95 protein-coding genes and 3 pseudogenes (1 of these 98 running past the window's edge) are annotated in these 115343 nt (G+C 71.7%); 39 read left to right on the top strand and 59 right to left on the bottom strand.

All coding sequences use genetic code 11. From position 1 onward, the window contains the following. The 6 genes in view from ABZ880_RS43315 to ABZ880_RS43290 are tightly spaced (at most 16 nt apart) and all read left to right on the top strand, a layout consistent with a single transcriptional unit that may run on beyond the window. On the top strand, positions 1-570 hold the 3' portion of the coding sequence (locus ABZ880_RS43315) for a class I SAM-dependent methyltransferase (protein WP_361275489.1). 198 nt of this gene lie to the left of the window's left edge; the window shows 570 of its 768 coding nt (coding positions 199-768); its start codon lies beyond the left edge, outside the window; its stop codon occupies positions 568-570. Further along, positions 567-4715, top strand: a complete 4149-nt coding sequence (locus tag ABZ880_RS43310) for an alpha-(1->3)-arabinofuranosyltransferase family protein (RefSeq protein ID WP_361275486.1) — start codon at positions 567-569, stop codon at positions 4713-4715. The genes ABZ880_RS43315 and ABZ880_RS43310 overlap by 4 nt, the downstream gene beginning before the upstream one ends. Further along, on the top strand, positions 4712-6091 hold the full coding sequence (locus tag ABZ880_RS43305) for a condensation protein (protein ID WP_361275483.1): 1380 nt from the start codon (positions 4712-4714) through the stop codon (positions 6089-6091). The genes ABZ880_RS43310 and ABZ880_RS43305 overlap by 4 nt, the downstream gene beginning before the upstream one ends. Further along, positions 6088-6828 (top strand): methyltransferase domain-containing protein, encoded by a 741-nt coding sequence (locus ABZ880_RS43300; protein WP_361275481.1) that lies wholly within the window; start codon positions 6088-6090, stop codon positions 6826-6828. The genes ABZ880_RS43305 and ABZ880_RS43300 overlap by 4 nt, the downstream gene beginning before the upstream one ends. A gap of 16 nt (positions 6829-6844) precedes the next feature. After that, positions 6845-7717: a DMT family transporter gene (locus ABZ880_RS43295; RefSeq protein WP_361275478.1), complete on the top strand. Its 873-nt coding sequence runs from the start codon at positions 6845-6847 to the stop codon at positions 7715-7717. A gap of 13 nt (positions 7718-7730) precedes the next feature. Beyond that, positions 7731-7934 carry a Trm112 family protein gene (locus ABZ880_RS43290; protein WP_361275476.1) on the top strand — a complete coding sequence of 68 codons (204 nt, stop codon included), beginning with the start codon at positions 7731-7733 and terminating at the stop codon, positions 7932-7934. Positions 7935-7946: 12 nt separating this feature from the next. On the opposite strand, the gene ABZ880_RS43285 is transcribed toward ABZ880_RS43290, so the two are convergent. Then, on the bottom strand, positions 7947-10121 hold the full coding sequence (locus ABZ880_RS43285) for a SpoIIE family protein phosphatase (protein WP_361275474.1): 2175 nt from the start codon (positions 10119-10121) through the stop codon (positions 7947-7949). 157 nt (positions 10122-10278) lie between these two features. Between ABZ880_RS43285 and ABZ880_RS43280 the strand changes: the two genes are divergently transcribed. Both ABZ880_RS43280 and ABZ880_RS43275 read left to right on the top strand, forming a co-directional pair. Continuing rightward, positions 10279-10698, top strand: coding sequence for a DUF6153 family protein (locus ABZ880_RS43280; protein WP_361275471.1), 420 nt, complete (start codon positions 10279-10281; stop codon positions 10696-10698). Positions 10699-10794: 96 nt separating this feature from the next. Continuing rightward, positions 10795-12381: a multicopper oxidase family protein gene (locus ABZ880_RS43275; RefSeq protein ID WP_361275469.1), complete on the top strand. Its 1587-nt coding sequence runs from the start codon at positions 10795-10797 to the stop codon at positions 12379-12381. 61 nt (positions 12382-12442) lie between these two features. On the opposite strand, the gene ABZ880_RS43270 is transcribed toward ABZ880_RS43275, so the two are convergent. Next, positions 12443-13687 carry a DUF418 domain-containing protein gene (locus tag ABZ880_RS43270; protein WP_361275466.1) on the bottom strand — a complete coding sequence of 415 codons (1245 nt, stop codon included), beginning with the start codon at positions 13685-13687 and terminating at the stop codon, positions 12443-12445. Positions 13688-13863: 176 nt separating this feature from the next. On the opposite strand from ABZ880_RS43270, the gene ABZ880_RS43265 reads away from it, so the two are divergent. Further along, positions 13864-14529 (top strand): response regulator transcription factor, encoded by a 666-nt coding sequence (locus ABZ880_RS43265; RefSeq protein WP_361275464.1) that lies wholly within the window; start codon positions 13864-13866, stop codon positions 14527-14529. Continuing rightward, positions 14526-15638: a histidine kinase gene (locus ABZ880_RS43260; RefSeq protein WP_361275461.1), complete on the top strand. Its 1113-nt coding sequence runs from the start codon at positions 14526-14528 to the stop codon at positions 15636-15638. Before ABZ880_RS43265 ends, ABZ880_RS43260 begins: the two co-directional genes overlap by 4 nt. Positions 15639-15974: 336 nt before the next feature. Here ABZ880_RS43260 and ABZ880_RS43255 read toward each other — a convergent pair whose 3' ends face one another. The 3 genes from ABZ880_RS43255 to ABZ880_RS43245 form a co-directional block, all read right to left on the bottom strand. Then, the gene (locus tag ABZ880_RS43255; protein ID WP_361275459.1) at positions 15975-17159 is read right to left on the bottom strand and encodes an NAD(P)-binding domain-containing protein; all 1185 of its coding nucleotides are present in this window, start codon (positions 17157-17159) and stop codon (positions 15975-15977) included. 81 nt (positions 17160-17240) lie between these two features. Further along, positions 17241-17906 (bottom strand): hypothetical protein, encoded by a 666-nt coding sequence (locus ABZ880_RS43250; RefSeq protein WP_361275456.1) that lies wholly within the window; start codon positions 17904-17906, stop codon positions 17241-17243. A gap of 289 nt (positions 17907-18195) precedes the next feature. Then, positions 18196-19392, bottom strand: coding sequence for an RNA-guided endonuclease TnpB family protein (locus tag ABZ880_RS43245; protein WP_361275454.1), 1197 nt, complete (start codon positions 19390-19392; stop codon positions 18196-18198). Positions 19393-19545: 153 nt separating this feature from the next. Here ABZ880_RS43245 and ABZ880_RS43240 point away from each other — a divergent pair, with 153 nt between their 5' ends. The 4 genes from ABZ880_RS43240 to ABZ880_RS43225 all read left to right on the top strand — a co-directional run bounded on the left by ABZ880_RS43240 (position 19546) and on the right by ABZ880_RS43225 (position 25269). Then, positions 19546-20517, top strand: a complete 972-nt coding sequence (locus tag ABZ880_RS43240) for an NAD(P)-dependent alcohol dehydrogenase (protein ID WP_361275452.1) — start codon at positions 19546-19548, stop codon at positions 20515-20517. Positions 20518-20580: 63 nt separating this feature from the next. Next, positions 20581-22872 (top strand): FUSC family protein, encoded by a 2292-nt coding sequence (locus ABZ880_RS43235; protein WP_361275449.1) that lies wholly within the window; start codon positions 20581-20583, stop codon positions 22870-22872. A gap of 23 nt (positions 22873-22895) precedes the next feature. Continuing rightward, positions 22896-23558: a hypothetical protein gene (locus tag ABZ880_RS43230; protein ID WP_361275446.1), complete on the top strand. Its 663-nt coding sequence runs from the start codon at positions 22896-22898 to the stop codon at positions 23556-23558. Between the two features lie 340 nt (positions 23559-23898). Continuing rightward, positions 23899-25269, top strand: a complete 1371-nt coding sequence (locus ABZ880_RS43225) for a right-handed parallel beta-helix repeat-containing protein (protein ID WP_361275443.1) — start codon at positions 23899-23901, stop codon at positions 25267-25269. An 85-nt stretch (positions 25270-25354) separates the two neighbouring features. Here the strand turns inward: ABZ880_RS43225 and ABZ880_RS43220 are convergent, their stop codons facing one another. The 6 genes from ABZ880_RS43220 to ABZ880_RS43195 all read right to left on the bottom strand — a co-directional run bounded on the left by ABZ880_RS43220 (position 25355) and on the right by ABZ880_RS43195 (position 32678). Beyond that, positions 25355-26749: an MFS transporter gene (locus ABZ880_RS43220; protein ID WP_361275441.1), complete on the bottom strand. Its 1395-nt coding sequence runs from the start codon at positions 26747-26749 to the stop codon at positions 25355-25357. 108 nt (positions 26750-26857) lie between these two features. Beyond that, positions 26858-27877, bottom strand: a complete 1020-nt coding sequence (locus ABZ880_RS43215) for an NAD(P)-dependent alcohol dehydrogenase (RefSeq protein WP_361275439.1) — start codon at positions 27875-27877, stop codon at positions 26858-26860. 56 nt (positions 27878-27933) lie between these two features. Next, positions 27934-29448, bottom strand: a complete 1515-nt coding sequence (locus tag ABZ880_RS43210) for a mannitol dehydrogenase family protein (RefSeq protein WP_361275437.1) — start codon at positions 29446-29448, stop codon at positions 27934-27936. Between the two features lies 1 nt (position 29449). Continuing rightward, positions 29450-30673, bottom strand: coding sequence for a D-mannonate dehydratase ManD (manD, locus tag ABZ880_RS43205; RefSeq protein WP_361275435.1), 1224 nt, complete (start codon positions 30671-30673; stop codon positions 29450-29452). Next, positions 30673-31626, bottom strand: a complete 954-nt coding sequence (locus ABZ880_RS43200) for a 2-hydroxyacid dehydrogenase (RefSeq protein ID WP_361275433.1) — start codon at positions 31624-31626, stop codon at positions 30673-30675. The genes manD and ABZ880_RS43200 overlap by 1 nt, the downstream gene beginning before the upstream one ends. 38 nt (positions 31627-31664) lie before the next feature. Continuing rightward, entirely contained in the window at positions 31665-32678 is a 1014-nt protein-coding gene (locus ABZ880_RS43195) for a LacI family DNA-binding transcriptional regulator (RefSeq protein WP_361275430.1), read from the bottom strand. Positions 32679-32950: 272 nt separating this feature from the next. On the opposite strand from ABZ880_RS43195, the gene ABZ880_RS43190 reads away from it, so the two are divergent. Then, positions 32951-34303 (top strand): GAF domain-containing SpoIIE family protein phosphatase, encoded by a 1353-nt coding sequence (locus tag ABZ880_RS43190; RefSeq protein ID WP_361275427.1) that lies wholly within the window; start codon positions 32951-32953, stop codon positions 34301-34303. 84 nt (positions 34304-34387) lie between these two features. Next, positions 34388-35419 (top strand): MASE1 domain-containing protein, encoded by a 1032-nt coding sequence (locus ABZ880_RS43185; RefSeq protein WP_361275425.1) that lies wholly within the window; start codon positions 34388-34390, stop codon positions 35417-35419. A gap of 82 nt (positions 35420-35501) precedes the next feature. Here the strand turns inward: ABZ880_RS43185 and ABZ880_RS43180 are convergent, their stop codons facing one another. The 8 genes from ABZ880_RS43180 to ABZ880_RS43145 form a co-directional block, all read right to left on the bottom strand. Further along, complete coding sequence (locus tag ABZ880_RS43180) at positions 35502-36707, bottom strand: hypothetical protein (protein ID WP_361275422.1); 1206 nt, start codon at positions 36705-36707, stop codon at positions 35502-35504. A gap of 180 nt (positions 36708-36887) precedes the next feature. Beyond that, on the bottom strand, positions 36888-37682 hold the full coding sequence (locus tag ABZ880_RS43175; protein WP_361275419.1) for an IclR family transcriptional regulator: 795 nt from the start codon (positions 37680-37682) through the stop codon (positions 36888-36890). After that, entirely contained in the window at positions 37679-38407 is a 729-nt protein-coding gene (locus tag ABZ880_RS43170) for an MBL fold metallo-hydrolase (RefSeq protein ID WP_361275416.1), read from the bottom strand. The genes ABZ880_RS43175 and ABZ880_RS43170 overlap by 4 nt, the downstream gene beginning before the upstream one ends. Continuing rightward, on the bottom strand, positions 38398-39549 hold the full coding sequence (locus tag ABZ880_RS43165) for a M20 family metallopeptidase (RefSeq protein ID WP_361275414.1): 1152 nt from the start codon (positions 39547-39549) through the stop codon (positions 38398-38400). Before ABZ880_RS43165 ends, ABZ880_RS43170 begins: the two co-directional genes overlap by 10 nt. After that, on the bottom strand, positions 39546-40493 hold the full coding sequence (locus tag ABZ880_RS43160) for an ABC transporter permease (protein WP_361275411.1): 948 nt from the start codon (positions 40491-40493) through the stop codon (positions 39546-39548). Before ABZ880_RS43160 ends, ABZ880_RS43165 begins: the two co-directional genes overlap by 4 nt. Beyond that, entirely contained in the window at positions 40490-41443 is a 954-nt protein-coding gene (locus tag ABZ880_RS43155) for an ABC transporter permease (protein WP_361275409.1), read from the bottom strand. Before ABZ880_RS43155 ends, ABZ880_RS43160 begins: the two co-directional genes overlap by 4 nt. Then, on the bottom strand, positions 41436-43016 hold the full coding sequence (locus tag ABZ880_RS43150; RefSeq protein ID WP_361275406.1) for a sugar ABC transporter ATP-binding protein: 1581 nt from the start codon (positions 43014-43016) through the stop codon (positions 41436-41438). The genes ABZ880_RS43155 and ABZ880_RS43150 overlap by 8 nt, the downstream gene beginning before the upstream one ends. Positions 43017-43032: 16 nt before the next feature. Further along, positions 43033-44094 (bottom strand): ABC transporter substrate-binding protein, encoded by a 1062-nt coding sequence (locus tag ABZ880_RS43145; protein WP_361275403.1) that lies wholly within the window; start codon positions 44092-44094, stop codon positions 43033-43035. 458 nt (positions 44095-44552) lie between these two features. On the opposite strand from ABZ880_RS43145, the gene ABZ880_RS43140 reads away from it, so the two are divergent. The 4 genes from ABZ880_RS43140 to ABZ880_RS43125 are packed head-to-tail and all read left to right on the top strand — an operon-like array spanning position 44553 to position 48956. Next, a complete protein-coding gene (locus tag ABZ880_RS43140) occupies positions 44553-45881 on the top strand; it encodes an MFS transporter (protein ID WP_361275401.1) in 1329 nt (442 codons plus the stop codon). A 16-nt stretch (positions 45882-45897) separates the two neighbouring features. Next, positions 45898-46557: a response regulator transcription factor gene (locus tag ABZ880_RS43135; protein ID WP_361275518.1), complete on the top strand. Its 660-nt coding sequence runs from the start codon at positions 45898-45900 to the stop codon at positions 46555-46557. Positions 46558-46575: 18 nt separating this feature from the next. Then, positions 46576-47967 (top strand): HAMP domain-containing sensor histidine kinase, encoded by a 1392-nt coding sequence (locus tag ABZ880_RS43130; protein WP_361275398.1) that lies wholly within the window; start codon positions 46576-46578, stop codon positions 47965-47967. Then, the gene (locus tag ABZ880_RS43125) at positions 47964-48956 is read left to right on the top strand and encodes a TAXI family TRAP transporter solute-binding subunit (RefSeq protein WP_361275395.1); all 993 of its coding nucleotides are present in this window, start codon (positions 47964-47966) and stop codon (positions 48954-48956) included. Before ABZ880_RS43130 ends, ABZ880_RS43125 begins: the two co-directional genes overlap by 4 nt. Positions 48957-48971: 15 nt before the next feature. Here the strand turns inward: ABZ880_RS43125 and ABZ880_RS43120 are convergent, their stop codons facing one another. Beyond that, complete coding sequence (locus tag ABZ880_RS43120) at positions 48972-50948, bottom strand: glycoside hydrolase family 97 catalytic domain-containing protein (RefSeq protein ID WP_361275392.1); 1977 nt, start codon at positions 50946-50948, stop codon at positions 48972-48974. 895 nt (positions 50949-51843) lie between these two features. Here ABZ880_RS43120 and ABZ880_RS43115 point away from each other — a divergent pair. Continuing rightward, positions 51844-52530: a phosphatase PAP2 family protein gene (locus ABZ880_RS43115; protein WP_361275390.1), complete on the top strand. Its 687-nt coding sequence runs from the start codon at positions 51844-51846 to the stop codon at positions 52528-52530. 2 nt (positions 52531-52532) lie between these two features. Here ABZ880_RS43115 and ABZ880_RS43110 read toward each other — a convergent pair whose 3' ends face one another. The 21 genes from ABZ880_RS43110 to ABZ880_RS43010 form a co-directional block, all read right to left on the bottom strand. After that, positions 52533-53858 carry a glutamate-1-semialdehyde 2,1-aminomutase gene (locus ABZ880_RS43110; protein ID WP_361275387.1) on the bottom strand — a complete coding sequence of 442 codons (1326 nt, stop codon included), beginning with the start codon at positions 53856-53858 and terminating at the stop codon, positions 52533-52535. Positions 53859-53865: 7 nt separating this feature from the next. Continuing rightward, positions 53866-54417, bottom strand: coding sequence for a dTDP-4-dehydrorhamnose 3,5-epimerase (rfbC, locus tag ABZ880_RS43105; protein ID WP_361275384.1), 552 nt, complete (start codon positions 54415-54417; stop codon positions 53866-53868). After that, positions 54414-55655: a polysaccharide pyruvyl transferase family protein gene (locus ABZ880_RS43100; RefSeq protein WP_361275381.1), complete on the bottom strand. Its 1242-nt coding sequence runs from the start codon at positions 55653-55655 to the stop codon at positions 54414-54416. The genes rfbC and ABZ880_RS43100 overlap by 4 nt, the downstream gene beginning before the upstream one ends. Further along, positions 55652-56599 (bottom strand): glycosyltransferase family 2 protein, encoded by a 948-nt coding sequence (locus ABZ880_RS43095; protein WP_361275379.1) that lies wholly within the window; start codon positions 56597-56599, stop codon positions 55652-55654. The genes ABZ880_RS43100 and ABZ880_RS43095 overlap by 4 nt, the downstream gene beginning before the upstream one ends. Then, positions 56596-57906 (bottom strand): hypothetical protein, encoded by a 1311-nt coding sequence (locus ABZ880_RS43090; protein ID WP_361275516.1) that lies wholly within the window; start codon positions 57904-57906, stop codon positions 56596-56598. The genes ABZ880_RS43095 and ABZ880_RS43090 overlap by 4 nt, the downstream gene beginning before the upstream one ends. 5 nt (positions 57907-57911) lie before the next feature. Next, a complete protein-coding gene (locus ABZ880_RS43085) occupies positions 57912-59186 on the bottom strand; it encodes a DUF4910 domain-containing protein (RefSeq protein WP_361275513.1) in 1275 nt (424 codons plus the stop codon). A gap of 20 nt (positions 59187-59206) precedes the next feature. Next, a complete protein-coding gene (locus tag ABZ880_RS43080) occupies positions 59207-60232 on the bottom strand; it encodes an SDR family oxidoreductase (protein ID WP_361275376.1) in 1026 nt (341 codons plus the stop codon). Positions 60233-60235: 3 nt separating this feature from the next. Further along, on the bottom strand, positions 60236-60898 hold the full coding sequence (locus ABZ880_RS43075) for a PIG-L deacetylase family protein (protein WP_361275373.1): 663 nt from the start codon (positions 60896-60898) through the stop codon (positions 60236-60238). Next, positions 60895-61695 carry a glucose-1-phosphate cytidylyltransferase gene (locus ABZ880_RS43070; protein WP_275770518.1) on the bottom strand — a complete coding sequence of 267 codons (801 nt, stop codon included), beginning with the start codon at positions 61693-61695 and terminating at the stop codon, positions 60895-60897. Before ABZ880_RS43070 ends, ABZ880_RS43075 begins: the two co-directional genes overlap by 4 nt. Further along, positions 61692-62942, bottom strand: coding sequence for a class I SAM-dependent methyltransferase (locus ABZ880_RS43065; protein ID WP_361275370.1), 1251 nt, complete (start codon positions 62940-62942; stop codon positions 61692-61694). The genes ABZ880_RS43070 and ABZ880_RS43065 overlap by 4 nt, the downstream gene beginning before the upstream one ends. Continuing rightward, positions 62939-64147, bottom strand: a complete 1209-nt coding sequence (locus ABZ880_RS43060) for a glycosyltransferase (RefSeq protein WP_361275367.1) — start codon at positions 64145-64147, stop codon at positions 62939-62941. Before ABZ880_RS43060 ends, ABZ880_RS43065 begins: the two co-directional genes overlap by 4 nt. 2 nt (positions 64148-64149) lie before the next feature. Next, positions 64150-65454: an O-antigen ligase domain-containing protein gene (locus ABZ880_RS43055; RefSeq protein ID WP_361275364.1), complete on the bottom strand. Its 1305-nt coding sequence runs from the start codon at positions 65452-65454 to the stop codon at positions 64150-64152. A 1-nt stretch (position 65455) separates the two neighbouring features. Continuing rightward, entirely contained in the window at positions 65456-66985 is a 1530-nt protein-coding gene (locus ABZ880_RS43050; RefSeq protein ID WP_361275362.1) for a right-handed parallel beta-helix repeat-containing protein, read from the bottom strand. An 8-nt stretch (positions 66986-66993) separates the two neighbouring features. Further along, positions 66994-68961 (bottom strand): alginate lyase family protein, encoded by a 1968-nt coding sequence (locus tag ABZ880_RS43045; RefSeq protein WP_361275359.1) that lies wholly within the window; start codon positions 68959-68961, stop codon positions 66994-66996. Further along, positions 68958-71153: a bi-domain-containing oxidoreductase gene (locus ABZ880_RS43040; RefSeq protein ID WP_361275356.1), complete on the bottom strand. Its 2196-nt coding sequence runs from the start codon at positions 71151-71153 to the stop codon at positions 68958-68960. Before ABZ880_RS43040 ends, ABZ880_RS43045 begins: the two co-directional genes overlap by 4 nt. Before the next feature lie 28 nt (positions 71154-71181). Then, positions 71182-73116, bottom strand: a complete 1935-nt coding sequence (gene asnB, locus ABZ880_RS43035) for an asparagine synthase (glutamine-hydrolyzing) (RefSeq protein ID WP_361275354.1) — start codon at positions 73114-73116, stop codon at positions 71182-71184. Between the two features lie 3 nt (positions 73117-73119). Further along, positions 73120-74673, bottom strand: coding sequence for a Wzz/FepE/Etk N-terminal domain-containing protein (locus tag ABZ880_RS43030; RefSeq protein ID WP_361275351.1), 1554 nt, complete (start codon positions 74671-74673; stop codon positions 73120-73122). After that, a complete protein-coding gene (locus ABZ880_RS43025) occupies positions 74670-76040 on the bottom strand; it encodes a Wzz/FepE/Etk N-terminal domain-containing protein (RefSeq protein ID WP_361275348.1) in 1371 nt (456 codons plus the stop codon). The genes ABZ880_RS43030 and ABZ880_RS43025 overlap by 4 nt, the downstream gene beginning before the upstream one ends. Continuing rightward, the gene (locus ABZ880_RS43020; protein ID WP_361275346.1) at positions 76037-77302 is read right to left on the bottom strand and encodes a glycosyltransferase family 4 protein; all 1266 of its coding nucleotides are present in this window, start codon (positions 77300-77302) and stop codon (positions 76037-76039) included. Before ABZ880_RS43020 ends, ABZ880_RS43025 begins: the two co-directional genes overlap by 4 nt. Continuing rightward, positions 77292-78608 carry a nucleotide sugar dehydrogenase gene (locus ABZ880_RS43015; RefSeq protein ID WP_361275343.1) on the bottom strand — a complete coding sequence of 439 codons (1317 nt, stop codon included), beginning with the start codon at positions 78606-78608 and terminating at the stop codon, positions 77292-77294. The genes ABZ880_RS43020 and ABZ880_RS43015 overlap by 11 nt, the downstream gene beginning before the upstream one ends. 70 nt (positions 78609-78678) lie before the next feature. Next, positions 78679-80157, bottom strand: a complete 1479-nt coding sequence (locus ABZ880_RS43010; protein ID WP_361275341.1) for a sugar transferase — start codon at positions 80155-80157, stop codon at positions 78679-78681. A gap of 793 nt (positions 80158-80950) precedes the next feature. Between ABZ880_RS43010 and ABZ880_RS43005 the strand changes: the two are divergent. Continuing rightward, a pseudogene (locus tag ABZ880_RS43005) lies at positions 80951-81087 on the top strand (IS5/IS1182 family transposase); the annotation flags it as partial. Between the two features lie 16 nt (positions 81088-81103). Here ABZ880_RS43005 and ABZ880_RS43000 read toward each other — a convergent pair. Together ABZ880_RS43000 and ABZ880_RS42995 are read right to left on the bottom strand one after the other, a co-directional pair. After that, positions 81104-81235 (bottom strand): annotated as a pseudogene (locus ABZ880_RS43000) (leucine zipper domain-containing protein); the annotation flags it as partial. 9 nt (positions 81236-81244) lie between these two features. After that, positions 81245-81727 carry an SRPBCC domain-containing protein gene (locus ABZ880_RS42995; RefSeq protein WP_361275339.1) on the bottom strand — a complete coding sequence of 161 codons (483 nt, stop codon included), beginning with the start codon at positions 81725-81727 and terminating at the stop codon, positions 81245-81247. A gap of 100 nt (positions 81728-81827) precedes the next feature. Between ABZ880_RS42995 and ABZ880_RS42990 the strand changes: the two genes are divergently transcribed. Beyond that, on the top strand, positions 81828-82541 hold the full coding sequence (locus ABZ880_RS42990; protein WP_361275336.1) for a TetR family transcriptional regulator: 714 nt from the start codon (positions 81828-81830) through the stop codon (positions 82539-82541). Positions 82542-82891: 350 nt separating this feature from the next. Next, entirely contained in the window at positions 82892-84601 is a 1710-nt protein-coding gene (locus tag ABZ880_RS42985) for a protein kinase (protein WP_361275333.1), read from the top strand. Positions 84602-85375: 774 nt separating this feature from the next. On the opposite strand, the gene ABZ880_RS42980 is transcribed toward ABZ880_RS42985, so the two are convergent. Beyond that, positions 85376-86341 carry a pirin family protein gene (locus ABZ880_RS42980; protein WP_361275330.1) on the bottom strand — a complete coding sequence of 322 codons (966 nt, stop codon included), beginning with the start codon at positions 86339-86341 and terminating at the stop codon, positions 85376-85378. A 112-nt stretch (positions 86342-86453) separates the two neighbouring features. Between ABZ880_RS42980 and ABZ880_RS42975 the strand changes: the two genes are divergently transcribed. The 3 genes from ABZ880_RS42975 to ABZ880_RS42965 all read left to right on the top strand — a co-directional run bounded on the left by ABZ880_RS42975 (position 86454) and on the right by ABZ880_RS42965 (position 87826). Further along, positions 86454-86945 carry a MarR family transcriptional regulator gene (locus ABZ880_RS42975; RefSeq protein WP_361275327.1) on the top strand — a complete coding sequence of 164 codons (492 nt, stop codon included), beginning with the start codon at positions 86454-86456 and terminating at the stop codon, positions 86943-86945. Further along, a complete protein-coding gene (locus ABZ880_RS42970; protein ID WP_361275324.1) occupies positions 86942-87409 on the top strand; it encodes a MarR family winged helix-turn-helix transcriptional regulator in 468 nt (155 codons plus the stop codon). Before ABZ880_RS42975 ends, ABZ880_RS42970 begins: the two co-directional genes overlap by 4 nt. A gap of 69 nt (positions 87410-87478) precedes the next feature. Further along, positions 87479-87826, top strand: coding sequence for a tetratricopeptide repeat protein (locus ABZ880_RS42965; RefSeq protein WP_361275321.1), 348 nt, complete (start codon positions 87479-87481; stop codon positions 87824-87826). Positions 87827-87908: 82 nt separating this feature from the next. On the opposite strand, the gene ABZ880_RS42960 is transcribed toward ABZ880_RS42965, so the two are convergent. Beyond that, a complete protein-coding gene (locus ABZ880_RS42960; RefSeq protein WP_361275318.1) occupies positions 87909-89351 on the bottom strand; it encodes a PepSY-associated TM helix domain-containing protein in 1443 nt (480 codons plus the stop codon). A gap of 145 nt (positions 89352-89496) precedes the next feature. Between ABZ880_RS42960 and ABZ880_RS42955 the strand changes: the two genes are divergently transcribed. After that, positions 89497-90141: a peptide deformylase gene (locus ABZ880_RS42955; protein ID WP_361275315.1), complete on the top strand. Its 645-nt coding sequence runs from the start codon at positions 89497-89499 to the stop codon at positions 90139-90141. A 41-nt stretch (positions 90142-90182) separates the two neighbouring features. Here the strand turns inward: ABZ880_RS42955 and ABZ880_RS42950 are convergent, their stop codons facing one another. After that, complete coding sequence (locus tag ABZ880_RS42950; protein WP_361275312.1) at positions 90183-90596, bottom strand: carboxymuconolactone decarboxylase family protein; 414 nt, start codon at positions 90594-90596, stop codon at positions 90183-90185. Positions 90597-90876: 280 nt separating this feature from the next. On the opposite strand from ABZ880_RS42950, the gene ABZ880_RS42945 reads away from it, so the two are divergent. Next, on the top strand, positions 90877-92460 hold the full coding sequence (locus ABZ880_RS42945; RefSeq protein ID WP_361275309.1) for an ABC-F family ATP-binding cassette domain-containing protein: 1584 nt from the start codon (positions 90877-90879) through the stop codon (positions 92458-92460). A 63-nt stretch (positions 92461-92523) separates the two neighbouring features. Here ABZ880_RS42945 and ABZ880_RS42940 read toward each other — a convergent pair whose 3' ends face one another. From ABZ880_RS42940 to ABZ880_RS42930, 3 genes are all read right to left on the bottom strand, one after another. Beyond that, complete coding sequence (locus tag ABZ880_RS42940; protein ID WP_361275306.1) at positions 92524-93957, bottom strand: NAD(P)/FAD-dependent oxidoreductase; 1434 nt, start codon at positions 93955-93957, stop codon at positions 92524-92526. Between the two features lie 303 nt (positions 93958-94260). After that, positions 94261-94638: a VOC family protein gene (locus ABZ880_RS42935; protein WP_361275304.1), complete on the bottom strand. Its 378-nt coding sequence runs from the start codon at positions 94636-94638 to the stop codon at positions 94261-94263. 157 nt (positions 94639-94795) lie between these two features. Beyond that, complete coding sequence (locus ABZ880_RS42930) at positions 94796-96946, bottom strand: SpoIIE family protein phosphatase (RefSeq protein WP_361275302.1); 2151 nt, start codon at positions 96944-96946, stop codon at positions 94796-94798. A 261-nt stretch (positions 96947-97207) separates the two neighbouring features. Here ABZ880_RS42930 and trxA point away from each other — a divergent pair, with 261 nt between their 5' ends. Further along, a complete protein-coding gene (gene trxA / locus ABZ880_RS42925; RefSeq protein WP_361275299.1) occupies positions 97208-97594 on the top strand; it encodes a thioredoxin in 387 nt (128 codons plus the stop codon). Between the two features lie 18 nt (positions 97595-97612). Here the strand turns inward: trxA and ABZ880_RS42920 are convergent, their stop codons facing one another. The 3 genes from ABZ880_RS42920 to ABZ880_RS42910 are packed head-to-tail and all read right to left on the bottom strand — an operon-like array spanning position 97613 to position 101328. Continuing rightward, entirely contained in the window at positions 97613-99049 is a 1437-nt protein-coding gene (locus tag ABZ880_RS42920; protein ID WP_361275296.1) for an aldehyde dehydrogenase family protein, read from the bottom strand. 30 nt (positions 99050-99079) lie between these two features. Next, positions 99080-100258 carry a 4-hydroxybenzoate 3-monooxygenase gene (locus ABZ880_RS42915; protein WP_361275294.1) on the bottom strand — a complete coding sequence of 393 codons (1179 nt, stop codon included), beginning with the start codon at positions 100256-100258 and terminating at the stop codon, positions 99080-99082. A gap of 17 nt (positions 100259-100275) precedes the next feature. Next, positions 100276-101328 (bottom strand): LacI family DNA-binding transcriptional regulator, encoded by a 1053-nt coding sequence (locus tag ABZ880_RS42910; protein WP_361275291.1) that lies wholly within the window; start codon positions 101326-101328, stop codon positions 100276-100278. A 160-nt stretch (positions 101329-101488) separates the two neighbouring features. On the opposite strand from ABZ880_RS42910, the gene ABZ880_RS42905 reads away from it, so the two are divergent. Together ABZ880_RS42905 and ABZ880_RS42900 are read left to right on the top strand one after the other, a co-directional pair. After that, positions 101489-102163: a TetR/AcrR family transcriptional regulator C-terminal domain-containing protein gene (locus tag ABZ880_RS42905; RefSeq protein ID WP_361275289.1), complete on the top strand. Its 675-nt coding sequence runs from the start codon at positions 101489-101491 to the stop codon at positions 102161-102163. A gap of 126 nt (positions 102164-102289) precedes the next feature. Further along, positions 102290-103423 carry an NAD(P)/FAD-dependent oxidoreductase gene (locus ABZ880_RS42900; protein ID WP_361275287.1) on the top strand — a complete coding sequence of 378 codons (1134 nt, stop codon included), beginning with the start codon at positions 102290-102292 and terminating at the stop codon, positions 103421-103423. 7 nt (positions 103424-103430) lie between these two features. On the opposite strand, the gene ABZ880_RS42895 is transcribed toward ABZ880_RS42900, so the two are convergent. After that, positions 103431-104114, bottom strand: a complete 684-nt coding sequence (locus tag ABZ880_RS42895; protein WP_361275284.1) for a TetR/AcrR family transcriptional regulator — start codon at positions 104112-104114, stop codon at positions 103431-103433. 100 nt (positions 104115-104214) lie between these two features. Here ABZ880_RS42895 and ABZ880_RS42890 point away from each other — a divergent pair, with 100 nt between their 5' ends. Beyond that, positions 104215-104778: an NAD(P)H-dependent oxidoreductase gene (locus ABZ880_RS42890; protein ID WP_361275282.1), complete on the top strand. Its 564-nt coding sequence runs from the start codon at positions 104215-104217 to the stop codon at positions 104776-104778. 117 nt (positions 104779-104895) lie between these two features. Here the strand turns inward: ABZ880_RS42890 and ABZ880_RS42885 are convergent, their stop codons facing one another. Next, entirely contained in the window at positions 104896-105801 is a 906-nt protein-coding gene (locus ABZ880_RS42885) for a LysR family transcriptional regulator (RefSeq protein ID WP_361275510.1), read from the bottom strand. A gap of 117 nt (positions 105802-105918) precedes the next feature. Here ABZ880_RS42885 and ABZ880_RS42880 point away from each other — a divergent pair, with 117 nt between their 5' ends. Continuing rightward, the gene (locus ABZ880_RS42880; RefSeq protein ID WP_361275280.1) at positions 105919-106134 is read left to right on the top strand and encodes a hypothetical protein; all 216 of its coding nucleotides are present in this window, start codon (positions 105919-105921) and stop codon (positions 106132-106134) included. A 32-nt stretch (positions 106135-106166) separates the two neighbouring features. Here the strand turns inward: ABZ880_RS42880 and ABZ880_RS42875 are convergent, their stop codons facing one another. Together ABZ880_RS42875 and ABZ880_RS42870 are read right to left on the bottom strand one after the other, a co-directional pair. Then, entirely contained in the window at positions 106167-107048 is an 882-nt protein-coding gene (locus ABZ880_RS42875; RefSeq protein ID WP_361275278.1) for an LLM class F420-dependent oxidoreductase, read from the bottom strand. A gap of 72 nt (positions 107049-107120) precedes the next feature. Beyond that, positions 107121-108101 (bottom strand): metalloregulator ArsR/SmtB family transcription factor, encoded by a 981-nt coding sequence (locus tag ABZ880_RS42870; protein WP_361275276.1) that lies wholly within the window; start codon positions 108099-108101, stop codon positions 107121-107123. Between the two features lie 56 nt (positions 108102-108157). Here ABZ880_RS42870 and ABZ880_RS42865 point away from each other — a divergent pair, with 56 nt between their 5' ends. The 3 genes from ABZ880_RS42865 (at position 108158) to ABZ880_RS42855 (ending at position 110930) form a co-directional block, all read left to right on the top strand. Continuing rightward, the gene (locus ABZ880_RS42865; RefSeq protein WP_361275274.1) at positions 108158-109444 is read left to right on the top strand and encodes an MFS transporter; all 1287 of its coding nucleotides are present in this window, start codon (positions 108158-108160) and stop codon (positions 109442-109444) included. Further along, positions 109411-110400 carry an FkbM family methyltransferase gene (locus ABZ880_RS42860; RefSeq protein ID WP_361275271.1) on the top strand — a complete coding sequence of 330 codons (990 nt, stop codon included), beginning with the start codon at positions 109411-109413 and terminating at the stop codon, positions 110398-110400. Before ABZ880_RS42865 ends, ABZ880_RS42860 begins: the two co-directional genes overlap by 34 nt. Before the next feature lie 215 nt (positions 110401-110615). Then, positions 110616-110930: a hypothetical protein gene (locus tag ABZ880_RS42855; RefSeq protein WP_361275268.1), complete on the top strand. Its 315-nt coding sequence runs from the start codon at positions 110616-110618 to the stop codon at positions 110928-110930. A gap of 48 nt (positions 110931-110978) precedes the next feature. Here ABZ880_RS42855 and ABZ880_RS42850 read toward each other — a convergent pair whose 3' ends face one another. After that, on the bottom strand, positions 110979-111974 hold the full coding sequence (locus ABZ880_RS42850) for a TerC family protein (RefSeq protein ID WP_361275266.1): 996 nt from the start codon (positions 111972-111974) through the stop codon (positions 110979-110981). 215 nt (positions 111975-112189) lie between these two features. Here ABZ880_RS42850 and ABZ880_RS42845 point away from each other — a divergent pair, with 215 nt between their 5' ends. Together ABZ880_RS42845 and ABZ880_RS42840 are read left to right on the top strand one after the other, a co-directional pair. After that, positions 112190-113164 carry an alpha/beta hydrolase gene (locus ABZ880_RS42845; protein WP_361275265.1) on the top strand — a complete coding sequence of 325 codons (975 nt, stop codon included), beginning with the start codon at positions 112190-112192 and terminating at the stop codon, positions 113162-113164. A gap of 190 nt (positions 113165-113354) precedes the next feature. After that, entirely contained in the window at positions 113355-114365 is a 1011-nt protein-coding gene (locus tag ABZ880_RS42840; protein WP_361275262.1) for a helix-turn-helix domain-containing protein, read from the top strand. 43 nt (positions 114366-114408) lie between these two features. Here ABZ880_RS42840 and ABZ880_RS42835 read toward each other — a convergent pair. Next, positions 114409-114639, bottom strand: a pseudogene (locus ABZ880_RS42835) (hypothetical protein); the annotation flags it as partial. 48 nt (positions 114640-114687) lie between these two features. Continuing rightward, a partial coding sequence (locus ABZ880_RS42830) for a transposase (RefSeq protein ID WP_361275260.1) occupies positions 114688-115343 on the bottom strand: 656 nt, incomplete at its 5' end.

Here is a 115343-nt window from a genome sequence, read left to right as displayed (position 1 = left end):
TTCACCGAGGAGTTCCGCCGCCAAGGTGCCCACGGCTTTCTCTTCGAGCCCGATCTGCGTGAGCTGTCCTCGCGTGGTCGTCCACCGGAGGGCTCCGTGGTCGCCGACGGCTATCTGCTGCCGCTGCCCGACGGCGTGGCGGACGTGTGCTTCTCCTCCAACGTCCTGGAGCACGTGGCGGACCCGGAGACCTTCCTCAGCGAGATGGTCCGGGTGACCAGGCCGGACGGGCTCATCTACCTCTCCTTCACCAACTGGCTCTCCCCGTGGGGCGGTCACGAGACCGCACCCTGGCACTACTTCGGAGCGCACCGGGCGCGCAAGCGCTACCGCCGACGCACCGGGCGCGAGGCCAAGCACACCGTCGGCGAGAACCTCTTCCCCCTGCACATCGGTCCCACCCTGCGCCATGTCCGCGGCCGCGAGGACGTGGGCATCGTGTCGGCGCGCTCCCGCTACTGGCCGTTCTTCCCGGGCGCGATCACCCGCGTCCCCGGGCTGAGAGAGATCGCCACCTGGAATCTCCTGCTGATCCTGCGCAAGTCACGCTCCAGCGAGGCACGTTCATGAGCACTACGGTCCAGGCACCCGCGCACCCCGCCCCCGCACCGACGGCTCCACCCGCGATGCGACACGGACGGCGCCTGCTGTTCGGGTTCTGGGCGGCCGTACTGACGGCGTTCCTCGCGGTGTCCCCCGGCAGGACGACCTTCGAGACCAAGCTCGCCGTGGCCGTAGACCCGCTGCGCTTCCTCGGCGATCTCGGTCAACTCTGGCACGACCGCGCCGGGTTCGGCGGAATCGCCGACCAGAACGTCGGCTACGCCTTCCCGATGCTGCCGTACTACGCACTGATGCATCTGATCCACGTGCCGGTGTGGCTCGCGGAGCGGCTGTGGCTGTCGGTCGTCGTGACCGCCGCGTTCTGGGGTGCGCTGCGGCTGGCCGAGCGGCTGCGGGTGGGCACGCCCGCGACCCGGCTGCTGGGCGCGGTGGCGTACGCGCTGTGGCCCACCTTCACCATCGTCGTCGGCTCCACGTCCGCCGCCGCGCTGCCCGGAGCCCTGCTGCCCTGGGTGCTGCTCCCGCTGACCTCCGCTTCGTCGAGCCCGCGGATCGCCGCCGCCCGCTCGGCCCTCCTCATCCCCTTCATGGGCGGGGTCAATGCGGCCTCAACTCTGGCCTCTCTGCTGCCGGTCGGGCTGTATCTGCTGAGCCGGCCGAAGGGGCCGCGGCGCCGCGCGCTGCTGGCCTGGTGGCTTCCGGGGGTGGTGCTGGCGACCGCCTGGTGGACGGTGCCGCTGCTGCTTCTGCACGTCTACGGCGTGGACTTCATGCCGTACGTCGAGCAGGCGGACACCTCGACCGCCACCATGTCCGCGACGGAACTGCTGCGCGGGGCGGGCAACTGGGTGGCGTACCTCGACTTCGGCGAGGCCTGGCTGCCGGCCGGCTGGACCGTCGCCGCCTCCGTCGTCACCGTGCTCGGCTCGGCGTTCGCCGCCGCGCTGGGTCTTGCGGGGCTGGCCCGCCGGGATCTGACGGAGCGGCGCTGGCTGCTCATGACCGTGCTGGCCGTCGTCCTGATCGCCCTCGCGGGCTACGGCGGCTCCCTCGGCGCGCCCTTCCACCACACCGTGCAGACGTGGCTGGACGGCTGGCTCCGGCCGTTCCGCAACATCTACAAGTTCCAGCCCGGCCTCGCCCTCGCGCTGGCCCTCGGCCTGACCCACCTGACGGCGGTCGTCGCCGGACGCCGGGGCATCCGGGCGCCGCGTGTCCGCCGGTACGTGCCCGCGATCGCCGCGCTGCTCGTCCTGCCGGGCCTGGCCTGGCCGTATGTGAACGGCAGCATCCTCCAGCCGGGCGGCTTCACCAAGCTGCCCGCCCACTGGCAGCAGGCCGCCGACTGGCTGGACGCGCACTCGGCGGACAGCCGTGCCCTGGTCGTCCCGGCCACCGCGCACGGCGTCTACACCTGGGGCTCCCCCATCGACCAGCCCTTCGACGTGCTGGCCAAGTCCCCTTGGGCGCAGCGGGACTTCGTGCCGTTCGATGCCCCCGGTTCGCGCCGTGCCCTGGACGCGGTCGAGCAGGCGCTGACGTCCGGCGGCGCGGTGCCGGGCCTCAGGTCCTATCTGGCCCGGGCGGGGCTGTACGACGTCGTCGTACGCAATGATCTCGACCCCGACCAGATCGGCTACGTCCCGCCGCAGACCGTCCGGCGCACCCTGGAGGCCTCCGGCTATCGCAGGGCCGTCGGCTTCGGCCCGCTCGTGACCGCCGGACGCATCCCCTCCGACACTCCCGTCCAGGTGCAGGGCCTCTACCCGCGTCTGCAGGCGGTCGAGATCTACGAGCCCGCGGGCGCCGCCGGGCAGCCCGGCCGCGTCGGGATCGGCGCGGCCGGCGACACGGCCGTCGTGAGCGGCGGGCCCGAGGCGCTGCTCCAGCTGTCCGCCGACCCTGGGCTGCGCGACCGTCCGGCCGTGCTGGCCGGGGACGCTCATCCGGGAGTCGGTGTGCCCGCGGTCAAGGCCGTGGCCGACGGGATGCGCCGCGCCGACACCCGCTTCGGCCTGGTCAACGCCAACACCTCGTACACGTACACCCCGACCGAGCGGAACCCGTCGGGCAGCCTGCAGGACCCGGGCGAGCAGCCGAAGCAGATCCTGCCGGTGCGCGGCGCCGACCACCAGACGACGGCCGTGCTGCGCGGCGCGGCCTCGGTGACCGCCTCCAGCAGCGGCAACTGGCTGTTCCAACTGCCGCAGTACGACCCGGTGAACGCCTTCGACGGCGACCCGGACACCGCCTGGGCCGAAGGCAGCCCGGGCCGGGCGGCCGGTCAGTGGCTGAGGGTCGACTTCGCCGAGCCGACCGAGGTGCCGTCGTCGATCCGGCTGACGCCGCTGGCCGCGGACGCAACGCGGCCGGCGCCCACCCGGGTGCGGATCGAGACGGACCGGGGTTCGGCCGTCAGCGCGCTGCGAGCGGACGGGGCCCGGCAGTCGGTCCGGGCGCCCGAGGGCAGAGCGCAGTGGCTGAAGGTCGAGATCCTGGCCGTGAAGTCGGCGCACCCGGGGCTGTCCGGCGCCGGTTTCTCCGAAGTGTCGGTGCCGGGCGTGCAGGTGACCCGGCTGCTGGCGCTTCCGAGCGATGCCAAGTACACCGAGGCCGACGCTCAGGTGTACTCGATGCACCGCGGAACCGACCCGGGCGCGCTTGCGCCGGCCACGGAAGAATCAGGCCTGCACCGGCAGTTCGACACCTCGGACCCGGCCGCGTACGCCATCTCGGCACAGGCCGTACCCGTACCCGGCGATGCACTGGACCGGCTGCTGGAGCGAATCGCACCGGGACAGCGCAACAGGATCACCGTCTCCGCCGACTCGACCAGCCGCACCGGCCTCTCGCTCAGCCCGCGCAACCTGGTCGACGGGGACCTGACGACGGCCTGGATCGCCGGCGACCGGCCCGTGATCCATCTGCGCTGGCCCGGCAAGAGGAAGATCGACCAGATGGTCCTCGGGGCGGCGGGCGGCCTGTCCGCCCGTCCCGAGCAGATACGGATCACTTCGCCGTACGGCGCCGCGACGGCCGGTGTTGACTCCGATGGACTCGCCCGGTTCGGGGCGATCACCACGGACCGTCTCGACATCACGATCACCAAGACCGCACCGCTGACTCTCTACAACCCCGTGGCCGACGGGAGGCTTCAACTGCCGGTGGGCCTGGGCGAGTTGTACCTACCGGCACTGGCCGATCTGCGGGTGTCGCAGCCGAAGCCGGACGCGCGGTTCTCGCTGCCGTGCGGGCAGGGCCCGGCGCTGGACGTCGACGGCACGCTGCACCCGACGAAGGCTTCAGGCGTGGTCCGCGACCTGACGGAGCATCGGCCGGTGACGGTGGCGCTGTGCGCCGGCACGGCGAAGGACGGCCGCCTGGAACTGGCCTCCGGCAAGCACCGGTTGGAGGCCGGTGATGCCGGACCGCTGGCCATCACGGACGTCACGCTGTCCCAGGGCGAGCCGCGAGCCCTCTCCGGCACGGCGGGCCGCGAGGTCACCGTGGACAAGTGGACCGGCGACAGCCGCGCGGTGTCCGTGTCCGCCGGGTCGGGCGAGGCGTCGTATCTGCGCACGTACGAGAACGTCAACGAGGGCTGGCGGGCCACGCTGAACGGCGAGAAGCTCACGCCGGTCCGGCTCGACGGCTGGCAGCAGGCCTGGCTGATTCCGGCCGACCACTCCGGCACCGTGCGCATGGAGTACGAGCCCGCCGGGCTGTACGAGGCAGGGCTGGCCGGCGGGGCGGTCGGTGTCGCGGCGCTCGTGGCGCTCGCCCTGGCGGGTCGGCGGCGTACCGTTCCAACTTCTGCCGGGGATACGGAAGTTCCTCCGACGCCTGGGCTGCTGCTCGGGACGGTGGCGCTGACCGCCGTCATGGCGCTGGTGGCGGGACCCCTCGCCCTGATCGTGCCCGCGCTCGCGCTGGTCGCCCGGTGGCGGCCCGGCGCCCTGGGCCCCGTCGCGGCGGTGGCCATGGCGGGGGCGGGCATCGCGGCGGCCACGGGGGCGGGCTCGCCGGTCTCCGCGGATCGCGGCGCATTCGGCGCGCTCGCCCAGGTGCTGGCGCTGGTGGCGCTGTCCGCGGCCGTCGTCACGGTCGGTACCGGCAGACCGCCGAGCGGCAAGCGGGCCGGTGCGCGGTGACCGCGCTCGGAGCCAACCCCCGTACCGGGCACGGCAGATGGCCGGCTCCGAAACGGCTGGCGTTCCCCACTGTCGACGAGGTCTCCCGGCACTGTCTCAGCGAGGTCGAGCCGGAGACCGTCCACATCGAGGTCCATCTGCCCGGCCGACCCGATCCCCGGCGGCTGCGGGACGCCTTCCACCGGGCTCTGCTGCTCCACCCGCGGAGCCTGGTACGCCAGGCGCCGCACCGTTGGTATCGGCGGTCCTACGAGTGGGAGTTGACCGGCACGCCGGACGTGGACCCGGTGAGCTTCGCCGGGAGCGGGACCGACGCCCTGGCGCGGGCCCGCTCCCGGGCGCTCGCGCTGTGCCCGCCGCTGTCCCAGTCGCCGCCGGTGCGCCTGGAGGTGATCAACCCGAGCGCCAGACGAACCGTCCTGCTCCTCGCCCTCCACCACACCGCCCTCGACGCACCGGCCGGCCTGCGCCTGCTCGCCACGACCGCGGCGCTCTACGCCGGCAAGGGCACCGTCGCGGACGTGCCCGCTCCCGTGCGCCGATCGCGCTCCGAACAGCACGGGGACGGCATCCTGCGCCGTACCGGATGGGCCCGGCCCGCGCGGCTGGCCTCCGCCGGGCTGTCGTCGGCAGGGTCCGTCGTGCGCAGCAACGGCATGCTGCTGAGGGAACTGCCGCTGCCCCAACACCCGGATGCCGTCCCGGACTTGGCCGCTCCCTGGACCGTCAACGACCAACTCCTGGTTGCCGCCTCGCTGATGGCGGGCCGCTGGAACCACTCCCGGGGCAGGCGCTACGGACCGGTGCGGATCACGATGCCGGTGGACGACCGTTCCCTGGACATGGCGATGCCCATCGGGAACGGGACCCGCCTGGTCGAGGTCCCGGTGTCGCCCGCGAACCGCCATGAGGAGCTGCTGCTCCTGGCACCGCGTCCCGATCCGGCCGCCGTGGCCCGGTTGCTGCACACCACTGCGCAGCGCACCCGGGTGCTGAAGTCGCTGCGGCGCGCACCGCTCGGGCCGGGGGCGGCTCTTCTGACGGCTCCGCTGCTTCCGGTCAGCGTGCGCGGCGCGCTCACCCGCGGGGTGCGGCGGGCCGTCGCCCCTTGGACCTCGACCCTGCTGCTCAGCAATATCGGGCGGGTGCCGTATCCGCTGGATTTCGGCGAGGCAGGGCGGGCCCAGGCCGTGTGGTTCTCGGCGCCCGCGCGCATGCCCCGCGGACTGAGCGTGGCGGCGGCATCCACCGGCGGGCGGCTGCAGTTGACGCTGCGCTGGTCGCGCGACCTCTTCGACGACGACGCCGCCCATACTTTGGCCCGCCTCTTCGAGGAGTGCCTCTCCCTGACGTACGGCCCCCGGAGCACGCCATGACCACCTCTGCCGCCAAGGCCCCCGGGTTGCGGGACTTCTACGAGGATCCGGCCGTCCCGGTCGCCTCCGGCACGGACCGCAGCCTGCGGCAGGCCCGGATGCTGGCCCGCGCGCTCGGGCCCGTACGGCCGGGCCGAGCGCCCGCCACGGTGCTCGACGTCGGCTGCGGGGACGGTTCGGCGGGTGCCGTCGCCGCGCGTGTGCTGGCCGGGCACCGGATCGTGGGCGTCGACTGGTCGCAGGACGCGCTGCGCCGGGCGGCGCGGCGGCTGCCGCAGGTGGTGCGGGGCGAACTGTCCGGCGGCGGGCTCCCGTTCGCCTCCGGCAGCGCGGACGCGGTGCTGTTCAGCGAGGTCGTCGAGCATCTCGTCGACCCCGACGGCGCCCTTGACGAGCTGCATCGGGTGCTGCGGCCGGGCGGGCATCTGATGCTGTCCACGCCCAACCTCGCCGCCTGGTACAACCGGGCGCTGCTGCTCGCCGGCGTCCAGCCCGTCTTCTCGGAGGTGAGCCTGCGCCGGGTGCACGGCAGACCGGGCAGCCAAGTCGTGGGCCATCTGCGGCTGTTCACGGCGCGCGCCCTGCGGGAGTTCGTGACGGCGTCGGGCTTCGAGGTCGTACGGCTGGAAGGCGCCCCCTTCCACGGGGTGCCGCGTCCGCTGCGCCCGCTCGACCGCCTGGCCTGCCGGCTGCCGTCCCTCTCCTCCATCTTCCTCGTGCACGCGATCAGGCGGTAGCGCGATGGTGTGGGGAGTGGCTGCGGTGCTGCTGGCGAACGTCCTCTACAGCACCGGGTTCGTGCTGGAGAAGCGGGCGCTGGCCGGCCTGCCGCCGCTGTCGGCCGGACGGCCGGGCCGGGCGGTGCGGCTGCTCACCGGGAGCCCGCTGTGGGTCGGCGGCGCGTCGGCCCTGGCCCTCGGGTTCGCCGCCCAGCTCGCCGTCTACCGCGTCCTGCCGATCGCGGCCGCGCAGGGGCTGTTCGTGTCCGGGCTGGTGCTGCTGCTCGTGCTCTCCTCGGCGGTGCTCGGCGAACGCCTCACGGCCCGCGAGCGGCGTGGTGTCGCCGTCGTCGGCCTGGCGCTGCTGATGGTGGCGGCCTCGCTGCACACCGGCAGCGAGCCGATCGGCCGTACGGCTTCGGTCGGCACCCTGCTCGCTCTGTGCGCACCGGCGCTCGTCCTCGGCCTGTTGCTGTACGGCGCGGCCGAGCTGCGGGGGCGGCGACAGCACCGGCCGCCGCCGACAGGTGTGGCGTACGGCGTGGCGATCGGGCTGCTGTACGGGGTCAGTTCGCTCGCGATCAAGGGGGTGTCGGGGCGTCTGGCGCAGGCCCCGGACCTCGTCGGTGCCGTACCGGCCCTGCTCGCCTCGCCCTACCCCTACCTCCTGCTGCTCACCGGAGCCTTCGGCCTGGTGCTGTCGCAGACGGCGCTGCAGCGCTGCCGGGCCTCGCTGATCGTGCCCGTGTGCACGACGGTGACCTGCGTGTTCAGCGTGGCGAGCGGCACGGTCGCCTTCGGCGAGCCGCTCCCCGAGGATTCCGTGCGGCTCGTCCTGCGGCTGGGCGGCACCATGCTCGCCCTGGCCGTGATGCTCACCCTGCCGCGTCACGACGTAGGCCGTTGAAGGGAACTCACCGATGAAGTCCGACGACCCGCTGCTGAAGCTCCTCGTCTGCCCGCTCGACAAGGGCCCGCTGGTCCTGGACGAGCCGGGCTGCGCGCTCTACAACCCGCGGCTGCGTCGCCGCTATCCCGTGGTCGACGGCATCCCGCAGCTGCTGCCCGCCTCCGGACAGCCGGCGTCGGAGGAGGAACTCGCACGGCTGCGCGGCGCCCTCTGACCTGGCACCCGGCTACGCGAAGGCCACTTCCGGGAACCCGCCGGACTCGTTGAGCTCGGCCCAGACCGTCTTGCCCTGCCGGGCGTGGCGCGTGCCCCAGTGCTCGGCGAGCTGGGCGACCAGGAGCAGGCCGCGCCCGCCCTCGTCGAAGGTGCGGGCCCGGCGCATGTGGGGGGTGGTGCTGCCGCTGTCCGAGACCTCGCACAGCAGGGCACGGACGGGGGCGCCTCCCGGCCCCCCAGGGGGCTGCGGGAGGATGAGGCGCAGTTGGATGGGCGGGCGGCCGTAGCGGATGGCGTTGGTGACCAGTTCGCTGACCACCAGCTCGGTGGAGAAGTCGAGTTCCTCCAGCCCCCAGGCGCTCAGCTGCTCGGAGACGCCGGCCCGGACGCGGGCGACGGCGGCGGGGTCGGGGGCCAGGTCCCAGGTGGCGACCTGGCGGGCGCCGAGCGCATGGGTCCGGGCCAGCAGCAGTGCGACGTCGTCGTCCGGCCGGGCGGGCAGCAGGGATTCGAGCACCGTGTCGCAGGTGGCCTCCAGGGACGGGGCGGACTTCGCCAGGGCCTGGCGCAGCCGGCTGAGCCCGGCGTCGACGTCATGGTCGAGGGCCTCGATCAGGCCGTCGGTGTACAGGGCGATCAGGCTGCCTTCGGGCAGGTCGACCTCGGCGGCCTCGAAGGGCAGTCCGCCCAGGCCCAGCGGCGGTCCGGGCGGGAGTTCGAGGAGATCGACGTTTCCGTCCCGGGTGACCACGGCGGGCAGCACATGCCCGGCCCGGGCCAGGGTGCAGTGGCGGGAGACGGGGTCGTAGACGGCGTACAGGCAGGTGGCGCCGATCTCCCCGTCGGCCTCGCCGACCGGGTCTGCGGTGGCTTCGGTGGCCAGCCGCAGCACGACGTCGTCCAGGTGCGTGAGGAGTTCGTCGGGCGGCAGGTCGATGTCGGCGAGGGTGCGTACGGCGGTCCGCAGGCGGCCCATGGTGGCGGCCGCGTGGATGCCGTGCCCGACCACGTCGCCCACCACCAGGGCGACGCGGGCTCCGGACAGCGGGATGACGTCGTACCAGTCGCCGCCCACCCCGGCCTGGGCGCCTGCGGGCAGGTAGCGGCAGGCGACGTCCACGGCCGACTGCTGCGCGGTGTGCCCTGGGAGCAGGCTGCGCTGGAGGGCGAGGGCGGTGGCACGCGCGTGCGTGTAGCGGCGGGCGTTGTCGACGGCCATCGCCGCGCGGGCGGCGATCTCCTGCGCGAGCAGCAGATCCTCGTCGTCGAACCGTGCGGGGTTGCGGTGCCGGCAGAACTGCGCGACGCCCAGGGTGGTGCCGCGGGCGCGCAGCGGCACCACCAGCGTCGAGTGGATCTCCTGGTCGGCCTCGCCGCCGCTGGAATGGTGCCGCGTGGGCTGCCCGGTGAGCAGGGCACGGGCCGACGGCGAGCCGTCCGGGCAGGTGTGCAGCTGCTGCGGCGCGATGGCCGGTTCCGGGCTGCCGTCGGCCGGTCCCTGGGCGATCCGGCGCAGCACGAGCGGGCGCTCCACCGGCTCGTCGTGCACCGGGGTGTCGTGTCCGTCGAGCGCGGAGTCCAGCAGGTCGACGGTGACGAGGTCGGCGAAGTGCTCGACGGCGAGGTCCGCCAGCTCCTGAGTGGTGCGGGCGATGTCCAGGGTGGTCCCGATGCGGATGCTCGCCGCGTTCACCATCGACAGCCGCCACTGCAGCCGGCGGTCCCGCTCCTCCTGGAACGCGGCGACACCCTGCTCGGACGTGCGGTCCACGTACCCGGTCGCCGTCGCGACCACCTTGCGCGACGCCGCACTGATCAGCTCGGCATCGTCGGTGAACCGGGGCATCTCCTCGAGCATCCGGTCCAGGAAGACGCCCTCGCCGAGCCGGAACGCCCGCAGCATGCTGCTCAGGCGTATGCCGTGCCGGGCCAGCCGGCGCGCACGCTCCGCGTCGGCGGGCGGCGGTTCGACCTGGCTCGGCTCGACACCGTGCTCCAGGCCGAACAACCCGGCGACGACGTGCTCGGCCACGTTCTGCGACGTGAGACGGCCGGTCTCCGGGTCGTCCCACAGTTCGGGAACCTCGCGCCGCAGGCACCGTTCCACCTCGGCGCTCAGCTCCTCCGCTCGCGCGCCGAGCTCACGCGCGACGCGGGACACGAGACGGTCGGCACTGACGTCCACCCTCACGACGGTACGCCGGACGGGCGGGTGGGCGCCGCCGGACGGCCCCGGCAGGACAGGCCACCGGCGGCACCGCAGAGGCCCACCGACCGCCGTCGCGGTATACCCATCGGGGGTATAGTGGCGGCCACCCCGGAAGGAAGCACGGACACTCACCATGACGGCACGCAGGATCCCCGGATCACAGCCCGGCGGTACCGCCCGCTGGGTCGGCGGCCTGCTCGTCACGCTGTGCGCCGTGCTCGCCGTACTGCTGCACCATGAGCTGCCCGACGCGCCGGTCGCCAAGATGTCGGCCGCCGCGATGCAGGCCATGCCCGGCTCCCCGTCCGACGTCCACTTCCATGCCGGCGCGACGGGTCAAGGCACCTCAGCGCACGGCGGAAACGCCTGCCCCTCCATGGGGATGGAACACTGCTCCGCCGCCGGAGTCACCGCGCTGCAGCTCGCAGCGCCGTCCCACTCACCTGTCCAGGCCGTCCCGGCTCAGCACACGGCGATCGCGCTGGTGCACGTCGCGCCTGCCACCGACCGGGCTCCACCCGACCTGTCCGTCCTCTCTCAACTGCGCATTTAGGCCGTACCCGACGGCCGCCCGCGTCCAGCGGCGCGAACGAGCCGTGCTCGGAAACAGCCCGTAGCCACGCCCTCGCGCATCGAGAAGAGAACATTCATGACCAGCATCGACCGCCGCTCCGTCCTGCTCGCCGGACTGGGCGCGGCAGGCACCGGCGTGCTCGCCGCCTGCAGCGGCAACACCTCCCGCAACGCCCCTGAGCTGGTGAGCCCCTCCGGATCCCAGGTCGCCCGCGCAGAGCAGAAGCGCGGCGGCACCGGCAAGGTGCACCGCCTCAACCTGACCGCCGCCCGCACCGTGCTCGACCTCGGCGGCGGCGTCACCGCCCCGTCCTGGGCGTACCACGGCCAGGCGCCCGGCAAGGAGATCCGCATCCAGGCCGGCGACACCCTCGCCGCCGAGCTGTCCAACCAACTGCCCGACAGGACCACGACGTCCGTCCACTGGCACGGCATCGCGCTACGCAGCGACATGGACGGCGTCCCGCCGGTCACCCAGACGGCGGTGCGGGCCGGGGCCGGCTTCACCTACCGGTTCGTCGCCGACACCCCCGGCACGTACTTCTTCCACCCGCACGTCGGCGTCCAGCTCGACCGGGGCCTGCACGCCCCGCTGATCGTCGAGGACCCCAGGGAGCCGCTGTCGTACGACGACGAATGGGTCGTCGTCCTCGACGACTGGCTCGACGGCGTGACCGGCACCCCCGACGAGGCCTTCGCCGAACTCAGCCATGGGATGGGCGGCATGGACATGGACGGCATGGACATGAGCGGGATGGACATGAGCGGCGAAGGCATGACCGGGGCGAGCGCCTCGCCGTCCGCCTCCTCCGGAGGCATGTCCATGAAGTTCATGCTCATGGGTGCGACCAGCGAGCTGCTCGGCGGCGACGCCGGCGATGTGAAGTACCCGTACCACCTGGTCAACGGAAAGCTCCCGGCCGATCCCGAGGTCTTCCGCGGCAAGCCGGGCAGGCGCGTCCGCCTGCGCATCGTCAACGCCGGCGCCGACACCGCCTACCGGGTCGCCCTCGGCGGCCACCGGATGACGATCACCCACACCGACGGCTTCCCCGTCGAGCACCGGCAGACCGATGCCCTGCTGATCGGCATGGGCGAGCGCTACGACGTCCTCGTCACCCTCGGCGACGGTGTCTTCCCGCTCGTCGCCGTCGCCGAGGGCAAGAGCGCCGGCGGCATGGCCCTGGTACGCACCGCATCGGGCAGCGCGCCGGGGCCGGCCGTACGGCCGAAGGAACTGGACGGCGTGATCGTCACCGCTTCCGGATTGCGCGCGACCGACGACGTGCGCCTGGACACGAAGAAGCCCGACCGCGTCCACCGTGTCGAACTGACCGGCGGCATGGCCAAGTACAACTGGGCCATCAACGGCAGGCGATACGACATGAAGGACCCGACCGCGCACCCGCTCCTGGTCGAGGAGGGCCAGCGCGTCCGGCTCGACTTCGTCAACACGACCACCATGTGGCATCCCATGCATCTGCACGGCCACACGTACCAGCTCGGCAGCACCGGCCCGCGCAAGGACACCACGATCGTGCTGCCGAAGAAGAAGGTGTCCGTGCTCTTCGACGCGGACAATCCCGGGCAGTGGATGCTGCACTGCCACAACGCCTACCACGGCGAGGCCGGGATGATGACGCTCGTGGCCTACCGGGCCTGAGCCGCCGCCGCGCCGGGCCCGGCGTAGACCGTCGGGCCCGGCGCGGACGCGCGCTCCGGCGTCATGTCACGCGGTCGGCAAGGCGGGTCGTGCCATGCAGCAGATGCTCCAGCGGACCACGGCGGAATCGCCGGGTCCACACGACCGCGAGGATCATGGCGGTGGCGGAGAAGAGGAACAGAGCCAGCAGAGCCGGAGCCGTCTCCTCCTCCATGCCGACCACGCGGATGGCGAGGACGTGCAGCACGTAGGTGGTCAGCGGGATCATGCCTACGGCGATGACGGGTGTGGCCAGGCGGGTGAGGCGCGGCAGCCTGGCCGTGGCCCAGATACAGGCGGCCACCACGATCAGCGCGACGCCCGTGTTGCCGAGGACGGAGAACGTCGTCTGGCTGTGCGGTGCGCCGACCAGCAGCCAGGCGGCCGGGGTGCCGTCGTCGATCTGTCCGACGGTGTCGGCCCACCAGGCCGAGGCCGGCGAAGCGCCGTCCGTGGCGGCCGCGACGGTGCTCAAAGCGTGCGGGACGAGGTGCAGGGCGAGCCAGGAGCCGCCGTATCCGAGCACCGCCAACGCGCCGCCGACGCAGGAGAGTCGGGCGAGATTCCTGCGCCGGGTGAGGTCCAGCCGGGCCAGCGCCATGCCCGCGACCATGAACGACATCCAGGTCAGCACCGGGTATTCGCCGGTGAAGAGCAGCTCCAGGAAGCCGTCCGTGCCGGTGATCCGGGCCAGCGGGTCCCCGGCGATGACGGCGTCCGCCCAGTCGCCGCCCTCGATGGACTGCCGTATCACGTACAGCACTTGGGGCATGATCAGTGCGCCCGCCGCGGCGACGACCGCCAGCGTGCGTGCGCTCAGCCGGTGCAGCGGCAGGACGAGGAGGAAGAGCAGGCCGTAGAAGGAGAGGATCACGTCGACGTCGGTGTCCAGCGCCGTCAGGGCGAAGCCCAGCGCCATCAGGACGAGGGAGCGGATGACGATCCTGCCCACCGCCTGCCGCCCCGCTCGTCCGGTACGGGACTGCGGACGGCCGGTGATGAGGATCAGGGAGAACCCGGCGAGCAGCGCGAAGAGCGCGGATGCACGGCCGCGTGCCAGCTCGAGGACGAAGCCGAGCGGGCCCCCTATGGTGGGGTCGGGTCCGACATGGGCGGCATACATGCCCAACACGGCGAGCCCGCGGGCCAGATCGATGCCCACGAGCCGTCCCGTCGACGGGGTACGGACGGCCTGCGGCGCGTCCGGCCGGCGCGGGGGCTGTTCCAGGGACGGATGGGACGGGGCCGACGGCGCGTGTTGTGTCATGCCCTTCAGGGTTGGGCCCGGCGGGGGTCCGGGCCCATCCGGCAACCGGCCGGAGTCACCCCCGCCGACCGGCGGAGAACACCCCTCCGGTGGGGCGAGGCAAACCTCGAGGAACCAGTGGGCCGCCCCCGACGTCGTAGCGGTCCCGCAGTGGGCCGGTGGCGAGCGGAGCGCACATGATCCGGGTTCTGGTGGTCGACGACGAGGCCATGGTCCGCACGGGCTTCCGGCACATCCTCGACACCGCGGACGACATCGAGGTGGTGGCGGCCGTGTCCGGCGGGGCGGCGGTCCGGACCGTACGGGAGGCCCGTCCGGACGTCGTACTGCTCGACATACGGATGCCGGACGTGGACGGGCTCACCGTCCTGGCCGAGCTGCGCCGTATGCAGGATCCGCCGGTGGTCGCGATACTCACGACCTTCGACATGGACGAGTACGTGGCGGCCGCCCTGCGGTCCGGCGCGGCGGGCTTTCTGCTGAAGGACACCGACCCCGAGCAACTGCCTTACCTCATACGTTCGTTGGCCGACGGCGGGGTCGTGCTCTCGGCCAAGGTGACCCGGACCGTCGTCGACGGCTATCTGGACGCCGCTCCCCTCAACCCGGCCGCCCTCGTCGTCGAGCGGCTGACCGACCGCGAGCGGACCGTGCTCGTGCTCGTCGCCGAGGGGCTGTCCAACGCCGGGATCGCCGAGCGGATGTACCTCAGCACCGCGACCGTCAAGGACCACGTCAGCGCCGTGCTCACCAAGTTGGAGGTGGGCAGCCGCGTCCAGGCCGCACTGCTCGCCGAGCGCGCCGGCCTGCTCAGGGAACCGCCCCAGGCGCAGGGCCGATGAATCCCCGCCGCCCGCCCGCCGCCCTGCTCGACGCCGCTCTCGTCGCGGCCGCCCTGCTGGACGTCAAGGTCCATGTCCACATGCACGACCCGGAGGCCATGGCCTGCGCCCTGCTGGCCGCCGCCGCCCTGGTGCTGCGCCGCCGCCTCCCGCTGCTCACCTTCCTGCTCGCCCTCCCCGCCACCCTGGTCACGGACGCGGTGTTCGCCACCCTGGCCGCGCTGTACACCCTGGCCTCGCACACCCGCCATCGGGTCCTGCTGGCCGTCTGCGCCCTGGTGTTCACGGTCAGCGACACCACAGTGTGGTCGTGGCCCTCGCCGGAGCCCGCCGATCTGACGGACCCCAGGGAGTTGGTCAAGGTCACCTACAGCCTGGCGACCGCGGCCGCCCCCGTCTTCCTCGGACAGCTCGTCCAGGCCCGACGTGAACTCGCGGCGCGGCTGGCCGAGATATCCCAAGCGCGGGAGAGCGAGCGGCAGTTGCTCGCCCAGAGCGTGCTGGCGAAGGAACGCGCCCAGCTGGCCCGGGAGATGCACGACGTCGTCTCCCATCAGGTCAGCCTGATCGCGGTACGGGCGGGGGCGCTCCAGGTGGGCGGCCGGGACCCGGAGGCGAAGCAGGCGGCGGCCGACATCCGGCGGCTCGCCGTGCAGACGCTGGAGGAGCTGCGGCACATGGTCGGCGTGCTGCGTGCCGCCGGCAGCCGACCCACGGAACTGACCCCGCAGCCGTCGCTCGCCGACCTGCCGCACCTGGTCGACAGCAGCGGCATCGAGGCCGAACTGCGGGCCGACCTGCCCGAGGACCTCCCGCCCGCGGTGCAGCGCGCCGTCTACCGCACCGTCCAGGAAGCCCTGACCAACGTGCGCAAGCACGCGCCCGGTGCGAAGGCGGCGATCCGGATCGGGCAGACGGACGGGACCATGCAGGTGGTGGTCACCAACACGGCCCCCGACCGCCCCGCCCTCCCCCTCCCCGGCGCCCACCATGGCCTGGCCGGCCTGCGCCAGCGCGCCGAACTCCTCGGCGGCAGCGTGACGGCCCGCCCGACGGACGAGGGCGGCTACGAACTCCGGCTGGAGCTGCCGGCCGCCTCGTGCTCGTAGGGTGCGGGTCGACTCGGTAGGTAGGGCGGGGCCCGTCCCTGGTAGACCAAGGTCGTCCCCGCGGCGCGCGACGCATCCCCGCAGGGCGCGGCCCGTCCCCGGTAGACCAAGGTCGTCCCCGCGGCGCGCGACGCATCCCCGCAGGGCGCGGCCCGTCCCCGGTAGACCAAGGTCGTCCCCGCGGGGCGCGACGCATCCCCGCACTGTGCGGACGAGGCTCTGCCCACAGTGCACGCCCCGTCCTCCGCGGAGTGCGACCCATCCCGTGTAGCGCGGGCCATCCCGCAGAATGCGGCCCGTTTCCGCAAGGCGCGGCCCTCTTTCCGCAGGGCGCGGTTACTTCGCCCCCACCCGCCCCACGACCGCCCCCGCAAGCCGCGGTGCCGCGAACGCGGTCCCGCAGGTGAACCGCATGAGCGGTCCGAAGGTGGCCGCGGCCTGGATGCCGGTGAAGTACAGGCCCGGCACGGAGGACTGCAGTCCCGCGTCGAGGTGTGGGAAGCCCGCGGTGCGGGTGAGGCGGGCGCGCAGTTCGGGGGCCAGGAAGTCCATGCCGTCCAGGCGGACCCGGTAGCCGGTCGCGGCCAGGACGTGGTCCGTCTCCACCGTGTGCGTACGGCCCTCGCCGTCCCTGGTGGTGACGAGGATCCCGCCGCCGTGGCGCCGCGCACCGGTGATGTGTTCCCCCAGCCGTACCGGAACCGCTCCGTCGAGGCGCGGCTTGAGCCACCACGATCCGAACGGACCGAGCACCCGTTTGACCAGGCGCAGCCGCGTGGCCGCGGGCAGGAACCGGAAGGCGACCGCCTGGTGGACGACCGCGTACAGCCCCCAGGACCGGCCCAGCGGGGTGTCGGGCTGCCAGTGCGGCGGCGGAGTCGGCGCTGCGCCGAACACCAACTTCCGTGCCCTCACCAGCAGTTGGACCTGCGCCCCGGCCTCGTGCAGCAGCGCGGCGCTCTCCTGCGCCGACTGCCCGGCACCCACCACGACGACATCCCGCCCGGCGAACACCTTCAGGTCTGCGTGCTGCGAGCTGTGCGAGACCAGCCCCTCGGGCACGAACTCGGCGAGCGGCTCCGGGACATGGGCGAAACCGTCCATGCCGCTGGCCACGACCACGGCCGCCGCCCGCAGCTCCTCGCCCGAGGCGAGCTTGAGGTGGAAGCCGTCGGACTGCCGGTCGACGCCGAGGACCCGGACCCGCTCCACCTCGGGCACCAGTTCCTCGGCGAACCAGCGCCCGTACCGTACGAACATCTCGACGGGCACCCGGTCGTGCCCGGTCAGCCGGGTCTCGCCGGTCTGGCGGGCGTAGTCGTCCAGGGTGAACCCCGGACGCGGCGCCGACAGCATCGACGCACTCGGCGGTGACTTCAGCAGCATGCCCGCGGGCATGTTCTCGGCCCAGCTCGCCATCGGCGAACCGAACACCCTGACAATCACTCCCCGCGCCTTCAGATGCGCGGCGGTGGACAGGCCGTACGGGCCCGCCCCGATGACAACGACGGTCTTGGACATGATGGGAGATCCCCCCTGGCACGGCGCTGTCGAGCAGCCCGCACCCCGGCATGACATGACAGGTCAGGTCTGGTCAGAACTTCAGATGCCCACCGAAAGCCGCCGCGTGCGCGGCAGCGGGGAGGAGGCGGGCGGGCCGCGCCGGACGACCGTGTCGGCGAGGAGGAGCTGCCGTGGGACGCCGGGCGCGGATCCCGCGTAGGCGCGCAACCCGGCGCAGGTGGCCGTGGTCAGATCGGCGGGAGTACGGGCCGGGGTGAACAGCCTGGACAGCAGCTCGCGCAGGTTCTCCCACTCGCGCCCGGCGACACGCAGCACCCGCCGGCGGCAGGTGTCCACGCCGTGCAGCAGCACCGCACACAGCACCGTCAGCAGCACGTGCGCGATCACGACCGGCCGACCCGCGTGCACGGAGGACGGCCACAGCGCGTGCGCCGGAACGGAGATCGAGTCGTCGGACCGCACGAACCAGTAGCCCACGACAGCCTGTGAGCCGGCCGCCAGCACCAACTGCCGTATCAGCGGCTTGTCGTGACCCGCGCCGGGCAGTGCGACGCCGAAGAGGACGAGGGCGGCCAGGCCGCGCACCAGCCACGAGGGGTTGGAGTCGAACGCGAGATGGTGGACCGTGGCCGCGACCGCGGTGCCGAGTACGGAGAACAGCCCCGCGCGGGCAGCCGCCACCGGCACCACACGCGGCACCCGGCCGCGGCGGCGCACACGGGACACATGCACCGAACCCCCCATCGCCACCCATCATGGGGCGCGGCCCCCGCCCGTGTCACCACCGCCTCCGGCCGAAACGGCGCCGCCGCGTCCCGGTCGTCTCCCAGCCGCCTTCCTGCCGGAACAGCAGGTTCTGGAGGGCCAGTTGATGGCCGTGGCACTGGACATCCTGACTGGTTCCTGACCGGCTGCGGGTCAACCTCTGGCCAACGGCGCGGTCCGTGGGGATCATCCGGGAGGAAGAGCAGGGCTGACGCAGCGGCGGTCGAGGAGTCCCGTTGACGCTCTCCCTCCTGAAGGAGGGAGATTCTTACGGCTCGCGCCGTGAGACTTCCTGCTTCGTCGCCGACTGCCCGCCCGGAGTTCTCCGTTGAGGTCTTACACCAGCTCCACAGGCCGACACCGCCCGTCCGGCGGCCAGCAGGTTCCGTGCGGCGTTCACGTCCCGGTCGTGGATCGTGCCGCACTCGCACGTCCAGGTACGCACATGCAGCGGCATCTTGTCGGCCAGGGTGCCGCAGACGGAGCACAGCTTGGAGGAGGGGAAGAAGCGGTCCACCGCGATCACTTCCCGCCCGTACCAGGCCGCCTTGTACTCCAGAAGGCTCCGGAACTCCGCCCATGCCGCGTCACTGATGGCGCGGGCCAGGCTCCGGTTCTTGACCATGTTGCGCACGGTCAGGTCCTCGATCACGATCGTTTGGTTCTCACGAACGAGTCGGGTGGTCAGCTTGTGCAGGCCGTCACGCCTGCGGTCGGCGATCCGGGCGTGGATCTTCGCGACCCTCTCGCGGGCCTTGCGCCGATTGGCCCCCTCACCCTTGGCCTTGCGGGCCAGCTCCCGCTGGGACTTGGCCAGACGGGTACGGTCACGGCGCTCGTGCCGGGGGTTGGCGACTTTCTCTCCGGTGGAGAGGGTCAGGAGGTGGTCCAGTCCGACATCGACACCGACCGCCGCGTCCGTGGCCGACAGCGGCCTGACGGTCGCATCCTCGCACAGCATCGAGACGAACCAGCGCCCGGCGCTGTCCTGCGACACGGTCACGGTGGACGGCTTCGCCCCCTCGGGGAGCGGACGCGACCACACGATGTCGAGTGGGCCGGTCGTCTTCGCCAGGGTCAGCCTGCCGTCCCTAAACCGGAAGCCGGAGGTGGTGTACTCGGCGGACTTCCGGGACTTCTTCCGCGACTTGAAGCGCGGGTACTTGGCCCGCTTGCCGAAGAAGTGCGTGAACGCGGTCTGCAAGTGCCGCAAGCACTGCTGCAACGGCACCGACGACACGTCATTGAGGAACGCCAGTTCCTCGGTTTTCTTCCACGCCGTCAGCATCGCCGAGGTGGCGTTGTAGTTGACCCGTTCCTGACGCGCCCACGCCTCCGTCCGGGCCGCGAGCGCCATGTTGTAGACCTTCCGTACGCACCCGAACGTGCGGGACAGCTCGGCCGCCTGCGCTTCGGTCGGGTAGAAGCGGTACTTGAAAGCCCGCTTCACGCACGTTGTGGCCACACTCACAAACTAGTGAGGCTATGCATAAAGTCCAAACCTGCCGGCCGGAGCACTGCGATCCGCCCTGGCGGCGAATCGCAGCCCCTTGCCCTGCTCCGCAGGAGTCCGTTTCCCCTCCGCCCTGAAGGACGGAGTATCCACGGAGGAAACCCGATGAAGGCCATCGTCCAGGACGCGTACGGTTCCGCCGACCGGCTGCACCTGCGGGACGTCGATCCGCCGGTCCCCCGCGACGACGAGGTGCTCGTCCGGGTACGTGCGGCGGGCGTCGATCCGAGCGTCTGGCACCTGATGACCGGGCGGCCGTACTTCGCTCGCCTCAACCGGCAGATCGGCCTGCGCCGGCCCGCCCACCGCGTGCGCGGTTGGGACGCCGCGGGGGTCGTGGAGGCGGTCGGTGCGGGGGTGACCTCGCTGAAGGCCGGGGACGAGGTCTTCGGCCAGTGCGACGGTTCCTTCGCCGAGTTCGCGTGCGGCAAGGCCGAGCAGCTCGCCCCCAAGCCGGCGGGCCTGACCTTCGAGCAGGCGGCGGCCTTCCCCGTCTCCGCCGTGACCGCCCTGCAGGGCCTGGACCTGGCACGCCCGGGCCCCGGCAGTGAGGTGCTGGTCATCGGCGCCTCGGGTGGCGTGGGCACGTACGCCGTGCAGCTCGCCGTGCACTACGGCGCCCGGGTCACCGGCGTCTGCGGACCCACCGGGGCCGATCTCGTCCGCTCGCTCGGCGCCGACGACGTCATCGACTACACCCGGGAGGACATCACCGACCGCGCCGTCCGCTACGACTTCATCCTTGACTCTGCGGGCAACCGCCCCCTGTCCCGGCTGCGCCGCGTCCTCACCCCGCACGGCACCGTCGTCTTCGTGGGCGGTGAGAACGGTGGGCCCGTGCTCGGCGGCACGGACCGGTGGATGCGCGGCCTGCTGCTGTCCGTGTTCGTCGGGCAGAAACTCCGCCCGGTGATCGCGGCCACGCGGCGGCAGGACCTGCTGACGCTGACGGAACTCTTCGAGGCCGGGGCGGTCAGGCCGGTCGTCGACCGCACCTATTCGCTGGCCGAGGCCGCCACCGCGATACGCCACCTGGAGTCGGGCCACCCCCGTGGCAAGCTCGTGATCACCGTCTGAGCGACGCATACTCGGCACATCGACGCACCATGCGGGCGCACCGCCGACGGAAGGTCGCAGCGTATGCAGGCACCTGGCCTCCATCTGCTCGGGCGCGTCCCCGTATGGCTGCGGGCCCACGACCCGGAGCTGGCCGCGACGCGCAGGGCCGGGCGCACCGCCCTCGTCATGCCCGCGCTGTTCGCCCTGTGCAGCCAGGTGTTCCATGCGCCGGCCATGGCGACGTTCGCGGCGTTCGGCACCTTCTCCATGCTGCTGCTGGTCGAGTTCACCGGCCCGATGGTGCAGCGGCTGCGGGCCCATCTGGGCCTGGCGGTGGCCTGGTTGGTGCTCATCTGTCTCGGTAGCCTCGCGGCTCGCGCAACCTGGAGCGCGATCACCGTCACCGTGCTGATCGGCTTTGTGGTGCTGTTCTCCGGGGTGGTCAGCTCCGTGCTCGCCGGGGCGTCGACCGCGCTGTTGCTGGCCTTCGTCCTTCCGGTGACCACGCCCGCACCGCTGTCCGAACTGCCCGAGCGGCTCGCCGGCGCCGGGCTCGCCTCGGCCGCCTCCGTGCTCGCGATCTCCCTGCTGTGGCCGCGCCCCGCCGCGGACCCGCTCAGCGCGCCCGCCGCCCGGGTGTGCCGAGCCGCGGCGGCACAGCTACGGACGGACGCCTCCCGCCTCGCGGACACCTCGGACAGGGAGGTCGTCCGCGCCTGCAAGGAATCCGCCGACGAGGCCGCCGCCGCGGCGACCGACCTGCGCAGCGCCTTCGACTCCACCCCCTACCGGCCCACCGGCCTGTCCACCAGCTCACGGGCCCTGGTGCGGCTGGTCGACGAGCTGACGTGGCTGAGCACCATCGTGTCCGACAGCGCGCCCTCGCCGGACGGCCGCCCGGTGTGCGATCCCGCCGCCGGCACGGTGCGCCTGGCGGCCGCCGCGGTCCTGGAGCGGACGGCCGGCCTGCTGGACGCACCGCACGGATCGCCCGAGGCCCTGCGCACGGCGATGGAGGAGTTGCGCGCGGCCATGGAGAGCATGGAGCGCGGCGCCACCGATCTGCTGCCGGTGCAGCTGCCCCGCCCCCACACGGACCCGGAGGTCCGGGCCTTCCTCGAAGCCCTGGATCTGTCGTTCCGTGCCCAGGAGTTGGGTTTCGCCACGCTGCAGATCGCGGGCAACGTCGACCTGGCGTCGGCGGCGGAACGACGCAGCTGGCCGGAACGCCTCCTCGGCCTCGAACCCGGCGGCGCGGCCCAGCCCCTGGCCTCGGCCCGGGAACGAGCCGTCGCGCATCTGCGCCCCCAGTCGGTCTGGCTGCACAACAGCCTGCGCGGCGCGACCGGCCTTGGCATCGCGGTCACCCTGGCGACCGTGACCGGCGTGCAGCACTCCTTCTGGATCCTGCTCGGCACTCTGTCGGTGCTGCGCTCCAACGCCCTCAACACCGGACAGAACGCGCTGCGCGCGCTCGGCGGGACGCTCGTGGGGTCCGTCATCGGGGCCGGACTGCTGCACCTGATCGGCGCGCACGGCACCGCGCTGTGGTTCCTGCTGCCGGTCGCCGTGCTGATCGCCGGTATCGCACCGGCCGCGGTGTCGTTCGCCGCCGGTCAGGCGGCCTTCACCATCACACTGGTCATCCTGTTCAACATCGACCGGCACCCCGACTGGCACATCGTGCTGCTACGGATCCAGGACATCGCCCTCGGCTGTGGGGTGAGCGTGCTCGTGGGCCTGTTCTTCTGGCCGCGCGGCGCCGCGGCCGCCGTCCACCGGGCCCTCGCCGAGGCATACACCGACAGCGCCCGCTACCTCGCCGGGGCCGTCGAGTACGCCGTGGGCCGCTGCGGCGCCCACCCGTCCCCGGCGGACCCGCCACTGGGCGAGGGCATCGAGGCGGCAGCCGCGGCGCGCAGACTGGACGACGCCTTCCGCAGCTTCCTGGCCGAGCGCGGCGCGAAGCCCATGTCGCTGGCGGGCATGACCACCCTGGTCACCGGCATCGTCGGCCTGCGCCTCGCCGCCGACGCGGTTCTGGGACTGTGGCAGCGCGCGGGCGAACGCCACGAGGGCACGGACCGCGCCGAGGCCCGCCTGGTACTGCTGGGCGCGGCGGGCAACGTCACCGGCTGGTACCAGGACCTCGCCGTGAGCCTCGCCGGTCACTCCCCCGTACGGGACCCCCTGCCGCGCAATCCCACGGCCGAGGCAAGCCTGGTCGACTCCCTCCGCCGCGACCTCCGCGAAACCGACGGCCGTGCCTCGGACACGGCGGTACGCATCATCTGGACCGACGACCACCTCAACGCGGCGAGACGCCTGCAACCCAGCCTGGCGTCGGCGGCGCGGCCGGGCGGCCCGGGCTGACGTTCGCTGCCTATCCTCGTGTTGTGCAGCTACCGCGGGATCCCTCGAACGTCGCCCCTGTCCTGGCGGCAGCATTTCCGGCTCGTCTTGCTGACGACGTGCAGGGCGTCCTGGCTGTCATGCCGGACGCCGGATTCGGCCCGATTCAGCCCTTCGAGGTCGAGATGCAGGGTGAAACGGTCACCATCCCCTCACGCATCTACAACGAGGAGCCGGGTGCCGACCTGGAACGGCGCCTGACCGGAACCCAGCAGGTGATTTTGCACTGCCTGTACTCCCGGCACAGTGATGGCCTGGTCCGCCAGCGCCACCTTGAGCAGCTCGTGGCATCGAGCGAGCCGTGGGTGGTCCCGTTCGTCGTGCAGTTGGCCGGCGAGTACGTGCTGGAGATCCTTGAGGCCATCAGCCGGGGGCTCCCCGGACTTGCCAGGCCGGGCTCGCCCCAGCGCCGCCTCTACGGGCAGTTCATCGCTGAGAATCCGGCCTTCTTCGCCCGCACAGAACGCCGCGTGGTCAGCTACTGGTCGTGCTACTACCGCTGGAAGTACGGAACGTTCGGGACGTATCCCGGATGCATCCTTCTGGAAGCATTCCGGGCGGCCGTGGCGGAACAGGTCGGAACGCCGTGGCCGCGGCACACACCGCCCCCGCTGACAGACGCGCCGCGGTGGGCCGGACAACCGTGATAGCCGATGGCGGCTGTCCGGGGACAGGGTTGGTCCGAAATCCCGGCTGCACTCTCGCGCTGCGCCGCGGTCAGCAATCGACCGACGGTTACGGGACAGCTGTTGGAACTCCCAACGAAATGATCTTCGCGGTGGTTGGATCACTCCGCGGCCGTCGAGTACGCGGTGGGCCGCCCACGACGAGCTCGGCTCCGGTGATCGTCCTCGGCCGCCGGTACGGCAGTTCTTCGCAGGGGGCCCACACCCATCGCACAGCAGGGTCACAACGGCGGGCACGAGGGTTGCGGACACGGTCGCCCGTACGCGGCCCGTGAGCTGCGAGTACCTGCCGGAGGAACCGATGACCAGCCGACCGTCCACGCACCGCCTGTCGAGATCCGTTCTGGCGGCCACCGCCCTTGTCGCCTCGCTCGTGCTCGTCGGCTGCGGCTCCACCACGAGCACCAGCGCGTCGTCCTCGGCCTCCGCGGGTGCCCAGGCGGGCGGCCCCGGCGGCACACCGCCGTCCGGCGCTCCGGGCGGGTCGGGCGGCGGGCCGGGTGCTTCGACGCAGCAGTACACGGCCACCGGCACGTACACGCTGAAGAGCGGCACCGTCTCCAAGTCCGGGGCGTCGTACACCTCGTCCACCAAGGACAGGTCCGCGGTGCTGGTCACCAAGAGCGGCAAGCTGACGCTGACCGACGCGAGGGTGACCACCTCCGGCACCACGTCGTCGTCGGACGAGAGCAGCTTCTACGGCCTGAACGCGGGCGTGCTCGCCGAGAACGGCGGCGACATCACCCTCGACGGCGGCACCGTGAGCACCACCGGCAAGGGCGCCAACGGCGTCTTCGCCTACGGCTCCGGCTCCTCGGTGACGCTCACGGGTACGAGGATCAAGGCCACCGGCCGGTACGCGCACGGCGTGATGGCCTCCGGCGGCGGCAAACTGACGCTGAAGAACGTCACGGCCGACACCACCGGCGCCAACTCCGCGACCATCGCCACCGACCGCGGCAGCGGCACGGTCGACGTCACCGGCGGCACGTTCACCACCAGCGGGCAGGACGCTCCCGGTGTCTACTCCACCGGCAAGATCACGGTGACCAAGGCCACGGTCACCGCGACCGGCGCGGAGGGCGCGGTCGTCGAGGGCGCCAACTCCGTTGTCTTCAAGGACACTACGGTCACCGGCGGCAAGAACGGCGTCATGCTGCATCAGAGCGGTTCCGGCGACGCCCTCGTCGGCACCGCCGTGTTCACCATGGACGGCGGCTCCCTCACCGCGAAGGGCGGCGACCTCTTCTACGTCACGAACACCACCGCCACCATCACCCTCAAGGGCGGTGCCAAGGTCAAGGAGAGCAACGGCAAGCTCCTCGACGTGACCGCCAAGAGCAAGGCGACGCTCAAGGCGTACGGCGAGAAGCTCACCGGCAACGTCCTGTCGGACAGCACCAGTTCGGCCACGGTGGTGCTGAAGCAGGGCAGCACCCTCAAGGGCGCGATCAACAAGGCGGCGCTGACGCTCGACTCCAGCAGTTCCTGGACGGTCACCGCCGACTCGACCCTGACCAGCCTCACCGGCGCGGAGATCTCCGGCACGAAGATCACCAACATCACCGGCAACGGCCACACCGTCTACTACGACAAGTCCCTCACCGCCAACAAGGCGCTGGGCGGCAAGACCTACACCCTGGCGGGCGGCGGCAAGCTGGTCGCCAGGTAACTCCGATGGTGGTAGCCGCCGTCCGCCTACGCCTTGCGCACAGTGGGTCGGGCGGCGGCGACCTCATCCGGCAGGCGGGTGCCGATCACCGAGCGCTCGCCTCGGTCGCGGCCGACGGCCGGGCCGTGGCGTCGACCAGGGCAGTCAGGTCGCGATCGCGGGTCTCCGGGGCCAGGCGGGCGGCGACCAGGCTGATGACCATCATCAGCGTCATGTAGGCCGCCACCGGGATCCACGAGCCGGAGAACGCGGTGAGGAGAGAGGCGCAGATCAGTGGCGCTACGCCGCCGCCGAGCACGGAGGAGAACTCCCGGCCCAGGGTGACTCCGGCGTAGCGGTAGCGGCTGCCGAAGAGTTCGGGGAAGTAGCTCATCTGCACTCCCACCGCGCCCTGGCCGGCCAGCACGAAGCCCACGATCATCGTCACGGTGATGGCGATGGGCGAACCGGTGTTGAGGGCGATGAAGGACGGGCCGGGCAGCAGGACCAGGGCGGTCACGATCGCGGAGTAGACGGGCCTGCGCCCGACGCGGTCGGAGAGGAGGCCGAAGCCGATCGCGCCGATGCCGCCACAAGCGGCTCCGATCATCAGCACCTTGGGGACGAAGGAGGCGTCCACGCCGACCGTGGACACCAGGTACGAGGCCATGAACACCTGGTAGGTGTACGACTGCGCGCTGATGCCGACGTTCATGAACAGGACGAGCAGCATCGGCTTCCTGCCGTGCCGGAAGACCTCCTGCACCGGTGACTTGGGCTTCTCGTGCTGCTGCTTGAAGTCCTGGAAGACGGGGCTCTCGGTGAGCCGGCGGCGGATGACCACGGCGACGGCGGTGACCAGCAGGCTGCTGGCGAAGACCAGCCGCCAGCCCCAGCTCATGAGCTGGTCCTCGGACAGGCTCTGGGCGAGTATCCAGGCGACGGCGCCCAGTACGGTGCCGAGCGCCGCGCCGGTCATCACGAGTGCGGCCAGGCGCCCTCGCCTTCCGGGTGCGGCCGTCTCCGTGAGGAGGGTGGCGCCGCCGGACTGTTCGGCGCCGGCGCCGAAGCCCTGGAAGAAGCGGCACAGCACGAGCAGGGCCGGTGCGAGCACACCGACGGCGGAGTACGTCGGCAGCACGCCGATGGCGAAGGTGGAGCCGCCCATCAGGAACAGGGTGGTGACCAGGACCCATTTGCGGCCGAGCCGGTCGCCGTGGCGGGAGAAGAACAGGCCGCCGAGCGGGCGTGCGGCGAAGCCGACTGCGTAGGCGGCGAAGCTGGCGAGGAGCGCGACCGCCGGCGAGGCGTTCGGGAAGAACAGCCGGCCGAAGACCAGCGCCGAAGCCGTGCCGTAGATGACGAAGTCGTACTGCTCCAGAGCGGTGCCGATGAGCCCCGCCCAGGCGGCGCGGCGGATCGCGGCTGGGTCTGCGGGGACGGGTGCCGCGGCGGTGGGTGGGGTCGGGTCGTTCGTCAGCGCGTCGGTGGGAGTGTCCATCGTCCATGCCTCCTTGAATGGGGATGGCCTCGAAACGGTGGGGACGTCGAGGTGCGGCGAAGCGGTGAATGGGGATGAGCGGGAATCTTGCGGCGCCGGGGAGGGCGATCAGCCGGGCGTGCCGTCGGGGCGGACCACGACCTTGAGGTGGTTCGGGTCCACGAGCGGTGCGCGCAGCGCGTCGGCGGCGGCGTCGAGCGGGAAGCGGCCGGTGAGCAGCGGCACGAGGTCGACCCGGCCGTCGGCGGCCAGGGCGAGGGCGGTGGGGAAGGCGTGTGCGTAGCGGAACGAGGTGACGAGGTCGATCTCCCACCGCTGCAGGTGACCGAGCGGCAGCCCGTCCACGGCCGGCGGGGCCTGGCCGACGACGGTCGCCCGGGAGCCGGGCTTCAGCGTGCGAAGGCCCTGCCAGAGCGCGGCGGGATGCGCCGAGCACTCGATCAGCCGGTCGACGTCCGAGAGGTCGAGGTCCTGCTGGGCTGTGTTCACCGTCTGGGTGGCGCCGAGTTTGCGGGCCTGGGCCAGCCTCTCGTCGTTGAGGTCCGTCACGATCACCTCGGTGGCTCCCGCTGCGCGCGCCACCTGGGTCACGAGGATTCCGATCGGTCCCGCTCCGGTGACCAGGACCCGGTGTCCGAAGGCGACCTCGGCACGGCGGACCGCCCATACCGCCACGGCCAACGGCTCGATCAGCGCCCCGAGTTCGACGGGTATCGACTCCGGAAGCCGGTGAACGGCGCGGGCGGGGACGGTGACGCGTCCGGCGAGCAGTCCGTGCGTGGGCGGTGAGCCGAAGCAGGTGCCGGATGGGCACAGGTTGTATCTGCCCGCGCGGCAGACGGGGCAGGAACCGCACCCGACGGCCGGTTCGATCACGACCGGTGTGCCCGGGCGGATGTCCGTCCCGGGCCCGGCCTCGGTCACGACTCCCGAGGCCTCGTGCCCCAGGACCGTCGGCCGGCGGAGTTCGTTCTGACCGTTGCGACCGCTCGAGAAGTAATGCATGTCCGAGCCGCAGATGCCCACGGCGTCGATGTCCACGAGAACTTCGCCGGGGCAGGGGGGCCGGACGGGGATCTCCTCGATGCGCAGGTCCTCAGGACCGTGCAGTACTGCGGCTCTCGTCAAGACGACAGGTGGATCTGACACAGTCTCACATCCTTGTGAGGGAGGGCGGTTTGGTCTCAGGCCGCCAGCAGCGGCTCCGAGTCGGCGGCCTCGGCCGCGGCGCCCGCCGCCGCGGCCGTGCCGTGCCGGGCGAGGACGCCGATGAACTCGGCGACCCGCTCGGTGAATTCGGGGAACTCGGCGAGTCCGTCGCCGAGCAGTCCCGCGTCGATGACCCTGGTCACGAACTCGCTTGTGGACAGGGCGCGTTCGGCGGTCCTACGGAGGCGGTCGCGGGCCGGATCGGTCATCGCGGCGGCGTGCGGCCCCGGGTCGAAACCGGTGGGCGGGGCCATGCAGCACAGGTACGCGGCGACGGTGAGGGCGAGATGGTGGGGCATCCGTCCGCCCCGCAGATGACGTACGGCCGGGTCGGGGACGCGCTGGCGGAGCTTCACGGATCCGTCCGAGCCGACCTGTTGGGTGCGATGGCCCAGCGCGGAGTTGGCCCAGCGGTCGAAGAGCTGTGCCACATAGGCGTCGAGGTCGATGCCGTCGGGGACGGTGAGGCTGGGCAGGTAGTCACCGTGCAGCACCCGATGGGCCGCCTCGGCGACGAAGGGCCGGCCGATGGCGTCCGGGATGGTCGCCCGGCCGTCCAGCGCTCCCAGGTAGGCGATGAGCGAGTGGGTGCCGTTCAGCAGACGCAGTTTGAGCAGTTCGTACGGCTCGACGTCGTCCGTGAACAGCGCCCCGCCGTGCTCCCAGACCGGACGTCCCGCGGCGAAGCGGTCCTGGAGGACCCACATGCTGAACGGCTCGGCGGGAACCGGGACTTCGTCCCGTACACGCAGGTGCTCGGCGACCATCAGGCGGTAGGCGTCCGTGGTGGCAGGCACGATCCGGTCGACCATGGTGTTCGGGAACGTCACGGCCTCGCCCAGCCAACCCGCCAGCTCGTCGCGCTCGGCACTCGGCAGGGACTCGATGAACTCCCGTACCAGAAGAGCGGTTTGGGTGCCGTTGCCCGCGAGGTTGTCACAGCTGAGCACCGTCACCGGCGCCGCGTGGTCCCGCAGCCGGCGCTGCAGCCCTCGGACGATCAGCCCGATCGTGGTCCGTGGCGGCGTGTCGCCGCGCAGGTCGGACCGTATGTCTTCGTGGTCGAGGTCGAGGCGTCCGGTGCGCGGCGAGAAGGTGTAGCCGTGCTCGGTCACGGTGAGGGAGACGATCCGGGTGTCCGGGGCCGCGATGGCGTCGACGACGGCGTCCGGTTCGTGCGCCGTGACGAGCACGCCGGTGTGCACGGCGGGTACGGTCACCCGGGCGCCCTCGGGTGAGATCTCGACCACGGAGTAGTGGTGGTCCTGCGCGCGGAGGGCGTCGGCCACGGCCGGGGAGCGGCTCGCCACGCCCAGGGTGCCCCAGGGGCCGTCGCTGTGGTTCAGGGCGGCCGCGGTGTAGACGGCTTGATGGGCGCGGTGGAAGTTGCCGAGCCCGAGGTGCACGATGCCGGTCCGGGTGAGCGTGCGCCGGTGCATCAGCGAAGTAGCAGGTGTCGTACGGGAGTTGAGGGTGGGTACGGCCGTCATCTCACCAGTCCGTCATCGAGCCGTCGCGGCGCCGGGCCACGGGCAGGTAGGCGGGCTCGTAGGGGAATTGGGCGGCGAGCGTCTCGTCGAGTTCGACCCCGAGTCCGGGGGCGTCGCCCGGGTGCAGGTGGCCGTCGGCGTAGCTCCAGTCGTGCCGGAACACCTCGTGCACCAGAGGGTCGTAGCCCATGTACTCCTGGATGGCGAAGTTGGGCGTGGACAGGCCGACGTGCAGGGAGGCCGCCAGGGCCACGGGTGAGACGTCGGAGGGGCCGTGCGGGCCGAGCTTGACCTGCCAGATCTCGGCCAGGGCGGCGATGCGGCGGAGATGGCTGATGCCGCCGGCGTGCGTGACGCACGTACGGACGTAGTCGATCAGCTGCTCGGTGATGAGTGACTGGCACTCCCAGACGGTGTTGAAGACCTCGCCGATCGCGAGCGGTGTCGTGGTGTGCCGGCGGGTGTGGCGCAGGACCTCCTGGTTCTCGGCCGGGGTCACGTCCTCGAGCCAGAACAGGTCCACGTCCTCCAGCGCCTTACCGAGGCGCGCGGCTTCGTTGGGCGTGAGGCGGTGGTGGGCGTCGTGGAGCAGGTGCAGTTCGGCGCCGACGTGCTCGCGGACCGCCGCGAGGGCGCCCGGCGCGTGCCGGAGGTAGGCGGCCGTGTCCCAGGTCTCCTCGGCGGGTGCGGCACCGCGGCCGGCCGGCTCGTAGCCCGCCGTCTTCGGGCTGACCCCGTAGACCGTGTCCAGACCGGGCACGCCCATCTGTGCCCTGACCGCGAGGAAGCCGCGCTCGCGCTGTGCGTCGACGGAGTCGAGCAGTTGCGGGAGGTCCCAGCCGGTGGCGTGCGTGTAGGTCAGGACGCGGTCGCGGACCGGGCCGCCGAGGAGCTGGTGCACGGGCTGGCCGGTGGCCTTGCCCTTGATGTCCCACAGGGCCAGGTCCACCGCGCCGATGGAGGTCATGGTGACCGGGCCGCGCCGCCAGTACACCCCGCGGTACAGGTACTGCCAGGTGTCCTCGATGCGTGCCGGGTCCCGGCCGATGAGCAGCGGGGCCACGTGGTCGCGCAGGTAGGAGGCGACTGCGAGTTCGCGGCCGTTGAGGGTGGCGTCGCCCCAGCCGACCAGTCCCTGTTCGGTGGTGATCTTGAGGGTGACGAAGTTGCGGCCGGGGCTGGTGACGATGACGTCCGCCGCGACGATGGTGTCGTGCTTGCTCATCAGGCCACCCCTACGACGTTGTCGATCCCCTGGCCCGCGGCGAGGCGGCGGATGTTGGCGGTGATGTCGTCCGCACGGCGGGCGAAGGTGGACCGGGCGAGCCCCGAGGAGTGGGGCGTCATCAGGACGTTGGGCAGTGAGTGGAAGGGGTGCCGGCTGGGGTGGCCGGTCCGTCCGTCGGCCGGGTAGTCGTACCAGACGTCGAGGGCCGCTCCGGCTGTCGCGCCCGAGCGCAGGGCGGCGTACAGCGCGTCCTCGTCGACGACCGGACCGCGGCCCACGTTGACCAACACGGACGATGGCCCCATCAGCTTCAACTCCCTTGCTCCGATCACTGCGCGGGTCTCTTCGGTGAGCGGGACGGAGACGACGACCAGGTCCGCGGTCTCGAGCAGGGCGTCCAGATCGTCCATGTCTCCGGCCCAGAGGAGGTGCTCGGCCACGGCGTCGACGTCGCCGCGGCGGCTGACGGCCACGCCTTTCGCGCCGAACCCGCGAAAACGCCGCCAGGCGCAGGCGCCGATGTGCCCGAAGCCGACGAAACCGACGGTGGCCTCGCCCAGCAGACCTGGATACGTCGGCTGCTCCCAGGTGCCGTTGCGCAGTGCCGCGTCCTGGCGGAGGAAACCGCGGCGCAGCAGGATCGCGGACGCGACGGCGTATTCGGCGATCGCGTCCTCGTGGTGAAAGGTGTTGGCGATGACGGTGCCCGGCGGCAGGGCGGCGACGTCGATCCCGTCGACGCCCGCGCCGGCGGCGTGCACGAGTCGCAGCCGCTTGCCCGCGGCGGCCACCTCGGCGGGGCAGTCTCCGGACACGAGCACGTCGGCGTCGCCCAGTACCGACCGCAGGGCGTCGTAGTCCTTCGGGGCGGGCCAGTGCACGAGGGTCGCGGCGGGCAGGGCCGCCTCGAACTGCTCGCGGAACTGCGCCAGATGGGGATCTGCGACCACGACGGTCAGAGCACCGGTGTGTACAGAGCCCGGGCCTGTCACGCGTGCCCCCTTGTTGCGGCGTGGGCACGGCTGGCGAGCGGGCCGGTGGACTCGCGGACGACGAGCTGGGTGGGCAGTCGCAGGGTGCGTGGTTCCTGGCGCTCGTGGTTCATGGACTGGGCCAGCAGCTCCAGACTGAGCGACCCGGCCCGCTCCATCGGTACGGCGATGCTGGTCAGGGCCGGGTGTGCGGCCTCGGCGAGCGGCATGTCGTCGATGCCCACGACGCTGAGGTCGTCCGGGATCCGCACGCCGAGCCGGCGCGCTCCTGCGATCACGCCGAGGGCGACGAGGTCGTTGTGCGCGACGACCGCGGACGCGCCCGAGGCGATCACGCCGGCGGCGGCCGCGGTACCGCCGGCCACCGTCTCGGACTGCCAGCCCAGGACCTCCAGTTCCAGGCCGGCCTGCTCGGCCTGTGCCCGGGCCAGATCGACACGGTGGCTGTTGGACCAGGAGTGCTGCGAGCCCTGGACGTAGGCGATCCGGCGGTGTCCCAGTGCGGCCAGGTACTCGACGGTCTGCCGCAGACCGTCGGTCGCGTCGGCCAGGACACAGTCGGCGGTCGTGGTCTCGCGGTTGACGAGGACGAGCGGGGTGTCTCCGCACAGGGCGACCACGTCCTCGGCGTCGAGTCGTGGTGAGCACACGATGAGGCCGGCCGACCTGTCGCTGAGCTGGGCGATCACTTCCCTCTCGTGGTCCGGGTCGAAGTCGGTGTCGGCCAGCACGATCGTCAGCCGACGGTGCCATCCCTGGGTCTGGGCGGCCTTGACGAAGGTGCCGAAGACGGGGTTGGAAATGTCCGGGACGACCACGGACACGGTGGCGGTGTCCGACAGCGCCTCGACCGGGCGGGGGGCCGGTGGTTCGTAGCCCAGCTCCTGCGCGGCTTCCAGAACCTTGCGCAAGCTTTCCGGCCCCACGCGCTGTGGGTCGCTGAACGCTCGGGAAGCCGTGGAGAGCGCGACGTTCGCGCGCCTTGCGACATCGGTCAGGGTGGGGGTCACGCCGGCACTCCGCTTCTTCGACGACGAAGCCTCAACAGTGCGGCAATATTCGGCAACCTTGCGCAAGGTTGTCAATGCTTGCGACAGAGGGAAGCTTGCTCCACCGAGGCAGCCACCCGAAATGCACGAGTGTGCCATCCTGATTTGCGAGAAAAGACTGTTTAGCCCGTTTCATCGCCCGGCTGTGACCGCGATGGGATCAGGGACTGCCAGGAGGCCGGAATGGACCGCTCAACCGTCTGGACCGGGCCTCCCGCCACCGGACGCCCGTGATGTCAGGCATCGGGGAAGGTGAACCCCCGACGCAGCCTCACCTTCCCGACCTGCACGTACGCCTGCGCACCGAGTTGGGGCGGATCGACGAGCAGTTGCGCGCTCTGCTGGCCGCCATGGACCGGCTGCAGGGCCTGCTGGATGCGGTGGTGGCCATCAGCCGGGAGGTCGAGCTGCCCGCGGTGCTGCACCGCATCGTGACCACCGCCATGGACCTGGTGAGCGCCCGCTACGGGGCACTGGGAGTACTCGACGAGTCGGGCGACCGCTTGAAGCACTTCATCTCCGCCGGCCTGTCCGAACAGGAACGCGCCGATCTGGCCGAGACCGCCTTCCCTCGTGGTCTGGGCGTCCTCGGGCACCTGATCCGCCACCCCGCGCCCCTGCGGGTGGATGGCATCGCGACCCATCCGGCGTCCGCCGGATTCCCGCCCGCCCACCCGCGCCTGCATACCCTGCTCGGCGTCGCCATCAGCGTCCGCGGCGAGATCTACGGTGACCTCTACCTCTCCGAGCGGCGCGACGGGCAGCCCTTCGACGCCCACGACGAGAGTGTCGTCGTCGCGCTGGCGAGCGCAGCCGGCATCGTGATCGAGAACGTCCGTCTGTTCGAACGGGTGCGCGTCGGAGCCGAGCAGTTCCAGCGCCTCCTGCTGCCCACACTGCCCGACGTGCGGCCTTTCACCGCCGCCGCCGTCTACCGGCCCGCTGCCGAGCCCAGTCGCCTCGGCGGGGACTGGTACGACGCCATCCCGCTGCCCGGCAACGTCGTGGCGGTCGTCATCGGCGACGTGGTCGGTCACGATCTGCGGGCCGCGGCCGCCATGGCCTCCGTCCGCAACATGCTGCGCGCCCTGCTGTTCGCACAGGGCGGCCCGCCCGGCGCGGTTCTCACCCAGCTCGACCGCACGCTGCAGGCCATCACGGACCATCCCGTCACCACCACGACCCTGGCGCGCATCGAACCGGACGGCCCGGGCTGGCGCCTTCACTGGAGCAGCGCGGGTCACGTCCCACCCCTGCTCATCGCCCCTGGGCAGCCAGCGGAATACCTGTTCGCCGAGCCCGGGCTGCCGCTCGGGGTCGACTTCGAGCAACCCCGCCCCGACCACGCCCGCTTCGTGCCTCCGGACGCCACGCTGGTCTTCTTCACGGACGGGCTCATCGAGCGCCCCGACCGGCCCATCGACGCCAGTCTCGACGAACTCACCGGTCTCGCCACCGCGTACGCAGCCCTGCCCCTGCAGGAGTTCGTGCAGGCACTGGCCGATCACCACCCCAGCGACGGTCACGACGACATGGCCGTCCTCGCCCTGCGCACCCCGCCTGCCTGCCCGGACGGCTCCGCCTGACGACCAGCTCAATCGTTCCGTAGAGGATTTCGAGGATCCGGCGGATGATGGACCTCTGCACGGTGTCGATGCGGAGGTCGCCCGATGACTCGCGCGCGGCGTGAACAGCTCCGGCGCGGCGGTGTGGCTGCCCTGGACGTCTGCGTCGTTGCTGCGCTGTACTACGTCTCCGCCAAGTTGGGGCTCCTTCAGCAACTGGTGCGCGGCCAGGTCACCCCGCTGTGGCCGCCGACCGGTATCGCCCTGGCGAGCCTGCTGCTGCGCGGCCCGAGGGTCTGGCCCGGGATCGCCCTCGGCGCACTCCTGGTCAACGTCTCCCTCGGCCCGTCGGTCTGGGCCGTGCTCTTGATCGTGGCGGGAAACACCCTCGCCCCCGTGTGCTCGTACCTACTGCTGCGCCGTACGGGATTCCGTGTCGAACTGGACCGTCTGCGGGATGCGCTGGCGCTGATCTTTCTCGGTGCGTTCACCGGGATGCTGGTCAGCGCGACGACGGGCAGCGGAACTCTGGCCCTCGCCGGTGTGCTCAGTGCCGACCAGTTCTGGCCCACGTGGTCGGTGTGGTGGACCGGCGATGCGATGGGCGTCCTGACGGTGACGCCGGTCCTGCTGGTTCTGCGCTCGGCGCGCTGGCCGAAGGACGCTCCGCCGGCCCGTTGGGCGGAGGGGCTGCTGCTGCTCGCAGCCACCTGCTGCGTCGGTGTCCTCGAGACCAGCCGCGCGCCCCTCATGTTCCTCGGCTTCCCGTTGCTGATCTGGGCGGCCTTCCGCTTCCAACTGGCCGGGGCCGCGCCGTGCGCCCTGGCCGTGTCGACCTTCGCGGTCATCGCCGCCGCACGGGAGTCCGGCCCGTTCGCCGGCCACAACCTGCTCACCAACATGATCACCCTGCAGGCGTTCAACGGTTCCTCCTCGCTGACCGCCCTGCTCGTCGCGGCGACCGTCAGCGAGCGCACCCAGACCCAGAAGGAGATCGCGCGAGCCTGCGGGCATCTCGCCGCGATGGTGGCCGAGATGGCCCAGAGCGGTTATCGCGCGGCACTCCCAGACGGCGTCGGCGCGAAGGACGCGGAAGAGCAGAGCGCACGGAGCAGAAGGCCGGGCATCTCTTCGTAGGGGACCTGCGAGGCGGCGGCGCCCGTGGGGTTCCTCGGCACGGCGGATCCGGGCGGGGACAAGGGACGCGCCGTCCGGCCGCTCACCGGCCGAGGGCAGTGGGGATGCGTTCGAGCACGGGGAACGGCACCAGCCCGTAGTGGTAGAAGTCCACCGCGTCCGCGCCTGCCGTGCGGGCCGCCGCCGTCTTGTCGGCCAGGGCATGGGCGGACTCCGTGTCCGGTGCGCCCGGGCGCAGCACGGTCCGCAGGGCGCAGGTGTCCGGCAGGGCGCTGCGGTAGGCGGCGGTGTCGGCGGCGATACGGGCGGGGTCGCGGGCGTAGGCGAGTACGGAGTATCCGGGGACCACCGCGCCTACGGCCGCCGGGTCGACTCCGGTCCACCATGCGTCCTCGGCCGCGAGCGCCCCGGTCGGCAGGCCGTCGCCGTAGCCCTTGACCGCACCGGTCAGATCGAGGAAGACCAGGTCGGAGCCTTCGTCCGCCACCGCGTCGGCGACGGCCGCGGCGAGTGAGGTGACGGTGGAGCGGCGGGCGCGGGCGTAGGCGGCGACGGGGCCGGGCAGGTCGTCAAGGCCCCCCAGGCTTCCCGGTGTCGGGGCGGCACCGTCGAGCACCCTGCCGACCGACTCCACCGCCACCGCACGCGCCTTGGCGGCGTCCACGCCCGCTTCCTCGGCGTGCCGCGTGCAGTGCGGGCAGAAGCACAGGCCCAGCAGGAACTCCTCCAGCGGGCCGAGGGGCACGAAGCTGCGCTCGTGGTGGTAACCGTGGCCGAAGGTGCCGTAGTGGAGCGACTCGGCGACAACCGCGTCCACGCCGAGGCGCGCGACGGAACGGGCCAGGGCGACGGCGTAGGAGCGCACGTCCGGGTGGGCGGGGCACAGGTCGGCCGGGGCGGCGCGGTCGCCGAAGCAGTTCTCCTGGGTGACGTCGGGGTGCGCGAGGCCGAGGGTGGTGTTGTGCAGGAAGACGGTCCAGCCGTGCAGGGCGGCGCCACGGTCCGCGGTGGCCCGGCGCAGCTCGCGCAGCGGTTCGCGGTCGGCGCCGGGCTGCACGGGCGGGGTCAGGCGGACCCCGTCGAACAGGTCGGCCGGGGGTGTGAAGTGGACGCCGTCCTGTCTCAGCGTGACCCGGGCGGGGCCGTGCGGGGTGACGTCGCGGGCGCGATGGTAGGCGGCGGCGACAGTGAGCGTGTCGCAGCCGTACGTGTCGAGGACGCGGTCCAGGACCTGGCTGACGCCCTCGGCGCGCAGGTCCTCGACGAAGGTGTAGAGGGCGGATCGCACGGGGTTCCCTTCGGATTGCCGGAGTTGGCGGGATTGCCGGAGTTGGCGGGGTTGCCGGGGTTGGCGGGGTTGGCGGGGTTGGCGGGGTTGGCGGGCTCGCTGATGTTGCTCGGCTTACTCGGGCGACTCGGCTTGCTCGAGTTACTCGGGTTACTCGGGTTACTCGGGTCGCCGGCTTGTTCAGCGTCCCCGGGCGGAGCCGAGGACGTGGGAGATCTCCAGGCCGGTGCGGACCACCATGGGGCCGACCTCGCGGACCCGGGCGGGGGTCATCCGGGTGGTCAGGCCGGAGACGCTGAGCGCACCGGCCACCGCGTCGGTGTGGTCGAAGACGGGCGCGGCGACACACCGCACCTCGGGTTCGTTCTCCCGGTCGTCGATGGCGTAGCCGCGGTGCCGGACACGTTCGAGCTCGATGCGCAGCCGTGCGGGGTCGGTGACCGTGTACTGGGTGATCGAGGGCATCCCCGCGGCCACCACGGTGTGGAACGCCTCCTCGCCCTGCCAGGCGAGGATGGCCTTGCCGACGGCGGTGCGGTAGGCGGGCACGCGGCTGCCGATGCGGGAGGCCATGCGAACGCTGGCCTCGTTCTCGACCTTGTCGATGTAGACGACGTCCGGCGGTTCGTACACGACCAGGTGGCAGGTCTCGCCGACCGCGTGCTGGAGCAGCCGGAGCGGTTCCGCGGCGGCGGTGCGCAGATCGAGGGAGGACAGGTACGCCTGTCCGAGCCGCAGGGTGCCGTGCCCGAGCCGGAACCAGCCGGTCTCCCGGTCGCGCACCAGCAGGTCGGTCTCGATGAGCGGGGTGGCCAGGCGCAGCACGGTGCTCTTGTTGACGCCGAGGTCGTCCGCGATCCGGCTCAGGGACACGCCCCGGCCGGTGCCGGCGTGGTCGCGGACGTACTCCAGGACCGTGAGGGCGCGGCGCAGGGACGAGGACTGGTTGCGTCGGGCCGGTGGTGTCGTCGTCATGTCGTACTCCTGGGCAGCAGGCCACGGGCCACGATGTCACGGGCGGCGGCCAGATGGCGTCCGGCTCTGGAGAGCGAGACCTCGTGGTGACCGGGGAACAGCGCGTCCACGTCGAGCGCGGCCAGCAGGGTCAGGCTGGCCGCGTACTCCGGCACCCGGCAGTCGTGCAGGTTCTGCAGGGAGATACGGCCTCCGGTGAAGACGCAGTCCCCGGAAAACAGGGCCCGGTGGTGCGGGGTCGTGAGGTGGTAGCACAGGTGCCCGTCCGCGTGACCGGGAGTGGCCACGGCCCGTACGACCACTCCCCCGCCGAGGTCGAACTCCGTCCCGTCGGCGACCGGTTCGACACCCGGGCAGGGCCGCACGGCGTAGTCGGCCGGGTAGACACCGGCGGCCTTCCCCTTGTCCACGCTGAGGCCCGCTTCGTCGCCGTCGGCGATCCAGCGGACGGCTTCCGGGCCGGCCAGCACCTTCAGGCCGGGCAGTTCATCGGCGAGAGCGGCGGCCCCGCCGGCGTGGTCGGCGTGGCCGTGGGTGAGCAGGAGGAGGTCGGGGCGGGTGCCTGCGGTGCGCAGGATGTCGGGGACGGAGCGTCCGGCACCGGCGTCGATCAGAGCGCTGCGGCGCGTGCCCCGCACGAGGTAGACGTGGCAGTCCAGCGGGTCGGTGAGATCGAATCCGGCCGCTCCGCTGGCGACGAGGGTGACGTGGTCGGTCAGCCGCAAGACGCCTCCTCCACGGCCATGTTCTCCACGTCCATGCCACGCACCGCCGCCACCACGGCCCGCGCGGCCAGCTCCACCTCCGCCAGTTCCACCGACTCGTCCGCCGAGTGGGCGTCCCGTATCGAACCGGGGCCGAAGACCACCGTCGGTACGCCCACCCGGGCGATCTTGCTGGCGTCCGTCCCGAAGGGCATGCCCGCGACCTCGCCGGGGTGACCGAGGGCGGTCAGGGCGCGGCGCAGCGCGCTCACCACGGCCGAGTCCGCGGGTGTGTCGAGGGCAGGGTCGATGAGGAAAGGGGGGTCCAACTCGGCGCCCAGCACGGCGAGTTCGGCACGATCCTGCTGCCAGACGACGTCCGGCTCCTCCCCGGGAAGCGTGCGCCGGTCCACGTCCACCTCGCAGGTGGCGGCGATGGTGTTCGGACCGGTGCCGCCGCGGATCCGGGTGACCGAGCGGGTGGCCGGGCCGAGCAGCGGGTGCGGGGCGACGGCCGGGGGCGTGGCGGCGAGGTGCGTGAGGACCGGGGCCATCAGGGAGATCGCGTTCACCGCCTCCTCCGGGCGTGAGCTGTGCCCGGCCCGGCCCGTCGTCCGCACGGTGTAGCGCACGACGCCCTTGTGGGCGACGGCCGGCACCAGTCCGGTCGGCTCCCCTACGATCGCGCCCACGACCGCGCGCCCCCGCAGCCGCTGCAGCAGGTGCACGACCCCGCGGTACTCGTGCTCCTCGTCGCACACCCCGGCCAGTACGACGGTGTGCAACGGCGGCTTCCCGCGGGCGAGTTCGGCGGCGGCCAGCATGAACGCGGCCAGCGGCCCCTTGGCGTCGCAGGCTCCGCGCCCGTACAGCCGGCCGCCGCGCACCTCGCCGTCGTACGGCGGCACCGTCATCCCGTCGACCTCGACCGTGTCGAGATGCGACTCCAGCAGCACGGCCTTCTCCCGGCACCCCGGCACGACCGCCACCACGTTGCACCGCCCCGGCAGCACCTCGTGCAACTCGGCCTGTACGCCGTGCCGTTGGAGCCAGTCGCGGACGTACTCGGCGACGGCCGTCTCGCCCCCGTCGCCCGGTCCGCCCCGCGGGTTCACGCTGGGCAGTCGGACGAGATCCCGTAGCAGCGAGGTCGGTTCGCTCATGTGCGGCGCTCCCTCGCGTAGACCAGCAGCAGGCCGATGATCAGCACCCCGAGGACGACCTGCCGTACGCCCTCCGAGAGGTTCCAGGACGTCAGCAGGGCGGTGAGCAGGGTCAGCAGCAGGGCGCCGGCGACGGTGCCGAGGAGGTGGCCGCGGCCGCCGAGGATGGAGGTGCCGCCGAGCACGACGGAGGCGATGGACAGCAGTTGGTAGGGGTTGCCCATGGTCAGCGAGCTGGTGCCGGTGAAGCCGAGCAGCACCAGGCCGGCGACTCCGGCGAGCAGGGCGCAGCCGACGTACGCGGTGAACGCGGTGGCGCCGAGCGGCACTCCGGAGGCGCGGGCGGCGCTCTCGCCGGAGCCCAGCGCGAACGCGTACCGGCCGGTGCGGGAGGCGTGCAGCAGCCAGCCGGCGACGGCCGTGATGCCCAGCCACAGCACGAACGCCCAAGGGACGCCCAGCAGACGCCCGTTGGCGAGCGAGTCGAGCAGCGGCAGGTGGGCCGAGCTGGGCGAGCCGTCGGTGTAGACGAGGAGGGCGCCGGAGAGGATGGTGCCGCTGGCCAGCGTCATCACCATCGGCGGCACCCGCAGCCACACCACGCCGGCCGCGTTCACCGCGCCCACGAGCGCGCTCAGCGCGAGGGCGGCCAGAACGCCCGTGACCCCGCCGCCCGTACCGGAGGCGACCTTGGCGCAGACGACCGCCGACAGGGCCACGACCCCCGACACCGACAGGTCGATGCCGCTCATGATGACGACCAGGGTCTGGCCGACGGCGACGATGCCCAGGAAGGACGCCGTCTGCACCAGGTAGCGGAAGTTGGAGAGGCTGTCGAAGCCGTCGGCGAACAGGACCGCCGCGATCCAGGTCAGCGCCAGCACGCCGAACGCCCAGGCGGCCCGGCTGCCGCGCACCACGGCCACCACACTCACCGTGCTCATACGGCTGCCTCCTTCGTGAGGTACGTCTTCAGCGTGAGCGCCACCACGAGGATCACGCCCTGCACGACGAGCTGGTAGAACGGCGAGATCCCGGTGAACAGCAGCAGGTTGGTGAGCAGCCCGATCACCAGCGCGCCCAGGACCGTGCCGCGCATCCTGCCGACCCCGCCGAAGAAGCTGATGCCGCCGAGCACACAGGCGGCGATGGAGTTGAGGGTGTACGGCGTGCCGATGGTCGGATCCGCCGAACCGGTCTGCACCGCGAGCCCGATCCCGGCAAGGCCGGTGAACGCGCCTGCCAGCGCATAGCCGCCGATCTTCACGCCGCGGGTGTGCAACCCGCTGGCGTAGGCGCCGTGTTCGTTGCCGCCGACGGCGTACAGGGCGAGCCCGTGCCGGGTGGTGCGCAGCAGCTTCCAGACGGCGAGGACGACCGCGAGTGCGAGGGCGGGCAGCGCGACGCCGTTCCAGCCGTTGTTGTACGCGTTCACCAGTCCGCCCGGCACATGTCCGCCGGGCTGCGGCAGGACGACCAGGGTGACTCCGCTCCACAGGAAGGAGGCGGCGAGGGTCACCACGATCGGTGGGAGTCCGGCGTACGCCACCAGCGCGCCGTTGACCGCGCCCGCGCCGACGGCCGCGCCCAGCGCGACCATCGCCCCGACGACGACTGAGCCGGTGCTGTGCGCGTCATGCGTGGCGAACACGGCCATGGCGAGGCCGAGCACCGATCCGAGCGACAGGTCGATGCCGCCGAGCAGCATCACCGAGGTCTGTCCGGCCGCGGCCAGGATCAACGGCAGGAACTGGGCGGACAGGATGGTGATGGAGGCGGGGGTCAGCAGCCCGGAGTCGTAGTGCTGGTAGGCGACGAGCAGGACGAGGAGGAGGCCGAGCAGCCAGAGGATCTCGGTGTTGCCCCGGGTGAGGGAGGCCAGACGGTCACGCATGGGCCACGCTCCCGGGTGCGGAGGTGTCCGGTTCCGCGGCCGGTCCGTCGGCCGGAGGGTCCGCCGAGGCGGCCGCGCCCATCACCGACGCCCGTACCAGCCGCTCTTCCGTGAGGTCGGTGCCGGCGAGCCGGTCGACGACTCTCCCCTCGTACGGCACGGCCACCTCGTCGCAGAGGCCGACCAGTTCCATCGTGTCTCCCGAGGTGACCAGGACCGCCATGCCGTCGTCGGCGAGGCGGCGCAGGAGGTGGTAGATCTCGCGTTTGGTGCCGATGTCGATGCCCCGGGTCGGTTCGGCCAGCAGCAGGACCCGGGGCGCCGTGGGCAGCCACTTGGCGAGGGCGACCTTCTGCTGGTTGCCGCCGGACAGGCGGCGCGCCTCCTGCGCCGGGGAGGCGGCCTTGATGCGCAGCCGCTCGGTGAGTTCGGCGACCAGGCGGGATTCGGCGCCGCGCGAGACGGTGGTCAGGCGGCGGGCCGGGGCGAGTTCGCGCAGGCTGGGCAGGGCGAGGTTGTCGCGGACGCTGCGTGCGGTGTGGACGCCCTCGGTCTTGCGGTCCTCCGGCACGTAGGCGATGCGGTGCCGGATCGCCTCGCGCGGGGAGGCGATCCGTGCGGGCCGTGCGTCCACCGTGATCCGCCCGGTGTGCCGGGCGAGGCCGAACAGGGCGCGCAGGACCTCGCGTTGGCCCTGGCCCTGGAGCCCGCCGAGGCCGAGGATGCGGCCGGGCACGAGGTCCAGGTCGACGGCGGTGCAGCCACCGGTGACGGTCAACTCCCGCGCCTGGAGCAGTGGTTCGTGAGAGGCAGCCTTGGCGGGAGCCTTCGGCGGAAACAGGTCCGACAGCTCCCGCCCGATCATCAGTCGTACGACGTCGTCGTGATCGGTCTGCTCCCGCTGCCGGGTCGCGGTGACCGCTCCGTCCTTCAGGACCGTCAAGCGGTCGCTGATGGCGAAGAGTTCGGCCATGCGGTGGCTGACGAAGATGACCGATCCGCCGCTTTCCCGTAGTTCGCGCACGACCCGGAAGACGGCGGCCACCTGGTCCTCGTCGAGGGCGGAGGTGACCTCGTCCAGGATCAGCAGGCGGGGTTTGCCCGCCAACGCCTTGGCCAGTTCGACCAGTTGGAGGCTGCCGAGCGGGAGCCGGCCGGCGCGCAGGTGCGGGTCGACGTCCAGGCCGACCCGCTCCAGCAACGGCCGGGCCCGCGCGGCGAGTTCACCGGCCCGCACCAGGCCGTGCCGGCTGGGCCAGGCGCCGAGGAAGACGTTCTCCGCGACGCTCTGGTGCGGGTTGAGGCTCAGCTCCTGGTGGACGGAGCCGATCCCGGCGGCCCGGGCGCGGTGCGGGGACCACGCCCGGGGCACGGGGGTGCCGTCGTAGACCACCCGGCCCGAGTCCGGCGCGAGCAGCCCGGTGACGAGGGAGAGGACGGTGGACTTGCCGGCCCCGTTCTCCCCGACGAGCGCGAGGACCTCGCCGGGTTCGACGGTGAGGCTCACCTCGCGCAGCACCTGGTTGCCCGCGAAGGACTTCGTGACCTGCTCCACGCTCAGCACGGACGTCATGGACACTCCCCCGACTTCACTTTCCGATGAGCTTGTCGATCTCGGACTGCGAGATGTCGTTGATCGGGTACGAGTCGTCGGGCTGGTCGGTCTTGACGTACTGGGCGAGGTTCTTGTCGGTGATCTCGGGCAGCGGGACGGTGATGTCCTGGGGGACGGAGGTGCCTTCCTTCTTGGCGACGGCGGCTTCCAGGGCGATCACGGCCAGGTAGTTGGGCTGGGCGGTGGCATAGGAGGAGAAACCGTTCTTCTGCTGGGCCTGCCACTGCTTCAGGAAGCCGTTGTAGTTCTCGCCGGTGATCGGGACGAGCTTCTTGTCCTGCTTGACCAGCGTCTGCAGCGCGGCGGCCGAGAGCGCGCCGCCCTGGGAGAAGACGCCCTGGATGCCGGGGTGTGCGGAGTAGGCGGAGGCGAAGGCCTGGGCGGCCGGGGCGAGGTTGTACTCGCTGTGCACATTGCTCACGATCTTGATGCCCGGGTACTTCTTGAAGACCGCCGCGGCCCCGGCCCACCGGTCCTCGCTGACGGCGACGCCCGCGGGGCCGTTGATGGCGATGATGTCGCCCTTGCCGCCGAGCTTCTTGGCCAGCCAGGTGGCCATCATCGAGCCCCACGCCTTCTGGTCCGTGCCGACTCGGATCACCTTGGTGCTGTTGGGCAGGGAGTCGAAGGCGACGACCGTGATGCCGGCGGACACGGCCTGCTCCAGGGCCGGATCGAGGGCCGTGGAGGAGCCGGCGTCGACCAGGATCACGTCGTACTTCTGCTGGATCATGGCGCGGATCTGCGCGATCTGCTGCGACGTGTCGCCGTTGGCGTTGAAGGTCTTGAACTCGGAGACCTTTCCCGCCTTCTTCAGCTTGCCGACATCGCCGTTGAGCATCTTCAGCGTCTGCTGCATCCACGACGGGGTCAGGTAGATGGTCGACCAGCCGACCTTGAGGTTCTTCGCCGTCGCTGCGGAGGCACTGCTGCCGGCGGAGGCACTGCTGTTCTGGACGTCGCAGGCCGACACTGCGGCCAGGGCGCACAGGGAGGCCACCACTGCCACTGCGCCGCGTACTGAGCGTGCGTTCATCAAAAGCTCCTCGGTTCCCTCGGGGAGAAGTCCGGGCAGGGGCGCCCGGAGGGACGGGGGTGGGGGAAGGGCGCGCGCACGCCGGAACGTCCGTGTTCCGGCAGGTGAGAGCGCTGCGCCCGGTGAGGACCGGTCTGTTGAGAGGGGAACCTATGGCCGCGCTCAGGCCGTGCACCACATCTGCACTACAGAATTTCGCATTGCACAACATGGCCGCTCGCACGGGATGGCGACGGGGCCGATGGGGAGTTCCTCCGGACGGACACCCATCGCGACCGGCCCGCTGAATTCAGCGGCTCCGGGACTCGAAGGAAGTGCTCAAGGAGCCGGGGATCGCCCTGGTGGCCGTAGCGCAACGGCACAGCCCTAAGGGACTGTTAGGACTTCGTTCGCGATGTTGAACGGCCCTGTTGCGCCGTCGACTCTGTCTGTTCCGGGCCGCAGACAAGGGAGTTCCGATGGCCACACAGACCACGACCGGGCGGGCGCAGAAGTCGCGGCGCGGTGAGCGCAGGGTTGTCAGCAACATCCTGCGGGGATCGATCGGCAACCTGATCGAGTGGTACGACTGGTACGCGTACACCGCGTTCAGCGTGTACTTCGCGTCCGTCTTCTTCCCCTCCGGCGACCAGACCGCCCAACTGCTGAACACCGCCGCCGTGTTCGCCGTCGGCTTCCTGATGCGGCCGATCGGCGGCTGGGCGCTGGGCCGCTACGCCGACCGCCGCGGCCGGCGTGCCGCGCTGACGCTGTCGGTGACGCTCATGGCGGCCGGTTCGCTGATCGTGGCGCTGACCCCGTCGTACGGCTCGATCGGGGTCGGCGCGCCGGTGCTGCTGGTGACCGCCCGGCTGCTGCAGGGTCTCTCGGTCGGCGGTGAGTACTCGACCTCGGCGACCTATATGTCGGAGGTGGCCTCGCCGGGCCGCCGCGGCTACTACTCCAGCTTCCAGTACGTCACCCTCATCGCCGGCCAGCTGACCGCGCTCGGCCTGCAGATCGTGCTCCAGCAGGTGCTCAGCACCTCGCAGATGGAGGCGTGGGGCTGGCGGATCGCGTTCGTCGTCGGCGCCGCCGGGGCGATCGTCGTGCTGTGGCTGCGGCGCGGCATGGACGAGTCGGAAAGCTACGAGAAGGCCGCCGAGTCGGACGAGGGCCGCGGCACCCTGCGCGTGCTGCTGTCGTACCCGCGCCAGTGCCTGGTCGTCGTCGGGCTGACCATGGGCGGCACGCTGTTCTTTTACACGTACACCACCTACCTGCAGAAGTTCATGGTCAACACCAGCGGCATCGCCAAGCCGACGGCGGCCTGGATCAACTTCTTCGCGCTGCTCGTGTTCGTGCTGCTGCAGCCGGTCATGGGCCTGCTGTCCGACCGGGTGGGGCGCCGCCCGATGCTGATCGCGTTCGGTGTGCTGGGCGCCGTGGTCGTCGTGCCCTCGCTCACGCTGCTGTCGCACACCAGCGATCCGTTCTACGCCTTCCTGCTCATGGTCGGGCCGCTGGCGGTCAGCTCCCTCTACACCTCGATCAGCGCCATCGTGAAGGCCGAGCTGTTCCCGGTCTCGATCCGGGCGCTGGGCGTGGGCCTGCCGTACGCGCTGACCGTGGCCCTGTTCGGCGGCACCGCCGAATACGTCGCCCTGTGGTTCAAGAACGCCGGGCACGAGAGCTGGTACTTCTACTATGTGACCGCCTGCGTCCTGATCTCGCTGTTCGTCTACGTTCGGATGCGCGAGACCTCGGACGGATCACCGTTGGAGGCCGAGGCCGGGGCCGGGAACTGACGGAATGAGGACGACCGTGCGCGTACTGCTGGCCGAGGACGACGACGGCGTGGCCGCCGCGCTGACCGAGGCCCTGTACGAGCACGGTCATCTACCGACCCGGGTGCGGCGCGGCGAGGAGGTCCTCGCCCGCCACCGCCGGGCCGACCTGCTCCTCCTCGACCTCGGCCTGCCCGACCTCGACGGTCTGGAGGTCCTGCGCAAGCTGCGCGCGGTCAGTCGCCTTCCGGTGGTGGTCCTCACCGCGCGCGGCGACGAACGGTCGGTGGTGCGCGGCCTGCGGCTGGGCGCCGACGACTACCTCGTCAAACCGGTACGGCTGGCCGAGCTGCTGGCCCGTATCGAAGCCGTCACCCGCCGCAGCGCGGCGCCCGCCGCTCCGGCCGCGCGCACGGTGCACGCCGGGGACGTCGAGGTCGACATCGACGCCCGCCGGGTGACCGTCGGCGGCGTCGAAGTGCGCCTGACCACCAAGGAGTTCGAGGTCCTCGCCGTGCTGGCGGCCCGGGCCGGGACCGCCGTCAGCCGGCAGCAGCTGATGGACGAGGTGTGGGGCGACGCCTATCTGGCGGTCTCCCGCTCGCTCGACGTCCATCTCACCCAGCTGCGCGCCAAACTGGCCCGCCCTGAGGTGCTGACCACGATCCGCGGCTTCGGCTACCGCTTCGGCGGCTGAGCGGGCCGGGCCACTCCGATGCGCACCCGGGTCCTCACCGTCGTCCTGGCCTTCGTCGTGCTCGCGGTGGCCGGGTTCGCCGTACCCCTGCTGGGCGTCACCGCGACCCAGCGCACCCAGCAGCTCGTCGCCGCGCGCACCGCCGACCTCGACCGCTTCGCAGGGCTCGCCCAGCAGGCCGCCGAGAGCGGTGACACCGGCGCGCTGACCGCCGAGGTCACCCGGTACACCGAGCTGTACGGCGAGGCCGTCGTGGTCGTCGACGCCCGCCGCGCCCCTGTCGTGCAGACCGGCGGTCTGCGTGCCGCCGACCCGGCCGTCGCCCGCCTCGTGGACGCGGCGCTGCGCAACCAGCCCGTCTCGCCCGGCGGCACCCTGCGCCCCTGGTCCCGCGGCGACAAGCTGCTGGCCCGTCCGGTGGGCACCGGCACCCGGGTGTCCGGCGCGGTGGTGCTGCGCGCCTCGGTGCGCACCGCCGCCTACGACATCGCGCTGCGCTGGGCGCTGGTCCTGGCGGGGGCCGGCCTGGTGGCGGTGGCCTGCGTGGTGCTGGCGAGGAGGGCCACGCGGTGGGTCGTACGCCCCCTCCACCGCCTCGACCGCGCGGTCGGCGCGCTGGCGGCGGGGCTGCCCCCCGAGCACGCCAGGGCCGGCGGACCGCCCGAACTGCGCCAGCTGGCCACCGGTTTCAACCGCATGGCGGACGCGGTGACCACCGCCCTGGAACAGCAGCGCCGTCTGGTGGCCGACACCTCCCACCAACTCCGCAACCCGCTCGCCGCGTTGCGGCTGCGCATCGACTCCCTCCAGCCCCGGCTACCCGCCTCCGCCACCCGCACCTACACGGGCGTGACCGCCGAACTCGAACGCATGGAGCGTCTCCTCGACGACCTGCTCACCCTCGCGCACGCCGAACACCGCGCCGGCGAACTGGCTGTGACGGGCCGTCAGGACGCGGGATGTGAAGCGGCGGCGGTCACCGAGGCCCAGGTGCGGCTGTGGCGGCCGGTGGCCGAACAGGCCGGAGTCCGGCTGGAGTTCGTCCCCGGCCCGGCCGTCCCCGTGAGCTGTCCGGCGGACGAACTCGCGCAGGTGGCCGACATCCTGCTCGACAACGCGATCAAGTACGCCGGGAGCGGCGCCCGCGTCGAGGCACGCTGCCGGACGGAAGGCGCGGACGCGGTAGTGGAGGTGCGGGACGACGGCCCGGGCCTCGCCGCCGCGGAACTCGCCCAGGCGGGCACCCGCTTCTGGCGCTCGGAACGCAACCGCGAGGTACGCGGCAGCGGCCTCGGCCTGGCGATCGCCGAGCGGCTGGTGGCCGGCCGCGGCGGCCGCGTCGAATTCACGGCGGCCGAACCGCACGGCCTGCGGGTCAGGGTCGTACTCCCGAAGGGGGATACGCCATGACCGGCCCCGCCCGGCGCACCGTCCTGCGGGCGGCACTGGGCACAGCGGGCGCCGGACTGCTCGCGGCCGCGGTGACAACCGACGCACGGCACGCGGACCGCGGCCCGGAGGGCGGGCTGCGGATCGCGACCGGCGAGCCCGACGGGTTCTACACGGCCTTCGGCCGGCTGCTCGCCGACCAGGTGACGGCCGTCTACCCACGGCTGTCCTGCGAGGTGGTCAACAGCGAGGGCAGCGTGGCCAACGTACGGCTGCTCCAGGCGCGGCGGGCCGACGTGGCGCTGGCCCTGACCGACATCGCGTGGGCCGCATACGACGGCACGACACCGTTCGGCGACCGCCTCCCGCTGCGGGCGATCGGCCGGGTCTACGAGAACTACCTGCAGCTGGCCGTACGCTCCGACGCCCGCATCCGCACCGTCGCCGACCTGGCCGGGCGCACCGTCTCACTGGGCGCTCCCGGGTCCGGCGGTGCCGTGCTCGGCGACCGTCTGCTGCGCGCGGCCGGCCTGACGCCGGGCACCGACGTACGGGTCCGGCGACTGCGGATGTCACAGGCGGCGCGCGCGATGCGGGACGGTTCCGTCGACGCCCTGCTGGTGGCGGGGGGCGTGCCCCTGCCCGTCCTGACGGGTCTCGGCACCCGCCCCGGTATCCGTCTTCTGTCGCTGGCCGGTCTGCTGCCCCGGCTGCGCGGCGGTTCGGGTTGGGCCGGCTCGGGGCTGGAGGCGGTGGCGGTGCCGGCGGGGGCGTACCGGGGAACGTCCGAGGTGGCCACGATCGGTGCGGCCAACCTCCTCCTGTGCCGCCCCGACCTGCCCGTGTCGGTCGCCGCCGCCCTCACCCGGGTACTGGTGCGCCGGGCGACCCGGCTCGTCCCCGCCACGGCCCTCGGCACCCAGTTCCTCGACGCACCGAGCCTGATCTCCACCGGGGCCGTCCCCCTGCACCCCGGGGCGATCGCGGCCTACCGCGAACTGCACGGATAGGGCTTCTCCGGTGGATCAGGCCGGTGTCAGGACCACCGCCTGGCCGCCCGCCGTGGCCATGGCGACGTCCAGCGTGGTCGCCGAGGTCACCGTCCGTGTGCTGACCACGACCGGGGTCCGGTAGGGGCTGCTGCCCGGGGTGCCGTCGGCGTAGACGGTCGCCGTGTAGGTGGTGCCGTCGTCGAGGAAGGACAGCGGGAGCGACAGTGTCCGGGCCGTCTCGTTGGTCATCGCCCCGAGGTACCAACTGGAGCCGTTGCGGCGGGCGACCGCGATGTACTCGCCGATCGACGCGGCCAGCGTCCTGCTCTCGTCCCAGGTGGTGGGCACGGCGTTGAACCAGGGCAGGCCGGGCCAGTTGGCGGCGTTGTCGTACTTGGACAGGGTCTTGTCGTACCAGAAAAGGAAGTTGAGGGGCTGGTAGTAGACCGCGGCCATCGCCATCTGGTGCGCGTTGGTCGTCTTGTTGCGCGACTGGCCGTAGCAGATCGTGTAGTCCATGGGGCCGCCGATGTTGCGGGCGAAGGGCAGCGTCACGTTGTGGGTGGCGGTCGGGAACTGCTCGTTGCCGCGCACGCCCTCCATGTTGACCCAGTTCGGGTACGTGCGCTCGTAGCCGAACGGCCGTACGTCGTCGTGCATGTCGATCAGCAGCCGGTGCCTGGCGGCCGTCTGCGCCCAGTGGGTGATCTGGTTCGTCATCGACTGGGTGCCGTCGTTGATGAAGCCGAGCTTGATACCGGTGACGCCCCAGCTCTTGTAGAGCGCGAACAGCGAGTCCGGGTCGGACAGGGCGAGTTGGTTGACGTAGAGGAAGACACCGAGGCCCTTGCCGGTGGCGTAGGAGATGACCGACGGCAGGTCGATGGCGGCGATCGGCTTCGTCGCGTCGAAGGTGCTGAACTCGGGGCCGTACCAGCCGGCGTCGTACTCGATGAAGTCCAGGCCGCGGGCCACGGCGAAGTCGGCGCCCGCGAGGCCGGCGGCGGTGGTGAGTTCGCAGCGGAACACCTTGCCGGGTTTGATCCACGAGGTGTCGTCGAGCTCGTTCGCGGGGGCCAGGTTGAGTACCAGTTCGGCGTTGTCGACGAGTTCGGCGTGCGTCGACCCGATCACCACCGCGCGCCACGGCGTGGCGAACGGGGTGGTGACCGTGGCGGTCGTCTCGACCTGGCCGGTGCCGCGCGCGGTGTGCTCCATCAGGAAGGCGGCCAGGGTGTTGGGCTGCCCGTCGACCGAACTCAGCATCAGGCGCGGGAAGTCCAGCCGGGCTGACTCGCAGACGCAGGCGATGAGCCCGTCCGGGAACGTGGCGGCCAGCGGCAGGTCGGTCAGGGGGCCGGTGTCCGTGTCGGCGGTGCCCGTGACGGGGATCGCGCCGGGGGCGACCGGGACGTAGGGGTTCTCGTCGCGGGCGCTGTAGACGGTGGTGTCGTCGGGGAAGACGAACGTCGTCAACTCGGCTGCCACGGCGGCCGTTCGTGGATCGGGCAGGACGTAGCGCAGGGCGACGCCGGTCTTGTAGGCGCGGATCTGGACGCCGAAGCGGATGCCCGAGGCGGTGTCCCTGAGCAGCCAGCGCTGCTCCTGGAAGTGGTCGGTGACGGTCGCGTTGCGGCCGTACGGCGGCGACCACTTGGTACGCACGGTACGGCGCCGCTCGTCCAGCACGTCCACGCGGCTGCCGAGGACGGTCCCGTCGGCCAGCGCGAGCCCCAGGGCCGAACTGCCGATCACCGTCCGGCCGTCGCGGGCGGCGGACCAGCGCAGCGCTCCGTCCACCACCGACACGGTGACGGATGTGCCGCCCAGGCGTGCGGTGGCCTCGGGGCAGCGGCCCGGTGCCGCGTAGGCCGCCCGGGAGCCGGCGAGCCCGGCCGCCGCCATGCCGGCCGTGACGACGGCGCCCCTGAGTATCCCGCGGCGGGACATCGTGCCCGAGCGGTCGGCCGGGGCGACGGCGTGCTCTTCCGGGTGTTCCGAAGCTCTCATGGTGCCTGGACCTCTCCCTCGAGGTTCGTGCCCGACGCACTGCACGGGTCGATGTAATGCGGTAGTAACCGCTTTCCAACGCGGGGAACCTACGCGGCCGGGAGGCATGGGTCAAGATCCTGCGCGCGTCGAAGTCACGGGGTTCCGGGGCGATTTCGGCCCTTGGGCGTCTGCGACGACAGCACTCCGAGTCTGCCGGGGCGACCGTGCCGCGTGGATCGAGCTGCCGGACGAGGTGATTGCCGGGCGGCTCGGCCGACGGCACCCGGGTGGAGGGCACGGCGACGCGGTGGACCTCACCGACGCCACGCCCCCCTGCACGGCCTCACCTGGTGCAGGTGGGGTAGTTCCCCCGAGCCGTCGCTGCCCGGCAGTCATCGACTCGGCTCACGTGAGGCACTGAGCGGTAAACGAGGCGATCACGTGCGCCGAGCCGCTGGTCATGTCCCCCGCCCCTGCCGAAGGAAGATGAATGCACAGTTCAGGTGTGCCTCGACATGCCAGGGAAGCGGCTCGACGTACCAGCAGACGACATACAGGCTCACGCCGAGATCTTGTCGGCCCGCTTCAACTCCGCTACTTCCGCGCGGAGTTGTTTCGGCACTGCTCGTATTTTTGTAAACCAAGATGATAGATATGGCTTCAGCCGGTTATGGTCGCTGGTGGGTGGGTTGGACACGACGGAGGGGCTCGCGTTGGATCGCCTGGTGGGAGCGGGCCTGGAAGTCGGCAAAGCCCAGTTCGGCGATGAATTGCGGGCTTTCGCCGTAGCCGGACTTCCGGGCATCGAAGGCGTCCGGAAACAGCGCCCCGCTGTCGTGGGACCGCAACGCCCGACGCTGCGCATGCCAGACACGGCGGTCGCCTCCGCGGGTCGGCCGGACGCGGTGGGCCTGTGACCGGCCGGCAGGCGCCCGGGGTGCTGCCTCCGTCGCTGCGCCCGTGGCTCGGGCTGATCGCGGGTCTCGCCGCGCTGGTGGTCGTCGTGATCGGGGTTCTGTACGCCGGCCACAGTGAGCCCGGCAGGGTGGACCGGTGGATCGTCTCGCCGACGGCCGACAGTGTGCGGAATCCGTGGCGGCACGTCGCTCTGTTCCTGGACTTCTTGGGGAATCCCGCCGGATCGGTGATGTTGGTCGTGGCCGTCGTGGGCGGCTGCCTGCTGCTTCGGCGTCCGCGCGCGGCGGTGCTCGTCGTTGCCGGTGTCGTGGTGACCGTGGGGACGGCGACGGTGCTCAAACACCTGGTGGGACGCACCATCCACGGCCCCGGCAACCTGTCCTATCCGAGCGGGCACACCGCCTTCCTCACTGCGCTCGCCCTCATGGTGGCGCTGCTCGCGACCGGCCGGTTCGGCCTCGGCAGGACGGCCGGCACGTCACTCGTGTTCGGCGCGGCGCTGGTTGCCGGTGCCGCCATGGGCTGGGCGCAGGTCTCCCTGGGCGCGCACTATCCGACCGACGTCCTGGGCGGCTGGTGCACCGCGCTGGCGGTGATACCGGCGACCGCCTGGCTGGTCGACCGGACAGCCGACCGGCTGGTCGATCGGACCGCGGACGCCGGTCGGCTGGAGCGTCGCTGACATCACGCCAGGCGGCGGAACACCGGTTTCACCGGTCGCCCGCCCACCCAGGGGGTGGGGTCGGCGGCGTCGAGTGCCTTCCGGTACACCGCACATGCCTGGGCCACCACGTCGACGGTGTGGTCGATGTCGGCGTCGTCGAGGGCGCTGCTCACCACGAACGACGGGGCCAGCACCCCGCCCGCGAGGAGTCGGCGCAGGAACAGGGTGCGGTACTCCTGCGACGGCTGCCCGTTCTCGTCGAGGGTGGCGAAGACCAGGTTGCTGGCCCGGCCCTTGACGACGATGTGGTCGCCGACGTCCATGCTCGCCGCGGCGTCGCGGACACCGGCGGCCAGCCTCTCGCCGAGGGCGTGCAGCCGCGCTGTGATGCCCTCCTCGACGTAGGTGGTCTGCACGGCCATCGCGGCTGCCAGGGAGTGCGTTTCCGCACCGTGGGTGGTGGACAGCAGGAACACCCGCTCGCCGGGGTGACGCAGCCCGCCGCGCTCCATCAGCTCGCGGCGCCCGGCCAGCGCGGAGACGGCGAACCCGTTGCCCAGTGCCTTGCCGAAGGTGGAGAGGTCGGGGACGACGCCGTACAGGCCCTGGGCGCCCGCCTCGGACCAGCGCAGGCCGGTGATCATCTCGTCGAAGATCAGTACGCAGCCGTGCCGGTCGGCCAGTTCGCGGAGGCCCTCGAGGTACCCGGGCGGCGGCTCGGTGTGGGTGGCGGGTTCGAGGATCAGGCAGGCGACCTCGTCCTGGTACCGGGTGAGCAGCTCCTCCGTGGCGGCCAGGTCCCCGTAGGGGAACGCCACGGTGAGCTCGTTGGTCGCCTCCGGGATACCGGCGGACATCGGCGTGGTGCCGATGAACCAGTCGTCGACGGAGAAGAACGGATGGTCGCCGCAGATGGCCACCCGCGGGCGCCCGGTGACGGCGCGGGCGAGGCGCACCGCGGCGGTGGTGACGTCGGAGCCGTTCTTCGCGAACTTCACCATCTCGGCGGTCGGCACCGTGGCCAGGAAGCGTTCCGCGGCCTCGACCTCCACGATGGACGGCCGGACGAAGTTGCTGCCGCGGTCGATTTCCCTGCGTACCGCCTCGTTCACGCGCGGGTGGGCGTGGCCGAGGCTGACCGATCGCAGGCCGGACCCGTACTCGATGTAGCGGTTGCCGTCGACGTCCCAGACGTGGGCACCGCGGCCGTGGCTGATGACCGGGGCCAGGTTCTCGGGGTACTGGTCGTCGCCCTTGGCGTAGGTGTGCGCACCCCCGGGGATCATGGCGTGCAGCCGCTCGTTCGCCGTCCGCGACCGGGGCAGGAGGAACTCTTCGGTGTCCACGCTGACTTCAGCTCTCTTTCTGCTTCAGGACCTCGGCGAGGCTCGGCGCCTCCCGGTCCCGCTGGGACATCGATGTGACCGGCAGCGGCCAGGGAATGGCGAGCTCCGGGTCGTCGAAGCGAATCGTCACGTCCTCGGCCGGATCGTGCGCGCGGTCGATCCGGTACGAGGTGTCGGCGGTTTCGGTCAGCGCCTGGAAGCCGTGCGCGCACCCCGCCGGGATGTAGAGGGTCTTCTGTGTCTCGCCGGACAGCTCGAAGAAGGCCCGGGCCAGGTAGGTCGGCGAGTCCGGCCGCAGGTCCACGACGACGTCGAAGATCTTCCCGTACGAGCACCGCACCAGCTTGGCCTCGCCGGCGCCGGAGCGCAGGTGCAGGCCGCGCAGCACGCCCCGGACCGAGCGGGACACGCTGTCCTGGATGAAGGCGTTCGGGTCGAGGCCCACCGAGCGGACCACGTCGGCGTCGAAGGTGCGGCAGAAGAAGCCGCGTTCGTCGGCGTACGGCGTCGGTTCGAACAGGTATGCGCCAGCGATCTCCGGGACTTCTATCGCTTTCATGGAGCCTTCCGCGAGGTGGGGGCGTGCCCGGCCGCAGGGAACACGGCCGTGGTCAGGGAGGTGAACTGGTGGTCGAGTCGGCGGGCGGCGGCCTGGTTGCGCTCGATGAGCGTCCGGCGCAGCTCGGGCGATCGCTTCTCCAGCGCCCGGAACTGCTCGAGCAGCCGGTCGGCGTCGACCTCGCGCGCCGGGTGGCAGTACGCGCCGAGGCCCATGTCCGTCATGAGCGCGTCGCTCTTGGCCGCGTAGCTGAGGGCGAGCACCGGCGTGCCGGTCTTCAGCGCGCAGATCAGGTTGTGGTAGCGGACCGCCACCACGGTGTCGGCGGCCGCCATCTCCTTCATCAGGTCGGCCAGTGAGGCCGGTTCGGCGGCGGTGACCAGCGGTGAGTCCACCGCGTCGAGGATCGCGGCGACCACCGACGCATCGCATTGGTCGCCGGTGAGCAGCCGGACCGGTCTGCCCTCCTCGACCAGCGCGCGGACGAACCGGATCGTCCCGTCGAGGTAGCGCCGGTAGATCTCCTCGGCCCGGGCGCGGTCGTCGTTGCCGCCGTGGAAGTCCATGACGCCGACGCAGACCGTGCCGGGCGAGACTGAGAACTCGTCGGGTCCGCTCGCCGGCGGCGTCGGCAGGGAGAAGGCGAGGTCCGGGTAGACCTCGTCGCGCGTGGTGTCCACGCCCATCGCCCGCATCGCGTCGCGGGACTGGGCGTCCCGGTACGAGCGGTACGCGGCCAGCCGCGCCGACCAGCGCACCAGGGCCCGGGTGGGCCGGTTGCGGATCTCGGCGGCGCCGACGCTGACGAGTGCCACCCGGGTGCCGAGCAGCCGGCCGCTGGCGCAGAGCAGGAACAGTGAGTACGGGAAGCCCCATGGCCGCAGCGGCAGGGTGGCCTCCAGGACGCCCATGCCCGGCACGATCACCACGTCGTGCCGGCGCACCCAGGCGGCGGTGCGGAAGACGTCGACGAGTTTGCCGAGCCCCTTCGAGGCGATCGCGCCCGCACGGGATGCGGTCCGGTACTCCGCGCGGTTCCAGTGCAGCCGGGTGGCGGGGATCCCGAACCGGGTCGCCACGGCCTCGGGTCCGCCGCACAGCGCGTCCACGACCGCGTCCGGGTGCTCGGTGCGGAGGTAGCCGAGGACGGCCTCGAGCGACCCGTCGTTGCCGAGGTTGCCGGAGCCGAGCAGGCCGAACACCCCGACGCGCACCGGGGTTTCGTCCGTGGACGTCATGCCTGCCTCCCCTCGCGGCCGGCGACCAGGGCGTCGACGGAGACCGTGAGCTGGGCCGGGTCGACCGGGGCGCGGTCCTCGACCCGCTCGCCGGCGCCCGGCCGGACCCGGCTGGTCATCCACGCGGCCAGGTGGCGGTAGCACTCGCGCCGGTCGGCCGGGGACAGCGGCGCCCGCCGGATCGCCGAGGCGAAGCCCCAGATGTACTCGGCGAGCAGCCGGGGCGTCGGGTGCAGCGGGCCTGCCCGGCGCGGGTCGAGGTTGACGCAGCGGGCGCGCTTGGACGGGTTGGCCCGCTCGGCACGGGTGGGGTGGTCGCGGCGGAAGTACAGCAGCTCCGGGACCTGGTGGAAGGGGCCGTGCAGGGTGATCTCGGCGACGAAGGTGCGGTCCGCGTGGTGGTAGCTGTCCATCGGTTTCACCCGGCGGAGCATGTCGGCCCGCATCACCCCGTAGAAGTCGTCGCCGCCCGGCTCGAAGAGCAGACTGCGGAAGCGCTCCGGTGCGTGCGGGGAGTCGGTGGCGAGCGTGTACTCGTAGGGGACCGTCACCTGGCCGTCGCCGTCGATGACCGCCTGGTCGGTGTGCGCGAGGATCAGGTCCGGGCGCTCGTCGAGCGCCTGAACGCAGCGCTGCAGCAGGTCGCGGCCGTACAGGTCGTCGTGCGAGGCCCACTTGAACAACTCGCCGCGGGACTCGGCGAAGACATGGTTGTGGTTCGGCGTGGCGCCGATGTTGCGGGGCAGCCGGAGGTACCGGATGCGCGAGTCCCGTGCGGCGTACTTGCGGCAGATCTCCTGGGTCCCGTCGGTCGAGGCGTTGTCGGAGATGACCAGCTCGAAGTCCTCGTAGGTCTGGCCGAGCAGGGCGTCGAGCGACTCGGCCAGGTACTCCTCGCCGTTGTACACGGGCAGGCCGATGCTCAGCCTGGGTTGGGAGGTCATGAGGTCCTCACTTCGGGGATGGGGTCGTGGTGGTGCTCGCGCAGGGTGGACCGCAACTGCAGCCACCACACGGCCGAGCCGCTGACGGTCGCGGCGGCGACGCCCCAGGCCGAGCCGACCGTGCCGGCCATGGCCGCCCCGCCCAGCCCACCGCCGACGTAGCAGGCGGAGGCGAACAGCTGGCAGCGCAGGCTGCGCCGGGCCGCGCCGAGCGCGCGCAGCCCGGCCGCCGCGCCGGTGCCAAGGCCCGCGCCCGCGACGCCGAGGGTGATCGGCATGATGAGCTGGGCGGAGGAGTGCCAGACGTCGCCGAGGACGAGTTCGCCGAGGCGGTCCGGCATCAGCAGCAGCGACCCGCCCCACAGCAGCGCGGCACCGGCCTGCCCGCCACCGAGGAGGAGGCAGAACCTGCCGAGGCGGTGCGGGGCCTGCCGCAGCACGCGTGCCGCCTCCGGGACCGTGACCAGCGAAAGACCCATCAGCACGGCGAGGAACGGGCCCATCAGGAGCTCGGCGCCGCGCACCGCACCCACCGCGCCGAGCCCGACGATGGCGCCGAGCCCGTAGGCCCGCAGCTGGCTGGCGCCGCTGAGGCTGACGTTCTCGACCAGGTAGCGGTAGCCGAGATCGCGCTGTTCGCGCAGCCACCCGCGTGCCTCGGTCACCCGGGGCCCGATGTCGGACTGGAAGTAGCCGTACACAGCGGCCACCGTGGCGGACGCGCCCCAGGCGAGCACGAACGCGGCCACGCTGCCCACGCGGGCCGCCACGACCATGGCGGGGATGAGCGCGATGCCCCACACGACGTCGTTGAAGAACGCCTTACGCCCTGCGCCGGCGGCGAAGAACGCGAACCGCCAGGCGTCCTGCAGCAGCAGCCCCGGCAGCATGACGCCGAGGCAGACGAACGCGGGCCCCACGCGGCCGCCGAGAGCAAGGCCGGCCACCACGGACGCCGCGCCGAGGGCGGTACCGACGCCGAGGGCGGTACCCGACGACCGGGCCACCGCCCCGCGCCAGGACGCGTCGGACACGCCGCTGAAGCGCACCACGAGCGGGTCGGTGGCAAGGCCGCGGGAGACGTTGAGCACCACGCCGTAGGTCACCCAGGCCAGGCTGAACACGCCGAACGCGGTCACCCCCAGTGAGCGGGCCACGTAGATGCCCACCGCGAAGTTGCTGATGCTGGAGGCCGCCTGGTCGGCCAGTCCCCAGGACAGCCGGCCGACGAGGGCCCGCTTGCCGGTCCGCCGGGCGTGTCTGGCCCGGTCCGCCGGTGTCGTCGTCTTCTCGCTCTCGGTGGTCATCGGCGTCATGCCTTGATCAGCCCGGCGCCGTGCAGGGCGTCGGCCGCGACGGCGACGGTGTCGAACGGCAGCCCGGACCGCTCGGCGACGTCCAGCAGACTGTGCTCGCCGTCGGAGAGGTTGAGCACCCAGAGCATGGCCATCTGGGCCTGCTTGGTGTCGCTGCGGCCGCCCAGCGCGTCGTACAACCCGCGCCGTCCCAGCTGTGGTTCGCCGTAGGGGCTGAGGTTGAGGTAGCGCCGGTTGCGGTCCAGGACGGCGAACGCCTCGCGGCAGACGGCGAGGGTGTCCGCCATCGCCTGAGGGGAGACGAAGTCCGGGTTGTCCGCCGAGGTGTGGTACTCGGGGTACCCGGCGTACGGGGTCCGGCTGAGCGAGCCCACGCCGAGATTGAACCCGGGCGAGCAGTACTGCCGCTCGTCGTAGCCGTACGGGGTGAACTCGTTGACGTGGTGCGGGCGTTCGGATGCGGCCAGCACGTGCCGCATCACCCGGTCGATCTCCGCGTCGCCGCGTCTGCTCTGCTTGTACGTCAACTGACCCGAGTCTCCGGCGCAGGCCAGCACGAGGCCGTGCTTGACCCGTTCCACCCGCTGCGCGTTGCGGGCCAGCCACGTGATCGCCCCGATGGTGCCCGGCGCGTAGATGAACCGGTAGGTGTAGTACGGCGTTTCCTGGGCCAGCGCGCGGGCCAGGAACGTCGCGACCGCGATGCCGGCCAGGTTGTCGTTGGCCAGCGACGGGTGGCAGACGTGGCAGGAGACGATCACCTCGTCCGGGACCTGACCGGGGACCACATGCTCGGCGTAGGTGAGATGGCCGTCTTCGAGCGTGGAGTCGATGCGCACCTCGTACTCGCCGTCCGGCAGCGCGTCCAGGGTGTCCTGGGCCAGGCAGAACCCCCATTCCGGCTTGTAGTAACTCGTGCGGTACGGCACCCAACTCGGATGGTCCGGCAGGGTGTGCAGGTGTTCGCGCAGCTCGGACAGCGGCATGGTGGCCGACACCGGCACGCTGTAGCCGAGCACGTGCAGGCTGGACGCGGCGAAGTCGACGACCCGGTGGCCGGCGGTGTCGGCGATGTAGGCGTCGCGGATGTTCCACTCCTGCGGCACCGTCCAGTCGAGCACCTGCGTCCCGGTCGGCACCTCGTGCACCTGCAGCGGGACGTACTCGCCGACGATGTCCAGGGTGGCGCGCACACCGTCGCCGGTGATGCTCCGGCACAGCGGGTACAGCCGTTCCACCAGCGCGTGCATCTCGTCGCCGGTCGAGGTCATCGGCTGTTCGCCGTTCTCGGTCATCGGCGCCACCGCAGGGTGTCGTCGACGGCGCCGGCGTCGGAGGCCGCGCGCAGCACGGCGAGGCGCGTGAAGCGCTGCTCGAAGTTCTCCCGGGTCAGGTCGAACTTCCGGTAGGCGTCGGCGAGTTCGAGCGCGCCCTGCTTCACCGACCACTCGCAGTCGAAGCCGGGGATCGCGGCGCGGAACCGGGAGAAGTCCACCCGGTACGAGCGCGGATCGGCGCCGTTCTCCCCGGTGATCCTCACCTTCGCGCCGGACACCGCCTCGGCGACCTGCTCGGCGATCTCGGCGACCGTGACGTTGTTGGTCTCGCTGCCGATGTTGAACGCCCGGTCGTGCACCGCTTCCTGCGGCGCGACCAGCGCGGCCGTGAAGGCGCGTGCGATGTCGGCGGCGTGCACCAGCGGGCGCCAGGGGGTGCCGTCGGAGAGCACCAGCACCTCGCCGGACAGGAGGGCGTGGCCCACCAGGTTGTTCAACACGATGTCGGCGCGCAGCCGGGGCGAGTAGCCGAAGGCGGTGGCGTTGCGCATGAACACCGGGGTGAAGTCGTCGTCGGCCAGCGCGTGCAGGTCGTCCTCCACCCGCACCTTGGACTCCGCGTACGGCGTCACCGGGCGCAGCGGGGCGTCCTCGGTCACCAGGTCGTCGCCGCCGGCGGCGCCGTAGACCGAGCAGGTGGACGCGTACAGGAAGCGTCGCACTCCGGCGTCGCGGGCCAGTTGGGCCAGCCGTACGGACGCGTGGTGGTTGATGTCGTAGGTGAGTTCCGGTGCCAGCGATCCCAGGGGGTCGTTGGAGAGCGCGGCCAGGTGGATCACGGCGTCCACCCCGGCCACGTGCTCGGCCGTGACGTCGCGCAGGTCCACCCGGTGCCCGGACGGGTCGGCGGGCGGCTCGCCCAGCACGCAGTCGGCGAACAGGCCGGCGTCGAGGCCGACGACCTCGTGCCCGGCGGCCTTGAGGACCGGGGCCATCACGGTGCCCAGGTAGCCCTGGTGTCCGGTCAGCAGTACGCGCAAAGTTCAGTCCCCCACAGTGAAAGTGCCAAGGTTGAGCGTGAGTTTGGTGACGGCGAACGCCTCGGCGTAGCGGGCGTGGCATTCGATGCCGCGGATCCGGGCAAGGCCGAGGAAGGCCTCCCGGTCGTACCAGGGCCGGTGCCGCTGCGAGGGGTAGTGCCCCTGCAGCAGTTGCACCTTCTGTTCGGCGATCTCCGGCGTCAGCGGCTGGTACGCCGACGGACGGCCGAGATCGCCGTCCCACTTGACGATCTCGTAGCCGAGGACCATGTGGTCGCGGAACGCGGTGGGTATCAGCCGCGCCAGGCCGCGGTGGTCCTGGTGCGCGTCATCGGTGCGCGGGGCAAGGATCAGGTCCGGTTCGGTCTGCGCGCGCAGCTCCTCGACCGCGGCCTTGGCCTCGTCCCAGTGCACGGGCATCCGGCCGTCCGGCAGCTTGAGCACGGTCAGCCGCAGGTCGGCGCCCGGGCAGAAGGCGGCGAGCGCGGCCCGCTCCTCCTGCTCCCGGTCGGTGCCGCCGCCGGAGAGCACCAGCGCGTCCACGCGGATGCCCGGCCGCGCGCTGCACAGCGTCAGCAGTGTGCCGCCGGCGCCGATGGCGATGTCGTCGCAGTGCGCGCCCACCGCGACGATCCGGTCCAGGGGTCCGGCCCCGAGCCCGATCACGCTCTCGCCCCGGCACTGGCGCCGTCGCGCTCCCACACGGCCCACGGACGGTCGCCCCGGGCGTAGGCCTCGTCGAGCGCGGCCCGCTCCTTCACGGTGTCGGTCGGCTTCCAGAAGCCGCGGTGCTGATGCGCCACCAGCCGTCCCTGCTTGGCCAGTTGGGCGCATCCGTCGGCGACCAGGTCCCCGTTCTCGGGTATGTGGTCGAAGACCTCCTGGCGGAGCACGAAGTAGCCGCCGTTCTCCCACAGCGGCAGTTCGCTCACCGCGGTGATGCCCCCCACCAGGCCGTCCTCGCCCAGCTCCACGCAGTGGAACGAGGACTGCGGCGGCACCACCATCATCGACGCACCGGCGTCGCGCCGGGCGAACCGGTCGATCATCTCCGGCAGCGGGGCGTCGGTGAGCACGTCGGCGTAGTTGGCGAGGAACATCTCGTCGCCGTCCAGGTGGTGGCGCACCCGGCGCAGCCGTTCCCCGATCGGTGACTCGATGCCGGTCTGCGCGAACGTGATGGTCCAGTCGGCGATGTCGGTGGACAGCAGCTCGGTCTTCCCGCCCCGGAGCACGAAGTCGTTGGACGTCGTCTCCTCGTAGTTGAGGAAGAAGTTCTTGATGTGGTGGGCCCCGTAGCCGAGGCACAGGATGAACTCCGTGTGCCCGAAGTGCGCGTAGTAGCGCATGACATGCCAGATCAGCGGGCGCGGGCCGACCATCGCCATCGGCTTGGGCACGTCGTCTGCGGCGCCGCTGCGCATCCGCATCCCGTAACCGCCGCAGAACAGGACGACCTTCATGACTTGACCTCGACAATGCTCGGTTCGACGATGCTCAGTTCCGGGATGGGAAAGACCAGGCGGCCGCCCCAGTCGTGCACGAAGGACAGCTGCTCGGTCAGCTCGGCCCGCAGGTTCCACGGGAGGACGAGGACGTAGTCCGGCCTGTCGGCGGCTATCTGCTCGGGCGGCAGGATCGGAATGCGGGTGCCCGGGGTGAACCTGCCGTGCTTGTAGGGGTTGCGGTCGACCGTGTACGCGAGCAGGTCGGGCCGGATGCCGCAATGGTTGAGCAGGGTGTTGCCCTTGCCCGGGGCGCCGTAGCCGACGACCGTCTCGCCGCGCTCGGCCGCGTCGATGAGGAACCGCAGCAGGTCCCGGCGCACCTTGGCCACCCGGGCCGAGAACTCGGTGTAGCCGGACAGCTCCTGCAGCCCGGCGGCCTTCTCCCGGGCCAGCACGTCGGCCACCCGCTGCGACGGCTCGCCGGCCACCTCGTCCGGCCGGGCCCACAGCCGGATGGAGCCGCCGTGCGTGGGCAGCAACTCGACGTCCACGAGCGTGAGTCCACCACTCGCCAGGGCCCGGATCGCGGACGCGACCGTGTAGTACTGGAAGTGCTCGTGGTAGATCGTGTCGTACTGGTTCTCCTCGATGAGGGTCAGCAGGTGCTGCACCTCGATGGAGACCCAGCCGTCGTCCGCGACCAGGGAACGCAGCCCCTGGGTGAACCCGACCACGTCGGGGATGTGCGCGTACACGTTGTTGGCCACGACCAGGTCGGCCGGCCCGTGCTCGGCGCGGACGGCGGCCCCGGTCTCCGGGCTCAGGAACTCCGTCAGCGTGGGCACGCCCGCGTCGCGCGCCGCGGCGCCGACGTTCACCGACGGCTCGATGCCGAGGCAGCGGATCCCCCGGTCCACCACATGCCTCAGCAGATACCCGTCGTTGCTCGCGACCTCGACCACGAAGGCGTCCGGGCCGAGACCCACCCGCTCTGCGGCGTCGGCGACGAACGTGCGCGCGTGCTCCACCCAGGAGGTCGAGTACGAGGAGAAGTACGCGTACTCCTTGAACGTCTCCTCCGGCGTGATCAGCGGAGGGATCTGCGCCAGCCAGCAGTCGGTGCAGACCTGCAGGTGCAGCGGGTACGCGGGCTCCGGCTGGTCCAGTTGGTCCGCGGCGAGAAAGCTCTCGCACGGTGGCGTCGCCCCCAGATCGACGACGCTCGCCAGCGCCGCCGAGCCGCAGAGTCGGCAACGTGTCATTTACTGCCCCCCATTAGTTCTGTCCGACCCGCGATCGCGGTGCGGTACCCCTCCACCAGGCGTTCGAGGCCGACGGCCGGGCTGAAGCCCTGCTCGTAATGGCGCCGGGCCGCCTGGCCCATCTCCTGGTTGCGGTCCGGATCGGCCGTGATCCGGCGTATGCAGGACGCGAGCGAGGCGCTCTCGCCCGGCCGGTGCAGCAGCCCGGTGACGCCGTCCTCGACGAGTTCGACGAAGGCGCCGTGACCGGCGGCGACAACCGGCACCCCGGCCGCCATCGCCTCCACGACCACCAGGCCGAACGCCTCCAGCCACGTCGAGGGAGCCACCACGGCGACCGACCGCGCGATGGCCTTCTGGCACTGGGCCGGGTCCAGCAGGCCGACGTAGCGGACGTCGTCCCGGCCCGCCGCCCAGGCGGTCACCTCTGCCTCCAGTGGCCCCGTGCCGGCGATCACGAGCGGGACGCCCACCCCGCCGCTCGCCGCGATCTCGTCCCACGCGGCCATGAGCAGCCGCACGCCCTTGGCCTCCGCGAGCCGGCCGAGATAGAGCACATGCTCTCCCCCGCCGACTCGGCAAGTGCCGGGGTCGGGCACGAAGTTGTGCTTCACCGCCAGCCGTTCGGCCGGCATGCCGGACCGCACCAGGACGTCGCGCTGCGCCGCGGAGATGCAGAAGAAGCGCTCCACGCCGGACCACCACCGCCGCCGGTTGACCGACAGGCTGAGAGCGAGCGGCACCGTCGCCAGGCGGGAGCCCCGGTAGCAGCCGTGCCGGACGGCGGGCAGCGGCGTCGATCCGACGCACTCGGTGCACGGCCGGCCCTCCCGCTGCAGCGTGCCGGGCGGGCAGACCTGGGTGTAGTTGTGCAGCGTGGCGACGGCGGGCACCCCGGCGTCGGCGCAGGCGGCGAGCACCGCGGGCGACAGGAGCGGGAAGACGTTGTGGACGTGCACCACGTCCGGCCGCTCGGCGCGCAGCCGGGCGGTGAGCTCGCTGCGGACCGCCGGGTTCCACGGCACAAGGAGCGGTATCGCGACCTTGCCCAGCAGGGAGCGGTCGGCGATGGAGTCGCTGCGCCGCTCGAACACCTCGACCCGGTGGCCGGCCGCGCGCAGCAGCTCCACCTCCTGGTCGACGACCCTGTTCTCCCCGCTCGGCTGCGCCGAGTTGTAGCGGTTGTGCACCACGAGGACGTGCATGCTCAGACCACCTCCGATCTACGGGCCCAGCGCGGGATGTGCCGCCGAGGGACTTGGGGCGTCGAGAGGGGAGCGGCCTCGGCGGGCGCCGCCAACAGCGAGGCGGCCAGGGCCAGATGCAGCAGATACGGCGAGGCGTCGCCGAGACCGGCCTCGGTGTACGACGCGATCGCGCAGTAGCTGATCAGGAAGATCGCGCAGGCCCTCTGCAGCGACGGCGGACGCAGCAACGCGACGCCGCCCAGCACGATGATGATCGCCGCGACGAGGGTGACGCCGATCAGGCCCTGCTCGTTGTAGACGGCCAGCCAGCTGTTGTCGATCGGCAGCCCGCCGAACGACTTGTCGCCCAGGCCGACGCCGAACAGCTGCTCCGAGGTCGACCGGGGCGCAGCCAGCAGGGCGTCCCAGACCTTGGCCCGACCGGTGAGACTGGAGAAGTTCTCCTTGCTCTGCCCGCGCAGGAACCACGACTGCAGCGCGGAGGCGAACCCCACCGCGGCCACCACGGCGGTCAGCACCGCCCAGGTGAAGAACCGGCGGGCTGCGGCGCTGGTCAGGATGAGCGAGCCGATGGCCAACGCCAGCCCGATGAACAGGCCGAGCGTGGCCGTCCGGGTATGGGTCAGCGCGAGCAGCACGAACGACGGCACGATGATCACCGCGGCGCCGGCCCGGTCGGTCCGGCGGCCCAGGAGGAGCAGCACGGTGAGCCCGATGATCACGGCGGCGTACTGCCCGATCTGCGGCGGGGTGAGCGGCCACAGCGCGCCGACGAGGCGTCCGCCGTAGAGATCGGGCAGGGCCGCGCCCGGTGAGACGGCCAGGCCGGCGGCCACCGATCCCAGCACCGCGAAGTACATCCGGATGTGGTGCCTGACGAACGTCAGGCTGCCGTCCCACCAGCGGCTGAGCAGCCACAGCGTGCCGACGAAGAGAGTCAGCCGGAAGCAGCGGAACAGCGCGCCGAACCCGGACTCCAGGTTCGCGCTGGAGATCACGCTCGTCACCAGGAGCAGGGTGAGCAGGAAGACGTACGCGCTGGATCGGATGCGCAGCCGGAGGTTGACCGCGAGCGCCAGCGTGAACGCGGCGACCAGCGCGCCCATGGTGACCATCTGGATGAGGGAGCGGGGCAGCGGGACGATGGTCTTCGCCCCGGCGGAGCCGAGCGTGTTGAGGACCAGCAGCCCCCACACGATCCCGACGATCCTCGGTGTGCCGGCCGGGCGCGGTGCGGCGCCGGGCCGCGTTCCCGCCGTGTCCGGTCCGCCCGGCAGCCCGCCGCGCGTCAGGTCCACGCCCATCTCAACCACCGGCCTTCAGGTCGAGGGTGCTGCCCGTGTCCTGCTGGTACGGCGCGGTCTGCCACTGCCCGAAGTCGAGAACCCGGCTGGTGTCCTCGGCCACGAATTTCCATGGGCCGATGTAGACGTTGTCGTGCCAGCGGTTGTGCTGCTTGGTGGTGATCGCGTCGGCCACCCGCTCGCCCTTGTACGGCGACCAGTCCGGATAGGTTCCGTAGTTGGCGAGCAGCGCCATCCGGTCGCACTTCTGCGTGCACTTGAGGACGGACTTGTCGAGCACGAAGCGGTTGTCGTGGATGTCCACCCGCTGGGTCTTCCACCGGCAGTCGGAGTACAGCGGTGCCTTGGCGATCGCCGGCTTCGCGCAGCGCTTGGTGTCCTTCACCAGCAAAGTGCAGTCCCCGGACGAGGTGTTGGCCGGGCTGTTGCAGAACCGGTCGGCGTTCTCCCACAGGGTGATCCCGGACCAGTTGTCCTCCAGCACGTTCCGGTAGATCTCGATCTTGTCGGTGCGGGCTCGGATCCGTGGTTCGCCGCCGGACTCGGACAGGTAAATGGTCGCGAACGGGAAGCTGTCGCCCTTCTCGGCCGCCCTGCGCCCCTCGACCCAGTTGTTCCGCCGGATCGTGTTGTTCCGGATGACCGCGTTGTAGCTGATCTCGTAGATCAGCGCGGCACCGTCGTTGGCCTCGATCACGTTGTTCTCGATGAGGAAGTCGTTGTTGTTGGTGTCCGCCCACAGCCCGGTTCCGCGGTTGTCGTGCACCCAGTTGCCGCGTACGTCGGCGCCGTTGACGTCCCAGAACTTGATGCCTCCGGTGCAGCCGCAGCCCTTGCGCTTCCGCTCCCAGTCGCCGGTGTTGTTGCCCACGATCTCGTTGTCCTCGACGACCAGGCCGCTGATCCGGCCGGTGGCCTTGTACGCGTTCATGCCGTACTGGCCGTTGTCGCGCAGGCAGTTGGCGCGGACCTGCTGGCGGGCACCGGCCATCAGCCCGGCGCCGGAGTTGTTCTGGATCGTCGTGTGCTCGATCACCCATCCGTCGGCCGAGTCGTGGTTGACGACGCCCTCGTCCGGCGGCGCCACGAAACCCTGCACGGTCAGGTAGCGGATGGTGACGTCGGGGGCGGTGCCGGCGAACGCGTACTGGTTCTTCTTCCGGCCGTCGAGCACCGCGCCCGGCGCGCCGAGGTAGCGGTCCCCCTTCTTGGGGATGACCTGGGCGTAGCGGTCCGGGTCGAGCCGGTGCTTGCCGGGTCGCAGCCAGAACGTGGTGTTCGGCGGGCTGTTCTTGGTCTTCGCTGCGAGGTCACCGACCTTCGCGGGGTCGACCGTCACCGCGCCCGCCGGTGCCGTCGCCGGCCCTGCCGGGGGGTTGGCGCACACCCGGGCCACGGATCGGGCCGCGGACGTGGACGTGGATGGCGCGGCCTTCGGCTCCGCCCCGGCACTCGACGTACAGCCGGCCGCCAGCAGGGCCAGCGCCAGCGGTGCCGCCGCCGACGCCCAGTGCCGCCTCTTGCTCCCCACGCGCCCCCCTAGCCGCGGAACCTGAGCACGGTGGTGAAGCCCTCCGTGCCGTCGGTGAAGCCGGTGCCGACCAGCGTGGTGGCGGGTTCCTTGCGCCCGAATCCGGCGGAGTACCAGCCCAGCGGCGGGTCGGTCTCGCCGCGATGCGCCCGCCAGGACAGCTCCCCTGGCAGGTCGAGCTCCGCGGAGCGCCCCTCGCCGTCTCGAGTCCAGGTGAGCACGGCCCGGTCCCCCACCAGGTCCGCGGTGATCTCCGGGCCGAGGTGGAACGCCAGCTGCACGGCCCGGCGCGGGCCGCTCACCTCGTCGACCACCCGCAGCTCCTGGCTTTCGGCCGTCAGCTCCACCCGGCGGCGGTGCACGGAGTCCTGGTAGCCGTCGTGCTCGGCACACCAGCGGGCCGTCCCGCCGTCGGAGGCGTCGGATGTCTCCGCGACCAGGACGCGGGTCTTGGCATGCCGCGTCCACAGGAACGGGCCGCCGGAGACGGACTGGTCGGCGCCGTCCAGCTGCAGGGTGTTGTGGCCGAGGGTCGAGCGGAAGTACTGCCGCCACTCGGGCTGCCCGTGGTAGCAGTACGTCCCCGGGTCGGCGAGCACGTCGACCCCGTCGTGCCGGACCTCCACGGACAGCGCGTCCGCGTGGGCGTGCGCGGCGATGGACAGAAAGCCGTGCGGACCGCCGTCACAGCGGCACCAGATCTCCTCCGGGCCGCGCAGGATGGTGAGCCCGGCGTCGGCGAAATGGTCCGGTCGCGCTGCCGGACGGGACACGGCCGGTCCGGTTCCGCTTTTCGCGTACGGCTTGATGAGCGCGGCCAGCAGCGGGGTGCGCACATCGGTGCCGGTCACCGCCGGCCACCAGTCGAGCCGGCCGAACACGGCGTCGCCGGTGGCCAGCAGCGAGGCCCAGCGGTCGGTGCCCGCGCCGTCCACGACCAGACCGTGCCCGTCGTCCGCGTCGCCCTGGCGCGGCGGCCGCAGCCGGTTGTCCACGACGGCCGCGAGCGCGTCGGTCATCCGCAGCAGCACCAGGCGGACGGTCGCGGGGACCGGCACGTCCGCGGCGTCCGCCTCGGCCACCGCGGCCAGACCGAGTTCCAGCACCAGGCCGTGGTACTCGGAGGCCAGCTCACGGTTGAGGCCGGAGAGGAAGGTGTTGCCGCGCAGATGCCGCTCGAGCGACCGCAGTGCGTCGGCCCGCCAGCGCGCCGAGGAGGGGAACCAGTCGAACGCGCAGGCCGCGGCGAACTGCCCGGCGGCCTCGGCGATGATGTGGTTGTTCGCCGAGGACCCCCGGCTGGGGAAGGCGGCCAGCCAGCGCTGGTGGTTCCAGATCTGGTTCAGCGCCACCGGGTTGCCCTCGAACAGGTCGGCCGCGCCCGGCCAGCCGTCGAGCAGTCGGCGGATCCACACCCAGGACAGCAGCCGGATGCCCAGCTCGATGCCGCTGATCCAGTGCACGCCGCGCAGCGGTGGGTTGGCCGCCCACCACGACCGCAGGTGCTCGGCCACGCGCTCGGCGTACCGCTCGTTACCGGTGATCGCGTAGGCGGCGGCGAGCTGGGTGAGGTACTGGTGCCGGGACGGCTCCCAGATCTGTTTGATGTCCCCGACCGTGTCCTCGTTGCGGTACGGCACGTCGAACGCGTAGCCCGAGGGAGCCCGGCGCCCGGTCTTCGGGTCGCACCACCAGTCCGGGTCGACCATGTCGTCGCGGACCACCCCGAAGAACTCGGCGTGCCCGTCCATCAGCCGGTCCGCCTCGGCGACGAGCCGTTTCGCGGCGTCCGACGGCACCGCGGCGATCGTCCCGGCGGGCAGGATGGCGGTGAACCGGGCGTCGGGCACGCTCGGGCAGCCCGGCCGCGCCGACCGCCACCGCCGCCTGCGCACCGTGTCGCCCACCCGGCCCGCGACCTCCTGCGGTCCCATCCGGGACAGCCGCCGCAGGTACCAGCCCGCGCTCATGGTCATCGCGTGCGCTCCAGCGTCACCGGCGCACTGCCGGCCAGGCCGGTCTGCACGGCGAGGGTGGCCGCCGTGGTGGCGACCAGCGACTGCAGCGGCACCGGCATCGGCCCGCCGGTGCGAACGGCCTTGATGAACGCGGCCAGTTCGGCGTTCTGGCCCTTGTCCCGGGCCTTGGGCAGCCGCGAGCTGACCCACTTCTTGGGGCCGTACACCGAGGCGCGGACGAAGTCGTCGAGCCGCAGCACCTTGCCGTCCGCGACGAGGTCCAGCGTCTCCTTGGGGAAGCCGGGCGCGCCGGTGGTGACGTAGCTGATGGTGGCGGTGGACCCGTCCGGGTAGCGCAGGACGACCTGCAGGTCCTCGTTGCCGGACATGGCGGTCGCGTACACGGAGACCGGCTCGGCCTCCAGCAGCCAGCTCGCGGTGTCGATGAAGTGGCCGCCCTCACCGGCGAACCGCGAGCCCTCGGTGCCCTGTTGGAGGTACCAGCTGCCGTGCTGCAGCCGGCCCGCGTTGACCAGGTAGCGCAGGCTCGCCGGACCGGTGCGGGCGCCGAACCGCTTCCTGGCCTCCTGCAGCAGCGGCGCGAAGCGGCGGTTGAAGCCCACCTGCAGCCGGTCGTTGCCGGACTCCTCCACCGCCGCGAGGACGCCGGCCAGTTCGTCCTCGGTCAGGGCCAGGGGCTTTTCCACGAACACGGTCTTGCCGGCCAGCAGGGCCTTTTGCGTCAGGTCCGCGTGCGAGCTGTGCCGGGTGACCACGAACACCGCGTCGATGGACTTGTCGCCGAGCACGGCGTCGAGATCGGTGGTCGCCTCGGCGAAGCCGAACTTGCGCTGCGCGTTGGCCGCGGACAGCGCCGTCGTGGTGACGACGGTCGACAGCTCGACGCCTTCGCGCTGTGCCAGGTGCGGCAGCAGCATCGACGTCGCGTAGTTTCCCGCGCCGACGAACGCGAGGCGCACCGGTGTCTTGGCGGCCCGCGCCGGAGTCGGCTTCATGCTTTTGGTGGACACAGCCACCGTGGGCACGGCCACTGCCGGAGCCGCCGCCTCCTCCGCGTCCCCCGCGGGTTCGGGGTAGCGGAACAGCACGGCCACGGCCTTCAACTCGCCGTCCTTGAGGCGCTGGTACGTCTCGACGGCGTCGTCGAAGTCGGCGATGTGGGAGACCAGGGGCTCCACGTCGACGCGGCCGCGGGCGACGAGGTCGAGGAAGCAGGCCAGGTTGCGGCGCTCGGTCCAGCGCACGTAGCCGATCGGGTAGTCGCGGCCCTCCAGCTCGTACTCCGGGTCGTAGCGCCCGGGGCCGTAACTGCGGGAGAAGCGGACGTCGAGCTCCTTCTCGTAGTACGCGTTCCACGGCAGGTCCAGGCGGCACTTGCCGATGTCGACGACCCGGCCGCGGTCCCGGCACAGCCGCGCGGCCAGCTCGACGGGCTGGTTGCTGCCGCCGCCGGCGGCCAGGAACACCTGGTCCACGCCGTGACCGTCGGTGAGTTCGGCGACGGCGGCTTCCAGGGCCGGGGACGCGGGGTCGCCGCAGGCCGCGGCGCCCAGGCGCTCGGCGAGTTCGCAGCGCGCCGGGTCGGGGTCGGCCCCGACGACGCGGACGCCCGCGGCGACGAGGAGCTGCACCACCAGCTGCCCGATCAGGCCGAGGCCGATGACCAGGGCCACCTCGCCGAGCTGCGGCTCGCCCTGGCGCACGCCCTGCATCGCGATCGAGCCGACGGTGCCGAAGGCCGCGTGCTGCGGCGCGAGGCCGTCCGGCACCGGGGCGTAGAGGTTCTTGGGCACCCAGTTGAGCTCGGCGTGCAGCGCGTGCTCGTTGCCGGCGCAGGCCACGAGGTCGCCGACCTTCACGTCGTCGACGCCGGCGCCGACCTGCTCGACCACCCCGCACAGCGAGTAGCCCAGCGGCGTGTAGGAGTCCAGCTTGCCCATCACCTTGCGGTAGGTGGCGGGCAGCCCGTTGGTGGCCACGCTCTGCATGACCTTGGCCACCTGGTCGGGCCGGGAGCGGGCCTTGCCCAGCATCGACATGCCGGCCTCGGACACCTTCATGAGCTCGGTCCCGGTGGAGATCAGCGAGAAGGCGCTGCGGACCAGCACACCGCCCGGCTTGCACCCCGGCACCGGAACGTCGAGCACCGCCAGCTCGCCGCTCTTGTAGTTCTGTACAACCTGTTTCACCGAAGTCCCCTTGTTTCTACGCCGTCTTCTATGCCGCCGAGCGAGCGCTCCGGCCGGTCCCGGAGGTCGCGTCGCGGTACCAGTACTCGAGGGTCAGCACATGCCACAGATGTTTGGAGAAGTCCTGCTGCCCGGCGGCGTCCTCGGCGACCATGCGGGCCAGCGCGTCGCGGCGCAGGAACCCGGAGCGCACCAGCTCGCCGTCGTTGACCACCTCGCGTACCAGCGGTGCCAGGTCCCGGCTCATCCAGGCGCGCAGCGGGGCGCTGAACAGGCCCTTGGGCCGGTACACGATCTCCCGGGGCAGGACCGAGGTGGCCGCCTCCTTCAGGACGGCCTTGCCCTGCCGTCCGGCGATCTTGCGATTGCCGGGCACGGCGAACGCCGCCTTGACCACCTCGACGTCCACGTACGGCACCCGTACCTCGGTCGAGGCGGCCATGCTGGAGCGGTCCGTGTAGGTGAGGTTCAGGCCCGGCAGGAACATCCGGGCGTCGGTCAGGCACATGCGGTTGACGAAGTCGTCGAGGTCGTTGTCCTGGTAGACGTCCGCATGTTCGGTCAGCACGTCGTCGACCGTCCCGGCCAGGTCCGGATCGAGAAGGGCGAGCAGTTCGTCCTGGTCGTACATGGTGTAGCTGCGCCGGAAGGCGGTCTCCTCCGGCAGATCGGCGAAGGAGAGGAACCGCTTGGCGAAGCGCACCGACCGGTAGCCCCGCCGGGAGGTGGCGACCGGCAGCCGGTCCACGGCCCCCGACACCCCGCGGCGCAGCGGCCGTGGGACGCGCTGGTAGCGCAGCGCGAGCAGGTTGGCCAGATGCTTGCGGTAGCCGGCGAACAGCTCGTCGGCGCCCATCCCCGAGAGCATCACCTTGACCCCGGCCTCCCGGGCGGCCGTACAGATCAGGTACGTGTTGATCGCGGCGGGGTCGCCGATCGGCTCGTCCAGGTGGTACGTCATCTGCGGCAGCAGGTCGAGCACGTTCGGGGCGATCTCGATCTCGTGCAGGTCCACCCCGAACCGCTCGGCCACCTGCCGGGCGTAGCGCAGGTCGTCCGGCATCGCCTCGAACTTGGCGTCCTCGGCGCGGAATCCGATCGTGTAGGCGGAGATCCCGGGTTGGTGGCGGGCCGCGAGCGCGGTCAGGTAGCTGGAGTCGAGGCCGCCGGAGAGGAAGGTCGCCACGGGGACGTCGGAGAGCAGGTGGCGTCGGGTCGACTCCTCGACGATGGCGGCCAGGTCCGGCTGCTCACCGTTGCGGGCCCGTTCCCGGCCCTCGGCGGCGACGTCCTTCAGGTTCCAGTAACTGCCCCGCTCCACCCGGCCGTCGGGCCGGATCCGCAGCCAGCTGCCCGGCGGCAGCTTCTCCGCCTCGCGGAACGCGCAGCGCGAGTCCGGCACCCAGTAGTAGAGGAGCGAGGCCACCAGCGCCGCCTGGTCCACCTCCAGCGATCCGCCGGTGGCGGCCGCGAGCGCCTTGAGCTCGGAGGCGAACACCAGGCCCTCGCCGCGCCGGAGCAGAAACAGCGGCTTGATGCCCAACTGGTCGCGGGCGAGCACGAGTTCACCGGTTCGCTCGTCGAAGATGCCGAACGCGAACATGCCGCGCAGCCGGGGCAGGCAGTCCGTGCCCCAGCGCCGCCAGGCCTCGAGCAGGACCTCGGTGTCTGAGGTGCCGCGGAAGCGCACCCCGGCGGCTTCCAGTTCGGCGCGCAGTTCGGGCGCGTTGTACAGCTCGCCGTTGTACGTCAGGGCGAGGCCGTCCGAGACCATCGGCTGGGCTCCGGTCTCGGACAGGTCGATGATGGCCAACCGGCGGTGCCCGAGCTGTACTTCGCCGTCACCGACGGGGTGACCGTAGCGGCCCGCGCCGTCCGGGCCGCGATGGGCGAGGGTGTCGGTGAGCCGGTCGGTCACGGCCTTTCCGTCCGGCCAGCGGTAAGTGCCTGCGATGCCACACATGTCCTACCGCGCCTCCTGGTCGTTGTCCGGACCCTGTGCGGCCCACACCGGCAGCCGTTCCGTGCGCCGCCCGCCCTCCCCCACTGCCTGAACGGCGTGGGAGGTACCCCCACCGTTGTGCCGGGCCGGTGTCTCGCTGCGGCCGCGCAGTGCGGTGTGCAGCCCGTCCCACAGGGTGCCGTCGGTCCGGTCACGCGGATCGGGGTCGATCAGCACCACGCCGACCACCGGAATGCGCTGGTCCGCGAGTTGGCGTGCCACGGTGTGCAGCCAGGCGGCGTTGCCGTGCCCGGCCCGCACGACGAGCACGGTCTGGGTGCCGAGGTACTGGAGGTCGGTCCACGCCGTGCCGGGGGCCACCGAGCCGACGCCGATCCGGCGCTCCTGAGGCGACGCGGTCGCGGCCTGCTCGCCGCTGACCACGGTGGGGTCTCCCGGCTTCTGGCGGCGCTTGGCGAGCTGCGGGCCGGGCAGGCCGTCGACGATGACCGCCGGCCCGTCCGCCGCCAGTGCCCGGGTGAGGCTCAGGGCGATCACGCTCGTGCTGCGTGCACAGCCCAGTTCCAGCAGCGACAGCGGTTCCGCGGAGCCGCGCACGGTGCGGGCCAGCGTCGTGGTGAGCCGTTCGCGTGCCTTCCGGGTCCGTCGGCGCTGCCACAGCCTGCCCGACCGGCGGGGCAGCTCCGCGATGACCGAGGCGCCGAGGTTGGCGGCGATGTCCCGGCGCAGCACGGGGCGGTCCGCCACCACCACGCCGACCGCGGCCAGGGCGAGCCCGAGGAAGAGTCCGAGGACGAGTCCGATCACGGCGTCGGTGACGGCGGCCTTGGGCAGGGAGTGCCGCACCGCGCGCGGGGCGTCCACGATCTGTGTGCCGGCGATGAGCTGGGGCGTGCCGATGCGCGCCTCCTCGGCGCGCTGGCCGAAGTCGGCGATCCGCGAGGTGAGATCGGCCCGGCGGGCGAAGAGCGACTCGAGGCTCGCCGACGCTTTCGGGTCGCTGTCCGGCGATCGGCCGCCGATCTCCTTGTTGATCCCGGCGAGCTCGTCCTGCATGCGGTCACGCTGGGCGATCAGGCCCTTGGCCTCGGCGTCCGCGATGTCCCGGATCCGCTTCGCATGGTCCGCGACGAACGCGTCGGCGAGCGCCTTGGCCCGGGCCACCGCTTCCGCCTCGGTGGCCCCGGTCACGTCGATCTGGAGCACGTTGTTGGACAGTCCGGTGCCCCGGTAGTCCTTCATGAAGTCTTCCGGTTTTTCGGAGGACTTGAGGGCTCGCAGGGCCTGGTCGGCGATCTGCGTGGTGCCCAGCAGCTGGACGTCGGTGCGGATCAGCGTTCCGGTGTCGTTCGGCTGGTCCTCCTGGTGCGCGACCAGCACCTTGGTCACCGCGGCCGGCGCGGGCGGCAGCAGGACCGCCACCGCCGCGCCGATCAGGAATCCGAGCAGCGCCATGGTGCACCACAGACGGCGGCGCCTGCGGACCGCCACCACCAGTGCCTGCAGGTCGATGAGCGGAGTGGCGGCCGACGACTCCGAAGTCGTGCTTGTCGTCACGCTGAACCTCCCGTCGCGTGGCCGCGAACCGCGAACGTCAAAGTGGTGTCGTCCAAAGGACGGTCGGCAGTGCGCGTCGCACCGCTGCGGACGGTGCCGGCGAGGACGATGCCGACGACCTCGTGCCTGCCGTCCGCACACGCCTCGGCGATGCCGGCCAGCTCCTCCGCGGTCCAGCTGCCCGCGCTGAGGACGACCAGGGCACCGGACTCGGACTCGCGGTCCGGCACGATCGGCCGGTCCACCGAGACCTCCACCACCCGCAGCAGCGGATCGCCCTTGGCCTCGGTGACGAGCTGCCCGGCGGCCCGGCGGGCGACCTCGTCACCTTCCGGTACGACGACCAGCAGCCGCCGGGGGGCGGGCAGTTGGTCCCGCAGGCGGGCGCACACCCGCCGGTAGCGGATCCGCCGGTCGGCCTCGTCGCCGGACGGGTGCGGGGCCGGGATGTCCCACCGGGTGTCGACGTCGAGAAGCCGCCGGATCCGGGCCCGTGTGCCACGGCTTTCCGGCCGGTTGTCGCGCGCTTCACCAGGCACGTCGACGGTGCCGAGGAGCGCCGAGCCCAGGGCTGCGGCGATCTCCGGTTCGGTGCGCAGCCGGCGGCTCACCCGGGCGGCGGCGAGATGGCCGATGACCGCGACCAGGAAGAACAGCAGCGCCCCGCCGACGATGAGCTGCACCCTCGTCGGCGCTGCCGCGCCGGTCGGCCGGGGCGACGGCCCCATGACGACCATGCTGGCCTTGTTGGTGGCCGGGTCGGCCTCTTCCAGCTTCTTCATGGCCTCCTGCAGCGAGGTGCGCAGCTTCTCGAGCTCGGTGCGGGCCTGCACGCTCTCCACGGTCTGCCCCGGATCGGCGGCATTGGCCAGGTCGGTGATGCGGCGGTTGGTCTCCGCCACCTTCTTGCGCAGCGCCTCGGTGCCCGTGGCCACTGCGGGGTCGGCGCTGCCGCCCGCGATCCGCGCGGCGAAGGTGACGAACTGCTGGGCCACCTGGTCGGAGAGGTGCTGCGCGCGCTCCGGCGTGTCGGCCGTGCCGGAGATCTTGATGATGTTGCCGTCCGCGGCCTTGGCGCTCACCTGATCCTGCAGTTCGACGCCGTTGACGCCCTTCCAGCCGAGGGTGGCGGCCGCCCGGTCGACCACGGCCGAGCTGGTCGCGATGTCCACCTGGGTCAGTAGTTCGCGCTCCTCCCACAGCCCCGGCAGCAGTACCGATGCCGACGCCGTGTACCGCGGCGGAAACACCAGCACCGAGGTGCCGTAGCCGACGAGCGCACCCAGCACGGCGAGTGCGGCGAGAAGCCGCCATCGCCGACGGAGAATCCGTCCGATCGTGACCAGTCGGATCGTGTCATCACTCAATGGAGCGGCCTCTTCCCCTTACGGACCGGCCCACCCGCCGACACCGGAGCATGGTCCCGGCAGGCGGCGGCGTAGGCGGCGAGCAATTGCGCTTGCGAGTTCTGCCAGGACAGCGGCCCGCCGATCCGCTCCTGGCCGATCTTGCCCATCCGGGCCCGCTTGTCCGGATCGTCGAGGAGCAGCGCGATGAGCCCCGCGAATTCGGCCTCGTCGTTGGCGGGCGCGTAGACGGCGGCGTCGCCGGCGGAGACGCGCGCCTCCCGGAGGTCGAACGAGACGATCGGCCGGCCCATCGCCATGTACTCCAGGACCTTGTTCATGGTCGACACGTCGTTGAGCGGATTGCGCGGGTCGGGGGAAAGGCATACGTCCGCGGTGGACAGGTAGCGCACCAGGTCGGCGTCCGGGATGCGCCCGGTGAACTGCACCTGCTCGGAGAGCCCGAGCTGCCGGGACAGCTCCACCATCGCGTCGAAGGCGTCGCCGGAGCCGACGAACACCGCGTGCCAGTCGGTCCGCCCGAGCTCGTCGCGCAGCTTCGCGAGGGCGCGCAGGGCGTAGTCGACGCCGTCCTGCGGGCCCATGACGCCGAGGTAGCACAGCAGATGAGGCTTGCCGCGCTTCAACTCGGGCTCGGGCGGCACCGGTTGGAACCGGTCGACCTGGGGCGCGCTGCGCACCACGAAGACGTCCTCCGGCCGCCGGCCGCCGCGGCGCAGTGCGACGTCCCGGTAGCTCTCGTTCGTGGCGAGCACGATGTCGGCGGCCCGGTAGGTCCGCCGTTCCAGCGCGCACACGGCGCGGTAGAGCAGGTCCTTGCCGCGGTCGAACCGGGACAGGTACAGCTCGGGCACCAGGTCGTGCTGGTCGAAGACGAACCGTGCGCCGCGCCGCCTGAGCCACCGGGCCGCCAGGAACAGCAGGTCGGGCGGGTTGCAGGCGTGGACGACGTGGACCGGGCCGACCTTGCGGGCCAGGCGGGCCGTGTGCCACAGGGCCGATCCGTATTCCTTCAGGTAGCCGGCCGGTCCTCCGGTGGCCGCGCGCAACGGGTAGCGGTGGATCCGCACCCCGTCGATGACCGCCTCCGCCTCCGTGTCCCGCTTCTCCCCCCGGGGGCAGATGACGTGCACCTCCCAGCCCGCGTCGCGCAGCGTCGTGCACTCCTGCCACACCCGCCGGTCGAACGGCACCGACAGGTTCTCCACCAGGATCAGCGCGCGACGGGCCGGCCCGTCGCCGCTTGTTGCGTTACCAAGCAAGGCCCATGTACCCCGGTTCGGCCCGGCGCGCCTCGGCGTCGGGAAGGCGGATGAGGTCGACGATCACCGGTCCGTCCGCGTGGGGCAGCGACGCCACCACGGCCGGGTCCTTGGTCCCGACCAGGCACACCTCGGCGTGCTCGAGCACCTCGTCGACGGAGTCCGCGAGCAGCTGCGCGAGATGCGGCAGCCGACTCTCGATGTACTCGCGGTTCGCGCCGAGCAGCCGGGAGAGGCTCACATTGGCGTCGTAGATCTTGAGGTCGTAGCCCTTGCCGAAGAGCCTCTCCGCCAGCTCGACGAGCGGGCTCTCGCGGAGGTCGTCGGTGCCGGGTTTGAAGGACAGCCCGAACAGGCCCACCCGGCGCTTGCCGGTGCGCTCGACCAGGTCCACCGCGCGCTGCAGATGGTCGGCGTTGGAGGCCAGTACGTGGGAGAGGATGGGCACCGAGACGTCGGCGCGCTGCGCCGCGTGGACCAGGCTGCGCAGGTCCTTGGGCAGGCAGGAGCCGCCGAAGGCGAAGCCGGGCCGCAGGTAGGCGGGGCTGATGTTCAGCTTGCGGTCGGCCAGGAACACGTCCATCACCTGGTGCGAGTCCACTCCGAGCGCCTGGCACACCGCGCCCAGTTCGTTCGCGAAGCCGATCTTGAGGCCGTGGAACGCGTTGTCCGCGTACTTGATCGCCTCGGCGGTCGGGACCGGCACCCGGAACACCTCGCCGGGCAGGCCGTCGTACAGCGCCAACACCGCGTCGCCGCTTGCCGGGTCGAGCTCGCCGATGACGGTCTTGGGCGGGTCGAAGAAGTCCCGCACGCTCGTGCCCTCGCGCAGGAACTCCGGGTTGACCGCGACCCCGATGTCGACGCCGGCCGTGCCGCCGACGTACTTCTCCAGGATCGGCACCAGCAGGTTCAGGCAGGTGCCCGGGAGCATGGTGCTGCGGAAGACGACGGTGTGCCGCCCACCCCGTTCGGCCAGCGCGGCGCCGATCTCCTCGGTGACCCGCTCCAAGTAGGTGGTGCACAGGCTGCCGTTGGGCTCCGACGGTGTGCCCACGCAGATCAGGGATATCTCGCTGCCCATGATCGCCTCGCGGACGTCGCGGGTGGCGCGCAACGCCCCGGTCCGCACGACGTCGGCGATGAGCTCGCCGATCCGCTCCTCGACCACCGGGGCCTTGCCGTCGTTGACCAGGTCGACCTTCACCTGGTTGACGTCGACGCCGATGACCTCGTGCCCCATGCTGGCCAGGCACGCGGCCGATACGCAGCCCACGTAGCCGAGCCCGAAAACGCTGACTCTCATGCCCCGTCTCTCCCCCCAGGCAGGCCCCTGCGGCCTGCGGTCCTCGCGCCGGTCGGACGACCCCCGCGCATCAGTACGCCCCCTGCCCGTGGAGCACTGCACGCAGCGTCTTCCACAAGATCACTGTGTCCAGGGCGAGCGACCAGTCCTCCACGTACCGCAGGTCGAGGCGGACCGCCTCCTCCCACGGCAGGTCGCTGCGTCCGCTGATCTGCCACAGGCCGGTGAGGCCGGGCTTGACCAGCAGCCGCCGCCGGATGTCCGGGCCGTACGCGGCGGACTCCTCCGGCAGCGGAGGACGCGGTCCGACGAGCGACATCGATCCGGTGAGCACGTTGAACAGCTGCGGGAGCTCGTCGAGCGAGTACCGGCGCAGCACCGCTCCCACCCGGGTCACCCGCGGGTCCCGGCGGAGCTTGAACAGCAGGCCTGCGCCCTCGTTGCGGTCGGCCAGCTGGGCACGTGCCTTGTGGGCCCCGGCGACCATGGTGCGGAACTTGACGATGGTGAACTCGCGGCCGTCCTTGCCGACTCGGCGCTGGCGGTAGAAGACTCCGCCCCGGCTGTCCACCAGCACGAGCAGCGCGACGAGCACCATCAGCGGCGCGAACAGCACCAGCAGGACCGCCGCGCCCACCCGGTCGACGATCTCTTTGATCGCCCGGCGGCCTCCGGTGAAGGTCGGCATGCTGACCCGCAGCAGCGGGATCCCGAGCACCGCGTCGACGTGCAGCCGGGGGCCGGCCACCTCCATCAGCACGGGGGCCACGACCATCTCGGCGTCGCTGCCTTCGAGGTTCCAGGCCAGCCGCTGCAGCCGGTCCGGTGACCAGTGCGGGTCCGGTGTGACCGCGACGACGCGGTAGCCGTCGTGGCGAACATGCTTGGCGACGTCCGACAGTTGGCCGACGACCGGCACTCCGTCCAGTTCGTCACCGTCGCGCCCGCGACCGTCCGTCGTGCACACCGCCTCCACCCGCCAGCCGATGTGCGGGAACTTGCGGGTCCGGGTGATCAGGTCGCTCACGGTGTCCGGGCTCCCGGCGGCGAGCACCGGTCTCAGGCACCGCCCTTCCTTGCGCTGCTTGTGCAGCCACAGGCGGAGCAGATACCGGGCGGTCATGGTGACGAGCGCGATCGCGGGGATCGCGACGAATATCCAGAGCTTGATGTTGCGCGAGGTCAGGGCGATCCCGCCGAGCGCCAGGACGACGGTCGCCGTGAACAGTGAGCGGCCGAGCCGGCGGAATTCCTCGGCGCCCTGGCCGAGCACGGCCGGAGCCCATGACCGGCTCACCGCAAGTGCTCCCAGCACCAGCAGTTGGGTGCCGAAGGCGAGTATTCCCCACTTCTCGTGCCAGTTGGCCGCGTCCCGGGCCCCGAAGAAGTCGCCGATCGACGCCACCACGAAGGCGGTGGCCATGGTGTCGCTGATGATCACGGTACGGCGGTACCGATGCTCCCAGTCGCTCGCCGGCTGGCTGATTGCCCCGTTCGCCAGACGCCCGCGCGCCGACGGAAAAGGGCCGACTATTCCCCCCTGCCGCACAGAACCCCCCAAGGTCCCCAGTGGTACGACGTGGTCGACCAACACTGTTTCGCCGCCTGCGGGAGGCCCCCGCCCCCCGCACCCTGTTCCCCCCTCGGGAGGCCCCCGCCTCCCGCGCATGACATCCCGGCTGTTTCAGAGCTGCGTGAACACCGGCACTGGCGGACTCGTATGTCCTGCCAGGCACTTGAGGTGCACAGGAACCCGTCGAAACCTCGGGTGCTCCCCGCACCCAAAGCCCCTCTCGGGCTCCACGAATTGATCACCCCCACGTGCGGCGCCCGAGACGCAGCTAACGGCTCTCCGTAGCGGTGGACCCATAGATCCCCATTTGTCGCCTCGTGTCCCAGCATGTGAGGCACGGTCAATCTAGACCATCAAGCCCCGCCTGAAGAGAGGGATGTGTGGAATTTGTGCCTACGTTTTGAAGAAGAGGCCAAGGATCGGCGACCGACTGCGGATGCCGTGGCGACGAAGGCGAGCCCTGTGACCTGTGGTAACGGGTGTTCTCGGGGTTGCCGCACCGGCAACCCCGACTCGTTCCGGGGCTGCCAACTGGGCTGACCTCAGGCCCGGTTCGGCCGATTTTCATCGGTGAACACACTGCGGGGAACGGATCTTCACCGCTCCGCTCGCGCGGGCCGACGCCGAGGGGCGACCCCCGACCGGGTCATCACATCGACTCCACAATCGTGTGCACCACCGGCACGCCACCGGATCCCGCCCGAACCGGCCCGCCCGCCCACCCTCCGAACAGGCCGGAGACACGGAGACACCCGCGCCCCCACAGGCCATGGCCCGTTGCGGGTGCCCACGCGGCTCGGTCACCCCCGCACGACGCCGGATGCGGCCGTGCCCGAAAGGGCCTACTCCTCGCGCGCCATCCGAACTCCCCTCAGCAGGAGGGGCGTTCGCGCAAGTACACCGCAGATCCGGCGGCCGACCGCCGGCGTCGCGGGCGGCTGGAGCGATCTGTCATTCCGTCAGAGCCGCTCCCCCCATGCCGGCCCGCCAACCGCTTCGCCGTGGTGGGCGAGGCCTGGAAGCGCTCAGTTGCACGACGGAGTGGGCGCCCGTCACAGCCCTGCTAGTGCCGCTTGGGCCGCAAGGTGCTGTCGGGGCGCAGGGTTCCGTTGCCGTCGAGGTCGTCCAGCACGGCGGGCAGACCCTTGGTGAGCATCCTGGTGCGGACGGTGCCGAGGAGTTTGGCCATGAAGAATCCTCCGGCGCCGGTGAACCCGGTGTGGTGGTAGATAAAACGCGTCCCGCCGTCGTGCGCCGCGAGCTGGTAGGCGACCTCCGTCACCTCGCCGCCGCCCTCGTCCCGCCAGGAGTAGCGCAGCAACGAGGGCTCACGCACCTCCAGCACCTCGCACAGCACGACGCCGCTCCACCCCGGCTTCGGCCTCGCGACGAACTTGAACGTGGTGCCGACCGTGGCCGTGAAGCCCTCCGGGCGCGCGCCGGCACCGGTGGCGGTCCACAGCGGGATCAGCTCCGGATCGGTCACCGCCCGCCAGACCTTCTGCGGCGGGTGAGGGTAGTCGCGGACGATGCGGATGGTGCTCATGGCGGGCTCCTCGGGCAGGGCGTCAAACACAGCACATACTTACAGCCAATGAAAACTTACAGCAACTGAAAATATACCGGGACCGTACTAAGCTGCACCAATGAGCATGCGCACTGTGGACTGGACGGCCCTGCGCCGTCGCGACGCGGAACCCGCCGCCGAGGGACTACGGGAGCGCAAGAAGCGGCTGCTCCGGCAGCAACTGTCGGACACGGCCACCGAGATGTTCATGGAACGGGGCTTCGACGCCGTGCGCGTCTCCGAGATCGCCGAGGCCTGCGGGGTGTCGGAGAAGACCGTGTTCAACTACTTCCCCACCAAGGAGTCCCTCGTCCTGGACCTCGGCGAGGCCACGTTGGACTCCCTGCGTTCCACGCTGGCCGATCCGGACCTGTCGCCGGTCGAGGCCGCATTGAAGATCCTTTCCGACGAGCTGGCGGCCATCACATCCTGGCTGACCGAACAGGACGACCCGGCCCAGGCGAAGGACATGCTGCTGCGCTTCGGCATGCTGATCGGATCCACCCCGTCCCTGCGGGCCTACCAGCGCGACATGGCCGACCAGCAGGTCGCCGCAGCCGCCGAAGTCCTGGCCCGGCGCCACGAGATGAGCCCGGACGACCCCGAACCACAGATCGCCGCAACCGCCCTGCTCGCCCTGTGGCCCATCCAGTTCCAGGCGCTACGCCGGCACCTGAACCGCGTCCGAACCCCCGAGCGACTGCACGACATGGTCACCGCCGACGTCGAACGCGCAGCCCACCTCATCGACACGGGACTGGCCTCGCTCGCCCCCGCCCGACACGGCAGGTGAAACAGCCGGCCGGCCACCAACAGCTGCCGATGCCCGCCCGGTCCTCAGATCGGTCGACGCCGAGCAGGCAACACCGCCGGCCCCCCCAGCCACACCCTGTAAATGACACGGCTCCGGCGTCGAGCCCACCAGGCCCCGCCCCTCACACGGCTCCTCGACCGCCGGGATCCCGGAGCCGGAAGTCCACACGCTCCCGCCCCCGGCACCCCCCACACCCCCGTGACCCGCGCGACAGAAGTGACCGATTCGCTGAACACACGCACAGGCTGGGGTTAGCCTCGTCTTCCACTCGGGTGAACTGACGTGCGTCGAACGTGACTTCGGGGGATTTCTTGTCGGGAGAGCGGCCGGTGCCGGCTGACGATGCGGCTGCCGCGCTGCGGCAGACCGGGGCCTTGCCGCTGCGGGTCGGCGACCCCGGGCGCGTCGGCCCCTATGTGCCGATGGCTCTGCTCGGCAGCGGTGGCATGGGACGGGTCTTTCTGGCACGTCCTACGGACGACAGCCCCGGTCTGGTCGCGGTGAAGGTGATCAGGCCGGAGTACGCGGAAGATCCCAGATTCCGGCGCCGGTTCGAGCGTGAGGCGTCGGTGCACGCCCGCCTTCGCACGCCGCACGCACCGCGACTGTGCGGCACGGGCTTCGATGACGAACTGCTGTGGATGGCCACGGAGTACCTCCCCGGCTTCGACCTGGCGGAAGCCGTACGGGAGGACGGCGCCCTGGCGCCCGCCGCGATCTGGCGGCTGGTGGCGGAGCTGGGGCAGGCACTGGCAGGCCTCACCGCCGAGGGGATCGTGCACCGGGACCTGAAGCCGTCCAACGTACTGCTGTCCGTCCGGGGCGCCCATGTGATCGACTTCGGTATCGCGAAGGCCGCAGACGCCAGTGCGATCACCGGTACCGGAAACCGGGTGGGGACTCCCGCCTACATGTCGCCCGAGCATCTGAGGGAGGGACGGTCCGACACGGCGTCGGACGTGTTCTCGCTGGCCGGGACACTGGTCTACGCGGCAACGGGGCGTGCGCCGTTCGGCGACGGAACCGGCGTCGACGTGATGCACCGGGTGGCGTTCGAGGACCCGCGTCCCGAAGTGATCGGTCAGATATCGACGGCGGATACGGAGCTCGGCTCGCTGCTGACCGCCTGCCTGGCCAAGGAGCCCGAGCGGCGGCCCACCCCACAGGAGCTGATCGACGCGGCCGGAGCGCGCACCGTGCCGTCGACCTGGCCGGAGCCGCTGGGCGGCAAAGTACTCGCCCGGCAGCGGGCGTACGAGACGCTGCACCGCGTGCCTGCCGCGGGCACGACCCGTTCAGGGTCTGCGGGTGATCTGCCCCCGGTGCCGCCCGAGCAGGTGTCCGAACCTGCTCCGTCTGCAGTGGAGCCACCGGTCAAGGCCGACGACGGCCCGGCGGAAGCCCTTGGCCGCCCCCGGAGGAAGCCGTGGTTGATCGCCATCGCGGGCATCTCGGCCTGCGCCGTGGTTGCGATGGCGTTACTGCTCATACGTCAGGCCCCTCCCGCCACCAACTCCACGGACGGCGGTGTCACAAGGGCCGTCGGCACCGCGCCCCGTGCCAACTCCAGCGCGCAGGTGTCCCCGAGCACGAACGGGCAGACCCGCCCGGACGTCGACGGCGTCGTAGTCGAAAACCGCGAGAGCAAGACCGGGTCCACCGCGCGACCCAGCGCTTCAGGCTCCGCCGACGACCAGCACGACGACGCCACTGCTCCAGGTACCGCGCCGGACGCCTCCCTCTCCCCCACACCGTCCGCCGACAGCCCGTCCGACGGCACCGACACCGCTCCCTGGCTCTCCGAGTGCACCTACTACGCCGGCAACGGACGCACACGCCTTGGCGACAGCGGCAAACGCGTACAGCAGGTGCAGTGCATGCTCACCAAGCGCGGGTACAGCGTGGGAAGCACCGGCGTGGACGGCGAGTTCGGGCCCGACACGGAAACCGCGGTCCGGGCCTTCCAGACCGACCGGGGGCTGAACGCCGACGGCATCGTGGCACACGACACCTGGGGTGCGCTGCGCAGCGCAGAGTGACGTCCCGGCTCTGCGGAACGAGTAAGAGACAAGGCCCCGGAGCCAGTTCGCCGGAGCGCTCCGCGATCGGCAGCAGCTGCTCCCATCCCGGGTTTCTCGCGGCGAGCCACCGCGAGGGTGGTCCACCGATCCGCACCGCGCGGGAAATTCCGATCCACATCGGTGGAGCCGCCGGCCGCACCGCGATTCCTGGCAACGCTGTCCCCGCGCACCAGGTGATCAACCACCATCTGCGGGACGCACCGCTGCGCACCTCCGCGCTCCGCGCGCTCGGCGCTCACCTCAACGTGTTCGCGGCCGAGTCGTTTCCCCACGAACTGGCTGTCATGGTCGGCCGTGATCCGGTGGAGTACCGGCTCGCGCATCTGGACGACCCCCGCGCGCGTGAGATCGTCGAGGCCGCCGCACGGCAGGCGGGGTGGCCTGAGTGCTGCCTACTGCACCGTGGTCGCCGAGTTGGAGGCCGTCGCCGAGGGCGGTGCGATTCAGGCAACGAGCTGGACGGTGAAGGAACGGGTTCGCTTCGACCGTTTCACCGTGACCGGCCAGGACTGGGAGAGCTACCCGATCCTCCGGTTCTCCGAGGCACAGGGCCCGACAACCGCGGCGATCGACAACGCCGTTCATGCGGCGCTGACGGACGGGTCCGTGCCCTGCCGCTCGCGCCGGAGCAGATCGTTGCAGCCATGCCTGACGGAGCGACGAGACAGGGCAGCCCGGCGAGCCGTCGCGCCTGCCAGTGCGCGGTTTCGCCGTGCCTGCCTGCAGAGCCCCTCAGCGCACCCTCCCCCGCGGCTTCAGCGGTAGCGGCGGCAGTTCCGGAGCCGGCAGCGGATCTCCGTCGTACCCCTTCACCTCTCCGAATCGCGACCCCGTCATCCAGTCCTGCCGCGCCTGCTCGATCTCAGCCTGGGACCGTCCGATCCAGTTCCAGAACATGATCAGCTCCTCCTCGAACGGCTCACCCCCCAGGAGCATCAGGCCCGCGTCCGACTCGGCGCGCAGCGGGAGTTCGGTGCGGCCGCAGCCGAGGTAGAGCATCGAACCCGGCAGCACCGGCACCCCGTCGACCTGGGCCTCGCCGGACATGGACAGGACGGCGTACTCGAAGTCCGGCTCCAGCGGCAGGCGTACGTCCGCGCCGCGGGTGAGGGTCAGGTCGGCGCCGACGATCGGGGTGTACGTCGTGCCGGGCGAGGTCGCGCCGTCGAGGGTGCCGAGGATCAGGGTTGCCCTCAGGCCCGGTGCCGTGACGAGCGGCAGTTCGGCGTGGTGCTCGAAGTGCGGGTCGGTGTGGCGGTGGCTGTCGGGGAGGGCGACCCACAGCTGCGCGCCGTGCAGGAAGCGGGCGTGCGGGCGGGGGCTCTCCTCGGAGTGGCTGATGGCCCGGCCGGAGGTCATGAGTCCCAGTTCGCGCGGGCGGATGGTCTGCAGGCTGCCGGTCGAGTCGCGGTGCAGCACCTCGCCCTGGTGCAGCCAGCTCACCGTCTGCAGGCCCATGTGCGGGTGCGGTGGCACCTGCATACCGGGCTCGTCGGCGATGTCGTCGGGGCCGTAGTGATCGACGAAGCACCAGGCGCCGACCATGCGGCGGCCCAGGTTGGGCAGCAGGCGGCTGACTTCGGTCGACTCGCCGAGCTTGACGCGGCGAGGGCTGAGGAGTTCGCGCACCGGCTCCGCCACCACGAAGCCACGGCCGCCGCACACGGCGGGAACCGCCTCGCGATCAAGATTGCTCATGGCGCCAACCTAGCCCTGCCCGGGGGGTCGCGTCAGGCCGTCGCCCGGCCTGTCTTGCGGCCTCTCGAAGAAATAGCAGCCATGTACATAATAGCCATGTACGGTATTCATCATGAGCAGAGGTTCCGAGAAGGCGACGCCCGGCTTCCTGGTGTGGCGCCTGTCGATGAAGTGGCGGGTCGCCGTCGACCGCGCGGTGGCCCCGCTCGGGCTCACCCACGCGCAGTACTCGCTGGTGGCCTCGCTGTACGGCATGCAGCGCAGCGGGGAGCGCCCCAGCCAGCGCCGCCTCGCCGACCACACCGGGCTCGAGCCGCTGTACGTGTCCAAGCTGGCCCGCAACCTGGAATCGGCCGGCCTTCTCGAACGCACCCGGGACCCCCGGGACCCGCGCGCCGTGCAGCTGGCCCTCACCGAGCAGGGCCGCGAGACCACCGGGCGCGCAATCAAGGTCGTACAGGGACTTCTTCAGCAGCTGATGCAGCCGCTGGGCGGCCTCGACGGCCCGCGTGCGCGGGAGTTCACCCGCGATCTGGCGACCCTGCTCGACGCACCTCTTGATCCGTTCGGCGAGAACACTGAGAGCGAGAAGGAGCAGTCATGACCACCACCGCACCCACCCCCACATACAGCAGCGCCCCCGCCGTCGACCCCCGCGTCATCGCCCTGGCCCACTACGCCGGGCGTGCCGTCCTGGAGCACGTGCTGGCCCGCCACGGCGCCACCTTCCAGCAGCAGATCACCCTGCGGCCGCTCGCGATCGCGGACGGGCCCGTCGAGCGCGAGGCACTCGTCGGGCAGGTCGCGGGCGCGCTCAAGGTCGATGCGGCCGAAGTGCAGGGCGTCATCGAGGAACTGATCGCCAAGGGGCTGGTGGCCGCCGACGGGACCGGCGTCCAGGCCACCGACGCCGGGCGGGAGTTCCACGCCACGGTGACCGGCGAGACCGCGCCGATCTCCGCCCGGATCTACGCCGGCATCCCGGCGGAGGACCTGGCGGCGGCCGGCCGCGTGCTGGCCCTGATAGCCGAGCGGGCCGACGCGGAGCTGGCCGCACTGACGGCCTGAGGGCCCCTCACCGCCGTAGTGGAATGTTCAACGACTCCGTTCGGTTGAGTGCACCGAAGGAGGTCACGAGTGGAGATGACGTACTACGACCACGGGACACCGGCGGAGCGCTGGGAGCGCGCGCAGATGTTCTTCGACGCCAAGGACTATGCCGCCGCGGCGCGCGTGCTGGGCGGGCTGGTCGAGGAGGTGCCGGAGCAGACCGGACCGCGGCTGCTGCTGGCGCGTGCCTACTACCACTCGGCCCAACTGCGGCGTGCGGAGAGCGAGTTGCGCGTCATCGTCGAGCGCGACCCGGTGGAGCACTACGCCCGGCTGATGCTCGGCCGCACCCTGCAGCGGCAGGCGCGGCACGAGGAGGCCGAGTCGCACCTGCGCATCGCCTCGGCGCTTGCGGGTGACTTCGAGCAGGTCTGAGCAACGCCGTACATACGACGGCCGGGGCCCGGTTCCGTGCAGGAGCCGGGCCCCGGCCGTGTCACCGTCTCGTGCCGATGCGCTACGGCACGGCCGGGTCGGATCCGGGGGTTTTACGCCGGTGGGCGATCTCGCCGAGGACGACGTCCGCGACGATGAAGGCCGCGAGCGGGATGCCGAGCAGCGGGACGAAGTAGCCGAGTACGGCGATGACCGCGACGGCCGGGACGAGGAGCTGCGGCGGCACCTGCTGCCAGGCGCCGCGCGGGATCGGCCGGCCGAAGGCGGAGCCGCGGCCGCGCTGCCACCACATGCGGTAGCCCCAGACGATCAGCAGGATCAGGGCGAGCGCGAGCGCCATCAGGGCGATCTGGTTGACCAGGCCGAAGAGGACGCCCGTGTGCAGGTCGATGCCCCAGCGGGTCAGCTTGGCGAGCAACGGGTAGCTGGCGAAGCGCAGTTCGTCGGTGACCTCGCCGGTGGCGGGGTCGACGGCGACCGAGTCCTGCTTCTCCGGCCAGCTGCGCTGCACCTGCTTGACGACATAGGCCGAGTTCGCGTCGGGGGGCGGCACGATCTCCACGGGGTCGGACAACCCCTTGGCCCGGGCCGCCGCGAGGACCTTGTCGAGGCCGACGCCGTGCTCGCCGGCCCCCGCGGAGGCGGAGGCGCCGTGGCCCGCGTGCTCGCCGCCGGCCGTCGCTGAGACGGACGGGGTGGCCTGGCCGAGCGAGGTGCGCAGTTCGTCGATGTTGGCGCCGGCGTAGGTCGACCAGGTCAGGCCGGTCGCCGACAGGAAGACGAACCCGGCCGCCGCCCACACGCCGACGGTGCCGTGCAGGCCGAGCGTGCGGCGCCGGCCGCTGGTGCCGCGCACCTTGCGCAGGGCGCGGCGGCGGGAGAACCACAGCACCAGGCCGCCGCCCGCTATCACCCACAGCCAGCTCGCGGCGAACTCGCTGTAGAGCCGGCCGGTGTCGCCGAGGTGCAGGTCGCGGTGGAGTTCGTCGATCCAGGTGCGCAGCGGCAGCGCGCCGGTCGAACCGTACTGTTCGAGGGCGCCGCGCACCTTGGCGGTGTACGGGTCGACGAAGACGGCGAGGGTGTGGTCGGGGTCGACGCCCTGGACGCCGGACAGCATCACGCGGGTGGTGGCGTCGGCCTCCGGGGAGGGCCGTACGGCCGAGACGGTGCCCTCGGGGTGCGCCTCGCGCGCCGCGGTGACCTGCTCGGAGATCGGCAGCTTGGCGTCGCCGACCTGCGCGACGGTCATCTCGTGGGCGTAGACGAGCTTCTCGGCCTGGAACGCGCCGGCGTACAGGAATCCGGTGACGGCGGCGACGAGCAGGAACGGTGCGACGAGCACTCCGGCGTAGAAGTGCAGGCGCAGGATCAGCGGGCGGAGCGGCGCCCATCTGCTGGGGGACGGCGCCGGGGCGGCGGCCGGTTGCGGGACCTCGTCCGGTGGGGGTCCCCCCGCTGGAGCGGAGCCGGAAGTGGGGGAGGTCGAGGGAGCGGTGGACATCGGCGGGCTTCTCCGGGGGACGGGGACGTGGTGTGGCGTAGCGGTCCAGTAGTCGGGCGCGGAGGGCGCCGAGTTCCCGGGGACGCAAGTGGCGTGCGTCACACACCGAGACGTCTGTCGCCGACGGTCATGGCATCCTGGCCCGATGGCAACTCCCCGTGATCACGCACCCCTTGCCGAGCAGGTCGAGGAACTCCTCGCCGCCGGCGGCCCGTTGCCCATCGTCGCGGCCGGCGACCCGGTCCTGCGGCGTGGCACCGAGCGCTTCCACGGCCAGCTCGACCCGGCATTGCTGGCCCGCTTCGTCGAGGCCCTGCGGATCACCATGCACGAGGCGCCGGGTGTGGGTCTGGCCGCGCCGCAGGTGGGGGTGCCGTTGCGGATCGCGGTGATCGAGGACCCGGCGCCGGTGCCGGAGGAGGTGCGGCTGACCCGCGGGCGGGTGCCGCAGCCGTTCCGGGTGCTGGTCAACCCGTCGTACGAGCCCGTCGGCGCGGCCAAAGTCGCGTTCTTCGAGGGCTGTCTGAGCGTGCCGGGCTGGCAGGCGGTCGTGGCGCGGCCGCGCGAGGTGCGGCTGACGGGCGAGGACGAGCACGGCCGCGTGGTGGACGAGGTGTTCTCCGGCTGGCCCGCGCGGATCGTGCAGCACGAGACGGACCACCTCGACGGGACGCTCTACCTCGACCGGGCGGAGCTGCGCTCGCTGTCGTCGAACGAGGCGATGGCCCGGCGGTGGACGCAGGCAACGCCGAAGGAGGCGGCGAAGGCGCTCGGCTTCGAACTGCCGTAAGCCTCGCACTGGGTTTCTCGCGGTCCGGGCCGCTTCAGTTCTCAGCTCTCCTGAGGCGATTCCGCGTCGTCGTGTTCGGCAAAGACCTCGCGTGCCACGGCGTAGCTGTCAAACGCGCGAGCCACACCCGCGTAGACGGCCATCTGGATGAAGGCTTCGACGATCTCCTCCTTGGTCACGCCGTTGTGCAGGGCGATACGCAGCTGGCCCCGGAGCGGCTCGAGGATGCCCAGGCTCGCCGTGATGGTGACCGAGACGAGGGCGCGGGTGCGGAGGTCGAGGTGCTCGCTGCGAGTCCATGCGTCATTGAAGGCGTGCTCGGTCGCGATCCGTGTGAAGTCGTAGGCGTTGGCGGGTTCCGTCGGCCGTGGATCAACATACGGCGCCAAGCTGAAACCCAGGATCTGCTCGGCGTTGTTCAGAGCACGCGTGTAGTCAGCGCTGTGTCCCGTCATACCGCCATTCTGCGCGCTGCCGCCCCAGGACCGTCGGACCGTCACGACGAATCGCATGTCCAGCGTGCGCCCAGGACGTGTCTCTTCGGCACATGGCCGGCCCGCCCCTGGCCAACCCCGGCTCCGGAGGCTGACGCAAGCCTCGCACGCCGTAAATGAGAGGCGCTCGCGCAGCGCCCCTCGCTAGCCTGACCCCATGTCTACGCCCCGAATTTCTTAGCTCAGGACCCGCTTCCACGCCACCCGTGTGTCCTCTTGCTGATTTTCGGAGCGTCTTCTCATGATCACCGTTCGTGGTGTCGACGTGCGCGTCGGCGCGCGTCTGCTGCTGTCCGGCATCTCCTTCCATGTATCCCCCGGCGACCGCATCGGCCTGGTGGGCCGCAACGGCGCCGGAAAGACCACCCTGCTCAACACCCTGGCGGGCGCGGTGCGTCCGGCGGCCGGGACCGTGACCCGCACCGGCGAGGTCGGCCATCTGCCGCAGGACTCGCGCGCGGCCGACCCGGCGGTCACCGTCACCGACCGCATCCTGTCCGCGTGCGGTCTCGACCTGGCCGTACGCGCGCTGCGTCGTGCCGAGGCCGCGATGGCCGACGGGTCGCAGCGGGCGATGGACGCCTATGTGCGTGCGGAGGCCCACTTCCAGGCCCGCGGGGGTTACGCGGCGGAGGCCGAGGCCGCTCGGATCGCCGCCGGGCTCGGCCTGCCCGATGACCTCCTCGGCCGTCCGCTCGGTGCGCTGTCGGGCGGGCAGCGCCGTCGCGTGGAGCTGGCCCGCATCCTGTTCGCGGATCACGGCACGCTGCTTCTCGACGAGCCGACGAACCACCTGGATGTGGACTCGATCACCTGGCTGCGTGCCTTCTTGACGACCTGTCAGGCCGGGATGGTGCTCATCAGCCACGACACCTCCCTACTCGCCGACACCGTCAACCGGGTCTTCCACCTGGACCCGCAGCGCGCCACGATCGACGTCCACAACACGGGCTGGGACGCCTACCTCGCCCAGCGCGCGGCCGACGAGCGGCGGCGGACGCGGGAGCGGGCGAACGCCGAGCGCAAGGCGGCGTCGCTGCATGCGCAGGCGGACAAGATGCGCGCCCGGGTGTCGACGGCGGTGGCCGCGAAGAACATGGCCCGCCGCGCCGACCGTCTGCTCGCCGACCTCGAACCGGTGCGGCGCGCCGACACGGTGGCCCGCATCCGCCTGCCCGAACCGACCCCGTGCGGACGGATCCCGCTGGGTGCGATCAGCCTGACGAAGTCGTACGGCGGCCGGCGCGTCCTCGGCGGAGTGGACCTGGCGGTCGACCGGGGCAGCCGTCTGATCGTCCTCGGTCCCAACGGGGCGGGAAAGACGACCCTGTTGCGGATCCTGGCCGGTCAGGTCGCGCCGGACAGCGGCCGGGTGGTGCCCGGGCACGGGCTGCGGCTGGGCTACTTCGCGCAGGAACACGACACGCTGGACCCCGAGTTGACCGTCGCCGGGCATCTCGCGGCCGCCGCCCCGCATCTGACGGACGGTGAAGTGCGGCGTGTGCTGGGGTCGTTCCTGTTCGGCGGGGACGACGCCGCCAAGCGTGTCGGTGTGCTGTCCGGCGGGGAGAAGACCCGCCTCGCCCTGGCGGGTCTGGTCCACTCCGGTGCGAACGTGCTGCTGCTGGACGAGCCCACCAACAACCTGGACCCGGCCTCCCGTGCCGAGGTCCTGGCGGCGGTGGGCACCTATCCGGGCGCGATCGTCATGGTCACCCACGACGAGGGCGCCGTGGCGGCGCTGCGCCCGGATCGCGTGCTGCTGCCGGAGTCCGAGGAGGACCTGTGGAGCGAGGACTATCTGGAGTTGGTGGTGCCCGCGTGAAATCCCGTGCGGCAGGCTTCCGTCAATGAAGTCCCCTGCCACAGAGGTCAGTTGGCGCGGTGGTCAGTTGTCGCGGTACGCCTCCAGCAGCCGCAGCCACACCTCGCTGATCGTCGGGAACGACGGCACCGCGTGCCACAGCCGGGCGATCGGGACCTGGCCGGCGACCGCGATCGTCGCCGAGTGGATGAGCTCGCCGACGCCGGGGCCGACGAAGGTGACGCCGCGCAGGATCTCCTTCTCGAGGTCCACGACCATGCGGGCGCGGCCACGGTAGCCGTCGGCGTACAGGCCGGCGCCGGATGCGGAGGTCATGTCGACGTCCACCGCGCGCACCCGGTGCCCGGCCTGTTCCGCCTCCGCGAGGGAGAGGCCGACGGCGGCCGCCTCCGGGTCGCTGAAGACGACCTGGGGGACGGCGTGGTGGTCGGCGGTGGCGGCGTGGGCGCCCCAGGGGTCCGACTCCGGGATCGGTACGCCGGAGGCGCGGGCGGCGATGGCGGCGCCCGCGATCCGGGCCTGGTACTTGCCCTGGTGGGTCAGGAGCGCGCGGTGGTTGACGTCGCCGACCGCGTACAGCCAGTCGCTGCCGGACACCAGCATGCTGTCGTCGACCGGCAGCCAGCCGCCCGGCTCCAGGCCGACCGTGTCCAGGCCGATGTCGCCGGTCTTCGGGCGGCGGCCGGTGGCGAAGAGGATCTCGTCGGCCTCGATGCGGTCGCCCTGGTCGGTCACCACCACAACGGTGCCGTTCTCGCGGGTGACCGACTCGACCGATGTGCCGGTGCGCACGTCCGCGCCGGCCTCGGTGAGGGCCTCTGCGACCAGCTCCCCGGCGAACGGCTCCATGCGGTTGAGCAGGCCCTTGCCGCGGACCAGGACGGTGACCTGCGCGCCCAGGCCCTGCCAGGCGGTGGCCATCTCGGTGGCCACCACTCCCCCGCCGACCACCACGAGACGGCCGGGCACGGCCTGCGCACTCGTTGCGTTCCTGCTGGTCCACGGCTTGACCTCGGCGAGGCCCGGCAGGTCGGGCAGCACGGCGTCGGTGCCGGTGCACACGGCGACGGCGTGCCGGGCGGTGAGCACCTTCTGCCCGCCGTCCGAGCCCGTGACGGTCACCGTGCGCGGTCCGGTCAGGCGGCCGTGACCGCGGTGGAGGTCGGCACCGATGCCGTCCAGCCACCCGGCGGCGCCGCCGTCGTGCCAGTCGGAGGTGTAGTAGTTGCGGTGCGCGAGTACGGCGGCCGCATCGAGGGGCCCCTGCACCGACTGGCGCAGCCCGGGCACGCGGCGGGCCTCCGCACGCGCGATGACCGGGCGCAGCAGGGCCTTGCTGGGAACGCAGGCCCAGTACGAACACTCGCCGCCGACCAGCTCGCTCTCCACGACCGCGGTGGACAGGCCGGCCGCACGGGTGCGGTCGGCGACGTTCTCCCCCACGGGTCCCGCCCCGAGCACCACGACGTCGTACGCGATGGTTTCCGATTCCGTCATGGGCTCAGTCTGGTGTCCTGTCCGTGTTCTGGCGAGCTTGGGTACGCGTGTCCGGCTGCCGTCGGCGATTCGTCCAGCGGCTCTGGGCGTGCTGTCCGGACAGGTTGGTGACGCAGCTGACTGGGGTTTGACCGCTGATGCCGGTGTGGGGTCGGCCGGAGCCGTCGTTGCCGATGGGCGCGAAGCCGGGCCGGCCGCGACGCCATGCCCTGTCCGAGGCGGCCAGCAGCTGATGAACAGCTCGCCCAAGCCTGAGCGCTACGGCGTCTGACGGAGGGGAGGATACCTGTCACGCCGGTGATGTCAGGAAGACGTCAGGCAGAAGGGGTGGCCAGCCGGATCCAGGAGTACCCGCCAGCGTCCGCCGCCGGGCTGATGGTCCGGTTTGGCCGCGCCGAGTTCCAGCGCCAGCTCTTCCATCGCATCGAGGTCGTCAGCGCGGAAATCCAGGTGGAACTGTTGCGGCACCTCCTGACCCGGCCACTGCGGAGCCCGGTATCCGTCAACCCGCTGGAATCCCAGATCACAGCCGGAGTCGTCCGTCAGAGCGACGAACTCGCCCGTGCTGAAGAGCTCGCGCATCCCGGTCAGCGCACCGTAGAAGCCCGCCAGCGCCTGCGGGTCGGCACAGTCCAGAGTCACCCCGCGCAGTTCAGCGCCTGGCACTATTCGCTCCTTCATGTCCGCGCGTCTGTCTCCGTAAGCCGCCGCTGCACGCGATCACAGGCCCACAGCCACACCGTACTCGCCACATCCACCGCTGAAGTAGCGGTTTACCCCTGCCTCAGAGCAACGGGTGGCTGTGACCAGCGCGTTCGATACACGCCCTGGGTGAGCCCTAGGTGTTCTCGGCGAGGGGTGCCTGCGCCCGCAGGCTGTCCGGGCGCAGGAGGATCAGGGCGACGTCGTCCGTGCGGTCCTTGTCGGCGCCGAGTTCCTGCGTGATGTGACGTGCTGCGTCTTCGGCCGGACGCTCGTGGTGCGTGCCGAGGGTGTGGACGAGGGCTTGGATGCCGGTGGAGAGGTCGGTGCCGATGCGTTCGACGAGTCCATCGGTGTAGAGGGCGAGCAGCGAACGCGGGGGCAGGGGGACCTCGCGCGAGGAGTAGGCCGCTTCCTTGGTGATGCCGAGCAGCAGGCCGGCATCGAGGTCCAGGGTGGTCGCCGAACCGTCGGGCGCGGTGAGCACGGGCGGCAGGTGTCCGGCGTTGGCCAGGCAGGCGAGGTGTGTTTCCAGGTCGATGCGTGCGTACAGGCAGCTGGTGAACAGGTCGGTGTTGAGGTCGGTCAGCAGGCGGTTGGTGCGGGCGAGGACCTCGTGCGGTGCGGCACCCGCGGTGGCGTGCGCGTGGATGGCGGTGCGCACCTGTCCCATGAGGGCGGCGGCGGTGACGTTGTGCCCCTGCACGTCGCCGATGACGGCGGCCACGGTGTGCTCGTCCAGCCGGATGAGGTCGTAGAAGTCTCCGCCGATGTCCATGCCGTGGGTGGCGGGCAGGTAGCGGGCGGCCACGTCCAGTCCGGGCACGGTGGGCAGGGCGTGGGGCAGGAGGCCCTGCTGCAGGCTCTGGGCGAGGGCGTGTTCGGTGTCGTAGAGGCGGGCCCGGTCGAGGGCCTGGGCGATCAGGCCGCTCAGTGAGGTCATGGCCGCGCGTTCCTCGGCCGGGAAGACGTGCGGGCGGTCGTAGGCCAGGACGCACGTGCCGACCGGGCGCCCGGAGGCCGTCAGGGGCAGGAAGGCCCAGGCGGCCATCCCGTCGTCCCTGCCGACGCGTGCCGGGTAGGTGGCCTCCAGTTCCGCGCGGTCGGAGAAGAATCCGGCGGTGGCCTCCGTCAGTGCCGCCACGCCGGGTGTGGCGGACGTCAGGGGCGTGCCGTCGAAGCGCCGCATGGTCTCGGGCGGGTAGCCGTGGTGGCCCACGATGCGCAGGCGCCCGCCCTCCGCCGCAAGAATCACGAGTGCTTGAGCGCCGAAGGCCGGCAGTACGGTGTCCGCGACCAGGGCAACCACGTCGTTCACGCTGACGGCTTCGGTGAGCGCGCCCGCGAGGTGCATCAGGTGGTAGAGGGATCCGAGTCGGGTCGTCGCCGCGGCGGGGGCGGAGGCCGACGGTGCCGGGACGTCGTGGCCGCGTTGGGCCCCGGTGATGAGGACGCTGATGCCGGTGTCGTCGGGGTGGAGGTGGAAGTCGAGCCACCGCCCGTCGGGGTGGCGGGCGGTGAAGAGCGTGTTCTGTCTGCTGATGACCGCCGTGCGGTAGCGGTCTTCGTAGACGGGGTCGTCGAGCCAGCGCACGGACTCCCAGGGCAGGGTTTCCATCAGGGCTGACGCGTCGCTGCCCAGCAGGTCGGCCGCGGCGGGGTTCAGGTGGACGATGCGACCGTGCAGATCGAGGGAGACACAGCCCTCGGGCAGACGCCGCGAGAAGGCGGCGGCAGCCCCGTCACCGGGGGACGCCTTGCCCGGCGCGGTGTCCAGGGCGCGTGGCTGGTCCGACGGCCCGAAGGCGCCGGACCCGCTGTGGGCGCAGTGCAGGACGGTGGCCAGCAGCGAGCACTCGGCTTCCAGCCGGTCCCGCACGGGCGGACTGAGCGGTCGCTGCCGGGAGCCGGGCCACATCAGCAGCAGAGCTCCCAGCACCGTGTCCTCGTGCACCACCGGCGCCGCGGCGAGGGCGAAGTTGTACGGCAGGACGAGGGCGGCGCGGGGGTATCGGCGGGCCATTTCCTGCTGGCTGTCCACCTCCACCACGGCCCGGGCGGCGACGGCATCGGTGACGGGCAGCGCATGGGTCAGGGCCACCCGATGCCAGGGCGCGGCGAACTCCGGCGGCACGCCGACGATGTTCTCCAATGTCAGGACGGCCTCACCGGGCGGCAGCAGCCACAGGCCCCCGGCATGGGCGCCGGTCTGCTCGACCGCGTCGAGGACGACGTGGTCCACCAGGCGCCGAGCCGCCTGCTGCCGGTGCACCTCCGCCGCTGTCATCGGTACCCCCTGCCGGCGGTGAGCCCGGGCCGGCCGACGCCGGTCATGCGCTCACCTGGCGCTGCGAGTGCCTGCGGGCATGTCGCGCTGACCACTGGAGCCCGTCCATAGCGGGACAATAACGCCAAAGAGCCTGCGCTGCGACGGTCGGTCCGGTGGGTGGTGTGCTCCGTGGCCACAGGGGTAGGGGCGCGGAATACGTGACCGGCCGTCCGTGTTGTGCCGACGGCTTCGACCGACACCAGGAAGAGGGATAGACGCATGAGCAGCACCGTGGAGCTCACCAAGGAGAACTTCGACGAGACGGTCACGGACAACGAGTTCGTCCTGATCGACTTCTGGGCGTCCTGGTGCGGGCCGTGCCGTCAGTTCGCCCCGGTCTACGAGAAGGCCGCCGAGGACAATCCGGATCTGGTGTTCGGCAAGGTGGACACCGAGGCGCAGCCGGAGCTGGCCGCGGCCTTCGGTATCCAGTCGATCCCCACGCTGATGATCGTCCGCGACCAGGTCGCCGTGTTCGCGCAGCCGGGCGCGCTGCCCGAGGCCGCCCTGACGGACGTCATCGGACAGGCGCGCAAGCTGGACATGGACGAGGTCCGCAAGGCGGTCGCGGCGCAGCAGGCGCAGGCCGAGCAGAACGGTCAGTAAGCCCCCGCTCCGGCAGATCTAGAAGGGGTACGGCGCCACGTCCCCGCGCACCGTCGTCCAGCGCACGTCGGTGAAGGCCTCCAGGTTGGCCTCGCCGCCGAAGCGGGCGCCGGTGCCGGACGCGGCGACGCCGCCGAAGGGCGCCACGGCCTCGTCGTTGACCGTCTGGTCGTTGATGTGGACGATGCCGGTCGGGATGCGCTCGGCGAGGTCGAGGCCGCGGGCCGCATCCTGGGTGACGATGCCCAGGGAGAGGCCGTATTCGCCCGCCGAGGCCAGGGCGGCCGCCTCGTCGGGGGTGGCGAAGGCCCGTACGGGTGCGACCGGGCCGAAGACCTCCTCGGCGTAGGCGGGGGTGTGGTCGTCGACGCCGGCGAGGACGGTCGGCCGGTAGAAGAGCTTCTCGTGGGTGCCGCCGGCGGCCAGCTTGGCGCCGCCGGCCGTGCTGGCCTGCACCAGGCCGTGGATCTTGGCGAGCTGGTTGTCGTCGATGATCGGGCCGAGGTGGACCTGTTCGCGGTGCGGGTCGCCGACCGCGAGGGAGTCGGCCTTGGCGGCGAGGCGCTCGACGTACTCCTCGTACAGGGACTGGTGGACGAGGTGGCGGCCGGTCGTCATGCAGATCTGGCCCTGGTGGAAGAACGAGCCCCAGGCGGCCGTCGAGATCACCGCGTCGAGGTCGGCGTCCTCGAGCACGACCAGGGCGGAGTTGCCGCCGAGTTCGAGGTGGACGCGCTTGAGGTGGCGGCCGGCCGCCTCGCCGACGGCGCGGCCCGCCGCCGTGGAGCCGGTGAAGGAGATGACGGGGATCTGCGGGTCGGCGACCAGGGCCTGGCCGGCGTCGGGGCCACCGGGCAGCACGTGCAGCAGGTTCTCGGGCAGACCCGCCTCGGCGAAGATCGCGGAGATGAGGAGGCCGCCGGAGACCGCGGTGCGCGGGTCCGGCTTCAGGACGACCGCGTTGCCGAGCGCGAGGGCCGGGGCGACCGAGCGGATCGAGAGGATCAGCGGGGCGTTGAACGGGGAGATCACGCCGACCACACCGACCGGGACGCGCCGCGTGTAGGACAGCCGGGGTGCCTCGCTGGGCAGGATCTGTCCGGCCGGGCGGGAGGCGAGGGCGGCGGCCTCGTAGCACTCCTGGGCGGCGACGTGCAGTTCGAAGTCGGCCTTGCCGGGGATGTTGCCGGGCTCGCGGACGAGCCATTCGCGCAGCTCGTCGGCGTGCGCGGCGAACAGGTCGCCGGCCTTGCGCAGCACTCCGGCGCGGACGAAGTGCGGGACGCGGGCCCAGTCGGCCTGGGCGGCGCGGGCGGCCGTGGCGGCCGGGCCGACGTCCGCGGCCGAGGCGAGGGTGACGGTGGCGAGGGTGTCCCCGGTGGCGGGCTCCGTAACGGCGTACTCCGGTCCCGACAGGGGGCGGGACTGCCAGGTCTTCGGGTCGAGCAACGGCATGACGGCTCTCCGTTTCGTCACCGGCGGGACTCAGATCATGAGTGGAAGTCCCGAGTAGTTCGCGGCCAGTTCGGCCGCCGCGTGGCGGGATGAGGCGATCCGGCGCAGCCGTGCGAGCTGCAGTCGGTTCTCGAACGCATCCCCATCTGGTTGAGCGTGCAACATCTTAGTCATGTCGTACGAGAATCGCGTGGCCTGCCACACGCGCTCGAGGCACATCTGCGAATAGGTGTCGAGGAGTTGCTCGGATCCGGTGCGGTGCCACTCGGCGAAGGCGCGGCCGAGGACGCGGATGTCGGAGACGGCGAGGTTGAGGCCCTTGGCGCCGGTCGGCGGCACGATGTGGGCGGCGTCCCCGGCCAGCAGCAGCCGGCCGTGCCGCATCGGCTCGTGGACGTAGCTGCGCATCGGGGTCACGGCCTTGGCGGTGATCGGGCCGCGGTGCAGGGTCCAGTCGGCGTCGATGGCGAAGCGGGCGGCGAGCTCGTCCCAGATGCGCTCGTCGGGCCAGTCGTCGGGGTCGGTGCCGTTGGGGACCTGCAGGTAGAGGCGGGATACGTGCGGGGAGCGCATGCTGTGCAGGGCGAAGCCGTTCTCCCCGCGCGCGTAGATCAGCTCGTCGCAGGAGGGCGCCACGTCGGCGAGGATCCCGAGCCAGGAGTACGGATAGTCGTGCGCGTACGAGCGGCCGGTCTCGGGTGGGAAGGTGTCGCGGGAGATGCCGTGGAAGCCGTCGCAGCCGATCACCCAGTCGCAGCTCAGGGTCTGCTCGCGGCCCTCGTGCAGGAAGCGCACCACGGGTGAGGCGCTCTCCGGCTTCTCGATCTCGAGGGCCTCGGCCTCGAACAACAGCGGTGGCCCGTCGGCCAGTTGGAGGGCGACGAGGTCCTTCACGATCTCGGTCTGGGCGTAGATCGTGACGGTACGGCCGCCGGTGAGGGCGGGGAAGTCGATGTGGTGGCGTTCGCGGTCGAAGCGCAGCTCGATGCCCTGGTGGACCAGGCCCTCGGCCTCCAGGCGTTCGGCGGCGCCGCAGGCGCGCAGCGCGTCGACCGTGCCCTGCTCCAGCATTCCGGCGCGCTGGCGCTGCTCGACGTACTCCCGGTCCCTGGCCTCCAGGACGACGCAGTCGATGCCCGTGCGGTGCAGCAGCCGGGCCAGGAGCAGTCCGGCGGGGCCGCCGCCGATGATGCCGACCGTCGTGCGCATGCCCGCCTCCCGGGGGTTCAGCTGGAGTCGCGGTGGACCACCGTGGCTCCCAGTACCTTGTGTGTCTCGGGCGCGGCGCCGGGGTTGCGGACCGCGCGGTCGACCAGTTCGGCGAGGTCGCGGCCGGACGGCAGCTCGATGTGGACCGTGCTCAGCCGGGGCCGCAGGAGCCGGCCGAGCATGAGGTCGTCGGCGCCGATGACGGCCGTGTCCTCGGGTATGCGCACGCCCTGGTCCTGCAGGGCGCGCATCAGCAGCATCGCGTACTCGTCGTTGTACGCGAACACGGCGTCGAGGTCGAGTGCGCGCCAGCGGGCGGCGAGGCGGGCGGCGGATCCCTCGTCGTAGGCGAGGGGCAGTTCGGTGACCGTGGCGTCGGTGGCGTGCAGGGCGCGGCGCACGCCGTGGAGACGGGGCAGGGAGAAGGCCTCCAGGCCGTCCTCCTCGGGCACGACGACGCCGACGCGCCGCCGGCCTCGGTCGAAGAGGTGGCTGCCGGCGCAGTGGCCGACGGTCTCGTGGTCCATCAGCAGGGCGTGGGCGCCCTCGACGGAGTCGGGGCCGAGGGTGACGACGGCGCGGGCGCCGGAGCGCTTGAGCACCGTGACGCCCTTCGGGCCCACGAGGCCGGAGCCGCCGGGCACCAGGACGGCGACCGGGCGCAGCTCGGCCCAGGCGCGGGCGGCCTCGTCACCGTGCAGGCCGACGCTGCCGTGCTGCACGACCGTGTAGTCGAGGCGGCCGAGTGCCATCTGCAGATCGCTGAGGAACTGGCTGTAGAGCGGGCCGACAGGGAAGGTCGGCGCGGGCATCAGGACCATGCGGCTGTGCCCGGCGCGCAGACTGCGGGCGGCCGCGTGCGGCACGTATCCGAGTTCCTTCGCGGCCTCGTGGACCCGGCGCCGCGTGGGCTCGCTGATCCGTACGGCACTGGTGTTGTTGAGGACGTAGGAAACGGTCGCGCGCGAGACGCCGGCCAGGCGGGCCACATCGGCACTCGTGGGCACGGAGCGCGGTGCGGGCGACGAGGACGCGGGCGTTTTCGGTATCTGCACCATGACGTACGGCATCTTTGCAGAACCTTCGCCGACGGCTCCGGGTGGGGGAACTTCGCAATCAAGCCGTAGCGCGCGGCAGCCTCGCGCAGGTAGGGGCGAGGGTCCTCAGCCATTTTACGAACATGTTCGTCACGAACTTGTTCGGAGCGAACATGTTCGTTACCGTGGTGGCATGACAGACCGCCCCGACACCCCGCGCAGCCGCCGTGAGCGCCCTGCCAAGCCCGCTCTGACCAGGGAGGGCATCGTGGCCGCGGCCGTTGCGGTGCTGCGGGCCGAGGGGCTGCAGAAGGTGACCATGCGGCGCCTGGCCCAGGAGCTCGACACCGGCCCGGCCTCGCTGTACGTGTACGTCCGCAACACCGCGGAGCTGCACGCCGCTGTCCTGGACGAACTGCTGGGGACGGTCGGGCCGGCCCCGGCCGAGGGTTCGTGGCGGGAGCGGCTGGAGCAGGTGCTCACCTCATACACCGCGATGCTCTTCGAGCACCCGAGCCTGGCCCGCTCCGCGCTGACGGCCTGGCCGAGCGGCCCGCACTACCTGAACCTGATCGAGACGCTGCTGGCCCTGCTCGACGAGGGCGGCGTCCCGCCTGCGCAGGCCGCGTGGGGCGTGGACCTGCTGCTCCAGCACGCCACCGCGACGGCCGCCGAGCACGCCGGCGAAGGGCAGTCCGAGGAGGACTGGGACGCCCTGCGCCGCGCCGTCCGCGACATCTCCGAGCGCACCCATCCGCACATCGCCGCGCTCCGCGGCGACCTGCTGTCGGGGGCGCCCGAGGCCCGACTGTCGTGGGGGCTGCGGACGCTGATCGCCGGCATCGAGCGGACCGCCGTACCCGATTGATCCGGCGGACCGCCGCACCCGAACGACCTGAGGGCCACCGGCCTACCCGGCGCCCCGAGGGTGGACCGCCAGGCCCGACCGACCTGCGGGCGGACCGCCGTACCGACCGACCTGAAGGAGTACGACATGACCACGCATCACCCCATAGCCGTCGTCGGCGCCGGTCTCGGCGGTCTCGCACTCGCCCGTGTGCTGCAGGTGCACGGCATCGAGGCCGCCCTCTTCGACCTGGACGCCTCCCCCGCCGCCCGCACGCAGGGCGGCATGCTCGACATCCACGAGGAGTCCGGGCAGACGGCGCTGCGTGCGGCCGGGCTCTACGAGGAGTTCCGGGCGCTGGTGCATCCGGGCGGCGAAGCCTTGCGGGTCCTCGACAAGGACGCGGTGGTCCGCCTGGAGCGGGCCGACGACGGCCACGGCGGTCGCCCCGAGATCGACCGCGGCGACCTGCGCGACCTGCTGCTCGGCTCACTGCCCGAGGGCACCGTCCGCTGGGGTGCGAAGGTCACCGCGGCGCGGCCGCTCGGTGGCGGCCGGCACGAGGTGGCGCTCGCGGACGGCACGGTGTTCACCACGGACCTGCTGGTCGGCGCCGACGGCGCCTGGTCGCGGATCCGTCCGCTGGTCTCGGACGCCCAGCCCGCCTACACCGGTGTCTCGTTCGTCGAGGTGGACCTGCCCGACGCGGACCTGCGCCATCCGGTGAGCGCCGAGGTGGTCGGCGGCGGCATGCTGTTCGCGCTCGGGGCGGGGCGGGGCTTCCTCGCGCACCGCGAGACCGACGGCAGCCTGCACATCTACGTCGCGCTGGAGGCCGCCGAGGAGTGGCTCGACGGCATCGACTTCACCGACGCCGAAGCGGCCAGGGCGGCCGTACTGGAGCACTTCGCGGACTGGGACAAGAGCCTGCGGGCGCTGGTCGACGACGCCGACGGGGCCCTGGTCCCGCGACGCATCCATGCCCTGCCGGTCGGGCATCGCTGGGAGCGCGTCCCGGGCGTCACGCTGCTCGGGGATGCCGCGCATCTGATGTCCCCGTTCGCGGGCGAGGGTGCCAACCTGGCGCTGCTGGACGGCGCGGAACTGGGACGGGCCCTGGCCGCGCACCCGGGCGACACCGAGGCGGCCCTGGCCGCCTACGAGGAGAAGATGTTCCCCCGCAGCGAGTTGTTCGCCGCCGAGTCGGCGCGCAGTGGCGCGATGCTGTTCCGCGCCGACGCACCGCAGGGCCTGCTGGACATGTTCGCCGCCCACGCCTGAGGCGAGCTCAGCAGGAGGGTCGGGTGCCGGTGACGCGGTCGACCAGGTCGACCCAGCCGGCCTCCAGGCGCTCCATGGGCATCCCGCACTGCCGGGTCAGATGGTGGATCAGGGCGGGGTCGAGATAGCCCATCAGCGTCTGGGCGAGGAGTTCGCAGTCGGCGTCCGGGACGATCTGCCGCAGCAGGACCAGCACATGCGTGTGCATCGCCCGCAGCGAGGGGTGGGAGAACCTGCGGGTCGGTTCCGGCTGGGCGGCCAGCTGCAGGTCCAGCTGCTCGACCGCGCGATAGAGCACCGCCACGCCGAACGCCCGCAGCCGCTCGATCGCGGGCGCGCCGGGACCCAGCGGCGGGGGCCCGCCGAGGAAGTCGGCCTGCAGCTTCTTCGCCGAGTGATCCAGCAGCGCCGTCAGCAGTCCGGTGCGGTCGCCGAAGCGCCGGAAGACGGTTCCCTTGCCCACCTTCGCCGCCGCGGCCACGGCCTCCATCGTGACCCCGGCCACCCCGTGCTCCGCGATCAGACGCGTGGCGGCCTCCAGCAGCCGGGCGCGGTTGCGGGCCGCGTCGGCCCGCAGGCAGGGCTCGTCGGGCGCCGCCGGGCCGACCTCCAGCAACTGGGGCGTCTCGAAGGGCTCCTGGGGCTTCGGGAAGGGCGGCAGGGAGGCGGACATGAAGACAGCGTAAAGCATCGGGAACAAAACTGGACCGCGGTCCGCTTAGGGTGCTAGAAAGTTTAAGCGGACCTCGGTCCGGATCGTTACGGCAATGTTTCAGCCCCTTGGAGTTCGCATGTCTGTTCGTATCCTCGCGCTCGTCGGCAGTCTCCGTGCCGGTTCGCACAACCGCCAGCTCGCCGAGGCGGCCGTCAAGTTCGCGCCCGAGGGTGCGGACGTGGAGATCTTCGAGGGTCTCGCCGAGATCCCGTTCTACAACGAGGACATCGACGTCGAGGGCAGCGTCCCGGCCCCCGCCGCGAAGCTCCGTGAGGCCGCGCAGGCCGCCGACGGCTTCCTGCTCTTCTCCCCCGAGTACAACGGCACCATCCCGGCCGTCCTGAAGAACGCCATCGACTGGCTGTCCCGCCCGTACGGCGCCGGCGCCTTCGGCGGCAAGCCCGCCGCCGTGGTCGGCACCGCGTTCGGCCAGTTCGGCGGCGTCTGGGCGCAGGACGAGACCCGCAAGTCCCTGGGTATCGCCGGCGCCAAGGTGCTGGAGGACGTCAAGCTTTCCATCCCCGGCTCCGTGGTCCGCTTCGCCGAGACCCACCCGGCCGACGACACCGAGGTCGCCGAGCAGCTGACCGAGGTGATCGCGAGCCTGCACGGCCACGCGGGCCAGGTCGCTGCCGCCTGACCTGCACGGACACACCCCTGAAGGGCCGGAGCCGACCAGCTCCGGCCCTTCTGCACGCCGGGCCCGTGCCGGAACCCGTGCGTCCAGCCTTCGTGCCCCCCGCATGGGATCCGCGCGTCAGGCCACCGCCGTCGGCGCCAGTTCCCGCAGTTCCTGCAGCGCGACCGCGACCGCGGGGCGCTCCCGGCCGCCGCGGCGGGTGCAGGTGAGCAGTTTGCGGTGCGGGTTGCCGGTGCAGCGCACGCGGGCGATCGGCAGGTGCGGGGTGAGGTGGGCCAGCCGGGGGATCAGGGCGACGCCGAGCCGGTTGGCGACCAGGTGGGCGGTGACGTTCCAGTCCAGCGCGTGATGGACGACGTCCGGACTGAACCCGGCCTCCCCGCACGCGGACATCACGTGCGGGCGGCAGGGGCTGTCGGGCACCGGGGCGATCCAGGTCTCGTGCGCCGCGTCCGAGAGGTCGACCCGAGCCCGCCCGGCCAGCGGATGATCCTCCGGTACGACGAGATCGAACGGGTCGTCCAGCAGCGGCTGTTGGTCGAAGCGGGCGTCGCTCAGCGGAGGGTTGTGCGGGGTGGCCTCGACGATGGCCAGGTCGGTCTCGCTCTCGAAGAGCAGGTCGAAGCTCTCCGGCACCCCGGTCTCCTGGATGCGCACGGACAGCCGTGGATGGCGTTCCTGCAGCCGGGCGGCCATCGGCGCGAGCAGCACGGAGACGGCCACGGGAAAGCCGCTCACCCGCAATGGTCCGGCCGGGTCGCAGTGATCGGCCTGCAGGTCGAGTTCTGCCTGCAGCCACCGGGCCTCGATCGCGTCGGCGTGCGCGAGCAGGCTCTCGGCGGCCGGGGTGAGCCGGACCCCGCGGCCCTGCGGCTCCAGGAGGTCGACGTCGAGGTCACGGGCGAGCTGGCGGATCTGCTGGGAGGCCGCGGACGGGGTGAAGTGCAGGGCGCGGGCGGCCGCGGTGACCGTGCCGTAGTGGGCCACCGCCCTCAGGACGTGCAGTCGGCGCAGGTCAATCATGAAGCCCACGCTTCAAGGTGACGTCCAGAAAGTCAACCTGGACGTGTACGAATCCTGTGCCGCACCCTGGGGGTGTCGCGACGGTCACCAGATCCCACGTACAAGGAGTTCGCCGCCATGACCAGCACCACCGGCACCGCCTGCCCGCACTGCGGCTGGCCCGACGGCGCCGAGCCCTTCCAGGTGGTGTCCCGGCACGCCACGGCCGCGGGCAGCACACTGTGGACCCGCTGCGCCTGCGGCTCGCTGCAGGTCCGGATGGTCGACAACTGCGGCACGCGCATCGTCTCCCGCAGCCGCCCCGCCGCCTGCACCCGGCCGGAAGCCTCCTGACCGTGTCGTACCGGCCCGAACCCGGGCCGGGCTCAGGCCAGTTCGGCCAGCCGCCCGGCAGCCGGGGCGACGAAGCGCTCCATCCACGCGGACGTCTCACCGAGGCGCGGCGACAGGATCACGGTGTCGATGCCGAGCTTCGTGTAGCCGCCGATGTCGCGGGTGAAGGCGTCGAGGTCGCCCTCGGTGGCCGGGGCGCCGGAGTAGGCGACGGTCTTGCGGATCGCGTCGTAGTCGCGCCCCTCCGTCTCGCAGTGCCCGCGCAGCACGTCGAGCTTGTGGCGGACCTCCTCCGGCGACGTCGCGAACAGGTTGCACGCGTCCCCGTATCTGGCGACCAGGCGCAGGGTCTTCTTCTCGCCGCTTCCGCCGATCATGATCTCGGGGTGCGGGCTGCTGACCGGCGCCGGTACGCACAGCGTCTCCGCCAGCCGGTAGTGCTTGCCCTCGAAGGGGCCGTTCACCTCCGGGTCCCACATCTGCAGACAGATCCGCAGCGCTTCCTCCAGCCGTTCGAAGCGCTCGGCGAGCGGCGGGAAGGCGACGCCGAGCCCTTCGTGCTCCCGGTCGTACCAGGCGGCCCCGATGCCGAGGGTGGCGCGGCCGCCGGACAGCACGTCCAGCGTGGTGGCGATCTTGGCGAGCAGGCCGGGGTGGCGGTAGGTCACGCCGGTCACCAGCGCGCCGAGCCGGATCGTGGAGGTCTGCGCGGCGAGGTAGCCGAGGGTGGTGTAGGCCTCCAGCATGGGGTCCTCGGCGCCGCCGTTGAACTCCATCTGGAAGTAGTGGTCCATGACGGACAGCCAGCTGACCCCGGCCGCCTCGGCGGCGGCGCCCGCGGCGGCGAGTTCGGCGCCGAGTGCGTGCGCTCCGCCGCTGTTGTCGAACCGGTTGATGTGTACGCCCACCCGCATGCCCGTCTCCGTCCGCGCGGCCCGTCTGTGTCACCGTCTTCGGTGACGCTAGATCTTCGAGCGCTCTCGAAGTCAAGCACCGGCGGCGAGTTGGTCCCCGAGCGTGCTGCGCCGGTACAGCACGCGGCGCCCGTCGCGGGCCCGTGTGACGAGCCCGGTCGCGTGCAGCACCTTCAGGTGCTGGGAGACGGCGCTGGGTGTCACGCCGAGCAGACGGGCGATCTCTACGGTGGGCAGGGGTTCGGCGAGCAGCCGCAAGACCGTGGTCCGGGGCGCGCCGAGCAGCGCGGACAGCGCCGAGGAATCGGGGTCGGGGGCGGGTTCCCACAAGGTGGCGGCGCCCCGGCTCGGGTAGGCCAGCATCGGGGATTCGTCGGCGCCGAGCGGCGGCGCGGGCTTGTGCGCGAACAGGGACGGCACCAGGCGCAGTCCGCGCCCTGCCGCGTCCACCCGGTGGCGGCCGATCATCCGGTCGATGCGCAGTTCCCCGTCCTGCCAGCGCACATTGCGGTGCAGGTCGGAGAAGAGGAACTGGGCCCCGCCCGTGGCCAGTTGCCGGGCCCGGTGGGTGATGTCGGCCTCCAGCACGAGCCGCATCCGAGGCCAGTCCGGCAGCAGCGCCAACTCCCAGTAACGGAGCAGGAGTTCACACACCTCCTCCAGCAACTCCGCGACGGGCGCCGCACCGGGTGCGGCGATCTGCCGCAGCGCCTGGGGCAGAGGGTGCGGTGCGTGCGCCGCGTACAGATCGCGTCGTACGACGTCGTCGGGCGTGGCGCGTACGACGGCCAACTGATCGTCGATGGTGGGCGCGAAGGTCCTCGGGCGGGGCGTGAGGAAGTCGGGCAGGGCCAGACTCTCGCCGACCAGCGCCGTCAGCAGCCGGGCGTCGGCAGGGGCGAGGCGGGCGAGGACGGAGCGGCGCCAGGGGACGTGCAGCGGGAAGAGGGCCGGCGCGCGGAGGGCTCGTAGGCTGCCCATGACCTCGCGCAACGGCGAGATCGCGAACCGGGTGTCCGCCAGGTCCTCGACGTCGAGCAGGAAGCTGATCATTAAGCCTCCGGCTACATCCTTTGGCAACCGCCCGTCACTGCCGTGGACTTCGGCACATGACGGATCACAACTCCCGGCAGCCTACCGCCGGGCACCGGCTGATTCTGCTGCTGTCCCTGACCTGCGGGGTCGCCGTGGGCAACGTCTACTTCCCGCAGGCGATCAGCCCGTTGGTGGCCACCGGCCTCGGCGTCTCCCCCGGTGCGGCCGCCTCGGTGGTGACCGCGACGCAGTTCGGGTACGCGGCGGGGATCTTCCTGCTCGTCCCGCTCGGCGACCGGCTGGCCCCGCGGCGGCTGATCGTCACACTGCTGACGCTGACCGGAGTGGGCCTGCTCGCCGCGAGCAGCGTGCGGACGCTGCTGCCGCTCGCCGCCGCGAGTGTCCTGGTCGGTGTGACGACGGTGATCGCCCCGCTCGCCGGCCCGCTCGCGGCCGGTCTGGTGCCCGCCCAGCGCCGCGGAGTGGTCGGCGGCACCCTGCTGAGCGGATCCATCGCCGGCATGCTGCTCTCGCGCACCTTCGGCGGCGCCCTCGGCGACTGGCTGGGCTGGCGGGCCCCGTACGCCCTGTCCGCGGCGCTGTCCCTGACGGTCGCCGCCCTCCTGTCCCGCGCCCTGCCCGCCACTGCCCCGCCCGCCACGCACCGCTACCCGGCCCTGCTCGCCGAGCCGCTGCGCCTGCTGCGCACCGAACCCGAGCTGCGCCGCTCCAGCCTCTACCAGGCCGCGGTGTTCGCCGGATTCTCCGCCGTGTGGACCGGCGTGGCCCTGCTGCTGACGGGCCCGGTGTACGGCCTGAGTGCGCGGTCGGCCGGGCTGCTCGCGCTGGTCAACGCGGCGACCATGCTGTGCACCCCGGTGGCGGGACGGATCGTGGACCGGCGGGGACCGGATGCGGTGAACCTCGTCTGCTTCGCGGTGGTCGGCGTCTCGGCGCCGGTCCTGGCCTTCGGCGGGCTCGGCGGGGCGGGCGGCATGGCCGCGCTGGTGGTCGGCACGCTGCTGCTCGACGTCGGGATGCAGTCCGGGATGGTCGCCAACCAGGTGCGGATCTACGGCCTCGGCGCGGGCGTCCGCAGTCGGCTCACCACCGCGTACATGACCTGCGCCTACCTCGGCGGCACGGCCGGCTCCTGGCTGGGCGCCCGCGCCTACGCCCGTTTCGGCTGGTCAGGGGTATGCACGGTGGTCGCCGCGCTGACCGCGGTGGCGCTCGCCCGGCACCTGGCGGCAGGGCGAGTTCACAGGCAAGACCAAGTTCGTTCAAAGCGAGGACCACTTCCGGTCACGTCTGGAAGGGTGACCGGATGCAGACCCTCTACCGACGACTGCTCAAGCTGATGCCCCGACTGGGCGTGCAGGTGACCGACCTCGGACCGGGTGACGCGGTGGTCTCCCGGCGCGGCGGACGGGCCCGCACCCCGCTCGGGCCGGGCGCCGACCTGCTCACCAGAGACGACGGCCGGTACGCGGTGACCGGCGCCGGCAAGGACACCTGGGTGGTGGCGCGGACCAAGGCCCCGGGCCGGTGGCAGAGCGTCCCACTCGGCGACAGCGGCGCACGGCTGCTGCTCGACGAGCAGGCCGGAGAGGACGAGCGCAGGGTGCAGCTGGCGGCCGCCGAGTACCTGTGCACGCAGCACGTCGCCGCGATGCTCGGCTTCTACGGCGTGAACTGCGTCTTCGACGTCGGGGCGAACGCCGGGCAGTACGCCAGGAGGCTGCGCCGCTTCGGCTACACCGGCCGGATCGTGTCCTTCGAGCCCACCGCGGACGCCTTCGAGCGGCTGTCGAAGGCCGCCGCGGAGGATCCCGAGTGGCAGGTGCACCACCTCGGCCTGGGCCGCGAGAACACGGTCAGCTCCATCCACACGGGCTGGAACACGATGAACTCCCTGCTGCCGCCCAGCGAGTACGGCCGCGGCCGCTACCAGCGGTTCACCAAGACCCGCACCGAGGAGATCCGCATCCGCCGCCTGGACGACCTGGTGGACGAGGCGCTCGACGGCATCGACGAGCCGCGCCCGTTCCTGAAGATGGACACCCAGGGCTACGACCTCGAGGTCTTCGCCGGCGCCGGGGACCGCATCGGTGACTTCGTGGGCCTGCAGTCCGAGGTCGCCGTACTGCGGCTGTACGAGGGCAGCCCGAAGATGGGCGAGGCCGTGGCGACGTACGAGGACAGCGGCTTCGAGATCACCGGCATGTACCCGGTGACGCGCGAGGCGGCCACCGGGCGGGTGGTCGAGTTCGACTGCGTGATGATGCGCGCGAAGGCCGCCCCCCAGACGGACTGAGCCGTTCTCCGGTACGTTCGTGTCGCCGGGAGGTCGGGGCGTCTGGGGGTCGCGTGCTGAACACACTGGTGACGACTGCGGCCGGGGCTCTTTCCGCCACGGTGGGCGTTTTGGTCGGCGGTCTCGTCACCCGTCGCGCCCAGGGCCGCCAGTAGCTGCGTGACCAGCAACTTACCGCCTATCAGGAGCTGTTCGGCCACTACGCCAGGTTCACGATGGAACTCAGGCGAGCGCACGCCGACCGGCGCGGCTGGGACTACGACTGGGGCGAGTGGAACGCGGCCTTGATGCGCGTGAGCCTGATCGCCTCTCGGGAGGTCGCCACCGAGATCGATGCGTTCGGCCGCGCCATCAACGCGTTCCTTGGCTCGGTGGCGCGAGGACGCGACCCACGGACGGATCCGGTGAGTCCGGAGGAGTTCGAGCAGGCCAGACAGGCGCCTGCCGAGGCGCAGGTCAGGCTGGTCAACGCCATACGAAGGTCACTCAACAATGATCAAAAAGGGCTGACCTTCGGAATCGGCGGGTAGACGGCACCCCGAACGTGATCAGGTTGCTGTCGACCGGCCGAGCCCGCGCTACACGGTGCCGGAGGCCTCGGCCGCCCCCTGCTTCACCTGGTCCTCCTGCGCCTCCTGCTTCTTCGAGGCCCGCAGGCTGGTGATCGTCGTGATCGTCAGGACGAGCACGATGAAGCCGAGGGAGACCGGGATGGAGATCTCCGGGACGTGCACCCCGGACTCGTGCAGTGCGTGCAGCACCAGCTTGACGCCGATGAAGCCCAGGATGATCGACAGGCCGTAGCTGAGGTGGACCAGCTTCTTGAGCAGTCCGCCGATGAGGAAGTACAGCTGGCGAAGACCCATCAGGGCGAAGGCGTTCGCGGTGAACACGATGTACGGGTCCTGGGTCAGCCCGTAGATGGCGGGGATCGAGTCGAGCGCGAACAGCACGTCGGTGGAGCCGATCGCCAGCATCACGACCAGCATCGGCGTCATCACGCGCTTGCCGTTCTGCTCGATCCACAGCTTGGTGCCGTGGTAGCGGTCGGCCACACCGAAACGCTTCTCCACTGCCCTGAGCAGCTTGTTCTCCTGGTACTCCTCCTCGTGCTCCTCCTTGCGGGCGTCCTGGATCAGCTTCCAGGCGGTCCAGATCAGGAAGGCGCCGAAGAGATAGAACACCCAGGAGAAGGCGGAGATGATCGCCGCGCCCGCGGCGATGAACACGGCCCGCAGCACCAAGGCCACCAGGACGCCGACCATCAGCACCCGCTGCTGGTACTGCGTCGGCACCGCGAACTTCCCCATGATCAGGACGAACACGAAGAGGTTGTCGACGCTCAGCGACTTCTCCGTGATGTACCCGGCGAAGAACTCACCGGTGGGCTTGGCACCGCCGAAGACCAGCAGTCCGACACCGAAGACGCAAGCCAGGACGACCCAGACGATCGTCCAGATGCCGGCTTCCTTGACCGACACGTCGTGCGGCTTGCGGCCGATGAAGAGGTCGACGGCTACGAGCGCGCACAGGACGGCGACTGTCAGCAGCCAGACGGTGAGGGATACGTTCACGGGTGGTGCTCCTGGTGCGAGTGGGGGTTTCGAAAGCGTCGTCATGGAAAGCGATCTCTGCCACCCCGCACAGGTGAACAAAAGGTCATGAGCTGGTATGGAGCGGCTACCCGCCGTTCGGCGGGCAGGTTCCGCCGGACGGCGGCGGTCCCGGCGGCGGCCGATGCGGCGACCATGGCGGACAAGAGCCGCCGCGCCCCGCGTCAGGAGAGACCATGACCTACGTTCCGCCGCCGTTCGACCCCGAGCTCGCCGCCGCCCTGGAGCTGATCAAGGAGGTGGTGCGCCCCGGCCTCACCCTCGACGAGATCGACCTGGTGCGTCAGGGGCCGGGTATCGAGCTGCTGGCCCAGCTCGACCTGACCGTGGGCGGGTTCTTCGAGGTCGAGGATCGTACGGTGCCCGGGCCCGAGGGCGAGCCCGACATCTCGCTGCTGATCTGCCGCCCCGCCGCCCCGTCCGATTCCGGTCCCCGGCCCGTCATCTACCACGTCCACGGCGGTGGCATGATCATCGGGAACAACCGGGTCGGCGTGGACGTGCCGCTGGCGTGGGCGAAGGAGCTGGACGCGGTCGTGGTGTCGGTGGAGTACCGGCTGGCCCCGGAGGATCCGTATCCGGCGCAGATCGAGGACGCGTACGCCGGCCTGGTGTGGACGGCGGAGCACGCGGCGGAGCTCGGCGCGGACCCGGAGCGGATCGTCGTCGCGGGCGCCAGCGCCGGCGGCGGGCTGAGCGCGGCACTGGCCCTGCTCACCCGGGACCGCAAGGGCCCGCAGCTCGTCGGCCAGGTGCTGATGTGCCCGATGCTGGACGACCGCAACGACACCCCGTCCTCCCACCAGATGGCGGGCCTGGGTGTCTGGGACCGTACGGCCAACGAGACCGGCTGGACGGCGATGCTCGGCGCCTCGCGCGGCGGCCCGGACGTCTCCCCCTACGCCGCACCGGCCCGCGCCGAGGACCTGACCGGCCTGCCCCCGGCCTTCCTCGACGTCGGCTCCGCGGAGACCTTCCGCGACGAGGTCGTCGCCTACGCCTCCCGGATCTGGCAGGCCGGCGGCGTGGCCGAACTGCACGTCTGGCCGGGCGGCTTCCACGGCTTCGACGGCTTCGCCCCGCAGGCGGCACTGTCGCAGGCGGCCCGGACGGCACACTTGGCGTGGCTGCGCAGGCTCATCGGCGGGTGAGGTACGCGCTGTACGGACCGGGCCCCGATCCTCGTCCGGGATCGGGGTCGCCGCGTCCGAGGCGGTGCACCGCCCGGCGCATGCCACGGGTGAGTCCGCACCATCCGCGACGGCCGCCACCTGGTGTGAGCCGGAACGAACCGGTCGGGCGGGGCTCCCCTTCCCGGGACCCGTACCGCACCATGTGCGTATGAAAGAGCTGGCGGGACGACTGACCGCGCTGGATCCGGATGCCGGGGCCGCGGTGCAGGTCATCTCCTACTTCGACCGGCTGTCCGAGAGCAGGGCCGGGCTGGAGGCCCTGGTGCGCGGGGCGGCCGTGCTGGCCGGGTGTCCGGCGCGGCTGGTGGACACCGGCCGGCGCGTGCGGGTGCGGGTCGAGCCCGACGGTGCGCGCAAGGACACCGACACCCCGCCGGACGCGGACTGGCCGTGTGCCGCGCTGGAGCCCGGCGGCCTCCCGGCGCTGTGGCTGGAGCGTGCCGCGTCCGAGCCGAGCGTGGTCGACGCGGTGATCCTTGAGCGGGCCGCCGGTGCCATTCGGCTGGTCCTGGACCGCACCCGGGGCCGCGCCCCGGCCTCCCCCGCCGACGACCCGGCGTTGGTGGAGACGCTGCTGGACGCCACGGTGCCCGAACCGGCCCGGCTGCACGCGGCCCGCCGCCTCGGCGCCGACCCCGCGGACCCGGCCGTACGGATGCGGGCTCTGGCGCCGAGCGACGGCCGGCCCCGGATCATGGTGGCGCCCGCCGCGCAGGCCGAACTGCCCGCCGGGCGCCTGGGGGTGGGGCCCGCCATGGCGGTGCTCGACCTGCCCCGTTCCTGGGCCCAGGCCCGCACCGCCCTGCGATTCACGGCCGAGGGCACCGCGCAGGATCCCGGCCCGCGTGTGGTGTACGCCGACGAGCTCGGCGGTATCGCCCTGCTCGCCGACCTCGTCGTACCCGGCGCCGAGCCGCCGCCCGACGTCCGCGCCCTCGAAGCGGCGGCCGCGGCGGTGCCGGGGCTGCTGGCCACGCTGCACGCCGTGGCCCATACGGCGAGTCAGCGGGCGGCGGCCGCCGAGATCAACGTGCACCACTCCACGCTCCAGGACCGGCTGACCCAGGCCGAGCACCTGCTCGGCTGGCCGCTGCGCACTCCGCAGGGCCGACTGCGGCTCCAACTGGCGCTGACGATGCGGCACTTGGCGCGGGCCTAGGGTCTATCTGGCGGATCAGCCCGGCGTCAGCTGGCCCTGGCGGTCACCGGAACTCGTGCACGACCTGGATCTCGCCCACGATGTGGGCGTTGAACTCGTCGAGGTCCTCGGCCGGGACCCACAGCTCGAGGATGGTCTTCCCGCCCGCCTGCTGTACCGGGTAGCGGCTCAGGAACTCGGTGTCGACCTCGAAGCGGGTGACGTATCCGGCGCCGTCGTGCTTGACGTTCCAGTCCCGTGCGATCTTGACGGCGTAGTCCTCGTTGAGCACCGGTTGAAGTTCTCCCCTCCCTTCGCTTGCGCTCAGGAAGGGGATTCCTGTCTACCTTGCGGCGACGGGTTTGACGGTGTTACCCGCCCTGCGACCGCGCCTTCCGGCGGCCGGGACCTCCACGATGACGTGGCCGATCCGGTACAGGTGCAAGATGTTCCTCGCTGCGTTCCAGTCGGCGTTCGCCGTCCAGCCGCACTCGGGGTTCTTGCAGGCGAACAGTTCCTGGCTCTGTCGGCTGCCGGGAGTGGTGCAGCCGCAGGCTGAGCATCGCTGGGAGGTGTTCGGGGCGGGGACCTTGACGAGCCGGCCGCCGTAGCGGGCGGTCTTGTACGTCAGCATCGTCACGGTCCGCCCCCACGCCTCCTGGGCGATGGAGCGGTTGAGTCCGGCCTTCGCCCTGGCCCCGTTGCGCAGGAACCCGCCCTGCTGCTCGGGGTCGGGCTGGGGGGCGGGGCTCTTGGTCATGCCGAGGATGTTGAGCTGTTCGACCACCAGCACGCCGTAGGTGCGGGCGAGGTGGGTGGTGGTCTGGTGCTGCCAGTTGAGGGCTCGTCGCGTGGCTTTTGCTCGGAGCTGCTTGATCTGGTCGTAGGTGTGCTGCAACCGCTTGGAGGTCTTCTCCCCGCGTTTGCGGAACGTGTTGCGGTGCGCGGCCTGCCGCTCCAGCGTGAGGAGCTTGGCCTTCTCCTTCGCAGTCAGCCACT

The organism is Streptomyces sp. NPDC047043 (genome assembly GCF_040644055.1).
GTDB lineage: Bacteria > Actinomycetota > Actinomycetes > Streptomycetales > Streptomycetaceae > Streptomyces.
The sequence above is the reverse complement of the archived record's forward strand: the minus strand, read 5'-3'. Positions and strand labels throughout refer to the sequence as shown.

Bases quoted from the DNA above. Each gene is read 5' to 3' on its own strand.
- ABZ880_RS43225 (WP_361275443.1), top strand. From the start codon at position 23,899: ATGACCAGCCGACCGTCCACGCACCGCCTGTCGAGATCCGTTCTGGCG.
- ABZ880_RS43185 (WP_361275425.1), top strand. From the start codon at position 34,388: ATGACTCGCGCGCGGCGTGAACAGCTCCGGCGCGGCGGTGTGGCTGCC.
- ABZ880_RS42885 (WP_361275510.1), bottom strand. From the start codon at position 105,801: ATGATTGACCTGCGCCGACTGCACGTCCTGAGGGCGGTGGCCCACTAC.
- ABZ880_RS43130 (WP_361275398.1), top strand. From the start codon at position 46,576: ATGCGCACCCGGGTCCTCACCGTCGTCCTGGCCTTCGTCGTGCTCGCG.
- ABZ880_RS42875 (WP_361275278.1), bottom strand. From the start codon at position 107,048: ATGCGGGTGGGCGTACACATCAACCGGTTCGACAACAGCGGCGGAGCG.
- ABZ880_RS43145 (WP_361275403.1), bottom strand. From the start codon at position 44,094: ATGAACGCACGCTCAGTACGCGGCGCAGTGGCAGTGGTGGCCTCCCTG.
- ABZ880_RS43220 (WP_361275441.1), bottom strand. From the start codon at position 26,749: ATGGACACTCCCACCGACGCGCTGACGAACGACCCGACCCCACCCACC.
- ABZ880_RS43070 (WP_275770518.1), bottom strand. From the start codon at position 61,695: ATGAAGGTCGTCCTGTTCTGCGGCGGTTACGGGATGCGGATGCGCAGC.
- ABZ880_RS43300 (WP_361275481.1), top strand. From the start codon at position 6,088: ATGACCACCTCTGCCGCCAAGGCCCCCGGGTTGCGGGACTTCTACGAG.
- ABZ880_RS42975 (WP_361275327.1), top strand. From the start codon at position 86,454: ATGAGCAGAGGTTCCGAGAAGGCGACGCCCGGCTTCCTGGTGTGGCGC.
- asnB (WP_361275354.1), bottom strand. From the start codon at position 73,116: ATGTGTGGCATCGCAGGCACTTACCGCTGGCCGGACGGAAAGGCCGTG.
- ABZ880_RS43100 (WP_361275381.1), bottom strand. From the start codon at position 55,655: ATGACGTCCACGGACGAAACCCCGGTGCGCGTCGGGGTGTTCGGCCTG.
- ABZ880_RS43260 (WP_361275461.1), top strand. From the start codon at position 14,526: ATGAATCCCCGCCGCCCGCCCGCCGCCCTGCTCGACGCCGCTCTCGTC.
- ABZ880_RS43095 (WP_361275379.1), bottom strand. From the start codon at position 56,599: ATGACCTCCCAACCCAGGCTGAGCATCGGCCTGCCCGTGTACAACGGC.
- ABZ880_RS43155 (WP_361275409.1), bottom strand. From the start codon at position 41,443: ATGCGTGACCGTCTGGCCTCCCTCACCCGGGGCAACACCGAGATCCTC.
- ABZ880_RS43150 (WP_361275406.1), bottom strand. From the start codon at position 43,016: ATGACGTCCGTGCTGAGCGTGGAGCAGGTCACGAAGTCCTTCGCGGGC.
- ABZ880_RS42950 (WP_361275312.1), bottom strand. From the start codon at position 90,596: ATGACGGGACACAGCGCTGACTACACGCGTGCTCTGAACAACGCCGAG.
- ABZ880_RS42910 (WP_361275291.1), bottom strand. From the start codon at position 101,328: ATGCCGTACGTCATGGTGCAGATACCGAAAACGCCCGCGTCCTCGTCG.
- ABZ880_RS43085 (WP_361275513.1), bottom strand. From the start codon at position 59,186: ATGACCTCGACCGGCGACGAGATGCACGCGCTGGTGGAACGGCTGTAC.
- ABZ880_RS43090 (WP_361275516.1), bottom strand. From the start codon at position 57,906: ATGACCACCGAGAGCGAGAAGACGACGACACCGGCGGACCGGGCCAGA.
- manD (WP_361275435.1), bottom strand. From the start codon at position 30,673: ATGAGCAAGCACGACACCATCGTCGCGGCGGACGTCATCGTCACCAGC.
- ABZ880_RS42980 (WP_361275330.1), bottom strand. From the start codon at position 86,341: ATGAGCAATCTTGATCGCGAGGCGGTTCCCGCCGTGTGCGGCGGCCGT.
- ABZ880_RS42845 (WP_361275265.1), top strand. From the start codon at position 112,190: ATGACCTACGTTCCGCCGCCGTTCGACCCCGAGCTCGCCGCCGCCCTG.
- ABZ880_RS43210 (WP_361275437.1), bottom strand. From the start codon at position 29,448: ATGACGGCCGTACCCACCCTCAACTCCCGTACGACACCTGCTACTTCG.
- ABZ880_RS43055 (WP_361275364.1), bottom strand. From the start codon at position 65,454: ATGGGCGTGGACCTGACGCGCGGCGGGCTGCCGGGCGGACCGGACACG.
- ABZ880_RS43235 (WP_361275449.1), top strand. From the start codon at position 20,581: ATGCAGGCACCTGGCCTCCATCTGCTCGGGCGCGTCCCCGTATGGCTG.
- ABZ880_RS42865 (WP_361275274.1), top strand. From the start codon at position 108,158: ATGACGGATCACAACTCCCGGCAGCCTACCGCCGGGCACCGGCTGATT.
- ABZ880_RS43060 (WP_361275367.1), bottom strand. From the start codon at position 64,147: ATGCACGTCCTCGTGGTGCACAACCGCTACAACTCGGCGCAGCCGAGC.
- ABZ880_RS43240 (WP_361275452.1), top strand. From the start codon at position 19,546: ATGAAGGCCATCGTCCAGGACGCGTACGGTTCCGCCGACCGGCTGCAC.
- ABZ880_RS43015 (WP_361275343.1), bottom strand. From the start codon at position 78,608: ATGAGAGTCAGCGTTTTCGGGCTCGGCTACGTGGGCTGCGTATCGGCC.
- ABZ880_RS43265 (WP_361275464.1), top strand. From the start codon at position 13,864: ATGATCCGGGTTCTGGTGGTCGACGACGAGGCCATGGTCCGCACGGGC.
- ABZ880_RS43045 (WP_361275359.1), bottom strand. From the start codon at position 68,961: ATGACCATGAGCGCGGGCTGGTACCTGCGGCGGCTGTCCCGGATGGGA.
- ABZ880_RS43140 (WP_361275401.1), top strand. From the start codon at position 44,553: ATGGCCACACAGACCACGACCGGGCGGGCGCAGAAGTCGCGGCGCGGT.
- ABZ880_RS42970 (WP_361275324.1), top strand. From the start codon at position 86,942: ATGACCACCACCGCACCCACCCCCACATACAGCAGCGCCCCCGCCGTC.
- ABZ880_RS42935 (WP_361275304.1), bottom strand. From the start codon at position 94,638: ATGAAGGAGCGAATAGTGCCAGGCGCTGAACTGCGCGGGGTGACTCTG.
- ABZ880_RS43270 (WP_361275466.1), bottom strand. From the start codon at position 13,687: ATGACACAACACGCGCCGTCGGCCCCGTCCCATCCGTCCCTGGAACAG.
- ABZ880_RS42955 (WP_361275315.1), top strand. From the start codon at position 89,497: ATGGCAACTCCCCGTGATCACGCACCCCTTGCCGAGCAGGTCGAGGAA.
- ABZ880_RS43290 (WP_361275476.1), top strand. From the start codon at position 7,731: ATGAAGTCCGACGACCCGCTGCTGAAGCTCCTCGTCTGCCCGCTCGAC.
- ABZ880_RS42995 (WP_361275339.1), bottom strand. From the start codon at position 81,727: ATGAGCACCATCCGCATCGTCCGCGACTACCCTCACCCGCCGCAGAAG.
- ABZ880_RS42920 (WP_361275296.1), bottom strand. From the start codon at position 99,049: ATGCCGTTGCTCGACCCGAAGACCTGGCAGTCCCGCCCCCTGTCGGGA.
- ABZ880_RS43160 (WP_361275411.1), bottom strand. From the start codon at position 40,493: ATGAGCACGGTGAGTGTGGTGGCCGTGGTGCGCGGCAGCCGGGCCGCC.
- ABZ880_RS42900 (WP_361275287.1), top strand. From the start codon at position 102,290: ATGACCACGCATCACCCCATAGCCGTCGTCGGCGCCGGTCTCGGCGGT.
- ABZ880_RS43175 (WP_361275419.1), bottom strand. From the start codon at position 37,682: ATGACGACGACACCACCGGCCCGACGCAACCAGTCCTCGTCCCTGCGC.
- ABZ880_RS43310 (WP_361275486.1), top strand. From the start codon at position 567: ATGAGCACTACGGTCCAGGCACCCGCGCACCCCGCCCCCGCACCGACG.
- ABZ880_RS42990 (WP_361275336.1), top strand. From the start codon at position 81,828: ATGAGCATGCGCACTGTGGACTGGACGGCCCTGCGCCGTCGCGACGCG.
- ABZ880_RS43120 (WP_361275392.1), bottom strand. From the start codon at position 50,948: ATGAGAGCTTCGGAACACCCGGAAGAGCACGCCGTCGCCCCGGCCGAC.
- ABZ880_RS42855 (WP_361275268.1), top strand. From the start codon at position 110,616: ATGGAACTCAGGCGAGCGCACGCCGACCGGCGCGGCTGGGACTACGAC.
- ABZ880_RS42890 (WP_361275282.1), top strand. From the start codon at position 104,215: ATGTCTGTTCGTATCCTCGCGCTCGTCGGCAGTCTCCGTGCCGGTTCG.
- ABZ880_RS42860 (WP_361275271.1), top strand. From the start codon at position 109,411: ATGCAGACCCTCTACCGACGACTGCTCAAGCTGATGCCCCGACTGGGC.
- ABZ880_RS42840 (WP_361275262.1), top strand. From the start codon at position 113,355: ATGAAAGAGCTGGCGGGACGACTGACCGCGCTGGATCCGGATGCCGGG.
- ABZ880_RS42945 (WP_361275309.1), top strand. From the start codon at position 90,877: ATGATCACCGTTCGTGGTGTCGACGTGCGCGTCGGCGCGCGTCTGCTG.
- ABZ880_RS42940 (WP_361275306.1), bottom strand. From the start codon at position 93,957: ATGACGGAATCGGAAACCATCGCGTACGACGTCGTGGTGCTCGGGGCG.
- ABZ880_RS42960 (WP_361275318.1), bottom strand. From the start codon at position 89,351: ATGTCCACCGCTCCCTCGACCTCCCCCACTTCCGGCTCCGCTCCAGCG.
- ABZ880_RS43275 (WP_361275469.1), top strand. From the start codon at position 10,795: ATGACCAGCATCGACCGCCGCTCCGTCCTGCTCGCCGGACTGGGCGCG.
- ABZ880_RS42905 (WP_361275289.1), top strand. From the start codon at position 101,489: ATGACAGACCGCCCCGACACCCCGCGCAGCCGCCGTGAGCGCCCTGCC.
- ABZ880_RS43250 (WP_361275456.1), bottom strand. From the start codon at position 17,906: ATGGGGGGTTCGGTGCATGTGTCCCGTGTGCGCCGCCGCGGCCGGGTG.
- trxA (WP_361275299.1), top strand. From the start codon at position 97,208: ATGAGCAGCACCGTGGAGCTCACCAAGGAGAACTTCGACGAGACGGTC.
- ABZ880_RS42880 (WP_361275280.1), top strand. From the start codon at position 105,919: ATGACCAGCACCACCGGCACCGCCTGCCCGCACTGCGGCTGGCCCGAC.
- rfbC (WP_361275384.1), bottom strand. From the start codon at position 54,417: ATGAAAGCGATAGAAGTCCCGGAGATCGCTGGCGCATACCTGTTCGAA.
- ABZ880_RS42895 (WP_361275284.1), bottom strand. From the start codon at position 104,114: ATGCTTTACGCTGTCTTCATGTCCGCCTCCCTGCCGCCCTTCCCGAAG.
- ABZ880_RS43280 (WP_361275471.1), top strand. From the start codon at position 10,279: ATGACGGCACGCAGGATCCCCGGATCACAGCCCGGCGGTACCGCCCGC.
- ABZ880_RS43125 (WP_361275395.1), top strand. From the start codon at position 47,964: ATGACCGGCCCCGCCCGGCGCACCGTCCTGCGGGCGGCACTGGGCACA.
- ABZ880_RS42915 (WP_361275294.1), bottom strand. From the start codon at position 100,258: ATGCGCACGACGGTCGGCATCATCGGCGGCGGCCCCGCCGGACTGCTC.
- ABZ880_RS43065 (WP_361275370.1), bottom strand. From the start codon at position 62,942: ATGACACGTTGCCGACTCTGCGGCTCGGCGGCGCTGGCGAGCGTCGTC.
- ABZ880_RS43165 (WP_361275414.1), bottom strand. From the start codon at position 39,549: ATGAGCGAACCGACCTCGCTGCTACGGGATCTCGTCCGACTGCCCAGC.
- ABZ880_RS43255 (WP_361275459.1), bottom strand. From the start codon at position 17,159: ATGTCCAAGACCGTCGTTGTCATCGGGGCGGGCCCGTACGGCCTGTCC.
- ABZ880_RS42930 (WP_361275302.1), bottom strand. From the start codon at position 96,946: ATGACAGCGGCGGAGGTGCACCGGCAGCAGGCGGCTCGGCGCCTGGTG.
- ABZ880_RS42870 (WP_361275276.1), bottom strand. From the start codon at position 108,101: ATGATCAGCTTCCTGCTCGACGTCGAGGACCTGGCGGACACCCGGTTC.
- ABZ880_RS43190 (WP_361275427.1), top strand. From the start codon at position 32,951: ATGTCAGGCATCGGGGAAGGTGAACCCCCGACGCAGCCTCACCTTCCC.